Source organism: Acaryochloris thomasi RCC1774 (genome assembly GCF_003231495.1).
GTDB lineage: Bacteria > Cyanobacteriota > Cyanobacteriia > Thermosynechococcales > Thermosynechococcaceae > RCC1774.
Window position 1 is genome coordinate 458105 of record NZ_PQWO01000002.1, and the last position, 103059, is coordinate 561163.

Genomic DNA, 103059 nt, shown 5'->3' on the forward strand with positions numbered 1-103059 from the left:
GCAAGAGCGCGAGAGCAGAGATGCGATTGCATTTGGCTCCAGATTCATCGATAAATCAGGCTGCAGCAGATCTGAAAAGATATTCCAGAATACTGCTCCTGGGATATGGCCGTTGGTATAGGGTTCCTGACTCATATCTACTTCCACTATCCGAATGGCCGGATCGTTGAGGTGGTCCGCTAGCCATTGCGTATCAATGAGAGCTTCAGGATGTGCATAGTCAGACATAGTTTTTGCTTCTGTTTAGATGACTACCGCTAAGATTAGGAGAGGAAATCAACTGCGCCCAGTCCTCGATCGGTTACTCTTTGGGGCTTTGATTATGGCGATCCAGTATTTGTTCACAGCTAAGTAGACAGGCTTAATTGACTTGAAGATTCCTGATTAAATTCAATATCGTTGCATTGGCCCTCACCCCCCCCAGCCCCCCTCTCCCAATACTGGGCGAAGGGGGAGAAAGGCAGATAGCGAGGGGATCTTTCTCCCCTCTCCCAATGTTGGGAGAGGGGCTGGGGGTGAGGGCCATGTAGAGCATTTGCTAATATCTGATCTTTAACTTGATTCTGCCTCGCCACTTATTAGTGCAGCGCCGAGTGAAGGGGAGTTGCGATCGCATGTCATCCCAAAATGCGGTGAGCATTTCGCTACTCAACGGCAGGGATTATTTTTCTTCGATCGGCTCCCTCTAATGGACCGCAAGTTTCAATCACTAAAACAGGCTTTTTCAATTGAGCACAATCCAGTCGTACGGTATTTGGTGGAGCGCCATGCCCCAGTCCATGAAGGGCTGGTGACGTCACCTAAAGTTTGGCAGGTGATTTGTCCGCGCCCCGATCATTGGCACGTGATGGCGGGGCCGGTTGTGAATCAAGGGCAGTTAGTAGGGGCAATTGGGTTTACCCGTGAGCGAACGAGGCCGAGCTTCGACGATCAAGACTTAGCTGACTTAAGTGCAATTTGTCTGCACCTATCGGCTTGGGTGGCCACTGTGAGACCACAGCGTCAGGCTGTCGCTCAACAACGATTAACGCCCCGTGAATTAGAAATTGCAGAATTAGTGGCTACCGGACGGACCAATGCAGCAATTGGTCGTGAACTTTGGATTACTGAGAATTCGGTAAAGCAAGCTCTCAAGCGTATGTTTCGGAAGCTTCAGGTTACTTCTCGAGCAGAGTTGGTAACCCAACTGTATGTATCCAAAAACGACATCTCAGGTCTGACTACTTGAGCTTTTCCCTGCTGATAACGCCGAGTAAGACTGAGGATGTGGACGCGGTCTAATATCTAATGCTCATCAGCGACGGTGGGCCCATAATCGTCTGACAAGCTGGCAATTGACTCTATACCTGGAGTCAGGAGTGGGAAACTGCTAACTGACGGGCTTCTCTTCAGGAGTCTAGGATAGAACTGGAAAAACAAGTATGAATCGACGGCAAGAAGGACAGGTCACGTTTGAGGTGCGAAATGCGTTTTACCGCTCCACCAGTCAAACGGCTCGTGATCTGGGTGTACTTGCTGCTGCTGTCTATCGTCAAAATCATCCATCACTGCGTGTCTTAGATGCAATGGCGGGTTGTGGCGTCCGTTCCCTGCGCTATGCCGTTGAAAGCAAGGCTGACTGGGTGTGGGCCAACGATGCCAATCCAGAGGTGGCCCCTGTCCTGAGCCTAAATTTAGCTCAGCTCAACGGATGTTTTCAACTGACGCACTGGCCAGCAAAGCGCCTGTTTGCTGACTGCTATCAGCGCCAAGATTTTTATGATCTGGTCGATATTGATAGCTTTGGTCGTGCTTCTCCCTTCTTAGGTGCTTGTCTGCAGGCCACGAAATTAGGGGGCTTTATCTATCTCACCGGGACCGATAGCCGCACCGTGGCTGGGCATGACCCCGATGCCTGTTTGGGACACTACGGCACCTATGGGCGATCGCATCCTGCGGCCCATGAGCAGGGCCTCCGTATCTTGATCGGAAGTTTGCAGCAGCAGGCTATTATGCAGGGCTTGGTAATTGAGCCTGTCTTTTCCCTGTTTCAAGGGCAGATTTACCGTGTGATGGTCCGCCTCGCTAAGGCTCAGATTTCCTTTGCCGATCTCTATGGGTTTCTGGGTTATTGTCATCAATGTGGACATTATCAAACCGTAGGCTGGCGCTATTTGAGTCAGGCTACCTGCCCCGACTGTTCGCTTCCCTTAACGCTAAGTGGGCCGATGTGGTTAGGGCCGCTGCATGATCCTCCGTTTTTAGCTTGGATGACTGAGCTTGCGCAAGTTTGGCATTGGCCGCAGCGGGTTGATTTATTGGAGCTGATGCAGGCTGAGGCGGGGCTGCCGCCGTATTTCTATACTGTGGGTGAACTGGGTAAACGCGGGCAGATGGATATTCCGAAACGAGATCGCATCATTCAAGCCCTCAAGCAGGCAGGATATCGGGCTAGTAAAACGCACATCAATCCTCAGGCGATTAAGACAACCGCAACATTTAAAGAGTGCCTACAGATTGCCCGACGACAGTGATGCCGTACTAAAACAGGCGATAGTGATGGACTGCGATGAGGGAACCCTAAGACTATAGAGACTTGTAGGGGAAGCCCGAGCCATGACCGTCGCCGTTGAACTCATCAATCTCAGTAAACGGTTCGGAGAGGCTAAAGCTGTTGATCGCCTCCATCTTCAGATCCCGAGGGGATGTTTTTATGCGCTATTGGGCAGCAACGGGGCGGGTAAAACCACCACGCTGCGAATGATGGCCGGATTGCTGAAGCCCGATCAGGGTGACGCACTCATTCTCGGGAACAGCATTACTCAGCGGCCTGAAGCGGCCAAGCAGCCTTTGGCCTATGTGCCTGATGATCCGATGCTTTACGACAAGCTGCGGCCCATGGAGTATCTAGAGTTTGTAGCGGGTCTATGGCAGATTCCACCAGATCAGGCGGCTGCTCAGGCACTGTTAGAAGAATTTGAAATGTGGGATCGGCGCGGCGAGTTTATTGAAACGTTTCCGCAGGGAATGAAGCAGCGGTTGGCGTTGGCAGGGGCGTTTATTCACAGCCCTCAGGTGATGCTGCTGGATGAACCGTTAACTGGCATTGATCCACCGATGGCGCGGTTGATTAAAGATAAGCTCAAAGCCTATGTGAGTCAGGGCAATACGGTGGTGATGACCACCCATATTATGACCTTGGCAGAGCAGCTGGCCCAGCGGATCGGGATTTTCCATGCAGGGCGTCTGCTGGCGGATGGGACTTTGGCAGAACTGCAGGCCCAGACAGGGGAGGAGACGCTGGAGGATATTTTTATTCAGGTGACGCGGCCTCAGCCTGTAAGTGGAGTGTAGCCATGCAAGTTGGAAGTTTGCCTTGGCTGCTGCGCCATGAATGGCGAGTGTGGAGCCGCGACCCACGAGGATTTGCGTATTTTCGAGATGGGGTGAAATATGCTTTTTGGCTCTTTGCGATCGCACTCCTCTTCTGCCTCGGCTGGGTTTACTTAGCTACCTTCAACGACTACAGCAATCATGGCTTACAGGCATTCCAGAACAGCTTCTCGCAAGACCGTGATCACGCATTCTGGACTGCAGTTGGATGCCTAAGCTTTTTTGAACTCATAGGGCTGATGTCCCCATTTGATCAGATCTTCTTCATGCGAAGGAAGTTTGCAGCCCTGATTTTACCTACATCCTCACCCATAAAGTCCCAAACCCTCTTTGCGGTTCAGTATTGTAAGCTGCTCTTCCAGTTATTCTCGTTCTATGGGGCCACGCTCCTGATTGCGATCTGCGCCGCCGTACTAATACAGTCGATTCAGCCAGTGATTGGCATGGCCATCGTGGGGCTTCAGTTAACGATTCTGCTGCCTAACCTAACTCTATGGGTTATTGTTCTGGCTTTGTGGCTAGGCATACAGCAAGCCTTGCGAGTCTTGAATCTCAGTCTTGGTTTTGTCATGTGGGGCTGTGCCATCGCTTTTGTGATGGCAATTTTTTATGTAGATTGGACCACTGTCAGTGAACAGCAGTTGCAGCAACTCTGGCAGCACTACTTTCTTGATAATATTTGGTGGGGGAGCGAGAGTTGGCTATGGCTCCCGGCCCGTGCGCTATTGCTAGAACCGCAATCTATTGTACTGATGACCATCTTGACGGTGGGTGTAGCTGGGTTAACGTATAAATTCTTGCCGACCGCTACCCTCATTACTGCACTTCAGCAGTTTCAACCCCAACAGACCAAGCCAGCAGCTCCAAAGCACTCAAAGCCGTTCATCAGTGGCGTGACTCGCAACATCGTGCTTAAAGAATGGCGGAGTCTGCAGTGGCGATCGCTATTGTCAGCGATCTGGCGCATCCTTGCCTTTTTCTTATTTGTGGTCGTGGTTGTCACGTTTAGTCCTCAAGCTGTACCAGAACTTCCCTCTGCTCTAGCTTTAACGATAAGTCTGACAGTTCTTTCTGGGGCTTTTCTATCGTCGATACTCACTACTCACTGTATTGCGGCGGATGAAGCGATGGAGTGGCTAGCCTCTGTTCCTGTTCGTAGCCGAATCTTACGACAGAGTAAACTCCTTGCCATTTTGAGCCTGATTTGGATTGCGCTATCACCCACAATTGTATTGGTGCTTTTCTTTGGCGGCTCAGGATGGGTTACAGCTTTCGTGGTATTGGGTACGCCCGTCAGTCAGACCCTTTTGAGCTACTGGAATGCTGTCCCGATTGACCGAAAAGCTATCACCGATCCAAGGGACATGTCACTCTTTTATCGAGACGAACTACTAATGTGGCTGGGGGTGGCCTCCATGTTTCTATGGATGGCCTGCGGGCTTCTGCTGGCCTCCGCTCAGTGGCCTTACGGCATCTTGATTTTGGTTCTGGAGTTAGGGCTGATGCGGTTTGCCTATCAACGCAGCCACCAATTAGGAGCCTCTTTGATTCCCTACTAGACTCGTCTATGACATAGTTGCACGTTAACGCAGTGCTGCCATAGCCACGAATTTTGCATAGCCTATGTCTGCCACCGATATCGATCCTGAACGGATGCAGCAATCTATTCAAATGGCTCGGCAGCGCACTCATGTTGACACAATTTGTTTGAGCGAGCGCCATGATTAGGCTTGGCAAGTGGCTCGATAAATCACTCAAGTGCTGAAACTCGGTGTCCGAACACTCTTAAAATCCTTGTCAATAGGTCTGCAAGTTAAAATAGAGAAAATAAAATAGTGCCCCTCGTGGATGGTTGAGATCCCAGTGGCCATAGCAAAACAAAGTTGCTACACAATGACTATATCGAACAATCCAGAAAGTTTTGAAGCTCAGGTGCTTAAACGTCTTGACAAGATCGACACTGACATCAAGACCACCAACGAACGAATATCAACCTACTGGGAAGCCTCAAAACTGCTGGTCAATCTGGCCTTCGGCTTAATTGCAACTGCTGTCTTAGCCATCTTGGTTCGAGCTGCTGTCGGTGGCTGAACACATGCATAACTATATCCAAACGGCTCGGCAACACGCTCAAGCTGACAAACTCCGTTTGGATATCGCTATGCTCAGGCATGGCAAGTAGCTCGGCGGGCCGCTCAACTGCTGAAATCAAACTTTGGAGCCTCCCGCGTGGCTTTGTTTGGATCTTGCTTGTTGCGATCTCGTATTCACGATCGTTCCGATATTGATCTAGCGGTTTGGGGCATGGACGAGCGGCTGTACTTCAAAGCCGTAGCCCGCCTACAGGATCTTGATTGCAATTTTGATACTGATCTCATCGAGTTTCATAATGCCTATCCTCACATTCAGGTTGCGATTGAGAACGGTATGGAATTATGAGCCTCTTGTAACTTCTCACTAAGCAGCGTGCTCGCTGCCATCTGGCATGGTTGCGCCGGTCCAAATTACATTGATCAATGTGGCGCTGCTTAACTCTGCACGGGTTAAATTAGCGTGGGTACAGTTGGCATTGGTCAGGTTCGCACGCGCTAGATAGGCATTCACAAATAAGGCTTCGGTTAGGTTCGCTCCCTCTAACTTGGCACGGCTGAGGTTGATTCGATTCAGTTTGGCTTGCTGTAGACTAGCTTGAGAGAAATTTGTTTGAGTTGCGATCGCATCCGTCAAATTCGCTCCATCTAGAACACACCCGGACAGATTTGCCTGCTGAAGGTCAGCCCGCTCCAGCTTCGCCGAGGTCAGGTCAGCCTGCTTGAGATTCGCCCCAGAAAAGTTCGTATCCGTCAGCAGTGCCCCCCTTAGATTCGCGCCCAATAAATCAGCCTCAGATAAATTTGCGCCCCTTAAATTTACATCCTTGAGATTGGCCCCTCGCAAATTGACCTTACTGAGGTCAGCGCCCTTGAGATTAGCTCCTCGTAGATCCACCCGACAAAGAACTGCACCTCTGAGATTGGCCGGATTCCGTAGCTGCTCCTCCCTCAGGTTTGCGCCTCGTAGGCAGGCACCCGTCAGGTTTGTACTGCTGAGATTTGCTGCCCGCAAATCCGCATTGATCAAATTGGCATCTGTGAGATCGGCCAGCGCTAAATTTGCCGATAACAGCATCGCCCCCTGCAGGGTGGCTCCGTGTAGACTCGCATCACTAAGATTGACCTGCTCTAAATTCGCCTGACCAAGATTCGCGCCGCTCAGGTCTGCTCGACTGAGATTGCTTTCCTTAAAGTTGGCCCGGTTGAGATAGGCAAGCTGAAGCTGAGTTCCCTGCAAATCCCCTTCGGACAGATCTATACCGATTAAATCGGCTCCCAACAACTGCTGATTGCGGAGAATCTGACCGCTAAAGTCAGTGACGCCCGCCGCATACTGGGCCAATAATTCTTGAGCCTGCATTATGATGCCCCAGGTGTTTTGACCGTTTGTTCTACCCTGTCCTTGCGCGCCGGACGCAGCATTGTGTGATCTTCTTCTTCTAAAGGCCAAGGCGGAGTGATGGAATCGGCCTCTACCGAATATGAGATTGCAACGTGTGCCTCACCGGTTGCACCGGATTGATTATAAATAGGCCTGACGGCCTGCAGCACTGCCTGTAAAGTCTGTGTCGGCTGGTCCAAAAGCTGCACGCTATCCACCGTTTGCCAGAGCCGCTCTTCTAAACCTGCAAATGTCGGATAGGTCTGCCGCACATCCAGCAACAGCTCGTCTAAGGAGACCTGTCTCAAGCTGATCCAGTCCTGCCGTTGTCCTGTAATCACCTGATGCAGCGCTGAGTAAATTAAAATTTTGGCATTGAGAGGGGTTGTGTACTTGATCACCGCTAGCCGAAGTTCAAACACATCCACAGCAGATTCTTCAATTTTGCAGCGGTCCGAGGAATTGTTGTCACTGTAGAGCTGTGCGAGGACTTGGCAAATCGAGAGGGCGACCTCAGTATATTTTTGACGCTTACTGAGTTGAGATGCGCCCTCTATTAATATCGACTGCAGTGCTGCCGGGAAGTTATCGGTATGAGCCTGGCCCATCTCCGCAGGAATCTCATGCTTCGCTGCATTCTGTGAATGGGCCAGCAACTGAGGCAGCAATACCTCGACATTTCTGGCATCCGCTGCAGAATGAGGCCAGTCTTGTTCACACACCCAGTGAATCAGCTTTTTAATCCGATCCTGTTCTGGATGCTGCTGCAGCGTAACAATCACCTGTGGCAGTAGAGAAGCATTCATTCTGGTCTAGTTAACAAAGAGAGGCGTCAAGCAACATTTTCTGAAATACAAATCCCCTGAGCCAACCTTAAAAAGCCCAGATAGCTATTGCTAGAGTGCCCGCTTTGGCTACACTTTCCTCCGCATCGGCCTGAATTTGATGCTATGGCGACGCATGTATTGAGTGAGGACAATAAAATGGCTGAAATTTATATTTTCCAGAGAAGTGCTGCTGTAACTCAACTGAGTACTGCTATCGGAAGCTTAAGAGACCAAAAAATCAAGGCACCCCAGCAGGGATGCCTTGATTACATCGAAGAAAAATTCAATCAGTCTAAACAGACTTTTTGTTCAATCTAGTACGTCTCAACGTGCCAACGATGCTCTTTCTTCATCGCTTTGCGGTACTCCTCCCAGTTGACGTTATTCTTATCAGCCGCCACTGACATGCCTTCGTCAATGCCGCCTTCCATGCCTTTAAGACCACAAATGTAGGTATGCGTCTTCTCCTGTTGGATTAGATCCCATAGCGCATCGGCATTCTCAGCAATCCGGTGCTGAATATACATTTTGCCACCCTCAGAATTCTTCTGCTCTCGGCTAATGGCATAGCTCAGCTTGAAATTGTTCGGGAAGGTTTCCTGCAGCTCCTCTAGTTCTTTTTTGTAGAGGATATTGGGCGTGTAGGCACAGCCAAAGAATAACCAAGCCGTTCCCCTAAACGCATAGTCTGCATGCTGCTCTTTAAACATCCGCCATAGGTAAGCGCGGAACGGTGCAATTCCAGTTCCTGTCGCAATCATGATCACGTTGGCCGTGGGGTCATCGGGCAGCAGCATTTCTTTTCCGACTGGACCCGTGATTTTAACGTCGCTACCGGGTTCCATATTGCACAGGTGCGTGGAGCAGACGCCGAGAACCTTTTCGTTCGTTTCTGGATCCTTGTACTCAAGCTGTCGGACACAGAGTGAAACAGTTTTATCGTCCAGATGGTCGCCGTGGCGAGTGGAGGCAATCGAGTAAAGCCTTAGTTTATGGGGTTTGCCGTTATCGTCAGTGCCCTCAGGGATGATGCCAATACTTTGCCCCTCAATGTACTCAAGGTCGCCCCCTGAGATGTCGAAGATTAGATGCTTAACCGTTCCCTCACCGCCTTCACGCACAAGTTCTTCGTTTGAAAGACACTTGCCTACATAGGGATCTTTTGGACGATAAATGTTGATCGGAGCATTCGCACCCGGCTTAGGCTTCTTTTTCTTAGCCGGTTCTTCTGCTTTAGCTGCAGAAGCCGTCGCCGCAGGGGCCGCAGCTTTCTCTGAGGCCTTCTGCTCAACGACTGGAGCGATAACGTCGTCAAAGCTTTCCGGCTTGACATCCATGTTTAGAGTCTTGCCAGCCGCTTTAGCAAGGTTTTGTAAGTCTTCTTTAATGCGGTCGAGGGGGTTATTTGCCACTGAATCTCTCCGAAGCTAGCCTGTCTTATCTTAATATTTTGCAATAAACTGCTACTAATACCAAATACACATCTGGTTAGGGCGACACTTAATGCTCTAGAACAAGGCTACCAGAACCCGTTACCTGACGAAATCGATACCGGTATCTATGACGAATCGCTCCGGGGTGAGCTGTGGTACCAGAGAGCCGCACCTCATTGAGCAGAACATTGAGTGTCTCAAAATTAGGTCTTATCCCGATTCTATTGGCCGATCCGCGTAATTTTTTGTGGTCTATCTCACCTTTGCTAAATCACTGATTTTGTAAACCAGTGTTACGGGTTAGTTAAGCTGTGTTTCAAGTTGGCCGTCTAAGCCCGTAAGTCCGGGGGGTTACCCAGATCGCCGTGATACGATTCACCTCGTAGCAGTAAATGAAGGGAGGATCTCCTTGGGACTACGGGTTGCTGTTGTTGGTTCTGGACCAGCCGGTTCGTCGGCCGCTGAAGTATTAGTTAAAGCGGGTATTGAGACCTATCTCTTCGAACGCAAATTAGATAATGCAAAGCCCTGTGGCGGCGCAATTCCTCTCTGTATGGTGGATGAGTTTGACTTGCCACCTGAAATTATCGATCGTCGCGTTCGCAAAATGCGGATGATCTCTCCCTCTAACGTTGAAGTTGATATCAACATTGAGCGAGAAGATGAGTATATCGGCATGTGTCGCCGTGAAGTTTTAGACGGCTTTTTGCGCGATCGCGCTCACAAGCTGGGTGCAAACTTGATCAACGGCACCGTGAATAAGCTTGAGATTCCTACGGGGAAAAACGAGCCTTACACGCTGCACTATTTTGATCACTCCAATGGTTTAGCAACGGGCGAACCGAAGTCCTTGCAGGTAGACCTAGTGATTGGTGCTGATGGCGCTAACTCTCGCGTGGCGAAGGCCATTGATGCGGGCGACTATAACTATGCGATCGCATTTCAAGAGCGCATTCGCCTTCCTGATGAGTACATGGAGTACTACCAGGATCGCGCTGAGATGTATGTGGGCAACGATGTCTCGACCGATTTCTACGCCTGGGTCTTCCCTAAATACGACCACGTTGCTGTTGGCACAGGCACGATGAAAGTGCATCAGGCCGACATCAAAAAGCTACAGGCGGGTATCCGCAAGCGTGCGGCTCGTCGGCTCGTCGGTGGCGAAATCATTAAAGTTGAAGCGCATCCCATTCCTGAGCATCCGCGCCCTCGTCGCGTTGTCGGTCGCGTCGCCCTTGTGGGTGATGCTGCCGGTACGGTTACGAAGTCTTCCGGTGAAGGTATTTACTTTGCGGCCAAGTCGGCTCGCATGTGTGCTGAGACCATCGTTGAGACTTCTAACAACGGTGCCACGGTGCCAACAGAAGCTGACCTGAAGCTCTACCTGAAGCGCTGGGATAGAAAATATGCCATGACCTACAAGGTTCTGGATATTATGCAGCGGGTCTTCTATCGTTCTGATGCCAGCCGCGAAGCGTTTGTTGAGCTATGCGCTGATTTAGACGTTCAGAAGATGACTTTTGATAGCTACCTGTATAAGACGGTAGTGCCCATTAACCCTCTTAAGCAGGTTAAGTTAACGGCCAAGACAGTGGGTAGCCTCTTACGTGGTCATGCACTAGCGCCATAACGGTTCTCACTATCACACTTCTTTAAGGCCCCGAGTTTTCTCGGGGCTTTTTATTATGTATAAAAATCAACGATGTATAAAGAACAAATAGGGAGCGTCCTAATTTAGCGAAAGTATTGCACGGCCCTCTCCCTAAATCCCTCTCCCAATACTGGGCGAGGGACTTTGAGTGCTTTTATCTTGCTCCTCTTCTCCCAAGGTGGGAAAAAGGGGGGGGGATAAGGGCCAAGGGTAAGAGTGGGATGCTCCCAAACAAATGCGTGGGGCTAGGGGCAAAAATCAATTTTCAGGCTTTGCCTTTTTAAGTTTTCCGGGTCTGACTTGAACCTGAACGCCCCCAGTATCTTCGTACACCGTATGCTGCCGGTTGGGCGGGGGCACCAGCTCTACCTCCAGTTCACGCTTAGGCTCAATATCCTTCAATTCGCGAGGCTGGGGCTGTAGCTCAAACTCAAAGTCTTGGATACCCACTTCTTGGACGCCGAGACGCTCAGCGTCGCCGGGGACGTTAAGAATCTCCGCTTGGTCCGTGTTTAACTCATCGGCAGTGGGCTGGGCCGTAGCACTGCAGGGAAACAGGCCCAGGCACAACAGCAAAGAGGCAACTTTGAGGCTCTGCTTGGTTTTAAACATAGCGATTATTGAGCGCAACTCAAATGAAATATGACTTTAAATCTAGCATATTCAAGATTTTGTGATCTTTTATACTTTACATTCTGTTTAAAGGAGAAAAATTGAGCGTAGGAGCGCTATTTGCGATCGCACTTTCTCTACTGATCAATGAGTCCTATTCACCCATCGTTGATTGACTTAAATATTCAATCTTTGGCTGTGCTGCTGTTGTTGAAGAATGGTATTCGTCCTTGCCCAAGTCCAAAGTTAGGTCTAACGAGTGTTGTTGATGCGATCTTAATCTTCGAAGAGAGTTGCTTAAAGAGACGTTAACCTCTGCGGGTTGCGATATCGTCAAATTTCTACCTATTGGTACGTGTAGCGCCCCCCATTCCTGGTAACTTGAGTAGAAGACTCTTAGCACCCAGAGAACGCTAAGTTCCCCTCGCCCTTCACCTCTGGCAAAAAACACCCTCTATGCGCATTGCCCTCTTTACCGAAACCTTTGTCCCAAAGGTCGATGGCATCGTTACCCGCCTGATTCATACCGTCACGCATCTACAAAATGATGGTCATCAGGTTCTCGTCTTTTCGCCGGATGGCGGTATCACAGAATATCGAGGCGCTCAGGTCTACGGCGTCTCTGGCTTTCCGCTACCGATGTATCCTGAGCTGAAGCTTGCTTTGCCGCGTCCGGCCATTGGAGAAGCGTTAGAGAAATTTCAGCCCGATTTGGTCCATATTGTGAATCCTGCTGTGCTGGGGCTGGCGGGATTGTTTTTTAGCAAGGTCCAAAATATACCGCTAGTGGCGTCCTACCATACCCATTTGCCACAGTATCTGAAGTATTACGGATTGGGCTTACTAGAGCCTGTTCTCTGGGAGCTTTTAAAGGCAGGACACAACCAAGCACGACTCAATTTATGTACCTCTAGTGCGATGGTAAGTGAGTTGGAGTCCCACGGCATTAGGCATTTGGCCCTCTGGCAGCGTGGGGTCGATATCGATACCTTTCATCCCAGCTTGGCGGATCGAGAGATGCGATCGCATCTCAGCCAAGGTAATCCAGACAGTCCCTTACTGCTGTACGTCGGTCGGCTTTCTGCCGAAAAAGAGGTGGCTCGCATCAAAGAAGTGCTTGCTGCCATCCCCAATGCGCGTTTGGCACTGGTGGGCGACGGTCCCCACCGCCAGGATTTAGAGCAGCATTTTGCCGGTACCCCCACCTTCTTTGCGGGTTATATGACTGGTAAAAAATTAGGCTCTGCCTTTGCTTCCGCTGACGCCTTTGTCTTCCCCTCGCGCACTGAAACCTTGGGTTTAGTCCTGCTGGAGGCGATGGCTGCAGGTTGTCCAGTGGTGGCAGCTCGCTCGGGTGGCATCACTGATATTGTCCAGGATGGCGTTAATGGCTACCTATTTGACCCCAACGATGAAAACGGGGCCATCAAAGCAACCCAGAAACTACTGGGTAATCCCGAAGCCCGAGAAACGCTGCGAACCAGTGCCCGACAGGAAGCAGAGCGCTGGGGCTGGGCCTCAGCCACCCGACAACTCCAGCAGTATTATCAAACCGTCCTCGTAGAGGCGGGCCGCAGTCAGACGCCCCCGGAGCCGTCTAGACGCTTTGGAGCGCAAACAGAGCCCCTAGATTAACGTGCAGCGAATTCCTGAACCTGACCTGATGGAGGGTGATTTGCAGGCCCGTGCTTACGCAGAAGCCGACTTTGAAGAACCCCATCGCTATTGCCTAGAACTCCTGCAGAATCATTTGACGCTGCCGGCGACCGGGAGAGCTTTAGATCTGGGCTGTGGCCCCGGCGATATTACGCTGCGCTTTGCGCGTGCATTTCCGGGTTGGCGCGTGGATGGCGTCGATGGCTCAGCAGCGATGCTGCATTATGGCCATCGGGCGGTGACCCAGGCGAACCTACAGGAACGGGTGCAGTTGCTGCAGGCTTATCTGCCCGACGGAACGGTCCCTCACGATTGCTATCCGTGTATTTTCTCGAATAGCTTGCTGCATCACCTGATCAATCCTGATGTGCTGTGGCAGTCTATCCATCGCTGGGCAGAGCACGGCGCTGGCATCTTTATCATGGACCTGATGCGGCCGGAGGATAGAGCAACAGCCCACAACATGATGGAGACTTATGCTGCAGGCGAGCCAGAAGTGCTGCGCCAGGATTTCTTTCACTCTTTACTGGCGGCTTATACCTTGACGGAGGTTCAAGATCAACTCGCCCACGCTCGTTTAGATCAGCTACAGGTCAAAGCTGTAAGCGATCGCCACTTCATTATTTGGGGACAATATCTCTAGAGCGGCTGTAGGCATTCGGGCCCATCAAAGGCCGCATTGTTGACCTGAGTACTCACTGGAAATACCTCAAGATTTTGCCCTGGCATGGCGTCTAGTAAGTCATGAATCTGCTGGTTTTGCTGTGCCCAAGGGTCTAGCCACTGCTCGTAGAAGTCGGGATTAATAATCACCGGCATTCGATGGTGAATTGGCTGCATATCAGCATTGGCGGCGGTGGTGAGAATGGTGCAGGTCTCAATCTCTTGCCAGGTGTCCCAAAGTCCGGCAAATGCGAACAGGGGCTGGTTCTGTAGTTGACAGTAAAAAGGCTGCTTCTGATTATCAATCTGCTTCCATTCATAAAATCCGTCGGCAGGAATCAGGCAGCGCCGATGGCGAAAGGCAGTGCGAAAGGAGGGCTTCTCATGGGCGGTTTCTAGGCGAGCATTAATCATCCGATGGGTTGCGTTTGGATCACGCGTCCAGGAGGGAATTAAACCCCAGCTCATCAGCCGAAAATGCTGACCGGACTGATTGACAATGACGCCTAGGGGTTGTGTGGGGGCAATGTTGTAGCGTGGGGGCGGTATTCGATCTAGGGTGACGTTGAACGTAGATGCGATCGCATCTGGCTGCGTCAGGGTAAACCGACCACACATAGCGTCCTCCCGTACTTAGTAGACTATTTGTACTATACATGGAATCACAGCCACAAGGCTAGAACTCAAGCCCCCGTACACGTAGCTTTAGGAACGGCCCCTGGCAAACACCTGTGTTTCTATGGATAGGTCGTTTGCTTCTTCTATTTTGCCAGCTAGACAAACCTTTGCTGTCTGCTTATTGGCAATAAACACCTTCAGCCCCACGTTCGGGAGTCCTGCTGCTGAAACACCAGCAAGAGGACTACAGTTCGGGGATGTCGATATAATCGCGTCGACTAGAGGGTCACCCTTGGTTCCTACCTGTCGAAAAATTTGGTTGTCTAGATCGTCATCTGCTGTCATCGTATCTTTTCCGTTGGAAGGTTCTAGGCGATAAACAACCTGAGGCCCCTGCCATACGACACCGCTGGCAGAGCGAGTGTAGTATCCTACGGCACGCTCAGTCCCACCTGCATCCGATGGTTTCAAAAGATAAAAAATAGGTGTGTATAGCGAAGATGATGTATCTGTCCAGTCAGAAGGAACCGTTGCAGAGATTAGCGTTGCCTCTCGCACATCGTCGGCAATAAAGTCCAAGGCCCGATTGAGTTCACCTCGCCTATCAGTCTGCCCCTCAGCTTTGTCATTGGCATCAATAATCGTTAACAAACCCGAGAAAGCGACGGTGACAACAACACTGGTAATGGCTGTGGCAATCAGTAATTCAGGAAGTGTCATTCCCCTATCAAATTTAGAATCTGACTTAGAACGACCGAAGCTAAGGTGTCGTACAGCTGGGAGCTTCATTAGGGTCATAGTTACCTGTGCGCATTAAGCCAATACCATTGGAAATCGCTAAGCACTTAGGGGCCACGCTTGAACCAGGGACTGAGAGCGAAATAATTCCGTTCTGATCTACACCGCGATTACGCCCCTTAAAGTCAAACCTAACGATCCAAGGATTATCGGTTCGAGAATGCTCAATTCTAATCTGATTTAACAAGCGCTCCCCCGTGATTAAGCAAGAGCCAGAAATTGTCTGATTGATGCCCGTAGGTATATTAACTGTGCAGTCTTGACTCCGCCGGATGGCTTCACGCTGGGATTCTCGCAGAGCACTTTCTAGCCTTGCGAGTCCACTGTCGCGCTGTTTCGATTGAAACCACTGCAGAAAGCTTGGTCCTGCGATCGCAGCCACAATGCCAACAATGACGAGAATAATGCTGGTCTCAGCCATCGTAAATCCCGTCACCTTTGATCGAGATGTAAAGCGAATCATCTACTTCTGAGGACAGTCCTAATAATGCTTTGAGCTTGAAATTCCTTGGTCAGAGATTCCCCCACCCCCAAATAATTACTGACTTTGCACAATTGTATCTTGCTCAATCCTGAGAGGGTGGAGAAGGGATCCTCGTCAATGTTAAATTCTAAATCAACGCCAGTTGTGTTTGGGCCTGGATCTTGTCTGCGGTTATGGAGCAACCACAGTCCTCCCTTTTGCCAGAACATCAAATTGGGCATCATAGTTGAGGGAGAAGAACCGCGATCGCCTATCGGTGAAAACCTATCAGCAGAGTCTATTAGGGTGACTGAAATTTCATGTCTCAACCTCGATTGAACAAAAGGCGTTCAGTGGGCACACTGCAGCGATGGATACCCCTGCTTTGGTCTCTACAGCGGTGGATTGATGCGGGGCTCGTCGTTGTTATTCTTTGGGGTTTGAGCATCATTCAGCAGGTGCCCTGGACTGCACCCTACACAATGTTGGCGGTGCTGACGGCCGTGATCACGCCATCTTTGTTCAATGCTGCTGGACTCTACCGTGCAGAATCTCCTGGGTCAGGCCCTGGGGCGCTCCTGGGCGGATGGAGTCTGGTGGTCATTTTTCTGTTGTTTGTGGGATTGATTACAGAGGCATTTTCATCTTTTTCTTGGCTGCTTCTGGGGCTGTGGATCGTTGTCGCCCCAATTGTCTTATTGACGCTACGTTTTTGCCTCAAGAGGTACCTCCGTCGGCACCGAAAATCGGGCCTCAACAATCGCAAAGCCGTGATTGCGGGCACAGGGGAGCTAAGCGCTCAACTAGCGCGTCAGCTACAGGCCAATCCAGAGCTGGGATTTCAGTTTCAGGGGTATTTTGCAGAATCAGTCGATCTACAGGGAGATCGGATTCAATATCGTCCGCTGATCGGCAGGCTGGAGGAGCTACCTGAATTTGTTCGTCGCCACAATATTGATGTGGTCTATATTGCTCTATCTATGCAGGCTGAAGACACCATTGCTCAGCTCATTAATGAGCTGCAGGACACAACCGCCAGCGTCTATTTTGTCCCGAATTTGACACTGTTCCAGCTCATGCAGGCTCGCATCCATACGCTTCAGGGTATGCCTCTGGTCTCGGTGTGGGAGGTGCCGTTTTCGGGGTTACAGAGCATCGCTAAGCGATTGATGGATATTGTGGTGTCGGCTATTGCCCTGATTCTGCTGTCGCCCGTAATGCTGGGAATTGCGATCGCAATTAAACTCACCTCCCCTGGTACTATCCTCTTCAAGCAGCATCGCTACGGTCTCAGCGGCCGAGAAATCACCGTGTATAAATTCCGTTCAATGGCCGTTGCCGAAAACGGAGCTGACGTAAAACAGGCTCAAAAAAATGATCCAAGGGTGACCCCTCTGGGTGCGATTCTCCGCCGCACCTCCCTTGATGAGCTTCCTCAATTTATAAATGTGCTGCAGGGGCGCATGAGCATTGTTGGTCCTCGGCCCCACGCCGTTGCTCACAATGAGCACTACCGCAAACTTGTCCAGGGCTATATGCTCAGACATTTGGTTAAGCCTGGTATCACCGGCTGGGCTCAGGTCAACGGTTTCCGAGGTGAAACCGAAACCCTAGACAAAATGGAACAGCGCATTAAATACGATCTCCACTATCTCAATCACTGGTCGCTCCTGCTAGACATCAAGATTATCCTGAGAACAGTGCTGGTTCTAACGGGGCAGAAAAATGCCTACTAAGCGGTGGAGGGGATATGCACAATCAACGAATTTTCAGAACATCAAAGCAGCTAGCAAAGAAATTCCAAAATCACTCTATTCAACTCCCCAGCGATAAGGTTGAAGGGCTTCTTTACCAACTCTGTGTTGAGCTAGGTTTTTGCCTTAGCTCCAAAGTAAATAAGAGGCTAGCGTACAGTCCTCCCAAGAATCCTCAACGTTTTGCTGAGGTCGTGATGAAAGCAGATGGAGTGTCTCCTTGGAACTCAGAACTTTATGACAAAGTTTTCTCCCGCGTTTACAAAGTATTTTTGACAGAATTGCCAGATGATTGCTGAAGAGCCTCTCAGGTTTCTAGCGATGGATCCCTGAAGCACCTTAGCTCACGCTAGGCTGATGGACTTCTAGTGAAGAAAATGGCGAGTTTGTGTAAAGGCCATGATCAGACCCAGCTCGTCGGCGGCTGTGATCGAGTCCTGATCGCGGATGCTGCCACCGGGCTGCACAATGGCAGTGATGCCTGCCGCTGCCGCTGTTCGCACTGAATCATCAAAGGGAAAGAACCCATCGCTGGCCAGAGTTGCGCCCTGTGCTTTTTGATCGGCCTGGTTCAGGGCAATTTTGGCAGCTCCCACGCGGTTCATCTGTCCGGCTCCGACGCCGACGGTGGTGTGGTCGCGGGTGACGACAATCGCATTGGATTTGACGTGCTTACTGACTTTCCAGGCGAACATCATTTCGGCAAGCTGCGCCTCAGTGGGCTTAACCTGCGTGACAATCTGCCAGTCGCTAATGGACGTCAGCGTTTCATCAGCGGCCTGAGCAAGCCAGCCACCGGCAATCGCCTTAACCGTCATTGATGGCCCCTGTGTGAGATTGCTAAGCTTCAAGAGTCTGATATTGGGTTTAGCCTTCAGAATTTCAAGGGCCTCTGGATCACAGTCTGGAGCCACGATGCACTCCAAGAAAAGCTTGGTGAGTTCCCGAGCGGTCGCGGCATCAAGGGCGCGATTCAGGGCAACAATTCCACCAAAGGCGGAGATACTATCAGCCGCGAGGGCTTTTTGATAGGCCGTGACTAACTGGTCAGCCTGAGCAATGCCACAGGGATTGTTGTGCTTCAGAATCGCGGTGGTGGGTGGCTGATCAGGCCCCACGAACTCGGCAATGATTCGACGAGCCGCCTCTAGATCAACAAGGTTGTTGTAGCTGAGGGCTTTCCCCTGGAGCTGAGTGGCCCCGGCCCAGCCTTGTGCGGCCCCGGTTTGGTACCAGATGGCAGACTGGTGTGGGTTCTCGCCGTAGCGCAGTGTTTGCAGGGCTTGACCGCTAATTTGGAGCTGCTGGGGGAGATCTGCTCCTGTGGGGTTGGTGGCTTGGGTTAGATGAGTTGCGATCGCACCATCATAGGCGGCCATCAGGGCAAACACCTGCTGTGCACAACCCTGTCGAAAGGCAAGGGAAGGCTGACCATTGTGATCCGTCAGCTCTTGTAAGTAGGCATCATATTGCTGAGAGTGACAAAGGACCGTGACGTGAGCGAAGTTTTTCGCCGCTGCTCGCAGCATCGTCGGCCCGCCGATATCAATCTGCTCCACGGCCTCTGTCAAACCATCGGCGGGGGTAACACCCTGGCTCTGCTGCGCCTCAATGGTCTGCTCGAAAGGGTAGAGATTGACGACCACCAGATCAATGGCTTGAATATCATTCTCTTGCAGATCTACTTGATCAGACGCCAGATCGCGACGTGCGAGAATTCCACCGTGGACTCGGGGATGGAGGGTTTTAACACGGCCGCCTAAAATCTCGGGGGCACCCGTATGGTCCGCCACTTTTGTTACGGCCAGTCCCGCCTCCTGGAGCACTTTGGCAGTGCCGCCGCTGCTGACTAGCGCGAAGCCATAGTCGTTGACAAGCCGTTGAGCGAAGGGGATTAGCCCGGTCTTATCGGACGTACTGAGGAGTGCCAGTGGAGCCATTCTTTACCGTATTCCTGTGGTTATTTGCATCTACCAGCATAAGGGCAGAAGCATCTATGGAAAAATGAGGGGACTGTTAACCCCAGAATAACCATCGTGTCGCTATCAATCCTTGCATGGCCCCCTGAATCAACCTCCGCTACCCGTCTACTTGTAATGCTGCATGGCTGGGGATCCAATGCTGAGGATATGGCCGCTTTCGCACCGACTTTAGACCTGCCGAACTATCGCTATTTGTTTCCCAACGGACCTTTCCCTCATCCTCAGACACCGGGTGGCTGGATGTGGTATGACCTGTCCACCCAAGATCCAGACGGATTAGCGCATAGCCGCAAGTTGCTGCTGGACTGGATACAGTCTCTGCCTGAGAAAACCGGCATCCCACTGAGTCAGACCATTCTTGGTGGTTTTTCTCAGGGCGGAGCCATGACTTTAGAGGTCGGTCTAGGGCTACCGGTCGCGGGTTTGATTGTGCTGAGTGGCTATCTGCATGGGCTGGACCCTGAACAAGATTCGCAATCCTGTCCCCCCACCTTAATCATTCACGGTCGCCAAGACGAGGTTGTGCCTCTGGCGGCGGCTCAGATGACGCGGGAGACCCTTGCTGCTAGCCAGGTTGATTACCATGAATTTGACATGGGACATGAAGTCATTCCTGAGGCGCTTGGAACGATGCAGCAGTTTATTCGGACATTGTGAGAGCTTTAAGCGCCAGCCGTTCGCTAACTTTTAGCCGACGGCACTGGCGCTGACGGCGGCAGTGGGTTGATAAAGCAGCTCTCGGGTTGCGGCCATTGCTTCCACCAGCTTGTCCATTTCTTCGTGGGTATGCAGTGCAGTGGTGGTGATCCGCATTCTAGGCTTAGCAATGAACCAGATCGGAGAGATCCAAATGCCGTGCTCGGAAAGCATTCGGACGCCAAACTCTTTCGGATTGATCTCTTCCGGCAGCAGCACTGGACAGACGTTGGTTTCGCCCATGACTAGAAAGTCGTGTTCGATGAGACGCGATCGCAAGTATCGAGCATTGGACTGCAGCGTTTCCACAAGCCCAGGGTTTTGGCGCACCTGACGAATGCTCTCGAGGGCTGCGGCAGTCGTCGGGGGCGGTAGTGAAATTGTGCCAATGGACGTTGGCGACGTCTCTAGCAGATCTGTTAACTCTTTGGAGTTGCTGCTGATGGCGGCCCCCGCAGAAGCCGCAAACTTAGAAAACGTGGTCATGATCACCGGAACCATGCCCCGGTCAACCACCTGCTGTGTCGTAATCCCAAAGTGGTCATAGATGCCACCACCGTTGGAACCAATAGCACCACTGGCGTGGGCCTCATCCATCACAATCACGCTACCGGGATAATCCTCAAAAATATCGAGCATATCCGGTAGGGGTGCGATATCTCCATCCATAGAGAAAACCGCATCTGAAATAACTAGAATGCGGTCCTCTGGTTTTGCATAGCGACGCACCTTGCGGGCCAGATCGTTCATGTCGCAGTGACGGTAAGCCTTGACCCGAACATTAGGGCTATGGCTAAACATTTTCCCAGACCGATTCCCTGCATTGGCAATGGCTGAGATAATGCATCCGTGGTTGAGGATGTCCGTTAAAATCAACGTCTCGCGGTTGTTCTGAAAACCAGGAACTGGAATGGCTAAATGGCAAAAGGCATCCATTAACGCCTGCAGCGCCATCCAAGCATTGAGAAAGAGGTGGGTGTGCTTTAGGTGCTTGAATGCACCGATTTCTTGCTCTAGCTGTCGGTGCAAATCAATACGACCACTAAGGGCAGAGCAAGAACTATTAGATGTTCCGTACTGGTGAATGGCATCAATCGCAGCCTGTCTTACGGCCTCGGACTGTACAAGGCCCAGCACATCGTTAGAGCAAAATGACAAAGCCTTGTGGCGTTTACCGCTGTCATACTCTTCAATCTCGACCCAGTTGCCCTGCTTCTGATGGCAAATATGTCGGTCTGGATAAAGGCCATTTTTGTAAATAGCCTGCATGTACTGCTCTACAACGTCCACAATTCGCTCCTCTCACCTGTTCCTGATGTCGCCGACTGGCTCATGTTCACTCTCTACGTACTCGCCGAACACTTGAGTTACTTCGCAGCAACCCTGTCAGCGACGGGGAGGGGTGTTATCTGATTTCCATTATTTTGACTGTCAGACTCTCTAGATTGTTGCATAAACTTAACATATTGCCCCACAATAACGCGCTGCAGAGCCAGAATTGCAGGATTAACTTCAACATACTGCCGATCTGGATTCGCTGAATAGGTCCGCTGCTCACTTTCCATCATCTCAACATCCTGAAGCAGGAACTTCATAAAAAGTTTGTCGAGAATAAGCTTCTCTAACCCTAACTGAGAGGCACGGCGCAGCAGCCAGCTTGGTATCGGCAGCTTCAAAAACATTAAAGAGAAGGACCGGGTTTCGGTGGGGCCCACGGGAGAGCGCATTAGATGCAGCGAAGAGACGCCTTCCATGGTGCTGTGGTAGTGCGGATATCGATAGTGAACAGAAACCACGCGGGTCGTGACGCCTTCATTCTCTTTACTGAGGCCCAAGAACTTGGTCATGATGCCGGCATAGGAAACCTGATAGTCGGCTTTAACCGTATTCTCTGTCTGTTTAAGACTCAGTAAAACCGGATCAAACCAGCCCTGCAGTTCCTGATGGAGATAGCCGTGGAAAACATCCATCGTATTTTCATTACAGATGGAGAAGTGGGCCTGAAAATGCCCTGGAATCCGCACCATAAAGAATTCAGGATTGCCGTACTCTGGAACCTCTGGCAGAGTGGTCTGATCTGCCAAATCCCGATTGCCCGGAAAAACCCAGACAATGCCGTACTGTTCTTGCACCGGATAGCTGCGAGCTTTAGCACAGGGAAGCTTTTGCTCAGGCGGGAAATAGGGGATATGGACGCACTCACCTTCACTATTGAACTGCCAGCCATGGTAGGGACAGGCAAGATGTGGGCCTTCAACCTTACCTTGATGGAGAGCGATACCTTTGTGGGGGCAGGCATCTTCCAATGCGTTGAGATTGCCCTGCTGGTCTCGATACAGGGCGATTGCCTGTTGCCAAATTTGCACGGGTTGAACAGTTCCAGGCTGAAGCTGATCGGCCCAAGCAACGGGGTACCAGTGATCAGGGTTAATCCCCACCTCACGAACACGATTTTGAACCGTCTGTCCCTGTAGAGTTGTTGCTAGTTCCATAGACTCCACTTTTGACTGTGCCTATCCCTGAATAGTCACCATAGCGGATTCACCTGCACCATCTATACTTTGTGGGGCAATTTCTGAACCGTCACTGAGATATAGAGCGAGACAGGATTCTCAATCAACAATAGTACTAATGGGTGTTGTTCATTGCTTTTTGTAAGGGGGAATGAACGTCAGGTTTCTAAGCTGAAAAAACAGGCTTGAGGCTTCTGACTTGTTCAAATCTTCTGTCTGGGCGTATTGTATTGCGTCCTAGCTCTATTAAGGTATAGTCGCAACAGCATCTTGTCTCAATGCTGAAAGCGACCCTATTTTCTGTATCATCTTTGTCATTTGTGACTAAACTGACTTCTGCTCGGCCTCCGCTAATGCCAAAAACTCGACGGTTCCCGAAGCTGCCTCAGCGATTTGCCCTGTTGGGTGTATTGCTCGCGGCCGGTTGTCTGAGCAGTGCGGTCGGGTCGATTGTGGCGCCGGTCTTTCCTGAGCTAGTTGATCAGCTTGGGTTTGATCCAGAATGGTCGGGGCTGTTGGTGAGTACACACACGCTCACAACCGCTTTAGCGACGCCTCTATTGGGTCTCTTGGCCGGTCGCATCGGTAAGCTCAGGGTTTTGGTCTTGTCTTTGGTGGGTTATGCCCTGTTTGGGATTTCTGGGGCCTTTGCCAATAGCTACGGCATGATGATGCTCTCCCGTGGTCTAGTCGGGGCCTCCAGCGGCGGGATTGCGGCGGTTAGTATTGGTATTCTCAGCGATCTCTATGACGGTGAGGCGAGATCGCAAATGATGGGCTATGTGACCAGCGCCTTAGCGACCGCAACCGTCATTTTCCCGGTATTGGGGGGCTGGGTTGGGAACGTTCGATGGCAGTACGCCTTTTATCTCTACGTCATTGGTTTACCTGTGGCCCTCGCTGCATTTTTAGTCGTGCGCAGACAGCCTGAGAGCGCCTCGCCGGCGGTTGATCTTAGTCAGGCGGACGGGATTGGTCAATATTTACGGCAGTCCCGCATTCAGGTGCTGCTGCTGGGTTTAGCGTTAACCTCGGCTCTTTTTTACGTGGTGGTGGTGTATGCGCCGATTTATCTGAAAACGGAAATTGGTGCCAGTCCGATCGTGAATGGTGGCGTTTTGGCCGCTCGGGCCATTGGAGCGGCTGTGGTTTCGGCTTGGGGGGCCAGTCAGCTTGCCAAACGGATTGGAGCGAATGCGGCCATTGCGGTGGGCTTTCTGTTGATGGCAGGTTCTTTGACCTTGATTCCGAATCTACAGGAGCCGCCGATCATTGTTTTGGCGGCTCTTCCGTTCGGGATCGGGTTTGGATTTGTAATGCCGAATCTTTACAGCGCAATTGCAGATTTGACGCCCCAGGCCCAACGCACTGGGATGCTGGCAATTGGCACGGGAATTTCATCCTTTGGTCAGTTTGTGTCTCCGGCTGTTTTTGGTCCGCTCTGGCGGAATATCGGAGCCGATGTTTTCTATGTGGCTGCAGGGTTAGCCCTTGTTATTAGTCTACTGAGCCTGTCGCGTCGTTCGATCTAAAGTTTAGCTGTCTGCTGGTGGAGACGTTGGATGAACTGCAGGCGGAGAGGACCGGCGGAAAAGCAGGTGCTTTCCGGCAAAACCCAGCAAAAAGAGACCGATGAAATAGGGGCTGAAGGCAAGCAGCCAAACCCCAAGAGAGAGGAGTCCCACGGTGAGTTCCCGCATGGCTCGCGTGGAATGGGCCCACGAATCCTTTAGGCTGTCGCCGATTACGGGCTGACGATTGGAAGATGCGATCGCATCTTTCAGGGTCAGGCGCACCGTCGAGTAAGCCACCTGATTTTGCAGCCGCTGTAGTTGAGCATCAATCTGCTCAATTGAAGCTCGAATATTGCTGAGTTCTTGAGTGACCTTGAGCACGTCGGCCACCGACCCTGAGCGGTCGAGGATTTTTAGAACCTGCTCTTCAGATTTACGCAAGTTTCGTAGGCGCGCCTGAAAATCAACGAGCTGATTAGAGACATCCTGTGCCTGAATGGAACGACTCTGGACTTCCCCGAGCTGAGTCAGGCGATCCAGTGTTGTATCAAGTTTGGCTTGGGGAATACGCAACTCCATCGACGCCGTTTGGCGCTGAGAGGGATTCGCGGGCACTTCATCCTGTAATCCGAGAATATCCCCCTGCTGTTCTTTCACGACCTTAGAAACAGATTTGACCGCGCTTTCTACCGTCTCAACTTGCAGGACCATCTCTGCTGTCTTAATGAGCTGGGGTTGCTTGCGCGGGGTTCCTTCTGCTTTGCTGCCGCTCAAATCCTGTGGGGCTTCTGCGGGTGCGCCATCCCCTTGGGCCACTAGGGATTCAGAGGTCGAATCAGTTTCGGGGGCCGATGACGCACCGTAGTCACCGGGAGCCGCCGAACAACTGACGAGCATCATGCTGGTGAGCAGCGGAGCCATCAAAAGTACGGCGGGCCGCTTGGTTAATTGAGATGAAGCCATAGCAATACCAAGATCTAATGCTGATGCAGCCATTATGGCTTAGCGTTAGGCTGCAACGGCCTGAGTTACCGTTTGTGTAACGGTTCTCAAATGGCCTTCAATATTGTTGGCTTTGTCGGGGTGGGAGGTTTAGCTGGCCCAGCTAAGGTAGGGGAGTTGGGTTGCGGTCTCTTTAATATTGTCGGCCTGCGCGACGAGTTGACCACAGGCATCCCAGGTGCCGGAGCGCAGCATTTGTCGAGGGCCGTCGCCCACGCTCACGGGGGCGACAAGATCGCCACATTTGACCTGGAGTGTTTCGAGATTGACCTCCATTACAGCGGTCGGATCCTGCGCCAAGCGCTCTTGAAGCTGACCTATCGTTTCGGCATCGGCAGTGACGCAGGGAACGCCCATTGCCAGACAGTTGCCGAAGAAAATTTCTGCGAAACTCTCGCCCACAATCGCTTCGATTCCCCACTTTGCGATCGCCTGGGGGGCATGTTCCCGCGAAGAACCGCAGCCGAAGTTGCCGTTGACGACCAGTATCTTGGCGTCCTGATACTGAGGCTGATCAAAGGGGTGCTGTCCCTGAGCCTGCTTGCGGTCATCGGCAAAGACCTGTTCACCAAGGCCATCAAAGGTAACGCAGCGCAGGAATCGAGCCGGGATAATCCGATCTGTATCAATGTCGTTGCCCTGTAACGGGATGCCGGGGCCAGAAATAGCTGTGATTTTACTCATAGGTGTGGGTCTTTCGGTGCAAAGTATTAGAGGGTTTAAAGCTGACCTGCGATCGCAAGTTTCATTTCTCGAACAGCCCGCTCCAGCCCCACAAGGACCGACCGACTGATGATGGTGTGGCCGATGTTGAGTTCTTCCATCCCTTCGAGGCATGCAACGGGGTAGGTATTCCAGTAGGTCAAACCGTGACCGGCATTCACCCGCAATCCTAGCGCAATCGCTTGCTGGCAGCCCTGGGATAAGATCTCTAATTCTTTGGCTTGGGCTGCTTCTCCCTTGGCTTCAGCGTAGGAGCCGGTGTGGATCTCAATAAATTTTGCCCCCACCGCCGCTGATGCCTCAATTTGAGCGGTGTCGGCATCAATAAAGAGGCTGACTGGAATTTGAGCGGCCTGCAGTTTTCCGACGGCCTCCGTGAGATAAGCCTGCTGGCCGACGATATCTAAGCCGCCTTCTGTGGTCACTTCTTCTCGTTTTTCGGGCACAAGGGTCACGTAGTCAGGCTGAATATCGAGGGCGATACCCACCATCTCTTCCGTGGCAGCCATCTCTAGGTTTAGGTGCGTGCGAACCGTTTCCCGGAGCAGGCGCACGTCTCGATCTTGAATATGGCGGCGATCTTCTCTCAGATGCACGGTAATGCCGTCTGCTCCGGCCAGCTCAGCTAAGACAGCGGCGGCAACGGGATCGGGTTCGACCGTTCGACGGGCCTGACGGATCGTGGCGACGTGGTCAATATTGACTCCCAGAGTTGGCAAGATAATGTCCTTTGATCTTGAAACATCGGCAGGTTTCAGATCATCGCATGCCCATTAGGAAGACAGCAAGTTTAATGCCAGCCCTGCTCAGCCTGCTCAAGAACATAGGCTGAGACCGTTTCTATCTCTGGTGCGCTCAGTTTATCGGCGTAGGCGGACATATTGCCCTTGCCGTTGGTGACTAGAGTTGCGATCGCATCCAAGCTATCCACTTTATTTTTTTGCAGCGCCTTTTTCCGCAGCGTCTTACCCCGTCGAATGATGTTTTTCCCTTGAGGATGGCAGCCTACGCAGTGAACTTCAAACAACTCGGCCCCTCCTGGTGAGCTAGAAATCGCCAATGCAGGCGCACTCGTGAGCCCCATGATGACTATCAACATCAGTGAGAAGAAACCGCGCATTTAGATCACCTTTGTTCTGTTGCCAACGCTACTTCAGCGTAACGCCCCTAACTATTATCGATCGAAACTTGGATGCTAGGACGCCCAGACTGTCCTGGAATAAGGGTCGTGTGAACTCGAGCGGTAGGAAGCTTCGTTGTCACATAATCCTCCACAGCGCTCACTCTACTTTGAACAAAAGGTAAGGCATTCTCTTTCTTAAAGGTGGCGTTGATCCGCAGGGTGTCTCCCTCAATGGCGGTACTGAGGACTCGATCCAAAGCAAAGGCGGCATCCGCGTCTAACTGGGCCGATGTTTCTTTGAGGCTGACGGCAATGGTTGCAGTGGTCCCCTTTGTGTCAATCTGGGAGGCCACTGACGACTCCGACATGGCCGCAGTGATTGTGACATCTGGGCAGCTATCAGCCGCGCTAGAGCTGGCGGTGTTGGCAACAAAACGCCCATCATAGAACTGTGCAAGGTCACCTGTTGGCTTAGGAATGCGGCCGCTTCCGTACAGCACCCGAGCCGTATAGCTGAGACGTTGCTCTAGAAGCTGATCGGCTCCGTTGATCCAGTAGTTCGCACAGTTGGCATCGAAAAAATAAACGCCTTGCAAAAAATTAAGTGCTTCGGGCGGGGTTAATTCCCCCAGCTCCTCAAACTGTTGCCGCAGTGGGGTTTTATCCACCGTACTTCTAGCCATGTGCTCATAGTAGGCTTTGACAAAAGCCTGAACCTTGCTGGGATTCTCCTGCAGTACTTGAGGCGACGCAACCACCACATCTACAATTGAACGCTGGACATCTGCAGAAGAGAGGGAGGCAATATACCCGCTACGGGTCGACTGGGTGACATAGGGTTCCCAAAAGATACCGGCAGCAATTGTTTCCCCAGGCTGTGGATTTTGAAAACGCTGCCAAGCGGTCGAGGAGTCATCCACGCGAACAATATTGAATTTCTCGAGAGAGAAGTTTGGGGAGGTGTCGGCTAATAGGAGGCTGAGGTATTCGCTGGGCGTGCTGCCCGCAAAAACAATCGAAAGCAGTTCACCGCTTTCAGCAGCCTGATTGGCCGCCACATTCAAGTCTCGGACGCTGGTAACCTGGGGCAGCAGTTTATTATTGAGAACCAAGCGGTCTGCTCCGTGGGTCCAATCCCACATGGCGACGATTTTGCCCTCGCTGGGGGTCTCAAACATCTGGTTGATGGTGGTGACCATAAAGTCAGCTTCACCGGACGACAGCTTTTGCGATCGCACCTCTTGATCGAGTTCATCGGCGTACTCAATCGTGATATCGGCTTCTTTTAGGCTTTGCTGGAAGTCTTGATCCCAAAGCGTGCTGTAGCCCAGGAAGGTGTCTCCTAAAACCTCAATATTGGCCGGTCCCGTCAATGGCGGAATGGGATTGACCGCGCTATCTGGACTTTTGACCGGAGCGCTCGTAACTGGACTAGTGTTGGGCCTGCGCCAAAGAGCAATAAGTGCGATCGCAACCGTAAGTGCCCCCAAAATCAAAAGCGGGAAACCCACAGCCTTGCGTTTATTCAACTTCTTAGATTGAGATTCAGTTTGAAGAGTTGACTTGCGTTCATGAGAAGGTTTGTTATTACCGGACTGTCCTTCCAGATCTACTTCGGTCGCCACTAAACGTCTCCCTCGGCGTGCAGAGTCTTTAACTGTATTGTGAAAACAAATTAAAACTGGTAGCAGCTATAACTTTTGAAGCGGTTAGTTTAGCCAGACTATGGGTTGTCTCATCGTTAATTGATCATCTAGCTACGCTTACGTTTTAAGTCGCAACATGATTATCCCCCGATATCGCAAACATATCACAATTTAGGCCCGTTCCCAGCCTCTACACCCGATACCAAACTGCTAAACACCCTGTGAGTCAGGCTTTCGCTTGGATCCGCAGAACCTTGGCGTTTGTTCTGATTCTCCTGCCATTCCGATTGCGGTGGTGTTGCTATATCAAGAGAAATCTTTCTGCATTGGCCCCAAACTCTGAGGGATAGTGCACAGGTGTGGGTTCGTACAAGAGGTCTTATTGCTAGAGCTATCCCATGGATATCGCTTATTGCTATTTCAATGCATTCCTAATGTACAGATCTTCACATTAGATACTTCAAAATATTCAAAACTTCAGGATAATATCTTTATCTTTAAGCTCATCCCGATTTACTGACCATCCAGGAAAAGACCCACCGTGCGTAATGTGACCCTTCATGCCTTTAATTGGCAGTACACCGACATCATCAACAACCTTGAGTCTATTCGGGATGCAGGATATGGAGCCGTCCTGATTCCACCACCGCTGTACTCAGAGCCAAACGGAGATCAGTGGTGGCAACGCTATCAACCTAAGGATTATCGGGTTTTGCTGTCCCATCTCGGGGGTAAGAAGGAACTGGAACAGCTAATTGCTGCTTGCCACGGTGGAACGCCGCAACTGCAGGTGTACGCCGATCTGGTTATTAACCACATGGCGAATGAAGATCGGACCGATCACTTTGACTTTCCGGGGACGGCAGAGCTAGAACGCTACAAGAAGCACCCTGACCTGTACGAAGAGAATCGACTCTATGGTGACCTCAGCGAAAAATTGTTTTCGTGGTTTAACTTCAACGATGCGGGTGAGATTGAAGGAGATGAATGGTCAGACCGAGGTGCTGTCCAATATCAAAACCTATCGGGACTGCCAGATCTTAAGGATTCTGACTGGGTACTTCAGCAGCAGCACAATATGGTGGATGCCTTAATAGAGATGGGGTTTGATGGCTTTAGGATTGATGCCATCAAGCACATTACAGAGCGCATGATTGATAACCTTGCTGATGATCCCAAGTTCAAGAAGCGGTTTTGGTTTGGTGAGGTTTTAACCGGCAGTGACCACGACGAAGATACCTTCCTCGATCCGTTCCTGCGAGAAACCTGGATGTCAGCCTATGACTTTCCCTTATTCCAGACGATTCGGGAAGCTTTCAGCTTTGGCGGTTCGCTGCGAACCTTGGCCCAGCCTCAGCATCAGGATAATTCTCTACCCTGGAATCGAGCGGTCACTTTTGTTGTCAATCATGATATCCCTCACAACGATGGCTTTCGTTTTTGGCTGCTGGAGCGTCAGGATGAACATCTGGCCCACGCCTATATTCTGGGGCGCGATGGTGGGGTGCCGCTGATCTATTCTGATCACAATGAATCTCATCATGAGCAAGACTATGATCGCTGGCTAGATCTCTACAAGCGTCCTGATATCACCGCCATGATTGAGTTTCACAATGCGGTGGAGGGACAGCCGATGGCGATTCTATATGAGAACGACGTGCTGCTGGTTTTCCGGCGGGGAGACCAAGGAATTGTGGCTATCAACAAAAGTGGCTCGAACCAATGGGCAGACTTCAATACCTGGGGGCTTAAAAATCCCGGTCAGTATCGAGACTTGATTCATCGTTACGAGATGACGGTTTCAGGAGATCGCTTTTCTCTGTTGATCCCACCCCGAACAGCCCAAATGTGGCTGGCTGAGTGAGGGGTGGTTGAAGACGGCTAATGCCGTTCGCACCTTTCGGTCGTCCACAGGGTTTCCGCCTGTAGAGGTAGATCGGTTGAAGACTATTGCAAATCTGCAAATTCCTCAGCGACAGCTTTCTTCGTAGACCCTCATGTAGTCGAGGATGATTTTTTGGGCAGCAGGTTTGAGATCTTGATCCAAGGTTGAGTTATTTACAACTTTCTCTGTGACCCTCCATACCTGGCACCGGTCAGAGTCGAGTGCAGCTTGTGCCTGAGTTAGAGCATTAACCATGGCTACCGTGTAGCTCTTGGGTTTACGCTGCTGAGCGGCTTCTAAGTAAGGCTGAGCCTTTTCGGGCTTGAAGTAATCATCCATAACAGTCAGATAGCCCAGAGAGAATAGCTCATCGTCGCTGAGCTGATCTAGGCGCAACTCCTCCATTGGCTGGTTGTAGGTCAAGCCAAGGTATTGACGGTATTGCATCGCATTGCGCTTGCCTTCAATATTCCACGACAAAGCATTAATTAGGGCTGCTTTGATATCAATGGGCGTGGACGGCGATGAGAGATACTCGGCCATCTCGAGATCGAGCGTTCCTGTTTCCTTTGCTCTCTTAACGATGTCGTAGCTTTGGTAAGCCTCAGAAAAGTTAGTGGATGTAATTGGCGAATCGGCGCGGCTAGGTGTGGCTACATTCAATAGCAGCGCGGCGGCGGAAATGGACACCAAAATTTTCTTGAAATTGAACCCCATGATCTTGAACCCCATAAATCTTGACTTGATAGCTAACGGTGCTGGTTCTCGTTGATGTACCCACTAACGACGTACGATTTGCCTCTATAGTTCACCAGATAACCTCAGTTCTAACGTTGACAGGTGAAGTTCTGGTCTTAACCGCTGTTGGTGACGTAGGAAAACTAATCCTATGTGATTGATAAAACTCCAAACCGCTGGATATAACGAAAATATGCAGCCTAAGTCTACGAAGATATCGGGTGACGATCGGTTCTGCTCTCTTTTCGCGCAAGCTTTTTTGACTGATCGGGTTAGGTTTCTATCGCGGAACATTGCTTTGACTAAGACTGAGTATTGAGAGTGTTAGTCTATCTGCATCTAGAGTGTTCAGGGCTTCTTACCTCATCTGAGGCTTGCATCTTAGCGAGTATTCTGCACACTAAGTATAGTTATGCCGCCATGCCAAACCCACGTCCGATAACTCGATCGTCACCTGCCATATGCCTTCACTCCAGACTTGCGCGTTTATCCCATATCTCAGCATCACTGACGCAACGACGGCAGTCGCGTTCTACACCAACGTTTTTGGTGTTGCACCATACGTTCTGCTCAGTATGCCAGACGGGCGTGTGATGCACTGCGAATACCGTGTTGGCAACGCTCGATTCTTCCTGAGCGAAGAACTCCCGGAACATGGAGGCACGCCAAGCCCAGCAAGTCTTGCCGCTACAAGTGTCGCGATTCATCTTTACGTCGATGACTGTGATGCGATGATCGAAACTATGAAAGATAACGGTTCGACAGTTTTAATGGAACCCGCCGATATGTTTTGGGGTGAACGATTTGGGCGTGTCCGTGACCCATTCGGCCACGAATGGGGAATCGCAACTCAGCTCCGTGAAATGTCGCCTGACGAGATTCAAACAGCAGCCGGAAAGATGTTCGCCGACATGTCAGAGTAGTTGGCCAACCGTCGCGTCGCGCAAGACTGCGGCATAACAAAAAATGCACCGGAGTCGCGAAGCTAGGCGTTTTTAAACGAAAAATCACTTGTCGCGACCCGGTGATTTTGAACGTTACATTATCCTGTTCAGAAATATCTAAGCTTGAATCGCATAGGACAACGTGTTTACGGTGTAAAGGATTGCATAGACAGATTTCGCTCCTGCTCTTTATTTGGCTCTTCGCCTGACAATTAGTCTCCTCTATGTTCCTGATCCTGTTTGGACCACTAAGCCCAGGCAAACCAAGATCCTGGCGCTTCCTATTTAATCTGCGTTGGCCTTGAAGCTTGAGTAACTTTACCAAAGGATAAAAACTTTTGTGCTCAGCGATAGTTTTCGATGGCTGGGCTGTTTTGGACATCTGCGCGATCAATAACGATGCTTTAATGTGGGTGCGGCCATTCACGAGTCCCCCGTGACATTATCTGCTTCTGAAATGATCTCTATCCTTAGCTCTATCGTTGGAGCTGAGCATGTTGTGCCGCTCTCTAAACTCAATAGTGCCAAGCGCATCCAAATTCAAGATGCTCTGCAAGTTCCTGCAGCTGCGGCTTCAGAGCCAGTGGTTGTTTATCCTCGAAGTCAGACAGAGCTGGCAGCAGTGGTCACTCGCGCACACCGAGAAAAGTGGCGTTTGCTGATCTGTGGGCATCGCACGAAGCTGAGCTGGGGGCAACTGGCTGCAGATATTGACATTGTGATTAGTACCCAGTGGCTGAACCGCATTATTGACCATGCTGCAGGGGATCTAACTGTGACGGTCGAAGCGGGTGTCCCGCTGGCAGCGCTGCAAAATATCTTGGCGGCTGAGAAGCAGTTTCTGGCTCTAGATCCAGCCTATGCAGACCACGCGACGATTGGCGGCATCATTGCCACTCAGGATTCTGGTGTCCTCCGTCATCGGTATGGCGGGGTGCGAGATATGGTGCTTGGGGTAACCTTTGTCCGGGCTGACGGTGAGCTTGCTAAAGCGGGAGGCCGCGTTGTCAAAAATGTAGCTGGATACGATTTGATGAAGCTGTTCACCGGTTCCTTTGGCACGTTGGGAATTATGACCCAGGTGACGCTCAGGCTCTACCCACTGCCGGAGACGAGTCAAACGGTAATTTTCTGCGGTGACGGGACTGATATTCGTCAACTGACTCAGGCTCTGATCGACAGCACGTTGACGCCGACGGCTGTTGAAGTGTTATCAGCCCAGTTTTTGGCCGCTTGCGATGACCGAAAGCCGCTCGTAGACCTTCGCAAGGCTGAACTAGCTTTGGCAGTGCGTTTTCAGGGAATTGCTGAAGGCGTCACGGCTCAATGTGAGCAGATATCTCAACATGCTTCGCTGACGCCACTGATGTTGGAGGCGGAACCGGAGGCTGATTTTTGGCAGCATCTGCAGGCGCAGCTTTGGTCTGACAACGCCGTTATTTGTAAGGTAGGCGTGTTGCCCTCTAACAGCGTTTCCGTTCTGCAGCAGATGGAGCGTCTGGCTCAAAAGCAGAATGTAGTGCTGCAGGGCCAGTTTCATGCCGGAAGCGGTTTGGGGATTATTCGCCTAGAGGGGGAGGTGTTGCCAGTGTTGGTGGAGGAGTTGCGATCGCAATGTCAGCAGTCCCAAGGTTTCTTAACAGTCTTAGAAGCCCCCCGCCCACTGAAGGAGCAGATTGAGATGTGGGGTTACACCGGAAATGCCTTCGCATCTATGCGTAAAATTAAAGAACAGTTTGATCCACAGGCCCTTTTGAATCCGGGTCGTTTCGTTAAGGGACTCTAATGCCAGCCGCTGAGAAAACAACGCCTAACGCTTCACCGGCTCTAGACTTCAAAAATCCGCCCGACCAGAAAGTAATTGATGCCTGTGTCCATTGTGGTTTTTGCCTAGCAACCTGCCCCAGCTACCGCGTTTTGGGGAAAGAGACAGATTCGCCGCGCGGGCGGATCTATTTGATGAATGAACTCAATCAAGGCGAGATTCCCCTATCGCCCTCTACCGTGGAGCATTTTGACTCCTGCCTCGGTTGTTTGGCCTGCGCGACGGCTTGCCCTGCCGGAGTGGATTACGGCGAATTGATTGCTGCGACTCGCTCTCAAATTGAACGCAATCATCCTCGACCCTGGGTGGAAAAGCTTTTCCGACAGTTATTGTTCTCGACCTTTCCCTACCCACGTCGACTGCGTTGGCTGCTCGGGCCACTGGCGCTCTACCAGCGCACAGGTCTGCAGTCTTTGCTTCGGCGATCTGATCTGCTTGAAAAACTGCTGCCTCAGCCTTTGGTGGCAATGGAGTCTCTGGCCCCTGAGGTAACGGCGGACGCCTTCACTGATCCTTGGCCTGAGGTGATTCCGGCTCAGGGAGAGACGCGGTATCGTGTGGGCATGATTTTGGGCTGTGTGCAGCGGGTGTTCTTGCCGGAGGTGAATGCGGCGACGATTCGGGTGCTGACGGCCAACGGCTGTGAAGTGATTATTCCTAAGAGCCAGGGCTGCTGTGGGGCGCTGTCTCAGCATCAAGGCCAAGAAGAACAGGCGCAGGATCTGGCTCGCCAAATGATGGATGCCTTTGCCAACGAGAAGCTTGATGCCGTCTTGATTAACGCCTCTGGCTGTGGCCATACCCTGAAGGAGTATGGTCAGATTCTGGCAGAGGATGCAGACTATTGTGAGCGCGCCCAAGCTTTCGCAAACCAAGTACAGGACGTTCAAGAATTCCTCGATTCAGTGGGGTTGACCACGCCGCTGTCGCCGCTGCAGGCAGAGCCGCTGTCGGTGGTTTACCAAGATGCCTGCCATATGCTCCACGGCCAAAAAATCCAGGAGCAGCCCCGCCGGTTATTGAAGCAAATTCCTGGATTAGAGCTGCGGGAGCCTGCCGATGCGGCGCTGTGCTGCGGTAGCGCGGGTATCTACAACATCCTGCAGCCGGAGGTTGGGGATGAATTGGGGCGACAAAAGGTTCGTAATCTCTGCAACACAAAGGCGACGGTGATTGCGTCGGCCAATGTGGGCTGTAATATGCAGCTCCGCAAGCATCTCGCGCTGCAGCAACAAGAGGTTCCCATTTTGCATCCAATGCAGTTGCTGGACTTTTCGATTCGCTCTGTTGCGCTATCGGATGGAGTATCTGGGCATGATCTAGAGCAGTAGCTCTGTGGATTCCATGCGCTTGACTCGGCGAATTAATGACTGGCTAGAAACGCACTGGGTTACACCCGCCTATGCCGGATGGGTGTTGCTGGGGCTGACGCTCTTTTTTCTGCTGGCGGCTTCTAATACTCTGGCGGGTTGGCTATATGTTTTGAGTGGGCTGGGGCTGGCTTTACTCGCGATCGCAACGCTCCTCCCGCCTCGAACACTTCAGGGCATCACAATCGAACGACAGACCCTCTACCCTGTCAATGCTGGGAATACGCTGCGCCTGGGGTTAACCTTCCATAACACCACCACCAGCGAAAAATCTTTACTGCAGGTTCAAGACCAAATTCCATCAGAATTAGGAACCTTCCTCGATACAGCAGACTCCAAAGAGCGTTTAGGTCTTGAGCGAGCCGCAACGATTGCTACGATTCCGGCATTAGGAACCCAGACCTGGAGCTACGGCGTTGAAACCCGGCATCGCGGCATTTACCACTGGCAGTCTATCCACTTGCGGACTGCAGCACCCCTTGGCTTGTTTTGGTGCCGACGGCAGCGTCTCGTCAAAGCCAAAGCCATCGTTTATCCCATTGTGCTAAACCTGACCCAGTGTCCCTTAATCGATCAAGTTGGGCAGGAGCAGAGCCAGCAAACGCACCATCTACAGATGAGTCATGAAGGCGTTACGCGTTCTCTCCGGCCCTACCGTTGGGGAGACCCGATGCGACTGGTTCACTGGCGTAGCAGTGCCCGCCACAATGAATTGAGAATCCGAGAGCTTGAAGTCTCGACGGGAGGGCAAGGTCTCATTATTGGCCTCGACAGTGCCGCCGACTGGCATCCAGATGATTTTGAACAAGCTGTCATTGCTGCAGCCTCGCTCTATACCTACGCTGAACGGCAAATGCCCATCCAACTCTGGACGGCAGGCACCGGCCTCTGCCAAGGAACCCAGCGTGTGCTGGAAATCCTTGCTCAGGTTCAACCGCAAGAAGAGCATCAGCATCCCCTACCCAACGTGCCGATCATTTGGCTCTCGCAACACGCTGATCGCCTATCCCAGCTTCCCCTTCGGAGTCGTGTTATTTCGTGGTCTCGCTCTGAGACGACAGCCCTTCAGCGGCCGCTATCAGATTGCGTGATTCAAGCGAACCAGCCGCTGCAGCCTCAGCTTGAAAGCCCTTTATCCCAGAAATAGCGATTCCAAGGGTTGTGCTATCGCCACGCTTCTATCTGCGCATCAACGCCCAGCGATTAAATCTACCGTTACAGAAAAACAATGCTTTGTATTATTTAATACTATTCTAAGGTCCGTCACAGGAAACTTCTCTATAGTTAGAAGGCTAATTTTAATCAAACAGGGTAGATGACCATGAACGTTACAAAAACATTAGTGAGTGGATGCATTTTGGGTAGCACGGTGATCGGTGCTGCCGTTTTGGGACTCTCTAGCAGCGCTCAGGCTGGAACACTTGTAACCTGTGGCCCTGGTGGTGCTGCCTATATCGTTGAGACTGTACCTGCTGGCTGTCGCCATCTATCTGCTACCTCTGCACCTAAGCATGCACCCGATAATGCTGTAAAAGCTTCTAAGTTGGGCTTCACCTTCACCGCTTCTTCCCCTAAAGAGGAGTCTGCCCAGCCTGTTGCTGCAGAGACTGAGGGCAAGAGCAAGACCCAGCCTCTCGCGCTTCGCTAATTAATTAATTTTAGGTACTGAAGATTTATCCTTCAGTACCTAACGTTATGGCTACCGGACAGGGAACTTTAGAGAGATAGACCTCTTTATCTCGACTCGTTTCTATGGTTCTCACGATTCGTCTGGCGGGCCCCCAAGATCTAGAACCGATTCTTGAGCTGCAGCGGCAGGCGATTCAGGTGCTCTGTCGCCAAGACTATTGCCCCCGTCAGTTGGATGCCATTGTTCTCTCCCAACAGCGGGCTAGAGGGCTTTCTGAGCTAATTCTTTTGGCAGAAAATGAGCAGAATCTCGTCGGTTTCAGTACTGCACTTCTGCCAACTTGGGAAATTGGCGGAGTCTATGTTCACCCTGATTACACGCGCCGAGGTATTGCTACACAGTTGCTGACTTACCTTGAGCGGCAAGCTATCGAGCGACGCAGGCGTAAGCTCTCGGTGACCTCCTCTATCACGGCTGTAGCCTTCTACCAGAGTCTGGGATTTCAAGTCATTCGCAAAACAAAATTTCTCATGTACGGAGCTTGGATTCCCTGTATTGAGATGGAAAAGCCCCTCACGTTATCGCCAACGCAGCCCCAAGATATTTCGCCTTTGTTGCTGTGGTGCTGCGCTTTTGTTCTTGTTGCCCTGTTGTTGATGCTTCTGTAGCGGTGAAGGGTAAGCACTGGCCGAGTCATCAGTCAGCTGCTAGGAATTTTTGGTAGTCAGTTGCGATCGCATCCACTGCTTTCTCATACAATTGCTGCCCATGCTCCGGCGTCGCCAGTGAAGGGTCAGACCCCATTCGCCCATCTGGATAGTGACGCCGAAAATCTGCTGCCCCGTAAATCGGGAAACCTGACGCCACCTCCGCACTCAACGGCGCATCCTTAATGGCCTCAGGATAAACAAACTGAGTCACCGCCACCTCGCTGGGCGTTGCGTGGGAACCTTCGCGATCGCCATAGAGTTCTTTGGCAAGCTGGTACACATCACGATTCATATACCAGTTATTCACCTTGCAGTGCACCTGATCGGCTCCAGGAATTTGCAGATCTGCCAGCCTTGCATAGGTCTCAGAAAATGCAGCCTTCAGCGTTGCAACATTGCCCCCATGCCCATTAATGAAGAAAAATCGCCGAAATCCTGAGCGCGATAGACCGACCAAATAGTCTTGAATGACTTGAATCAATGTAGAAGGCCGCAGGCTCATACTGCCAGGGAAAGCCGCATGATGCAGCGCCATCCCTACATTAATCGTCGGTCCTACAATGGCCCCTGTAGATTCGCCAACCCCTTTTGCAACCACCTCCGCGCAAATAGCATCCGTGCCGATTAGTCCCGTAGGGCCGTGCTGTTCAGTAGAGCCAATGGGAAAAATAATGCCTGAGGATGTTTCTAAATAACGCTCAACTTCTTGCCAGGTGCAGAGATGCAGTTGCATATGGTTTCTCCTAAATCGTGCTGTTGAGATCAATCATGGAAGGCTATGGTAACTTTACGAACAAGCTAGTTCTATCACTAAGAGAACCGCTCACGACAGGAGTTGCTGCAATGGTTTGACTAAGCCAGGAAGATTACTATGAATCGTGTCCCAGACGATCTCTGGCTCCACACGGAAATACTCATGAGCCATGACATTTCTCATATCACTCATGATCCGCCAGGGGATTGCAGGATTCTGCGCTTTCACCTCTCCTGGAATATTTAGGGCGGCTTCACCAATCACAATAAAGTCGTAGAGGACTGCCTTCATAAGAGTTTTGTTATCTGAAAATTCTGAAAACGTCATGCTAGAGGTTGATTTCTGGATTCTATCTATCGCGTTCAGAATATCTTGTACTCGTAACGACCAACTTCTAGAAGACACGCACGATATCCTTCAAGACAGGCTCTCGCAAATTCTTGCGTAGTGATTTGACAGTCCCAATATCAACCGAGCAACCAAGCAGTGATTCCAAGTAGTGCTGAACTTCAAAAAGACCAAACAGCCCTACAGGTTGAGAGAATTCCACTAGAAAGTCAGCATCACTATCTGGTCCGGCCTGATTACGAGCAACAGACCCAAACAGATCCAATGACCTGACACCCAGTTCTTGAAGCTGTTGCTGATGGGCTTTGACAATTGATAAAAGTTTTTGCCGTTGCATTAGAATCTAAGGGCTGTCAACAGATAGAAGAAGCCAACACAGCAGACCGGAGCTGCTTACACCAATGATAAGCGATCACCCAAAGTCGCGCTCCCCAGAGATGCAGGCCTCGTGATGGACTCACTGACGCTCTTCGACGAAAGAAATGACTATCAGAAAAACTGCAGACGTAATCATTGCCACATTCTGTATTGAGAATGAGCTGCTACTGCTGCTCTCAGACCGAGACTTCCTCACATTTGTCGAACCTTTTGGTTTGGTCGAGGCATCTGTCACTGGCCGCTAACTCCGCTGGTTTGCATTCCTTAGCCGGATACCACTTACGTGAAGACTACTATCCCAAGCATCTCTCAAAACGCTTAAAGATGGAATAACTCGAAGCTCAACATCATCTTCCAGTAAACACCTCGGAAGATCTGAATATGCAAGCTTTTCTATAGGATGAACTGTCTCATCGCTCACCCACATACCAGCGTCGTCTAGTGAGGTAAAAGTATGGCATGGTAGCTCGTATCGGTAGACTATCGCCTCTTTGAGCATTGCTTCCCAGCCCTTCTCGATATAGGCAAGCATCCTGAATGTTGAGGAACCGAAGTACTTTTCAGCATCTCTGTCAGTTGTATTTTTTTTGCGCCACAAAAGAATGCGCGGGCATTCCCTGGGAAATATGTACATCGGCTGGTGCCATTCATCTATAGCCCACACCAAAGGGCCGTTTAGCCGATCGAGTCCTTTAGGACGTTCAACCGACACACGAACAGATCTTGGTCGAAACAGTTCAATCGTACTGTCATCGCTGAAATGGAATAGTCGATTGGACATGTCCCGCAATCATAGGGAGCAAATTGATTATGAGAATGCCTAAACAGACTTCAAATTGCTGTGGGGATACAATAGCGCTCGCTTAGGGCCGTGAATCGGATCTTCAACAATAATGGTCTGATCACGAGCTGCGCCTAGAGACACGATCGCAATCGGCACCTCCATCAGCTCTGCCAGCAGCTTCAGATAGTCCAGCGCCTCTGCAGGCAAATCCTCTAGCTTTCGGCAGTCTTCAGTGGACTGCTTCCACCCCGGCATCGTCTTGTAGACCGGACGACAGTGGGCAAACTTGCGAGCGTTGGTCGGGAAGTCATTACAAGCCTCTCCCTCAATGTCATAGGAGACACAGACCTTGATCTCATCAAGGCCATCTAAAACATCAAGCTTTGTGATTGCTAAGCAGTCTAGACCATTGATGCGCACCGCATAGCGACCAATCACAGCATCAAACCAGCCGCACCGTCGCTGTCGCCCGGTCGTCGTTCCAAATTCAGCACCGCGATCGCCCAAGATTTCCCCAACTTCATCCTTGAGTTCAGTCGGGAATGGACCTTCACCCACTCGGGTTGTATAAGCCTTCGCGACTCCGATCACGCGATCAATCATCGTTGGGCCTACGCCAGCTCCAACACAGGCCCCCCCCGCTACCGGATTGGAAGAGGTGACGTAGGGATAGGTTCCGTGGTCGAGGTCTAGAAGGGTGCCCTGTGCTCCTTCAAATAAAATATTGCGCTTCTTCTGAATTGCGTCATAGATTTTGAGTGAGCAATCAACCACGTGGGGCCGCAGGCGCTCAGCATAGGCGCGATACTCCTCAATTACCTGTTCTGGATCAAGGGGGGGCAGCTCATACAGTTTTTCGAGCAGTACATTTTTATTCTCAATCGCCCGCTCAAGCTGCTGCGCTAGCCCCTTTGAATCAAGCAGATCTAGAATTCGAATGCCATTGCGCTCTGATTTGTCTGCGTAGGTGGGACCAATACCGCGCCCTGTGGTGCCGATCTTATGATCGCCTCGCTTTTTCTCTGCCGCGCCATCGATGATCCGGTGATAGGGCATCGTTACATGTGCCCCTTCTGAAATCAGCAGATTCTCCGTGGAGATGCCCAGATCTTTGAGCGTATCCAGTTCCTGAATTAGAACCTGTGGGTCAATCACCGTTCCTGACCCAATAATGCACTCTGTTTCAGGGTAAAGAATACCTGACGGGATGAGGTGCAGCTTGAAGGTCTGATCTTTGACCACTACCGTGTGGCCAGCGTTGACCCCACCTTGATAGCGAACGACCATATTTGCTGAGCGACTGAGCAGATCGGTGATCTTGCCTTTTCCCTCATCGCCCCACTGTGCGCCAATTACAACTACGTTAGCCAAAGGTTTATAAAAACGCGACGTTATTCACAAACAACAATTATCGTCAGTGGGTAGAGCTTCTGTCAATCCGGTGATACCTGTTCATGACTTTACCGAGTCCTAAGAACGGTTGATATTTTGCCCTAGTCCTGCTGAGAACTCAGCTTTATAAAGGCTTCTGGCCTGTGGCCCGAAAAATTGTGGCGGTTATGGCACCGTCTGGTTGATGTGGTAGCTGTCGCAAGAAGTCTAGTCCTGCCGCCAACTGTTGTGGATCTCGTCCTAGCTTCTGAGCAATTTGAGGGACGGTCGGTGCTAGCCAACCATCGACGTACTCTACAAACTTTTTCAGCTCTTGATTCGCCGTAGTTTGAAAATAGTGATACCCCCAAGCCTGATTTCGCACTTCACTGAACCCAGCAGATTCTAGCAGCGGGCCAAGACGAGGCCCCATCGCTGGGCTACCTCCAGATTGGATGAGTAAATCACACAGGCTTGAAATTAAGTAGTCATAATCACTGTTGACGGGCCAGGGTCTGATCTTCATGTAGTCTGGCTCTGTTAGGGAAAGTCTGCCGCCAGGTTGCAGGACTCGATACGCTTCTTTGAGGGCCAATTCTGGCTGAGGTAAATGCTCTAAAAACCAAGTGGTGCAGACTTGATCAAACTGGCTTTCAGCCCAAGGAAGTTGGCTTGCATCACCTACGCGTAAATCCGCTGTTAGTTCAAGAGTCTCTAGGTGCTTGCGTGCATAGTCAATTTGGGTGGACTGCAGATCAATCCCGGCCAGCCTTAGACTGGGATAAGCCTGTCCTAAAATCCCCAGCACAGCTCCAACGCCACATCCCAGCTCCAGAACGGCATCTCCCTCGGCAAAGTCAACTTCACGCAGGATGAGACGCTCTCGCCAGTAGTTTGCTTGAGCGACCAAGCGTGCCTGCTCTTCAAGATCGTAGCCATGAATGTAGTCTGACAAAAATTACTCCCCCTGATATGAAACGGTAAATACTCAATTCCATTGTTATGCAACAGCCTGACGTTGAATCTCGAACAGATAAAGTCTACGAGGTAGGACTGCCTGAGAATGCTAAGCAGATGCTGGAGTTAGGTCGCATCATTAGTCAATGTTTCAATGCTGACCTTGAGAACTGGCAAACCTATGTTCAGCGGTTGGGACAGACCAATTTTCGGGTCATTCAAGAGTCAGGGCGAGTTGTCGGTGGTCTGGGGCTTTATCCGATGGGGCAATGGTATGGCGGACAGGCTGTGCCGATGACGGGGATTGCGGCGGTGGGAACTGTGCCAGATTGTCGGGGGCAGGGCGCGGCGGTAACGCTTTTACGGCATACACTCCAAGAACTATACGAACAAGGTCTGCCATTAGCGTCTCTGTATGCTTCTACGTCTCATCTTTATCGTCGAGCGGGGTTTGAGCAAGCAGGTAGCTTTTGTCGCTATAGCCTGCCCATCAACCAGGTCAGTCTTTGCAGCAGTCAGGAAGCTGTTAGAGACCATCACACATTGCCGTTGATGCCCATCCAAAATCCTGAGTCAGCTTTGCTGGTTGATCTTTATCGCCAGCAGGCTCAGGCTAGCAATGGCAACTTAGAGCGCAATGATGCCATTTGGTCGTCGATTCTAGATGACAAAGATCAGCCGATTTATACTTATCTGCTGGGGACTCGTTCTGCGCCGGAGGGCTACGTCATTCTGATGCAGAGATCTGAGCCAATGGCCTACAGTCTAATTGTCAGAGATCTTGTGCTATTAACAGCAGCCGCAGCTCATCGATTTCTAAGGCTCGTGGCGGATCATCGCTCATTAGCCGATCGCTTATTTTGGTATGGTTCCCCAGTCAATCCGCTTTTGTCGCTGCTGGAAGAGCAGATTTACCGTGTTGAACACCTTGAACGCTGGCTGCTTCGTGTTGTCAACGTTGCTCAGGCATTGGAATTGCGGGGCTACCCTACGGGGGTAGAGGCTGAGTTGCACTTAGAGGTGGTTGACGACCTTTTGCCCTCGAATACAGGATTCTTCACGCTCCAAGTTTCGGGTGGTAAGGGACAGGTAAGCCGTGGCGGGCGTGGGGATTTAAAGATGGATGTTAGGGGTTTAGCGCCGCTCTACTCTGGTTTAATGACGGCTCTGCAGCTGCAGCAGATGGGGTGGCTCTCAGGGAGGAGAGAGACTTTTGCTACTGCCTGCACCCTTTTTTCAGGAGTGTCCCCCTGGATGAGCGATCACTTTTGAACTGGTTTTTCGCTAACAATTGATCTATCGGCTTGTCTGGAAGGATAGGAGTTGCGATCGCAACCCAAGCTCAAGCCCATCCCATCTGATTCGACGGGTGTAAGCCTAATAGCATTCCAACGTGTCGCGTGTCTCTCTCCCTGTCACCGGGTTTGTGCCCTTTGCTGCCTGACATAAAACATCCTGGGCCTCACCCAACAGTCCTGCATCCGTAAAGTCTGCTCCGTCAATGACGGCCCCTCGAAACTCAGCGCTGTAGGCAAACGCCCCTTCAAAAATAGCGTTCGTCAAATCTGCCTTAGCAAACCGAGCGCTATCTAAGGTGGCAAAAGAAAGGTTTGCGCCCTTCAAATTAGCATCCTGAAGATTGGCTGCAAAAAAGCTAACACCGGTCAGATCGCTACCGCTAAAGTTACTGCCCTTGAGATCGGCCTTTGTAAAGCTGTCCCCGGTTAAGTCTTGATCGGCAAAATCATAATCTCGCAGAATTTCCTTGTTGTAGTCAGCAGCCACAACAGGTCTCGTGATGATTCCCAAAACCAGCAGCAAACCGAAGCAGATCATTCCGATCTGCCGGAGCCACTTCGTTTGCCTGAATGTGTGCCAAAAATTCATATTCTTCATCCTGATCGTTAATGAAGTGCCTAATACAGGCCTACGCCTTTGATCCTAGCTGACTCTGGCCCCGTCACGCATCCTTCTTCAACGCGCATGCTCTAAGGTGAGTTTGAGTCCAGACTGGCCAAATTCAGCCAAATCAATGTCTATCGACAAAAAGAAAGAGCAGCTCACCATTGGATATTTGGGCGAACAGCTCGTGGGTCAATGGCTACAGCAACAAGGATGGCAGCTCGTCGCCCAAGGGTGGCACAGCCGCTGGGGAGAGATCGATATTGTCGCTCGCCAACCCAGGGAAGCCGGAGAAGAGTGGCTGGCCTTTGTGGAGGTCAAAACCCGCAGCCGAGGCAATTGGGATGCAGATGGCTTGCTGGCCATTACCCCAACGAAACAAATGAAGCTCTGGAAAACAGCTCAAGCCTTTTTAGCAAAGCATCCCCATTTAGCCGAGCTACCCTGTCGGTTCGATGTCGCGCTGGTGCGATGTGTACGCAGACCATCGACAGAGACGACCTCTCAAGTGCAGACCGATCGCTTGCGTCATCTTTCAGCTCAAGCGGAGAGGATCTGCAGATTGGGAGAGCCTAACTTTCCTGAGGAGCTAGCTCTTGGGCAAACCATCAAAGTTGCGCATTATTCACTGACTCTGGCGACCTATCTAGAGGCCGCATTTTCAGGCTAGCTCTAGCCATCAACGCGCCAATTATTCATAGCCCAGACGACGACTGACCTCAACAAACAGGTCACGACGCAGACAAGGATAATCGCTTACCCAAAGATCAGAGTCCGGTAGATAGGCATCTGAGACCTTCTCGACTTGGCTCAAATCAGGACGGCTGGAAAGAATCAGCATTTCAGCCACATCCCCCGGACGGATGGATTTATGAGTTCGCTTCAGGGGAGCCTGAACCTGAAAGGTAAACCCACTCTCATCCCCCACCTCTACGTTGATTCGCCGCTCACGGTTCTCGACAATGACCAGCTCGCCCTGCTGATTCACGGTCTCCTCTTTGCCGATCAATTCTTCTGAAACAAAAATATCTAACACTTGGCCTTGCCAAAAGCCGCTGTAACCTAGGCGGCGATATTTCCCGTTGCGTAGGCTTGCCCACATGGCTGGTGCCCACAGCCAGTACAAGCCAGCAACTAAACCCAAGATGAGTTGCAGCCCCCCACCAAAGAAGCCGCCGATGGCGAAAACGGCAACCAAACTTAAAAACGAGATTAGAAAGCGTCGCAGCAGATCGGGCCCCTTTCCCCAGTAGTAAGAGTACTGAGCGCCTGTGGCAACAACTGGAATCAATTCCTCAAATTTTTCGCGTGTAATAGGAACCAGCATTCCGGTGAACTCGAATCTTATCCTGCTGCAATTCTTTGAGACTCCACTCTAACAGTCCACCGTTACTGACAAGGGGATCAAGACGGGGATCATAAAGTCATGTTTTCATGACTTTATGATCCCCGTAACCCTCTACTTTCCGTGCAACGCTTTAATGTCAATGCCAATAGCTCTTGACGAGTAACTGCTAAATACGACATATTTTGTTACATAAGCGATCCCCACCGAGCCTTGAGGCTTGATGAGCGAAACGAAAACTGTTTTGAGAAGAGAGGTTTCAGGAGATTATGGCTCAAGAGAATTTGCCCCTAGAACAAATGACGCTTCGCCAACTGCGGCGCGTAGCGAGTCAATATGGTGTTTCTCGCTACAGTCGTATGCGTAAGGAGCAGCTCCTGGAATCTATTCAGAAAGCTCAGCAGATGTCATCACCGGCTCTGCAGGGGCACTATGCTCAATCCGAAGCTGAAATGCCTGCTCAGGAAAAAGTTGAAGCGGCTAAGTTTGATCTCGGGTCATCGGAAGATCTCCAGGATTTATCTCTGGCTTCCGTCGATGAAGGAATCGGTGATTTGCCTGAAGGCTACGGCGAAACGCGTGTTGTTCTGATGCCCCGCGACCCTCAGTGGGCTTATGCATACTGGGACGTGCCCAACGAGCACAAAATGGAGCTGCGGAGTCAGGGAGGGCAGCAGCTTGCCCTGCGTTTGTATGATTCGACTGATATCGATCTTGCGACTCGCGCTCCCCATAGTGTTCAAGAGTTTCCCTGTGATGAACTCGCTCGTGAGTGGTATCTGCCGATTCCGGTGAGCGATCGTGACTATGTCGCTGAAATTGGCTATCGCTGTGCTGATGGTCGGTGGCTGACGCTGGCTCGGTCTCTGCCGGTCCATGTGCCGCCCACCTATCCTTCTGACTGGGTGGACGATCAGTTCGTCACCGTTGATTGGGATCAAGATCTGCGGGGCGCTCAGATTGCGGAGCTGAATCCACCAGACCGCAAGGTTGTGACCCAGAGCAACGGCAACGCGATTTATGAAGAGATCTTCGGCATGGCTGAGAGTGCTGAGGCAATGAGAGTTGCAGGTTCTCTGTACGGTTCAATGCAGCAGGCTCCGGTTGCGCCTCCTGCACCGTCCCACGAAGATATCTTGAGCTCCTATGTATTCCCTTCTGGTGTGGGTATGTGGGCAATGCCGACGGCCTCTGGCATGGGTATGGGTATGAACATGTCTGGTGTTGGTATGGGAGCTTGGTCCGCTTCTGCTGCGCCCGTTCGTCCACGCCAGTTCTGGTTGGTGGCTGATGCTGAATTGATTGTTTACGGTGCCACTGAGCCTGATGCTACGGTCACCATTGGCGGGACACCTATTCGACTTAATCCTGATGGTACTTTCCGTTATCAAATGTCTTTCCAAGATGGTCTGATTGATTATCCGATCTTGGCTGTGGCCGCAGACGGTGAACAGAATCGGTCGATTCACATGAAGTTCACTCGTGAAACGCCGCATCGGCATACGAATACGAAGGAAGCTGCCCTTCTGGAATGGCTGGTGTAGTGCTTCTTTAGATTGAGTGAAAAGCCGCAGGTTAACCTGCGGCTTTTTTATTGAGATTGAACATTGCTCTGATGTTCTCGTCGCCAGTTTTGTATTTCTTGCGCTAACCATTCACCTTCTGCGAGGGAGAGCTTCTCCGCAAGAGTTATGGGTTGTATCGTCGATGGCTTCGTATTAGTATCACTCGAAGTTTCTTCTGTTGAGAGGGGCACGATGATGACTGTGGCATCTGTGGAGCTAAAGGGCAGTACTTTCAAGTTTGTTCCTGGAGAAAGGCGGCAGCGTCGCTGACGATAGGGAAGACCCCAGAGACTGTACTGTGCGGTAACTGTATCTGTCGTGAAGGTTAATTGAGTTGCTCCAAGCAAGCGCTTCAAGGTGAGCAGCAGTAGTGAAACGATGATTCCGCCCAGTACAGATAGCAATAGACTTGCTCCCATGGTCGCAAAGTCAAGGGAGCGGGAGGCCGTGATCAGACTTTGGAACCCAAAAGGAAGCAGTACCAAGAGCGTCCCCCCCATTAAGGCACCCAATAAAGTTAGCTCTAGCCACGCCATTGTTTTGAGTGTAATCAGGGCTGGAATTGAAACTATCAAGCTAGCGGAGGAGGGCTGCAGCAGGATGCGCGATTGGGGTGGTTCTAGAATCGGAGGGTTTGTTGGTGTTCTGAGGGCTGTGAGTGCTTGGGTGGCTGAACAAAAGCGATCGGCGAGTGCCGGTGCGGTCATCTGGGTCAACCAGTCAGAAAGGTGTGGGGTGGTTGAGATGCGATCGCAAAACGAAATCTGTAGATCCGCCTGCACCAGTTCTGCGGGTGGAACGCCTGCCAGCAGATGAATGAGCGTTGCCCCTAAAGCATATAGATCAGACGCCGGTTCAGTCTGACCGCCAAACTGTTCCATTGGTGTATATCCATAGGTGCCCACCACCGTAAACGATTGACCGGCGGAGCGGGGGCGATCCTGCACGGCCCCAAAATCAATCATATAGACCTGACGAGCGGGGGTGAGAATTAAGTTGCTGGGCTTGATGTCTCGATGGAGAATGGGGGGACTGCACCCGTGCAGATAAACTAAAATCTCCAACACCTGCACTGCAATTGATTGAACTGCAGCTTCTGAAAATCGGCGGCCTTGATCCATCAACGTCTGTAGCGATTCACCCACAATATAGGTCTCGACAAACCCCATCCACCCGACCGGCTCCCGCAGATGAAACGACTCACCACATCGAGGAATCTGAGGATGATTGAGCTGTCGAAGTACTCGAACCTCCCGTTCAAAAAGCTTTAGATCGGCCCACTGACTCCGTCCCCCAAAGCGTAAAAATTTTAGGACGACTGGCTTATCCGCTGCCCCTAGATCATCGGCTAACCACGTTTGTCGAAAATCATTGTGGCTATGCACTCTGTCCAGTGGTCGACGAAGTACGTAGCGTTCCTGTAGAACCTGACCTGCCGCAAACATGATTGCTAACCCTTGCTGGTGATTATTATTTCTTTGTTAAGGAAAAAGAGGGGGGTAATGAATGATGCTGTCTTATATTCAACAAACTTTGTACACTGGTCACAAGGCTACACCTATGGTGGCAAGTGCTCAGCTACCATAGCAAAAGTCTTCTTCTCTCACTCCTGGACGCATTCATGACGGAACCCACCTCCGAAGTCTCTACTATTAAGGCCATCGAGAAACTACTGGCCTACTACAACTTTCAAGATGAAGCGCAAACCAGAGAGCAGCTTTTAGATCGATGGCTGCGTTCTTACCCCATTGACTGGGTCCGTTCTGCGCTGATTGAAGCCCTTTATCAGGGAAGGTATAAGAGTGCGTCTGTAGAGTATTTGCTCCAGCTCTGGAAACGGCGAGGTCAGTCCCTCCACCGCTTTAGCCGCGAATTTGAGCGATTGGTCAGCCACAATTGCCCTCAAACATTTTTGAGCTTGCTGCAGGTTCCCACCTCTGTCCAAGAACCGCGAAATTCCCATAAATTCCTGTCGACCTTCATGGATGAAATTTTGGCCGTTTCTGAGGAGCCGCCATTAAGGGAGCAGACTTCTCCAATCCGTCCAGAACCGTTAGAGCAAGAAGATGCTCAGGAAGCCGCCATCAAGGGAGCAGATCCATTCCCTGCCGACGTTGCTCAGCCAGACGCGGATGAACGGCTGCTAGAACCAGCGGCTCGAACAAAGGAAGAAGCCCCTGAAGGTTGGCTAGCTCACGCCATCGACCGTTCGGATATCTGTCGAACCGTTGGCCGTATCAGTGCCGCCGCCGACCCTATTCACTGTTTTACCCCTATTTCCAGGCCCTCTGAGCTGTATACAAAGCTAGCCGCAATTGCAAACGCAGAGTGACTCACTCGTCTAAATCATCACTCCAGCGTTAGAGGTCTCTGGCTTAACGCCTAGACGAACCTCAGAGCAAAAAGTACTCAACAGACAGCGTCCCTTGGCGTGAACCAAGGTTGTACGCAATCGCAAATTGTCGCTTGCGAACCAAATCCTCTCCTGACTATGACGTTCTGCTGTTGCTTGGGTCAGCGTGAGCGATCGATCTTGACCCAGAATATATGCAGACAGAAGCAGGGGATTAGACCGCAACAAGACTCCATGTTGAGTGCTCTGGACCGCCGGGACTACAATGGCGATCTGTTGTGGCTGAGGAGGCTGCCCCAGAGTCGTCTCTTTCCAGGTCACAGTAAGGCCCTCTTGCGCTAATGCCGAATCTATCTCAGCTTCACTGCAAATCTGAAGAATGCGAGGATCTAACGCTTCGAGTGGCTCAAGACTCTGCTCGCCCGTTTTCATCGATGAATTCTGAGTGACGAAGCTATAGCTCGTTCGCTGCACCAACCATCGGCCAAGGCTGAGCTGAAAAAAAGAGTGGATATCCATGCAGTATCCTGAAGCGTTCTCAACCATTGTAAGGGGGCTATGACTCCCTTTTGGTCGCCGTTTGCGCTACGTATATGAGCTCCTATACTGCTCCGAGCGCTTTCGCATGATGTCGGATATGGTCGCCAATGACGGTTGCAATGAAGTAGTAGCTGTGGTCATAGCCTGGATGCATCCGTAGCGTTAGAGGCTGTCCGGTTTGTTGGCAGGCTTTTTTGAAAACCTCCGGCAGCAGTTGCCCTTGGGTGAGGAATTCATCCTCAGCGCCCTGGTCAATCAAAATGGGGCGTTCATCTGAGTGGGTCAGCACTAACTGGCTAGCGTCATAGTCGTGCCATGTTGTCTGGTCAGAACCTAAGTATTGAGTGAGCGCCTTCTTTCCCCACGGGCACTGCATGGGAGCTGCGATGGGAGCTAAGGCTGAGATGGACCGATAGCGATCGCGATTCCTCAAGCCGCACACAAGCGCCCCATGCCCCCCCATCGAGTGGCCACAGATGCCAGCGGAGGACTGAATCGAGAAGGACTGAGCAATAAGAGCAGGCAGCTCATTAACCACATAGCTATACATCTGATAGTGTTTCTGCCAAGGGGCCTGGGTGGCATTGACGTAGAAACCAGCGCCGGTGCCTAAATCCCAGGCGTCAGACTCTCCTGGAGTGTTAGTCTCGCGCGGACTAGTATCAGGGACCACTAGCATTAGTCCATATTCGGCGGCATAGCGCTGGGCACCGGCCTTAACCATAAAGTTCTCTTCCGTGCAGGTGAGGCCCGACAGAAAGTATAGAACCGGCACTGGGCCTCTGCGAGAAGGGCGATAGACGGAAAACCGCATGGTTGTCTGGCAGGTCTGCGAGGGATGCTCATAGTAGCCGACGGTGCCCCCGAAGCAGGCATATTCCCGAGTGCAGATAGCGTCTGACATAATCCTCTCGATACTTTCCATGAATAAAGGGCCAGCCCCTGCAAGCAAGAACTGACCCTTTATTCAAATATTTAAGTCATTTATGTTTAGAGCTTTTATTTGGCTAGCTCCATTTCAATACTATAAGTATTACCGATCTTGTTTATAACTTGGGCTTCTATAATATTTTCTTTATATTTCGGAAAGTAAAGAGAGTGCAATGTTTTGTAAATTATTGTGTTGGCGTTTCGGTGGCTGAGCCTAGGCTGCGAAAGACTCTCAGTTCTAAGGTTCTTAGAAGACTGGCTTTGGCAACAGGATCTACGAGAATCGTAAACATGCCTAATCTGTTGCCGGCTACAACGTCTGTAAGGATGCGATCGCCCACCATTGCCACTTGCTCAAAGGGCAGAGCCATCTGAGTAACGACGGGACGGAGCTTGCGCCGAGAAGGTTTGGCTGCTCCAAAGGCGTAGGGCAGGTCTAAGCTGTCGGCGATGCGAGAGATGCGGCTGCGATTGATGTTGTTACTCACCAGGGAAACCTGAACCGCTTGGTTGATCTCTGTTAGCCAAGAGAGAAAGTCGGGGGAGAGGTCTCGCTCTTTCGTGGAGACAATGGTGTCATCGACATCTAGGACTAGACCTCGCAGGCCGAGGCGCTTGAGTCTCTCTGGCGTCAGTTCGAGAACACGCCCCCCAAGGACCAGGTCCGGCTGCAGTAATGACACAAATCCAGGTGAGTACATGGCTGAACCCGTTACGACATAAGTGGTCTACCCAAGACTACTGGGCATTTCTCTGCTTGCGAATAGATGCGATCGCACGTTCGTGCTCGGTGAGGGTTCGGCTAAAAACATGGGTTCCATCATAGCGGGCAACAAAGTAAAGATTATCCGTTGTGGCTGGATTTAGAGTGGCCTTCAGGCTTGCGATCCCAGGGCTGGCAATCGGTGTGGGAGGGAGGCCCGGGTTAATGTAGGTGTTGTAGGGCGATGGTCGTTTGACTTGGGCATAGGTGAGAGGTTGATCGGGGGTTTGGGTGATGCCTAGGCCATATTCAACGGTTGGATCGGCTCCCAATGTAATGCCCTGCCGCAGGCGATTCCAAAAAACGCCGGCAATTTCGGTTCGTTCTTCGTCTACCACTGACTCCTGCTCAACGATGCTGGCAAGGGTGACCCAATCTAACAAGCTGGGCCGATCCTCCGGCTGCTGTTCATAAACGGGCAGGGCAATCTGCTCGAAGCGCTGCAGCATGACGTTGATGGTAGCTTTCGGTGTGCGCTGATCTGTAGGGATTTGATAGGTGTCTGGGTAAAGGAACCCCTCTAAGAACGGAAGATCTTCTGGGAGCCAAGGATAACGTTCTCGATCAACCTGTTTTGCTGCCTCTAAAAACTCAGGGGCCGTAAACCATTCCTGGGTTTCAAAGTATTGAGCCATCTGCTTCATCGACCATCCTTCAGGGATCGTGAAGCTATCTTCTAGCACCTTGCCGGTCCAGATGGTTTGGGCAATCGTGTCTAGAGGATCCTGAGTCGAGAGCTGGTAGGTGCCCGCCTGAAAACCCGCCTGAGAATCCTGAAGCAGTGACCATCGGGTCCATAGTTTCCAGGCGTTTTGCGATCGAATCAAGCCTGCCTTCTGCAGAAGCAGCCCGATTTGCTGTGCAGAGGTGCCCTGTGGAATTTGAACCTGAATCTTCTGGCTCTGGCGATTTTCAGAGGCGGTCTGCGCCGTCGGTGCAATGGCGGACTGCCACCACAGCCAAGTGGTTCCAGCGCCTGCCACCGCGGCTAGGCCAAGTCCTAAAAGGCCAATGCTGAGGCGGAATACGTAAGACGAAGGCTTGCGCTTTGAGTCGGACGGTTCCCTCTTTTTGCGGACATTAGGCATCGTTAGTCAATGTCGTCGATCATCTGTTCTTCAAAAAGGGGCTGTAGCTGGGGTTGAATTGCCTTAAATTCTTCAGGAGAAAGAAGTTCTGGCTGATTATCTTTCTGCAGGCGCACCACAAAGAGAACGGGTTCAATCGGGGTATAAATCGCGTACTCCTGTTCGTCGTGATAGAACGTTGCCAAGAGCTGATACTCATCTGGTTCATCCGTTTCGCTTGCGCCCTCAAGCTCAAGGACGAGAAGCTGCTCTTCATCAACCTCTGGCAGATCCCCCGCCGCCGTTAGCGATAGAGCCGATCGCTGCAGCTTGAGGTTCTGCTCTGCTAGAACGGCTTCAGCCGTTGCAAACACGTCCCCTAGCTCGGAGTCTTCTAAGGGCACCAGCATTTCTTCGTCCTGGTCTGTTTCCATCCAGGCAAAAATATCCACGGGATAATCAGCGGGACTCAAGAGTGCATAGGATGCGTCCCCAAGCTTCACTGACATTTCCATTTGGCAGACCAGTGAACGCCCTGCTTCATCCGTCAGGGTAATGGTGTCACTTTCCATTTCCATGCTCCTTGGCCTTCAATGTGCCGATGCTAGCCTGTTCAGGAGCAATCTTCTCATGAGATGGGGGCTGCTGTCGTTTTTGATCGAGCCACTGCTGCAAAATTAAGGCTGCAGCTTTACGGTCCACCATCCCTTTATTCTCTGAAGGACTAATGTGCTCGGCCTGCATCATGAGCTCAGCTTCATAGGAGGTAAGGCGTTCATCCATGTACTCCAGTGGCAGCTGCAGCGCGGCGGCAAACCGGCGGGCCAATTTCTGCGTTCGGCGGGCCTGTTTCCCAACTTGACCGTCCATGTTGTAGGGCAGTCCAGCGACTAGAATCTCCACCTGACGTTCCTGCACCCAGTGCTGGAGTTGGGCTGTGTCCTGAACAAAGGTGGTGCGGTGAATGGTGGTGAGGCCGGTGGCAATGAGGCCGGTGCGATCGCAACCTGCCACTCCGATCCGCCGATGCCCAAGATCTAGTCCCAGTGCCGAAATCACACTCGCATCTCTCCCTGCATTACAGTAACGGCCTGTCCCCCTAACTTGAGACTCTCTTTATCGAACTGAATTTTGATGCGTCCTGGGCGCTGTAGGCAGTCTCCCTGTTCCATGATCATAGATGCGTCCTGCGTGCCTGTCTGAGAGAGAAGCAGCGCCAGTGGACCGTTGGCTGACCCTGTAACCGGGTCTTCATCAATACCGGACTGTGGCGCAAAGAAACGAGAGTGAGCGGCATGGAGTGGGTCCACTGTTTCTGTCGTGTAAACGCAGATGCCACGCCAGTGGTTTTGCTGACCAAGGTGGGCGAGCTGTCGGAGGTCTGGGGTGAGTTGGTGTAGCTCCTGGAGAGTCTCGACAGCGATTAGCACGTCCTGATTGAGGGAATCAACGAGAGACTGGGGCCGTCCCGAAATACCGAGGATCTGCGTTAGTTGAGCGGTAACCTCTGGGGTAACAGCTTGGAAGTCACACAGCGGCAGCGTGAGCCAAACCCAAGGGACTGCTGTGAAGTAGTCGATCGTCACTGCCAACAGACCCGTGTGGGTCTCTAAGTAAAGAATTTGGTTGGTTTGGGGCCGTAGGTTAAATCGACCCAGTTCAGCCAATGTGTGCAGCGTGGCAATAGTGGCATGGCCGCACAGTTCGACCTCCTGGGTGGGCGTGAACCAACGCAGTTGGAAGTCGGCCTCAGGCTGTCGAGCAGGCGTCACAAACGCCGTCTCTGAGCAATTCACCTCTCGGGCTATCTGCTGCATCTGCGTGTCATCTAGAGCGTCGGCCTCAGGAACGACGACGGCAGGGTTGCCCATGAAGGGCGTACGCGTAAACGCATCAACCCAGTAAAGCGATAGCGGTGGAGAACCAGAGGTCATCAGCAGCTAGGCGGATCCGGTAAGTCACGATCAGGCCGTCGAGAACGCTCGGGTGTCTGACGATTCTTCGAGGCTGGCTCATCTGTGGAAGGATGAATCCTCGGGCTCCAGCCTTCAGGCCCTGGCTTTAGCCACGACATCCGCCCTGGGACTGGGGTTTGCTTGGGCTGCAGTCCTTGCCAAACATCTGTGAGCTGCAGTCCTTCAAGGGACAGCGTCCGCGACTCCCGCAGCTTGTGCCAAACGGAGCGAGACATCAGCAGCGTTTGCTCCACCCGCATGGCCTCAATTTGCTCAAGGTACTCTTCTCTCTCGGGTTGGTAGTCGGTGGAAGAGAGGGAGAGCGGAGCTGGGGGCATCTTTTGAGTGAGATGGGCCATGTGGGCCAGCAGCTCAGGATAGAGCCAGGTATAGGCCGGATGAACCGTGAGCCGAGCCTGGTGAGGCTGAGTCCCATCGCGGCAGAGGCAGACTTCAAAGTAGCCGATTGCTGCCTTTCGCTGGGGTTCGAATACGTAACCTCGCACTGGCTCAATCTGATTGAGTCGGCACCTGATCTTTGTGATCAACCCTCCTAGAAGATTGGTTTTGAAGTCCTGAACGTGGCGATCAAAGACCTGTCGAACCAGAGGTGGCATAGAGGCGGTGTCGAGTTGACACAGGAGGGCTGCATCCGCATTGCTGACCGGTAGCAGGTTCGGAAAAACAGGGTCGCGGGCGGCCAACTGCTGAAGTTTGTCGGAGGATAGAGACCAGTAAGTAATTTGTGCGAGGGGTTGAAACCCGTTGTGACGATAAAGCCCGAGGCTGGCGTTGTGGTTGACCCCCACCTCGACGAGCCAGGTGCGAGCTTCCCAGATGGCCTGCAGACAGTGCTTGAGGAGCTGTGTGCCACCTTCCTGTGCGCCCACACCCGGATCGACACTGATGTGATTGACGCGCCAGGTGGTGCGGGTCTGATTGAAGGGAGAAACTTGAATAACGCCAGAAACGTGATGGGACTGCTCTAATACATAGGTCTGTAATAGGTGAGAGAGCTGATTCGGTAGCCCCCGCAGCAGCTTCAGCAGAGTACCCCACTGCTGAATAGAGCCAATATTTGGCTCCGTTTCTGAAAAAAGTCCAATGTTGGATTGTTCCCGTTCGGTGGCCAGCAGTGCCTCTACCGTCGCTAGATCACGGTATTGAACGGGACGAACGGTGGCATCTGTGCGAGGTGACAAAGAGATCATACAGATTGCAATCCATGCTGGTTACGGAGGTGGTCTCGATTATCAAACTCAGTCTCGCCCAGTGAAGCTGAAATTGACAGCTTGAGATTGCCTAAGCATTAAAGGGCTGACTGTAGAAATATATGCCTAGTCTCTATCGTATCTGAATCTTCTATGAAAAAGCAAAAAGTCGGTTGCCTGAAGTGGACGTGCACAGCGCTAACAGCGACAGGCCTTTCTCGATAAAAGAGTCGTTCTGTATATGGAAATTGTGGCTGAAGATAGTACGGAGAGACACTACTGTCTCAAAAGAGAAAGACTCGACCACTGAAGTGGACAAAGCGCCAGATTCTAGACGGTCTCTTCTAGCCATACCTTCGGTACCTGACTGGGTTGACTTGGGAGCTGCATCAATCCCATTTCGGTCAGTCGCACGACGTTCCCTAGCGTCTCGACTAAGTTTGGTTCATAGCGAGTTCCACTATGGGCTTGGCATTTTTCTAATGCATCACTGAGATCCAAGGCATCCCTCGAACCTCTTGCTTGCGTCAACTCTTGAAAACGAACTGCAAGACCCAGAATTCGAGCCTCAATGGGGATCTCTTCTCCCTGCAGGCCATCGGGACGACCGCTGCCGTCCCAATATTCCTGTTGATGTCGCACAATTTTGGCAGATGGCTCTAGTTCTCGCATTGCGCCCAGCAGTTGAGCACCTAAGACAGCCCGACCTCGCCAGAGTGTCCGGGTAGAGTCTTCTAGGTCGCTGGCTAGCTCAGTAAATACTGCGGCGGGGGCTTCTGATAGTCCGACACGAAATAACAAACCCGCTAACCGTAAACGTCTGAGTTTAATCGTGGGTAAGTCCAGCATCTGGCCTAAGGTCTCCGCAATTGCGGAGACCTGAAGTGAGGCGACCGGATTAGCGGGGTCACGTTCATCAACCCGCTGGGCCATTCGTAAGAATGCTTGTAATTTGTTTGCAGAGAGGTTGCGATTTAAGCGCAGCGCCTGCCCTTCTAACTCCCAAAACTCTCGAGTTTGACGGCTAACGGTGACGATTTGCTCTTGACTACTTTGCAGATAGGAAACGATGCGTGAGACGACGCCGCTCAAGTCCACAGGCGCAACGTTGCTAGAGGCGCTGATCTGCTGACATCGCTCTAGTAGCCGATCGGCCAGCGGTGCATCGTAGGGACGCATTCGTTCGATTTGAATTTTTGCCGCCTGCTCAACCTGTGCTCTGTCAAAGGTCCACAGCCCATAAAACTTTCGTTCAACATCAGCTTCAGGTTTGTTTTGAGCTTGATAATCGACCTCTGATAGCTCGTGACAGAGCACCATTGAGGTATACCCCGGCGCGACAATCACTAAGTTCCACTCGTTTACGAAGCTATCGTCTGGGTCAAGGTGAACGAGGGAGACATTCTCAAGCTGTCCAGTGGGGTGTTTGGCAAAGCCGCTGTCGGGCATGGCCGCGATCGCAACTTCACTGGAGCAGCGGGCAATGTCCAAATAGCGATCGGCTTCTTGCAGATACCATTTCCCCTGCTGAAAGGTTACTAGAACTAAAGGCTGCTGAGCTGGGTCATCACTACAGTGATCCAGAATATGGTCTTCTAGTGCATGGCAGAGTGCTACCAACGTGTTTTTGAAGTACACACCGTAGCTCGACGGCAGTTGACCGGACGGGAGTGACGCCTTGAGCTGATTGAGAGTAGACTCTGGCTGCATAAGGTAATAATGGCAAGCTTACTTGTAATTTAACATATGTTTACATCTTTGGGCGCTCTTCTCATTTTTCTAGCCCAATCCATCAGGATTGGGTCTCAAGAACAAAGTCAATTTTTGTCATAAAAAAGCGCCCCCGGATGAGAGCGCTTTTGGGGTTTGAATTAGGAGGCTAGGGCTTCTGAATCGACGTGTGATTCTTCTTGCTTAGAGCCTGCTTGCTTTAGCCAATGGTCCAGTTGTTCTCCTTCGATGACCTCTTTCTCGAGAAGCTGAGTCGAAATCGACTTCAAGAGGCTTTCATTGTTCTTGAGGATGTCAAGTGCCTTTTGATGAGCTTCCTCAACAATCCCTTTCACCTCTTTGTCAATGGCGTTTGCGGTTTGCTCACTAACCATGCGACGAGAGCTCATGCCTCCCCCAAGGAAGTTGTTTTGCTGTCCCTTGTCGTAGGCTAGTGGACCGAGAACTTCACTCATTCCGTAGCTGGTCACCATCTGCTCAGCAAGGTCTGTGGCCCGCTGTAGATCGTTAGAGGCTCCAGTCGTGATATTGCCGAAGATGACTTCCTCCGCTGCTCGTCCGCCTAGTAGAGTCGCAATCTGGCCGCGTAGCTCATCTTCATTTAAGAGGAACCGATCTTCTGTGGGGACTTGGAGCGTGTAACCCAGTGCCGCCATACCGCGAGGAACAATGGAGATTTTTTCGACTTTATCTGAGCTTGACATGGTGGCTCCCACAAGAGCATGACCGACTTCGTGATAGGCCACGATTTCTTTCTCTTTAGGGTTGAGAACTCGGCTCTTTTTCTCTAGACCCGCAACCACGCGCTCAATGGCCTCAGAAAAGTCTTCGGCCTGCACTGTCTTGCTATTGCGGCGGGCGGCTAAGAGAGCGGCTTCGTTCACTAAGTTCGCAAGATCGGCACCGGCAAAACCTGGGGTACGAGTTGCGATCGCATCTAAATCAACATCATCCCCCAGCTTCACCTTTTGAGCATAGATATCAAGGATGGCTAGTCTGCCACTGACATCAGGGCGATCCACTAATACCTGTCGGTCAAAACGACCGGGTCTTAACAAAGCAGGGTCTAACGTTTCAGGCCGATTCGTGGCCGCCAGCACGATCACCGTACCGTCACCAGCATTAAAGCCATCCATCTCAGTCAATAGCTGATTGAGGGTTTGCTCTCGCTCATCATTACCGCCCATCATGCCATTGCCGCCGCTGCGGGACTTACCAATGGCATCTAACTCATCAATAAAGATGATGCAGGGGGCTTTCTTCTTCGCCTGCTCAAACAAATCACGAACCCGTGCTGCACCTGAGCCAACAAATAGCTCCACAAACTCAGAGCCAGAAATACTGAAGAAAGAAACGCCCGCTTCACCGGCTACTGCCTTCGCCAACAATGTTTTACCCGTTCCTGGAGGACCCACCAGCAACACACCCTTGGGAATCTTGGCCCCAATATCATTGAACCGCTTGGGTGCCTGAAGAAATTCCACAACTTCTTCGAGCTCGACCTTTGATTCGTCTACACCTGCCACATCATCGAATGTGACCTTGTTGTCATCCCCTTCGACATAGACCTTCGCTTTATTCTTGGTTACAGAAAGCGCACCTTGGGGACCGCCTGCACCGCCTCGACGACTAAAGAACTGAAAGATCGCCACGAATAGAATGGGGGGAATAATCCAGCCCAATAGCGTTGTAAACCATCGGTTAGCAGGTGGCGGTGTTGCTGCGAACTCAACGCCTTTGGACTCTAAAAGTTTAGGCAGTTCTAAATCGAAAATAGGTGTAGTGGCAAAGGTCTGCTCCGCTTGCTCAGCTCCTTCTTTAAGCTGGTAGCGAATCTGATCTTGACCGACTGAAACACGGGCCACATCACCATCTTGAACCTGCTCAATGAAAAAACTGTAGGGAACACGCGACATCTGGGGTGCTGAGTTAAGCGTCAGAACAAGATTGGCGATAATGAGGACCGCCGGAAGGAAAAGTAGAATTCGCCCGAGCAGGGTGAACTGTGGTCGTTTGGGCTTGTTGTTAACTGACATATCTAAGGTTGTGAGTAACGGTAAAGTACGGTCTATCTACTTAACTTATTGGACCGATTTAATAGAGCCAAATGTTGGCAAATGCACGGTTTCAAGCCATCAAGCATGTACGGCTTGGTGAGGTAATCGTCAAACCCTGCCGTTTCAATCTTGCTGCGATCTGCGGCTGGCGTTGGCGCTGTGACTGTGTATCTCTTTCCCTGAGAGACAGACATCGAATCAAATAACTTAAGCAGACTCTAGCCAATCAAAAGTGCGGTCTAGCTGATCCAAGGTAATCAGTCCGTAGTGCCAAAGCACCATCGGTAAGGGAGCGTGAGTGGAGTGATACTGGCGCAGCGCTGTGTTAATGGCAGAAGCCGGAACGCTGAGTTCAGTCTGCAGAAATTGGATCAGCTGAGCTTGGTAACGATGCTTCATCTGTTATGCCAGGAGACCTAATCGCTTGCCGTTGTCACGCGCCAGACGAATCATATTCTGTCTAGGAGTGCGTTCAATCCCAAGCTGATTGCAAACGTTCGTGATCACGCGAGAGTGCATGGCGATGGCTTTGCCTCTCATCTTCATGAACTGAGGTTTGCCGATCAATTGCTTCAGACTTAGAACGATAGGGGCAAACATATTGATCTCCTTGCTTTGTGTGCTTATGTAACCAAATGTAACAATCTGTTTACAAAAAGTCAAGTAGCTTGAATGTTTGATTTTTATGTGGTAAATGAAAGCGCCAGAAAAGTGAGCGACTCAATTTCTCGGTGTAGAAGGGGACTTGCTGATATCCCTCGTTGTTTTTAGCTCTCGTATCTTTTAGTGCAGTGCTTGGGCAGCTATAAAGACTTGAGCTCCTCGTGTAACGAAATATTGCATCTATGTTACATTCTTGTTACGTTATTTACAGCCTAATGTTTATGTGCATACAGCAGCTGGATTGAGTTGAGCTTGATCAATGACTGGTGCGCTCTATCCATCAAGTTGAGACATTTATTGTGAAACATACTCTGGGTGCTAAGTCGTTAGATGCTAAGACAATCCTGGCGTTGTACGGTGCGGGTGAGCGCAGCTTTGAGCAGGTGAGCCTGTCTGGGGCCGATCTCAGTGAATGCCATCTTGATAAAGCCCTCTTTGAAGGGGCTGTCCTGAAGCAGGTAAATCTAACTCAAGCGACTCTGAGGTTCGCGAGCCTAAAGAAGAGTCAGATTCTAAAGTCCATGCTATGGCGGGTTGATTTGTCTGGGGCTGATTTGCGGCAGGCCGATCTCACCGAGTCCACTTTGATCCGGGCCAACCTGACTCAGGCGACCCTCTCCGATGCGATCTGGGTTCGCTCAGATTTACGGTTGGCAAACTTACAAAATGCGAACCTTTGCGGTGCTAACTTAGCTGGTGCCGACTTACGCTATGCCGATCTATCCGGTGCCGATCTATCCGGTGCGACGCTTGTCGGTGCTGATTTGACGGGTGCGATACTTGCGAATGCGACGTTAAGGCACGCCAGTCTTAGAGGAGCTATCCTCAATCGAGTTGATCTCAGTCAGGTGGCTATCCAAAATTCAGACTGGGAGCCGCACTTTAGTAACCAGCAGCAGACATCCCATCAATCCGCGTTCACAGAATAAACCCTCACGCTCTTAGGAGTGTCTATGCCTATGACTGATTCACTTTTGCAGGCACTACGAACAGAACTGCCGCAACTTCGGTCTCAGATTTACTTCAAGTCAGCACTGACGGCGCTCTCCCATGCATTGGAAGATGTTGTCCTTAAGGGAGATGATCAGCCCTTGGTGATTGCCAACTTCCAGCAGGAGCGCTTCTATCATCAGGAAATTCGTCGCTACGAGCGAATTGCTGGACTAACCAACCACGTCTATGTTTTAGCGGCCCCTGAACGCGAATCTGGATTCGCCGTTAGCTCTGGTCTTTATGAATCCGTGCCGCTTGCGCCGGCTGATGCTTTGAGCCAGGAATGGCATCTTGTTGTTCTGAGTTCTCGCTTTGCGGCCTGCCTAATTTGTCGGGAGCAGAGTGATGGGGCTGTTATGGACTCGGCCCGACGCTTTGAAGGATTTTGGGGCTTTGATCGTCAGGTGAGCACTCGGGCGGCTCAGTGGCTTCTACAACGGGTGGTTGAATATCGGCCAGAACTTGCACTGAAGGTCACTCAAACCTTATCAACCTATGGTCTAGATACGGCACCTCTTTTATCTTCGTCTATTGTTTCAGACCTGACGGACTCTAGCATCTTTGGGCAGCGCTTGATGACCTATCTGCAGGCGAGTCAGTACAAGCTATTGAAGGCCTATCAAGCCCTGGATGATAAGTCGCAGCAGGAGCGGTTGCTCAATGTCGTGACCACAGCCATTCGTCGTTCCTTGGAACCCGAAGAAATTCTGAGTACTGCCGTTGCGGAGCTAGGACAAGTCTTTAGTCAGTGCCGCTGTCTTTTTTATCGCTGTCAGGCAACGGATGCTGAGGTGACCATCTCTTATGAGTTTGTTCCGTCTGGAATGAAGCCTCTCACGGGTCGCCCTTGGTCATTGGACAACCCCTTGATGAAGGTGGCCCTTTCTCAGGAACGAGCGACGGCGCTGTCTAATGTTGCCGATGCGCCGGTTACTCAGTCTCTTCCGCAGATTCAAGCAATCGCCGATCAATTCAACATTCGCGCCTGGTTGCTGATGCCGATTCAATATCAAGGCACTGTTCTAGGGATGGTAGAGCTTCACTGTGGCGTTTCGGATGCATCTCGATGGCGAGAGAGCGATATTGTCTTAGTGGAAGCGCTGGCAACTCAGGTGGGTGTGGCGCTCTCGCAGGCTGATATGTTCACCAAGTCTGAACTCTTAAATCAGCAGCTTCAGGCATTAGAGCGGACTCAGACTAATCTGCTTAATATTGTGGGGCACGAACTGCGGACTCCGTTATCCACCATTCAGGTTTGCTTGGAAAGTCTGGAAGGTGAACCTAGCATGGCAGAAGAGATCCGTCAGATCATGCTGGAAACCGCACTGGGCGACACGGCTCGAATGCGGAAGTTAATTGGTGATTTCCTTTTACTATCCCGGCTTGAAAGCAAGCAGGAGAAACTGCAGACAGGATTGATCGAGTTTGATGAGATTTTGGCAATGGCGATTAGCGGTTTGAACACGAATCAGTCTGGGCCACATCCTGAGATTAAAGTGCAGATCCCGGCTGATTTGCCCCCTGTCAATATTGATGGTGAAGGCTTGTTGGTGGTGTTGATTAAACTGCTAGAGAATGCCTGTAAATTTACGCCTGCCGACGGTCGAATTACCGTCAATGCTGAGGTGCAATCTTCTCAAGCCCAAGATGATTTGCAAGTGAAGGTTGAAGATACGGGGCGAGGAATAGAGCCTGAGCAACTGCAAACAATCTTCAACTCGTTTTACCAGGGGGAAGACTACCTTCGCCGCAGTGTTGGGGGAACAGGCCTCGGTTTGTCGATTTGTCGCCAGATTATCAAGACAATGGCAGGTGAAATCTGGGCTGAATCAGAGGGATATGACCGCGGCAGTACCTTTTACCTGCGAATTCCCCTTGACTCTTTCCAGGCCACCACGACTGAACCCGTCGCGGAACAATCCAGCGTCAAATAAGACTTATTTTTGGATTGCAATCGCCTGCCTGCAGAGTAAACCGCTGTTCGCGGTCAAAACTGGACCTGAGTAAAAACCAGGTAAATATGTTTCTTGGTCCCTGTTGCTCCAGCCGACTTCTTCGACACATCAAAAACAACCAGATATTCAGATATGCTGGCGATACTCAAGACGTCGGACCATATAGCAGTATACAACTGAGCTAAGATAGCCCTTTCTTAGCTCAGGTAGATTTTAACCATTTTTATGTCCTAATCGATGCTTCTCGACTTCGCTGCAGGTCACGTCTGCGTCCTGTTCGTTCTCGTGGTAGATGATTGCAATATTGGCTCCCTCTAGGGCAGATGCGATCGCAACTGCTCTCCCAATCCCAGAATCCTCTCCAGTAATCAACGCCACCTTATCCTTAAACTGATCTGTGGGCCGGTAATTAGACAGATCACTATCTGGCTGATGAACCATATCTGCTTGACTCGCTGGAGACTCTAGAAAATAATCCTTCAAAGTGCCGAGATGAGAATCACGGATGACCGCTAGGCGCTCCGTTGCAAAATAGAGATTTCAAAGGGGTCTAGTTTTTCAGGTAAGCAAATGGTTTGACCTTGAGCGAACCGAGTGGACAGTAGGACATTCCAGTCAGAGTCTGTGATAGATGGATCGAGTCTTAGCGGCTGCTGATCTCCAAAATTAATGATGACCAGCACCCGTTCGTCCTCCACCTCTCGAAGGTAGGTGAGCTGCTCATGGGGATAATCAATCAAAGCGCGCCAGCTTCCCTCACGCAGCGCCTTACTCTGTTTGCGCAGTTGAATCAGCTGCCGATAAAAGTTGAGGATAGAATCCTGATCGGCCAGTTCAACTTCTACATTAGTGTCGGTGTAGTTCTCATGCACCGGCAACCACGGCTCTATCTCTTTACCAAAGCTGAAGCCAGCCTGGGCTGAGCAATTCCACTGCATTGGGGTGCGCGCTCCATCCCGAGGGGAAGAGTCTTGCTCTTGGTCCTCCACTGAGTCGTGCTGCTTTTCAGGCGGAATCGATTCATGATTAACCATGCCCAGCTCTTGACCGTAGTAGAGCACAGGTGTTCCTCGAACTGTGAGCAGTAGCGTCGCCGCTCCTGTCGCCACCGTCTTTGGATCCGTACATTGGCTGCACTCAATCCAGCGAGAGAGATGACGAGGAATATCGTGATTATCCAGAAAATATATGGGCCAAGCGCCCTCTGGGGTATCTAGCTCCTGTTTCTGAATCTGCTGCTGAAGATGGCCAGGGTACCAAGCACTAAAGGGGAACTCAAAGGAAAACGGTAGGTGCAGCTCGTCGTTATCGGTGCCGTAGAAAGAGACGGATTGATAGAGAGAGCTGTCAATAAACGTTTCACCAATCAAAACCCGATCGTCATACTCATCAATCACAGATCGAATCTCGCGAATGATCTGATGATTCTCTGGCAGATCGCGATCGTACAAATGGTGGTAGCTATCATAGGTGTCTTCATCAGATGCCCCGAATTTAATCGGGTTATCTCGGAATAGCTGATCTTTGCTGTAGACGCTAGAGGCATCGAGCCGGAACCCATCGACCCCCTTATCTAGCCAAAATCGAATGAGCTGATGAATTTCAGATCTCACGTCAGGATTTGCCCAATTGAGATCGGGTTGGGCTTCTGCAAAAACGTGAAAGTAATACTGGTTGCGCTGGGGTTCAAAGGTCCATCCACAGTCACCAAAGTATGACCGCCAGTTGTTTGGAACGCCGCCATCCTCTGCCGGATCTCGCCAGATATACCAATCAGCTTTTGAGTTATCTTGACTTCCTCTTGATTCAGTAAACCAAGCATGTTGATTAGAAGTATGGTTAATGACCAAGTCAAGGATGACTCTGATCTCCCGCTTGTGGGCTTCGCTCAGGAGTTGCTCAAAGTCAGCCATTGTCCCAAACACCGGATCGATGGCGTAGTAATCACTGATATCGTAACCCCCGTCTTCCAATGGGGATTGGTTGATCGGTGATAGCCAGATAGCGCTGACGCCCAGTGAAGAACCCCCGGGATTTCCATCATTGAGATAGTCTAATCGGCGGGTGATGCCTGCTAGATCGCCAATGCCGTCTCCGTTACCATCTGCAAAGGTGAGCGGATAGATTTGATAAATGACACCTTTTTGCCACCATTTTAGGGGCTGTTCTATCGTCTGACCCATTCTTCAACGATCCTGGCTTTTGATTTGATATTGGCAGCACATTAATGGAGGAATACATCACAGGAACCTGTCTATCAGCATCTGAGATAGAAGATGCGATCGCATCCATATAATCGACCTGAATTGGCAAAGAACCATGCTGTACGACTATGTGCCATTAGCAAGTTCAACAGTGCCCATGTTAGGAAATCTCGGGAGTGAACGTCAGACATGATGACGACCTCATCGCAATACTCTCATTCCAAGGCGTTCATGCCTTTTCCATTGCTGTTGATTGTGCACAGACTGCCTTTGTGGAAGGGGGCTGAACGGAGTGATGATTGTTTCTGGATCATGACGACTCGGCAGCATTGCGCCAGTGAAATCTGCTTGGGTGAAGTGTACTTTCTCTAATTGGGCATTCCTCAAGTCTGCGTATCGAAAATCCGCTCTACTCAAGTTCGCACCCTTAAAATTTGCATATCGGAGGTCCGCTAATCGCAGGTCGGCCTTAATCAGTGAGGCATAGCTTAGATCGGCCTTCCTCAGATCGGCCCGAACCATCATTGAACGATTCAAATTGACATAGCTGAGCTTGGCTCGTGTCAACTTTGTTCGCCATAGCATTGCCCCCATAATGGTCGAACCCGTTAAATCAACTTGGTGCAGGACAGAATGGCTAAGATTAGCCCAAGATAGATAGGCTTTTTGCAGCATGGCCTCCGTCAGGTTAACTTCGCTCAAATCGTGATCGTCGAGATCTAAACCACTGAAGTCGCGTTCTCCTTGGCTGTAGAGAAACAACAGTTCCTGGGTATCAATCGTTCTCATGTTATCGGTCATGTCTATTTGTGCTTCCTATGGAGCAGAACGATCTAATTTAAAGAAGAGCAACCGTATCAAGGAGAGCGCTGCTAAAACTGCACCCCCTAATGTTGCGCCACCGACTCGTAGCCAACCCGCCAGAAAGAATTGGGTGGCCGTTAGGGTGAAGGTGCCAAACAAAAAAGCGTAAATGACGCCCATTGACAGTGTGCTGAGCTGTCGTAGTTCGCGATTGGCTTCCACAGAATTCACCCGCATCTTGAGATCGCCCTGCTCTAGTCGATTGAGCGTTGTCTCTAAATGCTGGGGCAGATTTAAGCTGTTATTGGTAAACTCAGCTGCCTGCTGAGTAATCTGCTCTAGAAATATATTGGATGTACCGGGACCATCTTCAGCCATGATTTCCTCTGCAAAAGGTTGAGCCACGTCCATGAAGTTGAATTCGGGGTTAAGAGATTTACCAAGGGCTTCTAATGCCGAGAGCGATCGCAACACAAAGGTAAACTCAGCCGGGAAGCGAAAGGGCTGATTGTAAGTCAACTGATAGAGGTCATCGTTAATGGAAGCAACTGAAACCTCTTCCTTTTTCTCCAATGCCTGATCAAAATAGCTATCGAGCATGAACTGCACCGATCGCCTCACTGGACCCAAATCTGAGTCAGGCGCTAAGGCCCCTAATGCCACCATCGACTCCACCACTAGACTGGCATCTTTGTTGAGGATGCCTCTGAAGTTAAGCATCAGCTTGTCTTTGGTCATCGGCGGAATGCGGCCCATCATGCCAAAATCATAAAAAATCATTCGCCCCTCCGCATCAATCGCCAGATTGCCGGGATGAGGATCGGCATGGAAAAAGCCGTGGTGCAGCACCTGCCGTAAATAGGATTTAGCCCCTATATCTGCCACCGCAACTCTATCTACCCCAGCCGCAGCCAACGCATCAAAGTTATTGACCTTGATGCCGGGGACATACTCCATCGTCATCACCCGAGGCGTGGTGTAGCGCCAATGGACGCGGGGCACCACCACATTTGAGATCCCCTGAAAGTTCCGGCGAAAGAGATTAGCATTGCGACCTTCATTGAGATAATCAAGTTCTCCAAAAAGGCTGGTGTAGCACTCCTCATAGATGCCGATCCAGTCGCTACCCTGCTGGCCCCAAGGGGTTCGGTATTGCACAAACTTGGCAAAGCTTCTAAGAATCCCTAGGTCAATCGTGAACAGTCGCTGTAGACCTGGGCGCTGCACCTTCACCGCCACTTCTGCGCCTGATTCTATCTGCGCGTAATGAACCTGCCCGAGGCTAGCGGAGGCAATCGGGATAGGATTAAAGCTGGTATAAATTTTCTCAACTGGATGTCCTAGTTCTTCTTCAATAATCGTTGCTGCTTGGTTGTAGTCAAAGGCAGGCACCTGATCTTGCAGCTTTGAGAGTTCCTCAATATACTCCGGTGGAAAGAGATCAGCCCGTGTTGAGAAGAACTGGCCGATCTTAATGAAGGTGGGACCGAGGTGCAGCAGATTCTCTCGAATCCAGATCGCACGTTTTCGATACCGTGGGGCCTTTACCTCTAAGCTAGAAGGGTCGGAACGATAGCTCCAGGACTGTTGATCAATCCAGAGATAGAGCAAAAACACTAAACCGACCTGTCCAATCTCAATCAAGCGTCCCAACTGGGTGTAGTTGTTCCGTGACCAGCGGTAGGAATCATAGGATATTGTCGACTTAGGCTTTCCTGAGGCCAACCCTGGGAATTCAATTGCGATCACGTTCACTGACTCCTGAACATCTGCAAGACCCGTAACAAAACAGGGAAACTTAAAGTGCTTTACACTACTTTACAATAATTTGTAACATTTGTTAACAAACGCGTTATATTAGAGTCAGTTCACCTACGTAGAATCCTTAAATTGTGTTTGGAAACTTAACTGGCCAAGGTGGCGGCGACCAGCTCGTTAGCAAGGTTGCTAGAACAGCCGTGACGGCTCTGATGAAGCAAACAGACGAGCTAGAGGTAAAGGTTCGTGCTGAGCCCGTAGCCAAGCTGTTGCAGGGAAGCGTGGACGGCTTTGACTTTGTGGGCAAAGGCATGAAGATGCACAGTGGCCTGCAGGTTGAGGTGATGGAGATGTATGTACAGGCCGTCTCTATTGACTTTGGCGCAATTTTTAAAGGGCAAGTGAAGATCAAGCAGCCGACCCAGGCGTCGATGCGGATTATGCTCACTGAAGAGGACTTGACGGTTTCGTTCAATACGCCCTTCCTAGTCGAGAAGCTTCAGAAGCTTGAGTATCAGGGCAATCCACTTTATTTCGATAAGACTGAGATTACGCTGAATGATGACCAGTCTTTGCGAATGCAGAGCCATGTCCGTCCAGGAGAGGCAGGAGATCCGATTGACGTAGATATCACGGCTCGCCTTGAGGTAGAAGATCGTCGCAAGATTCAGTTTATGGATCCTGACTATGGCGGTGATGAGCAGGCGGTGGAGCTGGGTAAGGTGTTGACCAACCACGTCAATAGTCTGTTAGATCTGGATCAATTTGCGCTAGACGGTATGCAATTACGGGTGGATCGCCTGCGACTGAAGGATAAAAAGATGACGATGTATGGCAATGCCAACATTGAACAATTCCCATCGCGTTGATTTGCACCTGCCTGCTTTTCTTGCGTCTGATTAGCTAGACCTCTTATGCCCTTCGATGGCTAGCGGGCGTTTTTTCTTCCGGGCCTGTCTCTCTCTTGCCGACTTGGCGTTTTTAGCTTGACCTTTGGGTGCAACGGGAATGGTGAAATGAAAAGCACTCCCTTGACCACGCCCCTCAGATTCAACCCAAATCTGCCCTTCCATACCAGTGATTATTCGACGGCAGATGGCTAACCCTAGGCCCATGCCCCCAACGCTGCGCCGCATAAAATTTTCCTCTTGGTGAAACAGGTCAAAAATCGTCTGCAGATTTCCCCCATCAATTCCTCGACCTGTATCAGATATGACGACCTCCAATGAGTTGTTCTGGCGCTGTGCCTTAATTAACACCTGACCGTCAGGTTCTGTGAACTTGCAGGCATTGTCTAAGAGCCTGCGCAATACTTCCCCTAATCCCTCGCTATCTGCTTTTATGAGGGGTAAGTCTGGGGGAAGTTCAGCTTTAACTGTTGGCAATGTTGGGGCTGCATGACTGGTCCTGATCGCGCCTAGGGCAAGATCGATTGACTCTTGAAGCTGCACCCAGTCGGCCTGGTCGTATAGGTTCTCGCCTTCCAGACGGGAGAGAATTAGGAAATCTCGCACCAACGCTCTCATCCGCTCGGAGTCTTCTAGGGCTGGATCAATGAGGGCTTGGCGAAACTCAGCGGGCATCTCTGGTTCTTGATCTAAGCTTTCCAGGCAGACTTGAATCGTTGAGAGTGGTGTCCGTAGTTCATGCCCGACAATGGCAATTAAATTACTGCGGGTACGCTCTAGGGTCTGCAGTTTATTGTTGAGCGTTTCTGTCTCAGTAAAGGCTTGGGCTTGGGTTAGGGCGACCCCTGCTTGAGCCGCGATCGCCTCCACCAAATCTACCTCATTTGTTCGCCACTCGTAGGGGGCCGGGCCGCCGTAGTGCAGCTCTAGCATCCCAAGTACCGTTCCCTGGTAATGTATGGGGGCCATCAGCCAAGCACTGATCTGACAGCGTTCAACTTGAGATTTTAGAGCGGAGTCTCGCTTTAGACTCGGAGCCTGACTCACGTCAGCAATTGCGATCGCCCGCTCCTGAGATAGCGCCACTGAGATTAAGGGATTACTGCTTAACGACCAAGGCTCTCCCCTGAGCGAAGGCATCTCGGCAGGTACAAATTCGTACTCAATCTCGACTTGCTCGTCTGTTAATTGACAGCGATAGAGCAGGCATCGGCAACTTTCGAATACCTGCCCTAGCTCTTGCACGACTGCCGCCAGGACATCTGCTGGGTCTAACGAACGACGAATGGCGGCGACCATTGCATTGGAAAATCGCTCCTTACGTTCCTTGGCTTCAAGGACTTGATAGGCTTTCATAAGCTTATATTGGCTGGCCTGCAGGTAGGTGACTAACCGCTGACCGAAAATATTAGAGTGGCCCGCTTGCTCCACTAACCCTCGTTCGCCTTTCATCCCTGCTTTTAAGCTGAAGGACTGTAGGGATCTTTCTATTTTCTCTACCAGCTGGGGCTGATAGAGAGTAGTACGTTTCAATAGCAACCGTGCAGCAATTGCGCAAACGTGAGGGTCAAATGTCCAGACACTTTCAAATCTGCGGGCTTGATCCATCGATGCTGTGTCTTCACCGTCCTCTCGACAAAGAACACAACCGCTGTAGTGCTCACTGATAACAACGAGATGCCATTCCTTCGTCAGCTCGTCTTGCGGTGGAAAAGGAACGGCTTCATAGGGATACGAATGAGAGTCAAAGTCAGTGTCTATTTCTGGAGCCGTCAACACATAGAGGTGATCGGTGCGTTGGGCAATCCTCTTGTAGCGTAGGGTTTCCTGGCGATGAAATTTCTCTCGCTGAAAACAGGCAATCACTAAGGCCGCTTCGCTCCCAGCCAACACCATATCTTCCATCGCTCGTGAAAGTGCGACCAGGGGTGGCTTAAAGTATATCTGAGAACGAAGTTGGGGCTGTGTTTTTAGTACAGCCTTAAGCAGAGAACCGAGACTCATTTGTTTACTCTCTCAGCTCAAGTTGCTTTGATGCCATGCCAATGAGCTAGCCCCAGCGTAGCGCTGATTTGAGGCACTCGATCACAATCACCATCTTTCGTTACGGACAGATTTTGGTCGTACCATCAGAGACTGATGAATTGTAAGAATCAAATTGAGAAGCCCCCTGAATACGCATTCAGGGGGCTTTTTGGTCTATGAAGACCCAGCAGCTAAGTAATTCTAAGTCGAAACTTAACGACTTACGATAATGGCAATACTAATCGGGATCCATGTCACGGCAGCGAAAGCAACGGCCTGCCACAGCTTCGTCTTCAGTGGAGTTGCTTCTGCCACAGATCTTTCAGGATCGACCGCATAGTTATTGGTTAGACCCTCTTGGTCAACTGTAGAACCTGTCGCCTTGGGATCAGGGAAGCCATCCTTCGTGCGCTTAAATCGTGCTTCTACCTCAGCAGGAATCAAACCACCAGGAACGGAAAACTTTTCAGGATCAGAAGCCATATTGGATTTCTCATGTAATGATTTCTATGCTTAATGTAACAAAATGTTGCAAATTCTGCAATAGCTAGCATGTAATTGTTTTTTGTGCTATTAAATTTGGCCTGGATGGCCTGCTGTCAAAAGAGTTTCTCTGTGCGAGGGGTTAGGTTCCTGTCTCGTTGATTACTGGAGCTTTCCTGTGCTTTGTGTCTGGAGGAAACGCTCACCCAGCGGAGCGAGGTGAAGATCGCACGTCCAATAAGCCCCTCCACTGTCCCTGTGCGTTATTAAAGTCTTGGAATAGGGATGTCTTCGTTCCCCCTGTGCTCTCTGGTCTCTCGGGGCTACTCTATACTTCTGCAAGTGTTCCGAACTGAGGTGCGAATTCGCCTGATTTATCGCAGTACTCGGCTGAGTTAGGACAGTCTTTCTTTATCAGGCATAGCTTTCAACCTCTTTAATGTCCTAATCAATACGCGTGCCGCTATATTAGCTGGTTGATCTGGATGGGTATCAGAGATCCTTCAATTCTTCACCCAAAAAATGGCATAACCACCCTCAATCTCTGCTGCGATTGAAGATGGTTAAGGATGTTAAAAAAGGCCGGAAGCCAATTTTAAAACGGAGAGGAGAGGATTCGAACCTCCGGAACCCGCAAGGGCTCATCTGATTTCAAGTCAGACGCAATCGACCAACTCTGCCACCTCTCCAAGTTGTGGGATATAACCCAACGAATATCTTAGCGTAAGCCGACCGTAATCTATCGTGACGCACGTATTTATATTGTCCTGAGTCTTAAAGATATTGAGGCAGCGGTAGGATTAGGGGGCTGTGTTTGCTCAAGCGTTATGTCAGATGCGTCTGCCGCCGAATCTAACCCCGAGCCTCGCCAGTCTGTGATTGTTGGCTTTGATCCTGGGCGCGAAAAGTGTGGGGTGGCGGTTATGGGGCTGAATCGGACGCTATATCTGCATGAGGTTGTGCGGTCTGAAGTTGCGATCGCAACCCTTAACACCCTCTGCACCCAATACTCTGTTCCCTTGATTGTCTTGGGTAATCAAACCACCTCGAAAGAATGGCAACAGCGTCTAGAGTCACTTCCTCCAACGATTGTCCCCGTCGATGAGCGCTACAGCACCCTAGAAGCCCGCGATCGCTACTGGCAAATGTATCCGCCTCGCGGTCTCTCGCGGCTGTGGCCTCAGGGGCTACGCACCCCGCCTCGCCCCATCGACGACCTCGTCGCTATTATTCTTATTGAGCGCTATCTAGAATCAGTACCCTAGGGCTTATGCAAGAGCTTGTAAAGCCGACGCCGCTGACTCTGCAGAATACCGATTAGCCGGATCAGGGGCCGTTAGCTGCCCAATGACTTGGGCCATCCCAGGGCTCAAATTTGGAATGTCAGCCACGGAAAGATGGGCCTCTTGATTGCCTAAACGATAGAAAGCATCTGGAGCCTGCTGGGTGAGTAGATAAACCATGATTGCCCCCAGCGAATATAGCGCCGATGCTGGAACTGGTTGCCCAGCCTGCTGCTCAGGAGCCGTGTAGGCTGCGGAACCTAGTTCGGCTCCGTCTGACAATGCCCCAAAGTTCACTAGTACAACCTGGCTCAAACCGTGGGGAATAGTGGGTTTGATTAAATTGGTGGGGTTCAGGCTCTGATGCAGTGCTAGAGAAGCTTGCTGGTGGAGGTAATTGAGTAAATGACAAATATCTATAGCCCACATTGCCACCTGCGTCTCTGGTAGAGGCCCCTGTCGCATTACCAGCTGCTTGAGGTTTTGGCCATAGATCATCTCACTCACCAAAAAAAACTTACCCTGCCATTCGAAGGCTTCATAGATTTTGGGCATGCCAGGGTGACTAATCTTGCAGAGCGCCTCTGCCTGTGCTCGTAGCGATTCAGTCTGAGTAGAACCCGATGATAGGCCCAGCGTTTTGAGCACCACCACATGACCGGCTCGCCAAGCAATAAAGCTCTGCTCCTTCTGGCCTAAAGGCTTCAGCAACTGATAGTGGTCGATTGTTCTGAGCACATGTAGGGGCTGACCGCAGTCAATGCACACTAGAGCATCGGTTTCTGCACGCTGGTGCTGACAGTTGGCAGGCTGATTCTCGCGCTGTGGATGGGGGGGCCAAGGGTGCTGGCCCAGTTCACGAAACTGAGCGCTGCTTTGCGACTCAGCAGGCGGTTGCAGGGGCGCGGCTGCAGCTGGCTGAGGAGAGGTTCCGTGAGTAGGGGATTCCGCCTGCGTTGGCCGAGAATCTAATCCCGCCGCATCAGAACCCATGAGCTGTACCTGAATATTGGGGCCTGAGCGAGCGAGCCGGATAATGCTACCGTCTGCAAGCGGGGCTTGGGTGACCCGTTGACCGTCTAGATAGGTCCCATTGGTTCCCAGGTTAACCACTTCCCATTGAGCGTTGCTCTGGCGTAGTTCGACGTGGTAGCGAGAGACCACTGCGCTGTAGAGTACGACATGATTTTCAACCGCACGGCCAATCTGGATCACCGAATCGTTTTCAAAGCTCCAGCTTTGCACAGGGGTTGATTGGACAGGATGTAGCAGGGTTAGTGTGATCACGCCTTCAGTCCAGTTGGAATAAGAATGTTACTAAGTCTCCTTTACCGAGAGCAATGCGATCGCCAGATCGGAGTTGATGCTGATGCCGCGGTTTGAGTGGAATGCTATTGATATAGGTACCATTAGAACTCCCTACATCTTCAATGAAAAAGTGCCCACTTTCAATGTGTATATCGGCATGAATCCGCGAAACAACCTCTGAATGGGGAAATCCGGCCACATCAATGTCGGGTGGAATTTCCTGATTGGGCTTGCCAATGTGTAGTGGGCTAAGGTGCTCAGGCAGCTCAATAAAGGTATTGCTTTGCAGGTGCACGAGCCGAGCCGACTGTAGCTGTACCTGTGTTGTAAAGGGGGAATGGGTGGTGAAGGGAGAATGGACAGACCGTTCGGCGCTTAGACTCTCAACGGCTTGTGGAGCCACACTCAGCTCAGATTCTCTTTCTAGCTGTTTTTGAGTCTCTGGCCGTTCGGAGAACGAAGGCGAAGGCAGGACATAGGTGAGTGAATCGTCAGCCGTGAGTTGTGGGTTTGGGGGCAGAGGAACAGGAAGATCAGGTTCCTGTGAGGTCTCTGAGGTTTTGGGTGCTGAGGGGGCGGGTGCAAGATTATGGCCGCACTGGCCACAAAATTGAGCCTCCACCTGAACTGACACACCACAATTCGGGCAGCTTTTCATAAAACGTTTAGGAACTGGGGTGAGCAACCAACAACATAAGCCTACTGAAGCTAGAGTACCCATGATCCCTAAACTTCAGATCAAGTTATACCAGCTCACTGAAGTCCTCTGCCACACCCCTATATTTTCTGGAAGGGGAGAACGGATCTTTGAAGAAAGCCTATAGCGTTAGCTCTTGACCTGCCGACTGATCCAGCAGCCAGATAAGCTGCCCGTCTTGGGGCTGGACTAGGCGGGCTGGCCATTGAGAAGAATCAGCCTGTTCAGCAAAGATCTGCTGTAGAGCAGTGCGCTTGTTCTCTCCCGTTACGAGAAAAATAACGCAGCGAGCCCGGTTCAACATCGGAACCGTAAAGGTGATCCGAGGTTGACCGTCTTTATTGCCTACGGTGATGCTGCGATCGCAAACCTGCAGTGCCTCAGTATGCGGAAATAGAGACGCCGTGTGGCCGTCTGGCCCAATACCTAGCAAAACAACATCGAGCTGCGGAAACTGCCCTGGTTCACTTTTACTACCGAAAAAAGCATTGAGATGCTGCTCATGGGTTCGCGCCGCATCGGCCGGATCTGCCGCATCCGTTGCCATAGGATGAATATTTTCCGCAGGAAGCGGCACGCGGTCGAGCCATGCTTTGCGAGCCATCCCCGCGTTGCTGTCGGCATGGTCAGCGGGGACATAGCGTTCATCGCCCCAAAAGATATGCACCTTAGACCAGGGCAGGTCTTTCTCGGCTAGCTGCTCATAGAGGGGCTTAGGCGTATTCCCGCCAGAGAGGGCAATGGTAAATCGGTCGCGCTGCGCGATCGCCTGCTGTGCCTCGGCCATCACGAGTTCTGCGGCTCGCTGTACCAACGTGGAAGCGTCTGCTAAGACTTCAATTTTAGGCTGAGTCATGGGCGTCGAGTACTCCTAAATGTAGCAGGGGTTTTAGAGGCCTTCACCGTTAACACCTGCGGCGGTGTTGCATCGGGAGGATAGACCAGATCAACATTTACTAACCGCTGTTCCTTGGGTTTGAGCGTCAATGTCACGAGGGCATCGCCCAGATGCCCGGCGGTTTGGACGACGTGGAAATACTGCCGCGTCGGGGTATTGTTGTCATCGTTGTAGCTGACGCGCACGGTCCCGCGAAAGAACACGTTGGGAGAAGGCGAACGCAAGAATCGCAGTCCTTTTTCAGCCTGATTGTCTTTAAGAGGCGTTTGTAGCAGAACCGTAACCGTTCTGGGTTCTGACGATGGGTTATAGAGGGGGAGTGATAGGTCATAATGGACCCCGTAGTTGCCGTGGGCAAGGTAGGCCGTATCAGGGTAGCGCACCAGCATCGGGGCGCTCTGAATCTGCGCTGTGCCAAAGGTGCCACGATTAAGCAAGCTCAGCCCATAGGAAAAACCGCTGCCGGGCTCTGGAACCGTGAGCTGCTGGCTTTCAGCAGAATCTGTGAGTTGCGATCGCCACTTCGAACCGCGACTGACCCCCGCGACTCGCCCATAAAAAAACTTGGGAGCCTGGCTGCTCAAAGGTGAAGGCTTGATATCTCTGGGTTCTAGTAGCTCTCCCTTGAGCAGGAGTGACTCCCAATCCTGTTTAGAAGGGATGCCTTCCCCACCATTGGGCCGAGCAGGCGCTTTCATCGCCAGACTGGCGACATAAACGGGGCCGCTTGCGTAGAGGCGGGCTAAGGTTGACCGCGTATTGGAAGATGGGAAGTCTGGTGGCGGGGTGTTGGGCGGTAGCGTCGTGAGTGACGTTGTGGTTAAGTTAACGGGCGGCTGAACGCGGGAGGGCCAAACGGGGTCATTATTGGCTGTTGTCCTCACCGGCACTGGAACCGGCAGATTTGCCAACATCTTGGATTGTCTGGGTTTTAAATAGATGCGAGAAGGCCAATGGGTTTGTCGTTGTCCTCGCAGTACCTGATCTGCTGTCCGACCACCGGGGCCTGAAAAAAGCCGACCGACATTATTGGGAGCAATGGGCGGTAGGTTGATGTAGGGCGCGTCAGGAGTTCCGAGGTAGCTTGCTGCCTGCATCACATTAATCGTGATGGTCTTAGATTGGCTGGGATTGTACAGCACAATACCCTTGTAGAAAGTGGGTGTTTTGCGCGGGCGATCGGTTTTGACAATGTGGTGAGAGAAAATGTCAAACCGTCCCTGGAAAGGGAAGTTGAGGTGCGCTTTTGGATGGCGCTTGCCCTGAGGGGGGAAGGTCGACAGCAAGATGCCCGATTTGCGAATCACTTCTGGACTGTTGCTGTTGAACACCGGGACTGCATCCAGACTCCCCGGTAGGGGTCTAACTTCTTGAGGATAAACCAGCTCTCGGAGGGTCGTAGGAAGTCTTTGGGGTGGAGCGACGGCAGACTGATTTTTTCCCTGCGTCGTTTGCGATTCTGGTCCTGTCGCATCTGCCACTGTTGTGGTGGTGAGGGGCCGCTCTTTTCTATTCTTTACCGGCGGCTGACTGTCTGAGTTGTCAACGGCGGCGGCGATAGCAGCCTTATTCTGCGGCTCAGCCAGTAGAGGTGGCCCATTGGCAATGTCAAGATCAGAGGTGAGCGGATGGGATAAAAGCTGGGTCTCTGGGACCGGGGATTTCTCCGGCGGCGGTGCAGGGATTGACTGCTGTGCTAGGACAAAACTTGTCAACAGTGGAAGCATGTAGTGTTGCTCAAAACGCCAAAAATAGACCGGACAACCCCCCGCGCCGATTTAGGCGTCGCCATCCGTCATTATATCTGATGAATCTAGATGAAGGTATAGTGTTCCAGTCGATTTCGCGTCCTGCCTGATTCAGATGGAATGACGCTGTCAATATTGCTCTATATTCCTCTTCAAGACGTGAAAAAACTGAGCTTTGAGATTCTGTTGCTCTCCGGGAGGTCTAGGACCGCTTTTCTCCGCTGAGGATGAAGATGGGATCGACGGCGGCAAAAATTTGGTGGCGTCCTCGGGTCTCTAAGCGATTGATGACGGACTGAACCACTTCGACGTTACAGGCCTGCAGCTCCGCAAAAATTTCGGAGATGGTGTAGAGATTCTCTAAGCTCGCGGCGGTGGCCACAACCCTACCCTGGGGCTGCAAATGGGTCCATACGGCTTCTATTATTTGACGAATGGGCCGTCCGCCTTCGATGCAGACGCGATGTGGGGCTTGGTTTAGTTGAGCGAGACATTCGGGGGCGCTGCCCTGAAGCACTTCGACGTTGTTGACGGCAAAGCGATCGCAATTCGTCTGAATCAGATTGACGACATCTTCGTCGCGTTCGATGGCGACAATCTGGCCCTGAGGACACAGGAGACCCGATTCAACGGGAATGGTTCCGGTTCCAGCGCCCACATCCCAAAGAATTGTGTCTGGCTCTAAACGAAGCTGAGAAATAATTAGCAGTCGGGTTTCCCGCTTGGTCATCGGGATTCCAGGGAGCCGTTCAAAGAGTTCATCTGGAACGCCAGGACTGACGTAGGGCCAAACAGAGGAGGGCATGAAGGATTGAGTCATGAGTCGGTTTGTCTCAGTCTACAGTTGCACAACCCGGAGCGTTTGCAGTTCGGGATCCGTACATCCTGTAATATTCCCCCCTGCGGCCTTAATCTGACGCAGGTAGTCTAAGTCGGTCTCCATAATTGTGCTGCCGGGATAGAGGACCGGAATGCCGGGGGGATAGGGACAAACCAGTTCGGCACTGATTCGATCGGCTGCTTCTGTCCAAGGAACAGTTTCTTGGGCAGAAAAGGCTGCTGCCCTCGGTGAAATCTGAGGCATTGAGATTATCGCTCGTTCCCAAATAGATGGAGCGGGCTGTTCAGCGCCTCCCGGCTTCTGCGCAATTTTCTTGAGTGCCTGCACCAGCTGATTAAGATCGGTCTGTGTTGTTCCCAAACTAGGAATGAAGGTGAGGTGAGAGGGGGTCGGAAGTTCCGCCGTGACGGCTAGCTGCTCATGGAGAATCTGGTCAACCCGTAAACCATTGAGACCTAGGGGACTGACGCCAACTGTTAACCGGGTGGTGTCTAGGGTGGCAAAGCCTGCCGTAGATGAGGAGGGGCTGAGAATCGAGAGTCCGCTAATCTGCTGGAGCTGTTGGCGGGTCGCGTCAACCCTCTGGAGCAACTGTCCCATAATTTGATTGCCCTGCAGCACCATCTGCTGACGGGCCGCATCAAGAGAGGCCAGCAGGAGGTAGCTGGGGCTTGTGGATTGCACCCACTGCAGGGACTGGTTGATTCGCTGGGAGGAAATACGAGCGCCCTGCGTATGCAGCATCGCCGCCTGAGTCATCGCTCCCAGAACTTTGTGGGTTGATTGAACAACCAGATCTGCGCCTAGCGATAGTGCCGATGGCGGCAGGTCAGAATGAAAGGCAAAGTGAGGACCGTGGGCTTCATCAATCAGTAACGGAATGCCGTGGTTGTGAGTGAGGGTTGCGATCGCATCCACTTCACCACAGACTCCCTCATAGGTCGGAGAGGTGATCATCACCGCCTTGGCCCGTGGATAACGCTCTAAAGCCTGCCGCACTCTAGCAGGGGAAACACAGTAAGCGAGTCCGGTCTCCACCTCAGGCTCCACAAAAATTGGCATGGCTCCCGAAAGAATCAGGCCCGAGATCGCAGAGCGATGACAGTTCCGAGGCAAGATAAGCTGATCGCCTGGATTGCAAACGGCCAGAATTGCCGCCGTTACACCACAGGTAGATCCGTTGGTGAGGAACCAAGTTTGATCAGCACCAAAAGCTCCTGCCGCTAGAGCTTGGGCTTCAGCGATCACTCCGTCAGGTGCAAACAGATCATCCAGCTCGGGTAGCTCAGGTAAATCAGCTTGCAAGACAGCACGACCAAAGACCTGCAGTAACGCTTGAGGGCTTCCCCGACCTCGCTTATGACCGGGCGTATAAAATCCAGCATGGTCACGGCGACTAGAACTCTGAAGCGCCTGCAGCAAAGGAGTGCAACTTTGATCCATTGAACTCATAGCAATGACTTTCTTTAAATAGTTTGACGGGTTTAATCTCCGACTCCAATGATGAGTCAGAGATCAGCGGACATTTCAAGCTTGACGGGCTATTTTGGAGTGAAATTATGCAAGAGAAATCGCAGGGAATCAGATCCCAAATTAAAAAAACACCTTGAAACATCACAAAAGCCTATTCGAGAATCATTAAGGGATTGTATTTTTCCTGATAGTGGCTCTTGAGAATGTCATAAACTAACACCACTAAAGTTGCTTACCTGAAAAAAGTAGTGAGGGAAAAGAGTATGGGGCGTTGGGTCATATTACTTGTCAATCGGTTTCCCTTCGTGGCATGTCTTTTAGCAAGTACTGCTGTGGCAGATGTGGCTTTGGCAAAGAATACTGAAAGTACCGCAGCCATCTCTTCAACAACGAATCGCATTGGAAACGTTCAAGACACTGAACAAAATAACCTGACAAACTCTCCCTTCTACCTCTCAGCGGGGACAATGTGTAACGGTGACTCCATTGTGGAGCTTTCGTTTAGAAATCCGTCGAAGGAAAACAATCAAAATCGGCGAGATATACCTGCCGGAACGATCTATCGTTTCGCGGGCGTTGCCCCTGGCATTGATGCTTTGGTTACTGTTGAAAGCTTAAACAATGGGGCCACACTGGGTGCCATCGACAATCCCAATACAGGCTCAGTGGATGCCCTACAGCCTAGTCTCACGCCTTCCAGACGAGGCGGCGACTCAAGTGTGGACTTGAACATTAGATTTGTCGAGGCAGGGACTAACACACCCACAATCATCAAAGCCTTCAACGCTTCGGGGGTGGACATTGACGGAGATAGCCGCAGTCTGAGGGAGTACATCGAACTGGATGGATTCTCTAGCTATACCCTCGAAAATCCGACGACCCTGACACCGGCAATTAGCCCTCCAACCGGGCGTTTTGAGTCGAACACAACAAAGACTCAACCCGGTATCAGCACTGATGCAACGCAGACATTGGTCACGGCCTCGTACCAAGACGTCAGCAGTTTCCGCTACCGCATTGGAGCATTGAATCCGCGCAATAGCCGAAGTGGAGATCGACTCAACTCTTTATCTTTTAGTTGCCTCCCGTTTAAGGAACCAGAAACCGAGGCGGGACCAGCCCCCGCACCAGCTAACAATCCACCTGATGCCGTAGATGACACCAACACAACGGCTATCGATACCCCCGTAAGCGGTAGTGTTCTAGATGGCAGTAATGGTGGACTTGATAGTGATCCTGACGATGATGAACTAACGGTTACTGAGAATACTGATCCTTCTAACGGAACCGTCGCTGTCAGTCCTGATGGTGCCTACACCTACACACCTAATGCTGGATATAGTGGCACTGATAGCTTTACCTATACTATCTCTGACGGCAAAGGTGGTACTGATACAGCCACCGTTACGATAACCATTCCAGAACCAGAACCTACGGCAGAGAATAATCCACCCGATGCCGTAGATGACACCAACACAACTCAGGTAGACACCCCTGTCAGCGGTAGTGTCTTAGATGGCAGCAGCGGTGGGACCGATACGGATCCTGATGACGATGAACTAACCGTTACTGGAAATACTGATCCTTCTAACGGAACCGTCGCTGTCAGTCCTGATGGTGCCTACACCTACACACCTAATGCTGGATATAGTGGCACTGATAGCTTTACCTACACCATCTCGGACGGTAAGGGCGGTACCGATACCGCCACCGTCAACATCACTGTTGAACCAGAGGCAAAGCCAGAAAACGAACCAGAACCAGGAACAGAGAATAATCCGCCTGATGCAGTGGATGACATCAACACCACGCCCCTAGATACGCCTGTCAAGGGTGATGTCCTAGACGGTAGTAATGGTGGATTAGATAGCGATCCTGATGATGATGAACTGACCGTTACTGGAAATACTGATCCTGCCAACGGCACTGTCACCGTCGAGCCGGATGGCACCTATACCTATACTCCCAACTCTGGGTTCAGCGGCAGCGATAGTTTCACTTACACCATCTCTGATGGTAAAGATGGTACTGATACGGCAACGGTCAACATCACTGTTGAACCAGAGACGACGACAGAAACTGATCCAGAGCCAGGAGCGGAGAATAATCCGCCCGATGCTGTGGATGACGCCAACACCACGCCGTTGGATACGCCTGTTAGCGGTAGCGCTTTAGACGGCAGCAATGGTGGACTAGATATTGATCCGGATGATGACGACCTAACCGTTACTGAAAATACCGAACCCGCTAACGGAACCGTCACTGTTGAGCCAGATGGCACCTATACTTACACTCCTAATCCTGGGTTCAGCGGTACTGATAGCTTTACGTACACTATTTCTGATGGCAAAGGCGGTACTGATACTGCCACAGTCAATATTACGGTTGAGCCTGGTTCAATGCCTGCTACAACGGAAGAACCTGAGCGTTCCTCTTTGGCCGGAAAAATCGTGATCAATGAGGTTTTGTATAAGCAAACGGTGCCGGGGAACATTGGGGCCGATAAGAATGATGAATTCATTGAGCTATACAATGCATCCGACGAGCCAATTGATATTGGCGGGCTGCAGTTGCTTGATGGAAATGCGATCTCAAATGACACAGACGGCAACGGCAGCATCACAGGCCGAGCTACCCCCTATACCTTCCCTAAAGGAACTATCTTGCAGCCTGGCGAATACGCCGTCGTTTGGATTGGTGACGAGAAGGATGCTGCTGGCAACCCCATTGCAGCTCATCAAGCACCCGACGCTGCCTTTCAAACTTGGCTGGGTCAACGTCCTAAACTCAATAACGCAGGGGATGATGTCTGGCTCTATGATGATGAGCTGAACATTGTCGATTACGTCGCCTTTGGAGAAAACAAAGGCAGTAGTAAAGGCATAAATACACCGCCACCCGCCTCCCTTAATCTATGGGACGATACCCATCAAACTTCATTGGGAGGTGTTCCTAATGGCCAGTCCATCAGTTTGACCGCAAACGGTTCAGATTCTGATACAAGTGCCTGCTGGGAAGCCACAACCAGCGGCGACGCAAGCGAGCGCTGTCCTGGATACCTAGATACGGTTGACTCAGATTCAGTAGGCAATCGCCTAACCAGTGTTGCTGGCAATAACAACACTGCACCGACTGACCCAGATCCAGACCCTCAACCGGATCCAGATCCTCAGCCAGATCCAGATCCAGATCCCCAACCAGACCCAGACCCTCAACCAGATCCAGATCCAGACCCTCAACCAGACCCAGATCCAGACCCTCAACCAGACCCAGACCCAGACCCAGACCCAGACCCAGACCCAGACCCCGATCCGGACCCAGACCCTCAGCCAGATCCGGATCCTCAGTCAGACCCTGATCCAGACCCTCAGCCTGGTCCTGGAACTATTCGGGTGCCGGTTCCAACACCGACGCCAACGATACCTGGATCGCCAACACCGACTCCCGGTTCAACTCCAGCGCCCGCTCCTGTTCCCACAACTCCACCGCCAGCCTCGGCTCCACCTGCTCCAGCTCCTGCAGAACCTACTCCAGAGGCTCCTAGCTCACGGCCCTCCACCAGAACAACACCGCCCACGATCTTGGTTCCAGGAGCTGGATCTGCGCCAGGATCTACGCCTGTACCAACGACGCCATCTACTCCAGGAACTACGCCGGTGCCAGGATCTTCACCCGCACCCGCAGCTCCTGCCCCTGCTGCTCCTAAGCCCGTTGAATCTGGCCCTGTTTCTGAACCACCAGAAGATCCTCAGCCTTTGGATCAAAGTGATTCTCTGCTTGAACCAACAGCCTCCCCGGAACCGACTCCTCCGCCTGTTCCAGCCTTATGGTAGGAGGCACCGTCAACCCCCGTTGCTAGCCTCGGCTAGAGAGAGCCAATAAGGTCAGCGATCCTTTGCGTATTTCTGCAGGCTGGCAACGCGCAAAGGATCGCGCTAGTGTTTTTAAGGATTGCCAAAGCAATCGGATGTACAAACGGGAGCCATAATCACAAACAATGTTAAGAGCCGGTATTGTCGGACTGCCAAATGTGGGCAAGTCTACGTTGTTCAATGCTTTGGTTGCCAATGCTAAGGCAGAGGCCGCGAATTTTCCTTTTTGTACGATTGAGCCTAATGTTGGCGTCGTAACGGTGCCGGATGAACGCCTTCAAGTACTGTCAGATATTGCAACCTCAAAAGAGATTGTGCCCACCCGAGTGGAGTTTGTTGATATCGCGGGGCTAGTGGCAGGGGCCAGTCAAGGAGAGGGACTCGGCAATAAGTTCCTAGCCAATATTCGTGAAGTAGATGCGATCGCACATGTGGTGCGCTGCTTCGACGACGATGACATTATCCATGTCTCAGGCTCGGTGGATCCCGCGCGAGATATTGAAGTGATCAATCTAGAGCTAACGCTCTCCGATCTGGGACAGGTAGAGCGCCGAATGGAACGCGCTCGCAAGGCTGCCCGCAGCAGCAAGGAAGGCCAGTTTGAGATGACAGTCTTAGAGAAGCTGCGCGAAGCACTCGATGCGGGGAAAAGCGCCCGACAGGTTGATCTGAGTCCAGAAGAAGTTCAGGTGATTCAAGGGCTGGGACTCTTGACGCAGAAGCCGATCATCTATGCCGCTAATGTCTCAGAAGAAGATTTAGCTTCGGGGAATGCTTGGGTTGAAGAGGTCCGTAAGATTGCAGCAGAGGAACAGGCACAAGTGGCTGTTGTCTCCGCTCAGGTGGAGTCAGAGCTGGTGGAGCTACCCGAAGAGGAACGCGGGGATTACTTAGAGTCTCTGGGTGTTGAAGAAGGCGGGCTGCGAACGCTCATTCGCGCCACCTACGAACTATTGGGACTGAGAACCTTTTTCACCTCAGGCCCACAAGAAACCCGTGCTTGGACCATCCGAGCGGGTGACAAGGCACCTCAAGCTGCTGGAGAGATCCACACCGATTTTGAGCGTGGTTTCATTCGGGCTGAAACGGTTGCCTACGATGATCTGGTGAGCACGGGTTCAATGGGTGCCGCGAAGGAGAAAGGACTCATTCGCAGTGAAGGGAAGGAGTACGTTGTCAAAGAAGGCGACGTACTGCTGTTTAGGTTTAACGTTTAGCGTTAGTCAGCAACCTTGAGAAGGAAGTAGCCTAAGCCGATGCCTACGAGAATGAGGCTGAAGCAAAGGAATGCTGTGTTGAAAATTTCGCCACCCATGTTTTGATCGTCCTGTTAATCGAATACTGTAATCTCTCTACCTATTTAACCGTTTAGCGGTCAACCGTGTCTATCGTCTGGATTCGTTCTTACGGATCGAGCTGGGCATCTAACTGAACGTCAAACTCGGTTTCAAAACACTGCTTTTTGTAGGTGAGACTCCACAGCTCTAGGGCACAGTCTTCGTCGGGACGACTGGGCTGAACGTGGAGATTGAGGGTTTTCTGCTCTGGATCGTAATCACACCGGAAAGTCGCCACTGCCCCACTCTGGCGACGATCAAGACCTACGGCTAACTTAAGAATGGCGCTGAGCTGGTTAACAATCTGGCGCTGAGTTTCGTTCGCTAGGTTCTGATAGTTCTGGTGGCGCTTTTTCGGTGGGCCTTTGCGGTGATAGCGTGCCAAGTTAGCGACGATTTCAACTTCAGGGTCCGTATAGCCCAGCAGCCCGCCGTGGCGAATCAGATAATAAGAATGCTTATGATGGGCAGAGTGACTGACAAAGTGACCGGCGTTATGCAAGATGGCGGCGGCCCACAGTAGCTCCCGCTCGACATCGGTCCACTGATGGAGGATGCCTTGCGTTTGCTCAAAGAGACTCACCGCAAATTGAGCAATTCGTTGGGCGGCTTCTAGGTCAACGCCATACTTCTGGGCGAGGTTAAGGGCGCTTCGCTGCCGAATAGAGCCTTGGTAGCGTAGCCGATCTTCAATCAGGCCGTGGGTGAGCATCCAGTCTACGATTACGCCTTCGCGTAGGGCACGTCCGCAGGCGGTAATCGAGTCGATCCCGAGTAGGCTCATGGCTTCTTGCAGGACGACGGCCCCAGCCACAATGATTTCAGCCCGTCGTTCTGACATGCCCGCTATTTTGCAGCGTTCGTCATAGCTGAGTTTCCGGAGGCGGTGGGTGAGCTTTTGCAGGTCTTCTAGCGATAAGATGTGTCCGTGTAGTGAGGTGGGACAGGCTCCGAGGGTTTCGCAAGCGTGGATTTTAATTAGACTTTCGATGGTGCCTGAGGTGCCGATTAGTTGGGGCTGCTCGTTGGGGGAAAGATGCGATCGCAACTCTTCCACGGGCCATTCCAGCTTGCCCCGCACGTAGGCCTGCAGGCACTCAAATTCATGTTTTGAAATGGGGTCTGTGGTTAAAAAGTCTTCCGTGAGCCTCACTGCGCCCACCTTAGTGCTGCTGAGGTAGCGAGGCTCGCGCCCGTCGCCCAAAATAATTTCGGTGGAGCCACCCCCAATATCAACAATGACGTGGGGCTTGTGGTCAAACTCAACCCCTGACAGTACGCCCAGATAGATCCGCCGCGCTTCTTCTGGGCCAGAAATAAGATTAATTTTAAGGCCCAGTTCTTTTTCTACGGCCTGGATAAACGTGCTGCCGTTGGGCGCTTCTCGCACCGCGCTGGTGGCAACTGCAATCACGTGGTTGACGTCTAGACCTCGTGCAATTTCTTGGCAGCGACGCAGGGCTGAAATCGCTCTCACCGTGGCCTCAGGGGTTAAATTACCCGTGTCGGGGCAGCGCTCCCCTAGCCGTACCGTGCTTTTTTCGGCATCGACAATATCGAAGGCGGGCAGGTCGGGATTAATCTTGACCACCACCATATGAATCGAGTTAGTGCCAATATCAATGGCCGCCAATGTCTTGACCTCTCGCGGCTGCAAGGCACTGGGCCACTGTTGCAGCGATGAGGGATCCTGGCTATTGATCTGCGTCACCATCGACTTTTTCCCCAACGGAATGGAACCCAAGCGGGCCTTAGAAATATCACCTTATTCCCACTCTCTACCATGCCTTTGTTGGGGGCGGGCGGCAAGCTTTTAGGTCAATTTCTGGCAGCGTTACCGTTTTGGAAACAGAGCCACTGATGCTAGAACCGGCAGGACAATAGAAGATGGGGAGAGGGTAAAGTATCGCACTGCGAATTTTGCGTTTTCCTACGAACGCCCACCCACGTAGCAGGAAATCAGAGTATGCAGTATCTCTACCGCTCCTCGGCCTATCGAAGGTTTCGGCCAGCAAAGCTGTTGGGTCTCATGGTCCTGTTCAGTGCCTTGGCCGCCTGCAGCCCTCCTGGCGATGTGGCGGGGTCTTCTGCAAGCCGGCAGACTTCTGATCGCGCGCAACCGACGGCTGGTATCTCTCAAGAGGCGGCGGCTCCAGCAGAGGCAAAAGCTCTAGAGTCGGACGTGCTGTCTCAAGGGGAGACGTACAGCACGATTCAAGAGAACGCCTTCATGAAGGCTAGTTCCAGCCCCCTGTCAACTTTCGGTATTGATGTTGATACTGCCTCCTACAGCAATATTCGCCGCTTCCTCAATCAGGGCCAGATGCCGCCTAAAGATGCGGTGCGAATCGAGGAGATGATCAACTATTTCACCTACGACTATCCGCAACCCAAGGGTAATCAGCCTTTTTCCACTACTACTGAGGTTGCCGCTGCCCCCTGGAATCCTAAGCACCGCTTGGTCCATATTGGCCTGCAGGGACAGCGCCTTTCCACTGAGAATCTGCCGCCCAGTAATTTGGTCTTTTTGCTGGATGTGTCTGGCTCGATGAATGATCCCGATAAGCTGCCGCTGCTGAAGTCGTCGTTGCAGTTGATGGTGAATGAATTAAACGCCAATGATCGGGTGGCAATCGTGGTTTATGCAGGCAGTGCGGGTTTAGTTTTGCCTTCTACACCTGGAAGCCAAAAGGACACAATTCTAGCGGCGCTGGACAAATTAGAAGCTGGCGGATCCACTGCCGGAGGAGAAGGGTTGAATCTGGCCTATCAAGTGGCTCAGGAACAGTTTATTGAGTCGGGAAATAATCGCATTGTGATGGCGACCGATGGTGACTTCAATGTCGGGCCTGCTAGCGATGCGGAGCTAGTGAAGCTGATTGAGGAAAAACGTGAGCAGGGGGTCTTTTTGACGGTTCTAGGGTTTGGACAGGGGAATTTGCAGGACGCCAAGATGGAGCAGATCGCGGATAGGGGCAATGGTCAGTTTGCCTATATTGATAGCCTGTTAGAGGCGAAGAAAGCTCTGGTGAAAGAGTTGGGCGGGACGCTGGTTGCGATCGCAAAGGACGTAAAGCTCCAGGTCGCCTTCAATCCCGAGCAAGTGCAAGCCTATCGTCTGATTGGCTACGAAAACCGGTTACTGGCAACTCAAGACTTTGAAGACGACCGCAAAGATGCCGGAGAGCTAGGGGCGGGGCATTCCGTCACCGCTCTTTATGAAATCATTCCAGCGGGGGTTAAAAGTGAAACTCCCATCTCGGCGAACGGGGAAGAATCAGAGCCATTACCAACCTTCAAGCCGAATGAACTCTTGCAGGTGAATCTTCGCTATAAACAGCCGCAAGGCTCTAAGTCTCAGTTATTAGCAACCTCCGTAACGGATCAGGGATTAACGTTCCAGAAAGCCTCCACAGATTTGAAATTTTCGGCGGCGGTGGCTGCGTTTGGCATGGTTCTGCGCGACTCTGCCTATAAAGGAACGGCCACGCTAGATCAGGTGCAAAAGTGGGTGGCTCAATCCCAAGGCCCTGATTTAGATGGCTACCGGGCCGAGTTCCTACGTTTAGTTGAGAAGGGCAAAAAGCTTTCTTAGAGGTTTCGTGGAAGGTATCAAGCATTCTGCATTGGCCCCCTAAATCCCCCACTTGTGGGGGACTTTGAACTTCTTATCGCAAAAAACGATGACTTTCTCTCAGCCACAGCTTCCTGATTTTAGTAACCAGGGGTATCGGGTCGAAAAAATGCTCGGTCGCAATAAACAGGGTGGCCGAGTGACCTATTTAGCGACAGCCCTATCGCCAGCGCAGCCGGTGGTGATCAAGCAGTTCCAGTTTGCTCAGACCGGAGCGCAGTGGTCTGATTATGATGCCCACCAGCGCGAGTTAGGGATGCTCCAGCAGTTGTCGCATCCTTCTATCCCAGCTTATTTGGACGCTTTCGAGACCAAGGCTGGCTTTTGTTTGGTTCAAGAATATAAAGACGCGCCTTCTCTGGCAGAACCGCGATCTTTTACAGAAGCTGAGGTTAAGGAAGTTGCGATCGCAACCCTAAAAGTCTTGATTTACCTGCAGCAGCAAACCCCGCCGATTATTCACCGCGATCTGAAGCCCGAAAACATTCTGGTGGATCAAAATCTACAGGTCTATCTGGTTGATTTTGGTCTGGCGCGTTTAGAAGGAGACGACCTGGCCGCCAGCAGCATTGTCAAAGGCACCTTAGGATTTATGCCGCCGGAGCAGCTATTTAACCGTCCGCTCACCCCCGCCTCTGATCTGTATGGCTTAGGGGCAACGCTGACTTGCCTGCTCAGCCGGACGCCATCCGCCGCCATTGGTCAGCTTATGGATGAGACAGGTCGGATCAAATACAAACCCCTATTGCCCCATTTAGAATCAGGCTTCAGCCGATGGCTCGGGAAAATGGTGGCTCCCAAACTAGAAGATCGCTATGCCAGTGCAGCAGAGGCGTTAGATGCCCTCAATGTGAGGCATAAACCTGGGGTGGTAAAAGTTGTGATCGCGCTTGGGGGAGTTGCGATCTTATCTAGTGCAGGATTTCTGTGGACTAATTTACGGCCTGCTTCTGTCCCTTCGCTTTCTGGGCCTCTGGTACGGTTACGGAAGACTCAATCCTGTGTCGGCTGCGATTTGAGCGGTGTTAATTTAAAGGGCACTGATTTAAGGAGCGTGGATTTGACGGGGGCTAACTTGCAGGGCGCTGATCTGCGGAAAGCTGACCTGAGAGGTGCCTATCTAGCTAGAGCAAATCTCACCTCAGCTCAAATAGAAGGAGCGATTTTAGCAAGTACAGATCTTAGAGGAGCAACCATGCCCGATGGCTCGATACATCCGTAATAGAAGGCGGTCGTTTCGTTGAATATCCGATGCAGACATTACTCAGCCGAATACTGCTACCGCAAGAGGCTCTACGCTAGCCCCACAGCCCTCAATCCTGGGGGGAGAGCAGCTTTATCTTGTGACATCTTGGCGACAAATCAGTACCGCTCGTTAGTTTGTCGCTCACACGCTTGCCATGACCAAAACTCAGTTGTGAGAGTAGTCTGATGGTGACACTACCATGACATCTTTCAGCATTCTCCCCCCAGATTTGGGGCCGGGGGCAACGCAGGATCGTGAGAGGTTATTTTGACAGCCCTGCTCGCTCAAAGACTTTATTCACTTGCAGTTCTAAGCCAGGTAATAGAGAATCAGCAATCATGTTGTCTCCCTGATAGGTCAGGGGAGCGCTATCGGGTGCGAAAACTGTAATTGTTTGAGCCTGAGAATCTAAAACCCAAACTCGTAGAATGCCAGCCGTTAAATAATCTGATGCCTTGGCTGCCATCCCGCCAAAAGTCTGATCTGGGGAGATAATTTCAATCACCCAATCGGCAGGGACAGGGCAAGGTGCATCCTCTAGCCAATCTGCCGCCAGCCGCTCGAACGAAACATAGGTCAAATCTGGAACCGGAACCCAGTCTCGATCTCTGCGCTTTAAAACGACAGCCCATTCTGGATAAAAATGTCCTCTCTCTGACGCCCAATCATCAACCAGCTTGATCAGCGATTTCTGAACACCCGCATGGAAACGCTTAGGAGACACCTTAGGAATAATTTCACCCTCTATCAGCTCATACCGATCGTTACTCTCAGGCATTGCCAGAAAGTCTTGCACTGTCATTGGCTTTGAAGACGTTCTAATCATGAGAGGCTGAGCAAACTTACGTCCAGTCTAGCAGCCGTGCTGTGGGAGGAAGCTGCGATCTCACAGCACGTTTATTCTCTGTAGCTCCTGAAGTTTGAACGTGTGCATGGCATCAACTTCAAGTAGAGCGCCTTCGATATACTTTTAGAGATGGCCAACTTAGTGAAGTTTACGCATCCTATGGTAGAGATCCAGCACCCGGCTTTCCTCTCCAGCGTGATCTGATGAATGATACGCAAGCCCTTGCAGAAGAGTTAAATATTTCTTGGAAACAATTAATTACCGTCGCTCTTCAAGACTTCATCCGCCGATATCGTGGCCGAAAACATCTAATCGAGAAAATCAACGCTGCTTACACAGACGCTCCCGACGAAGAAGAAAGACTCCTCCTGCAAAAAATGCGCTCAAGTCATCGTCGCATTGTTGAAGATGAATGGTAAGCAATCAGGGCGATGTCTTCTGGGTTGATTTGGGTGACCCCGTGGGTTCGGCTCCTGGATACCTTCATCCTCATGTTGTTGTTTGTGCGTTGACCTCTAATCTGAAACGAGCTTCTGTGCCAGGAAACATACTTGTGGAGATGGGCGAAGCCAACCTACCCAAGCAAAGCGTTGTCAATATTTCTCAGGTATTTACGATTGATAGAAGTCAGTTGAACGAGAAAATTGGTACGCTCTCACCGAGTCGAGTGCACCAGATAATCGATGGGTTACACCTACTTCTGGACCCTTATGAATTCTCAGAGTGGTAACTGCTGCAGACAGTCTGACTGCTGTAGGTCGGCCAGCGTTGCATTGCCTGTACATAACAGCACCGTCTGCAGCTCTGCCATCAAAATCTCTACTAAGGCGTGGACTGCCGCCTCTGAATCATGGGCGGCTTTCAAGAAGGGATAGGCCATACCCGCTAAATCTGCGCCGAGTGCGATCGCCTTTGCTACATCCAAGCCGTTCCGCAGCCCACCCGAAGCAATCAGAGGCAGTGTTGGATGAACCTGACGAATGCTTGTGAGGCAGTCTGCTGTGGGGATGCCCCAATCGGAAAAGGTTTGCCCCAATCGTCGCTGTCGCAGATCCTCCGCTCGTTCGCCCTCTACCTTGGCCCAGGATGTTCCGCCCGCGCCTGCCACATCAATAGCCGTGACGCCAGCCTCTAGCAGTTGAGTTGCGATCGCAACTGAAATACCATTCCCGACTTCTTTGGCAATTACGGGTACTGGCAGGTAGGCGCAAAGATCGGCAATCTTGGCAAATAGCCCCTGAAAGTTAGTATCCCCTCGACTCTGAACGCATTCTTGCAGCGGATTGATGTGCAAAATTAGGGCATCGGCCTCTAAGAGATCCACTGCCTGTTGACATTCTGCCAAGCCATAACCATAGTTGAGCTGAACCGCTCCTAAATTGGCAAATAACGGAATATCAGGCGCGAACGAGCGGACTGAAAACGTGTCAGAAAGCTGGGGCTGTTCAACGGCAATGCGCTGTGAGCCAACGCCCATCGCTAATCCGTGGGCCTGAGCGACCCTTGCCAACCGTGTATTGATGGTGCGAGCAATCTCTGTCCCTCCCGTCATTGATGAGATTAGGAGTGGCGTCTGGAGCGGCTTACCAAGAAAGGTGGTGCCTAACTGAATATTCTGCGCGTCTAGCTCCGGTAGGCAGCAGTGGGTAAACCGATAGTGTTCTAAACCCGTGGTCACCTCTTTGCACTGGACCTGATCGTCCAGACAGATCCTTAGATGATCGGCCTTTCTGCTTTGAATCGCGCTATCGGGTGGGGTCGGTGCAATCGTCACGATTTTTGACGGTAGGGGGCTTAGATAATGGTACTGAAAAGAGGCTGACGGCAGGTGTTCTTCTTGATGGCTTTTGCCCAGGAAAGTTTCCGGTCCTTCAGAGTTGAGTCAGCGGATTATGTTGTCTGGAGCTGAATACCGCTGCAGCAGAACTGGGTGACCCACAGATCTAGATCGGGGTCACCCACTGCGACTTCTAACTGAGTCTTCAGAAGTTGAGCTTCTTCCCGTGAATTCATAAGTGCAAAAACGGTGGGGCCTGAACCCGACATTAGGGTGCCGAGACAGCCCAACTGCTGAAATTTTTCTCGCAGCGCCAGCACCTGCGGATGTTCGAGTAAGACCACCCGCTCTAAGTCGTTGTAGAGGTATTTCGGAATCTGTTCTTGATCTTGATGATTGATTGCCGTTAGCAGCGGTACCGATGGCCCTGATCGTCGCCGCTGTTCCTGGGTCTCTGAGGTCTTGGCGTAGGTGTCGCCAAACTTTTGGCGATAGGTTTTGTAGGCCCAAGGGGTTGAAACAGAGAGGCTACGGTATTTAGCTAAGACGGCGTAGAGCTGATGGGGGTCAGGGAGTGGCGTGAGATGTTCGCCGCGACCCAGCGCCAGCGCAGTTCCCCCAGAGACACAGAAGGGGATGTCAGAGCCGAGTGCAGCCCCGAGAGTCTGGAGTTCAGCCTGCGTTAAGCCGAGGTTCCACATCAGATCTAGTCCCACTAAGACCGCCGCTGCGTCAGCGGAACCGCCTGCAAGTCCGGCGCCAATGGGAATATGCTTCTGAATGGTGATCTCCACACCGCCCCGATCAGGGAACTGGGTCTGCATGAGTGTCGCGGCTCGATGCGCGAGATTGCTGGAGTCGAGCGGTACGTCTGGATGGCTGCAGTTGAGTTGAATTTGATCGCCTGGGAGCGCTTTAAGTTCAATAATGTCGGCGAGATCGATGCTCTGCAGCACCATCACTAATTCATGGAAGCCGTCAGGGCGGTCGCCGATGATTTCGAGCAGGAGGTTGATTTTGGCTGGGGCTATCAGAGTGTAGGTAGGCATACCGGCGGGAGATAACTAGGCGGGATGAAGACTGTTACTTAAGGCAACCCATCGATCCACGCTCAGATCTTCTGCCCGTGCTTGAGGGGAGACGCCTAACTGTTCCAGTATGACGGTTAGCTGGTCTCGATCAACGACTGAGTTGAGGTTGTTGCGCAACATTTTGCGGCGACTGGAAAACCCTAATTTGACGAGGGTTTGAAACCAGCGTGGGTTTTCTGTCTGTTGGGGGTAAGGGCGAGGGCAGAGTCGCACGACGGCGGAGTCTACTTTGGGTCGCGGCTTAAAGGCGATGTTGGGGACGTGGCAAATATATTCGCAGGTGGCGAGATATTGGGTCCGCACGGACATGGCACCAAAGATTTTAGAACCGGACTGAGCCGTTAGCCGCTCAGCCACTTCTTTCTGCAGCAGCAGTACGATGCTCTTAAAAGCAGGCTCCCGAGGCTTGGCTAAGCTCCCCAACACGAGGTCAAGGATGGGACCGGTGATGTTGTAGGGAATGTTGGCGACGACTTTGTTGGGGTCGGCAAATTTGGGATAGTGCCCAAACATTGCACCTAAATCCACTGAGAGGATGCTGTCTTGAAGCAGGAGAAAATTATCGCTGTCTCGAAATTTGTGAATCAGAAGCTTACACAGGTCTCGATCGATCTCTACGGCGGTCACGGTCTCAGCTAGGGGCAGCAGTTTTTGCGTCAGTAAGCCGGTGCCAGGACCGATTTCTAAGATGCGATCGCAACTTTCAATCTCTGCTGCCGCCACAATTTGCTCTAGGACAGCCTGACTTTTCAGCCAATGCTGACCAAATCGTTTACGGGGATTGGGCATAAATCACGAGCAAAATACAGCGAGCACTCAGCCTATCCTAAATCAGGCCCAGCGCTCGCAATGTAGACTATCCCTTCTTAGAACCAATGGTCTCTTTGAGATCAAACAGGAGCGGGATGGGCGCTGACCCTTCTCCTGTTACCAGTACCTGAGGCATCTGCGATCCGCCTTGCTTCCAAGCTTCAATCGCTTCTTTCTGGAGTACCAGTTGACCGCCTTGCTCTTTAAGCGTTTCGGCTAAGAGTTTCTGTGCTTCGGCCTTACCCTTGGCACGGTTTACAGTTGCGGTGGCTTCTTGTTCCGCCTCTCGAGCGATATAAACGGCTCGCTGGGCACGCTGTTCAGCAATTTGTTTCTCTTCAACCGCCTGGGCAAATTCGGGCGAGAACCTGAGATCGACAACGCTGGTATCAAGGACAATCACGCCATATTTCTCAAGCCGGACGCCTAGGGCATCATCAAAGTCGGCCTTTAGCTGATCACGCTTAGTGATAGCTTCTTCTACCGTTCGGCGTGAGGCGGCAATCTTAAAGGATTCTTGGGTCTGAGGAGCAATAATCTTGGAGACAATATTTTGAAGCGACCCCTGCTTCCGTCTGATTTCAACGACCTGAACGGGGTCAATGCGGAAGTTGATCGCAAAGCTCGCGGTCAGATCCTGCAGATCTTTGGTTGAACTTTGGGCTGGAACTTCAAATTTTTGGACCGTCAAATCATAGATATCAACGTTAGAGATAAAGGGAGGCTTGTAATGTATTCCCTCTAAAAGGGAACCATCACGGGCTTTACCTAAAACGCTCAAGACACCGGCCTGACCTGGATTGATGATCACAACGCAGTTGAGGCCTAAGAGTACCACCAGCGCCAAAACAATGCCGAACGTGGCGGCACTGAAATCCTTCATAATGTTTCCCAATACAGTTACACCTATCAGCGTAGCGGATTGTATGGGCGAGCACATCTAGATTGATTTTAGGTTCAAGCGGGTGAGAATTTGAGTTGCGATCGCATCGAGGCCCTGGTCGATTTCGATCCTGACACCCTCGGTCGGCTCTTCCAGACTGTCAAACTGACTCTGCAGCAAATCACTCCCCATAAAGTGACCCTGTCGCTGCTGTAGCCGCTGCAGAATTAACGATTGAGAACCGTGGAGATACACGAGCTTGACCTGCGGGTGGCTCAGATGCAGTTGTTCGCGGTAGCGAGACTTGAGGGCTGAGCAAGCTAAAACACTACTGTGACCAGCCTGCAGCCATTGAGCGATTTCCTGATTCAAAATGGCTAGCCAAGGTGCGCGATCGACATCATCTAACGGAATACCCTGCTGCATCTTGGCGATATTGGTGGCGGGATGAAAGTTGTCGGCATCGTAGAAGGTCCAGCCCAGAGCTGTTTCTAACTTTTGTCCTACCAGGGTTTTGCCCGATCCAGAAACACCCATCAGAATAATAATCATCTCTGCATCGTATCAATTTCCGATTGTGTCGGCCCAACCCTGCAGAGCCATTCGTCAAGACGCGACCCCAGAACAGCAACAGTCAACATGGTGGGGGAGCCGTTATGGGGATGTGTGCTCCTTCCTTGCAAAAGCCTGGGTAAGTCTACCGAAATAAGTGACGAAAAAGAGCTGCTGTTTTGACCGACTATCCGTAGTTATTCGGTTGAAAAATTGATTTAGCACTCATACGGTTAAAACGTGCCATTTAACCTCGATCCTCTGGGCAAAATAGAGAAGGTGAACCCATCGGTATTTCTGCAGTTTATTCTATTCTTCTTATCTTCATATTCTGCGGAAATGCAACTCAATACATTCATGACTGCTAAACCTGCCTATTTCATTCCCTAAACGCTTAAGCCTCACCGTGAACAACTTAGGATCTGTGGCTTCTGACGCGAAGGATGCCATGAGTAACAGCCGCATTGAATCAACACCACTAATGGCTCTCTCCATTGAGGGATATCAATGCCTTGAAAAAATTTATGACAGCTGCAAGACGCTTGTATATCGAGGAGTGTGCAGCGTTGATCATCAATCTGTGATTATTAAAGTACCCAAGAAAAATCGGCCGACAGAGACAGAAATTATTCGATTTCGTAATCAATATAGCCTGGTTCATTCTCTAATTCATCCTGGAATTGTTAAGCTTTATCGCCTTGATTTACAGCAAAATAGCTGTGTCCTAATCATGGAAGATTTTGGGGCGATGTCACTGCAGGACCATTTAGAAAATCGTGGTTCGCTTCTTCCTCTGCCGGAATTTTATGCCATTGCGCTACAGATTGTTGAAGCGTTAATTGAGCTGCACGAGCACTGCATCATTCACAAAGACCTTAAGCCTCAAAACGTTTTGATTAACCCGCAAACTGGAGTTGTCAAGCTTTCAGACTTTTGCATTGCCTCTAGGCTGCCGAAAGAAGTGCCCCAGCTAGAGTCTCCCACAACGCTAGAGGGAACCCCGGCCTATATGTCTCCAGAACAGACGGGACGGATGAATCGGGGCATTGACTATCGAACAGATTTATACTCGCTGGGCATTCTTTTCTTCAATCTGTTGACGGGAAAGCTTCCCTTTCATGCTGACCGGCTGATGGGCTGGATTCACTGCCACATTGCCCAGCGCCCTCCCCGCCTAGACAGCCTGAATTCTGATGTGCCGCCGATGCTCTCGGCCATGGTGGAGAAACTTCTATCTAAGGATGCCGAAGATCGCTACCAGAGTGCGTTGGGCCTCAAGCACGATCTGCAGAGATGTCAGCAAGATTCAACGGCCACCTTCCCGCTAGGACGGCAGGATTGTCACAATCAGTTTGTCATTCCTGAGCAGCTTTATGGTCGGGAGTCTGAGGTGAATACACTGCTCACTGCCTTTGATCGGGTGACTCACCAGCAGAAAGAAATGGTGTGGGTTGCAGGTTCCTCTGGGGTGGGCAAAACGGCCCTTGTGCATGAAGTGCAGAAGAGTATTGTGCGTGGGCAGGGCTACTTTATTGAGGGGAAGTTTGCTTTGCGATCGCAAAGCCAGCCTTTCTCGGCCTTCATTTCAGCCTTACGCAACTTCGTGAAGCAGATCTTGACGGAGGATGAAGCCGTCCTGCAGCAGTGGAAGGTGCAGCTCTTATCAGCAGTGGGTCAGCATGGCCAGCTCTTGATTGATGTGATACCCGAGCTAGAGCAGATTTTGGGTGCCCAGCCCTCTGTCCCTGCAGTCTCAGGCACTGCAGCCCAAAATCGCTTCAATCACGTCCTTCAGGAATTGATTCGCGCCTTTGCCCAGGCCGAGCATCCCTTGGTGGTGTTTATTGATAACCTGCAGTGGGCTGATCCCGCCTCTCTCGATCTGTTTGAGCGGCTGATGACGGACAGCCAAATCGAGTCACTCCTGCTGATCGGTGCTTACCGAGATCACGAAGTAGACGCCGATCATCCCTTACTGTCTGTGGTTGACCATCTAGAAGCGGTGGGTGTACAGTCCCGGAACATTGATCTGCTCCCTCTAGATCTGCCGACTTTAAATATCTGGGTGGCAGCTGCGCTGCACTGCCAGCCGGTTAGGGTTTTGCCGCTGACCCAATGTATTTTTCAACACACGCGAGGCAACCCCTTTTTTAGCGCTCAGTTTCTGCAGGCGCTCGTCACCGAGGGGCTGATCCATCGCTCAAGCATGGGGAGCTGGCAATACGACCTGCAGCGGGTCGCCTCGCTAGAGCTGTCCCAAAATGCCGTTGGTTTTGTGGTTCAGCGATTGCATAGGCTGCCCAAAATGACGCAGAGGATCCTGCATTTTGCCGCCTGCATCGGCAATCGATTTGACTTGAAGACGCTAGCGCTGGTTTGTGAATGCTCCGAGGCAGGTGTCGCCTCTCACCTGAATCAAGCGCTCCATGAGGGGCTGATTGTCCCACTCAGCGAGATGTATAAACTCTACTATTTGAGAGACGATCAGGATCAGCAATGGTCGTTTCCTTCTCACTCTGTTCTCTGTTACCAGTTCCTGCACAATAGCGTTCAGCAAGCTGCCTATGCTCTCATTCCTGAACAGCAGCAGGCCGCCATCCACTTGCGTATGGGGCGTCTTTTGCGGAGAGAGTACCCGCAGGCAGAGATTGCTCTGACTCAGGTTGTAACCCACCTCAATCAGGGAGCCTCTCTGATCTCTTCTATTTCTGAAAAGCTACAGCTCATTCAGTTGAATCTTGAAGCAGGGGTTGAGGCAAAGGAGGCGATTGATGCTCCAACGGCTCTCCGGTACTTCAATACGGGGATTAAACTCCTGCCAAAACAGAGCTGGCAAACGCACTACGATCTAACGCTACAGATCTTTACTGAGGCCGTTGAAGCTGCCTATCTATGTGCTCAGTATGATGAACTGGAGCAGCTTGCTGATCAGATCTTGGGCAATGCCGTCACTGATCTAGATGCGCTGAAGGTTCACGAGGCTAGAATCCTCGCCTATGCAGCTCAAAATAAGCCGCTTGCTGCCATTCAGGTTGCGCTGGTGTTCCTACAGCGGTTGGGTATTTCGTTCCCCGACACCCCAGAGATGGGTGATATTACGGCCGGGTTGCAGAAGACGGCGGCTTTAGTGGACACGGTGGGCACTGAGAATTTTAAAGTGCTGCCGATGATGGATGATCCGGTGCAGTTAGCAAAGATGCTGATTCTCTCCCGCGTCTGGCCGACTGCCTACATTGCGGGTTCACCTTTGGTACCGCTCATTGTTTTTGAGCTATTGCAGTTGACGGTCACGCAGGGACGATCTCCCTTTTCAGCGTTCGCCGCTGTCACCTATGGCTTGATTCTCTGCGGGATGACGGGGGAAATTGAGACCGGATATAACTTTGGAGAACTGGCGCTAGAGCTGCAGGCGAGGGATGGACATCCTGAGTTTGAGCCGATTATTTTGGGGCTGATGACTGTCTTTGTGCGTCACTTTCGAGATTCGCTCCAGTCAACTCTAGGGCCGCTCCGCCAGACCTATCAGGTGGCTTTATCGGTCGGCAATGTTGAGTATGCAGCCTATGCGGCTCACCACTACGGTGAACATGCCTTCTTTGCCGGACAAGAACTGAACCAGTTGCTCTTGGACGTGGAACAGCATGGGGATGCGATCTCAACCCATCAGCAGCTCACCGTACTGTGCTACAACGACATGCTGCGGCAGATGATTTTGAACCTTTTGGGGCAAAATCGAACCCCCTGGCAGCTAGAGGGGAGTGCCTACGATCAGACGGTCCTGCTGCCCCATCATCAGCAGACGAAAGATATTTTGGCCCTCTTTTATCTCGACTTCAAAGCGATGATTCTGGCCTATCTTTTTCAGCGGAAAGAGCTGGCACTTGCCTGTGCCCTGCGAGCCGAACCGTACATTGCCCATATGACCGGCATGCTGGATGTTCCGATCTTTTACTTCTACGATTCTTTAATCCATCTTGCTCACTACCCAGATGCCGCTGATGCGAGGCAGACTCAAATCTTAATTAAGGTTGCAGCCAATCAAGCGCACCTTGAGAAATATGCAAAGCATGCCCCCACAAACTACCGTCATCGGCTAGAGCTAGTGATCGCAGAACGGTATCGGGTTCTTCAAGAGCCCTTGTTGGCGATGGACCATTTTGAGTTGGCCCTTACCTACGCTCAAGACGGTCACTACATACAGGATGTCGCCCTTGCGAATGAACTGGTGGCGCAGCTCCATTGCACAGAAAATAATATTGCAGTTTCCCAAGCCTACCTAGCTGCAGCCTCTGATAGCTATCAACAGTGGGGCGCACAGGCAAAAGCAGAAGCGCTGGCACAAATGTATCCTCAACGGTCCGCCTCTTCCCTGCCCTTCTCTACCGTTGGGTCAGACTCTACCCTCAACGCTGTGGGCACCTTCTCTGCAACCATTCAAGACCCTGTGACTGCCGCGGATACGGGCGGTGTAGGAAGCCTACTGCATGCCGTTGAGTCCTTGAACGGTGAACAGTCGCGGGACGCATTGCTCCTGTCCCTTCTAGGGCATGCCGTTCAACAGACTCATGCTGACGTCGGACAGTTGCTGTTACCTCAGCAAACGGGATGGATGACAACCGTGCTCCATCAAAATGGCAGCACCCATTTGCTCCAGCAGCCTACCCCTCTACCGGAAGCTTTGCTGCAGTATGTTGAACGAACGCAGACAGCCCTAGTGCTGGATGACGTATCGACCTCTATCTTTGCGATCAGCCCATATATCAAACAACATCAGCCGCGCTCCATTCTATGCGTTCCCATACTGCAGCGAACAGAATTGACGGGGCTGTTGTATTTAGAGAATCGTCAGGCAATCTACGCTTTTCATGAGCATCAAACAGAAGCCCTCAAACTGTTGACCGCCCATGCTGCCGTCGTCATGGAAACTTTGCAGCTAAGGCAAAGCTATCAAGGCTATAGCCTGCAGCTTGAGCAAGCCCAGTCAGAAGTGCTGAAGCTACACGGTCAGGTTCTTGCAGGTATTCACCACGACTCACTGACCGGATTACTGAGCCGAGCCTGGTTAATGGATCGTCTCCCCCAAGTCATTGGAGCTGGCCATCAAATAGCCATTTTGCTGATTGACATCAACAACTTCAACGTCGTTAATCATCAGTTCGGTTATCAGGCCGGTGACCAACTGCTGCAAACCGTAGCCCATTGTTTACGATCCTGCCTCCGTCAGCAGGACAGGATTGTTCGATGGGGGGGAGATCAATTTGCAATTGTTCTAGAAAATCTGCAGTGGCGCGATGAACCGATGGGCTTGGCTGAGCGTATTCAGACTCTTTTTGCATCTCCTCTAAAGACTGATCTCCAGCAGCAGTCAGTGAACGTCACCATTGGGATTTTGTGTGATGTTGACAAATACAAACAAACCGATGAGGTTCTCAAAGATCTATGGTCTGTGCTAATTCAGGCAAAAGCCAATCATGAAGACGGCTATGTTGTGCATATGCCGATCCAGCAGGATGGCGCTACCGCATAATGCCCTACAGCATCTGTATTTATCAAGGAAACAAAATGGCTGTTTGCTAAAGGAAGACTGTCCTAACCTACATTCCGCAGGTAGGTGAAGAGTCTACAAGCAAGTAATATCTGCAGGTAGGTGGTCCGAGCAGGTGAATGATCAACTGCCTTTCCTCAGAGAGATTAGTGACTTGTTGCAGGCCATTGAGCAGTACTAAATGAATGCCTTGAAACGTTTGCATAATCCACCGAAACGTAGGCTTAGTGGTCGGTCGTTTTCGTTGGTCAAGCACCGTTCGTTGTTGTTGCTTGAGAGCCTGCCTGATTTTCCGTTCAGCCAATGTGTAGACCAATAACGTCAGGGCCATAATCAACGCCAACGCTTCCACCCTTTCGGGCTTTTTGACAAAAACACTACTGGTGAAGAAGAGCGGATCTTTGAGAAAGCGAAAGCCCCTCTCGACCTTCTGCTGTTGTTTATATTCTTTCAATAGCTTCTGAGCAGGCCATGTCTGTGTATCGAGTTGATTGGTGGCCAGAATAAAGCGGCTGCGCTGGCGCATGAATTGTTCTTCGGTTTCACTATTACATTCGAGAGTGGCTTTGATTCGATAGCTCTCAATGGGTGTTTTGAGCGTTTTATTGCGCGGTTCTCCTGGCGCTCGTTTAGTGCGGACCGTTTCAATCGTCACATTGACTAACTGATGTTTTTCCAATTGCTCTTGAAAAGCAATCAATGCTTCATCGGCATCCGGGCGACAGGCAAATATTGTTTTCGTGAGCTGTTTCAACTGACGCTTGAATTTTCGCTCTAGCGTCTGTACTTCTTTTTGCCACAGCGCTTTATCTGCTTTGCGCGTTTGACTTTCAATCAAAATCCAGCGTTGTTCAATTGCGCCATAGGTTTGAGAGACTTCCCACATTTGATAGTCGTTGAGGTCACAAGCAACAGCAGTCAACTCACAGGTGGGCTGTTCGATAAGTGCTCTGGCAGCCTTGAGGGTTTGCGGTACGCGTGAGAGCCATCTCAGTGAACAGACCTGCTGTAGATTTGGTTCGCTGTAGAATGCGGCATCAATGACGAATAGAGAATCAACATCCCACTCGGTGGCAAAGTCACTCATCACCCCAGCAAATGCTTGGGCATCACTTTGGTTACCATCGGCGACTTTTAGCCATAGAGGAACCCCGCCATCTCTAGAGCAAATCAGGTTGACCATATATTGCTTGAGGTCGGGCCGCTGGTCGCGGGAGTAGCCTCGACAAATCTCAATGGTTTGAACATCATCACCAATAGCGTCGTTGTCGAATGAGTCAGGGAGGTCTGCTTCAGGCTCGGCAAGTCGGTAATCGCCATCAACGGAAAATGAACTTGAGTCAAGGTGAACTTGCTCACAGCTCACCTCAAACCGCTCCACTGCTCGCAGGGCTGCCTTCAGGAAAAACATCGTTGTCCCCGATTGAGTGAGGCCATCGAGGACACGACCGAGACGGTCATCATTGAGGTGGCTCGACTCAATACCGGGGCCGAGAAGGTGCTCTAGTGGTTTGCTCTCGAAAAACTGAATAAACAAATACAGAGGTGCACTCAGAAAGCCAAAACAGTTGAGGAGCATTGCTTTAACCACTTGACCACTGCTAATACAGTTCTGGCTGTGAGGCGGAAGTAGCTCATCAGTCAATTTCACTAAGTCCAGCTCATCAATGACACCGGCTACTAAGCCTAGATGGTCCAACGTTTCGACCTGAAGTTCTGACATCTGGAAAAACTCTATGAAGCTTGCACTGCTTCATTATCCGAAATTTACACTACCTGCGGAATGTAGGT

At 51.3% G+C, this 103059-nt stretch carries 95 protein-coding genes, 1 tRNA gene and 1 pseudogene (1 of these 97 running past the window's edge); 37 read left to right on the forward strand and 60 right to left on the reverse strand.

All coding sequences use genetic code 11. From position 1 onward, the window contains the following. Positions 1-228 carry the beginning of a sulfurtransferase gene (locus C1752_RS05160; RefSeq protein WP_233501353.1) on the reverse strand. 507 nt of this gene lie to the left of the window's left edge, so the window shows 228 of its 735 coding nt (coding positions 1-228); the start codon lies at positions 226-228; the stop codon falls past the left edge of the window. Positions 229-577: 349 nt separating this feature from the next. Between C1752_RS05160 and C1752_RS05165 the strand changes: the two genes are divergently transcribed. The 6 genes from C1752_RS05165 to C1752_RS05190 all read left to right on the forward strand — a co-directional run bounded on the left by C1752_RS05165 (position 578) and on the right by C1752_RS05190 (position 5811). Continuing rightward, positions 578-1228 carry a LuxR C-terminal-related transcriptional regulator gene (locus tag C1752_RS05165; protein ID WP_110984958.1) on the forward strand — a complete coding sequence of 217 codons (651 nt, stop codon included), beginning with the start codon at positions 578-580 and terminating at the stop codon, positions 1226-1228. A gap of 193 nt (positions 1229-1421) precedes the next feature. Further along, entirely contained in the window at positions 1422-2513 is a 1092-nt protein-coding gene (locus C1752_RS05170) for a tRNA (guanine-N1)-methyltransferase (protein WP_110984959.1), read from the forward strand. Positions 2514-2595: 82 nt separating this feature from the next. Next, positions 2596-3333 (forward strand): ABC transporter ATP-binding protein, encoded by a 738-nt coding sequence (locus C1752_RS05175; RefSeq protein WP_110984960.1) that lies wholly within the window; start codon positions 2596-2598, stop codon positions 3331-3333. Positions 3334-3335: 2 nt separating this feature from the next. Beyond that, a complete protein-coding gene (locus tag C1752_RS05180) occupies positions 3336-4931 on the forward strand; it encodes a hypothetical protein (protein ID WP_110984961.1) in 1596 nt (531 codons plus the stop codon). Between the two features lie 334 nt (positions 4932-5265). Continuing rightward, entirely contained in the window at positions 5266-5463 is a 198-nt protein-coding gene (locus tag C1752_RS05185; protein WP_110984962.1) for a ssr2422 family thylakoid membrane protein, read from the forward strand. Between the two features lie 111 nt (positions 5464-5574). After that, on the forward strand, positions 5575-5811 hold the full coding sequence (locus C1752_RS05190) for a nucleotidyltransferase domain-containing protein (RefSeq protein WP_274704501.1): 237 nt from the start codon (positions 5575-5577) through the stop codon (positions 5809-5811). Positions 5812-5829: 18 nt separating this feature from the next. On the opposite strand, the gene C1752_RS05195 is transcribed toward C1752_RS05190, so the two are convergent. Together C1752_RS05195 and C1752_RS05200 are read right to left on the reverse strand one after the other, a co-directional pair. After that, a complete protein-coding gene (locus C1752_RS05195; RefSeq protein WP_110984963.1) occupies positions 5830-6825 on the reverse strand; it encodes a pentapeptide repeat-containing protein in 996 nt (331 codons plus the stop codon). Beyond that, on the reverse strand, positions 6825-7652 hold the full coding sequence (locus C1752_RS05200; protein WP_110984964.1) for a hypothetical protein: 828 nt from the start codon (positions 7650-7652) through the stop codon (positions 6825-6827). Before C1752_RS05200 ends, C1752_RS05195 begins: the two co-directional genes overlap by 1 nt. Before the next feature lie 177 nt (positions 7653-7829). On the opposite strand from C1752_RS05200, the gene C1752_RS28320 reads away from it, so the two are divergent. Beyond that, on the forward strand, positions 7830-7991 hold the full coding sequence (locus tag C1752_RS28320) for a hypothetical protein (protein WP_158535018.1): 162 nt from the start codon (positions 7830-7832) through the stop codon (positions 7989-7991). Here C1752_RS28320 and petH read toward each other — a convergent pair. Next, entirely contained in the window at positions 7988-9085 is a 1098-nt protein-coding gene (gene petH, locus C1752_RS05210) for a ferredoxin--NADP reductase (RefSeq protein ID WP_233501356.1), read from the reverse strand. The genes C1752_RS28320 and petH overlap by 4 nt on opposite strands. 430 nt (positions 9086-9515) lie before the next feature. Here petH and chlP point away from each other — a divergent pair, with 430 nt between their 5' ends. Further along, entirely contained in the window at positions 9516-10736 is a 1221-nt protein-coding gene (chlP, locus tag C1752_RS05215; protein WP_110984966.1) for a geranylgeranyl reductase, read from the forward strand. Positions 10737-11015: 279 nt separating this feature from the next. Here the strand turns inward: chlP and C1752_RS05220 are convergent, their stop codons facing one another. Beyond that, positions 11016-11369: a hypothetical protein gene (locus tag C1752_RS05220; RefSeq protein ID WP_110984967.1), complete on the reverse strand. Its 354-nt coding sequence runs from the start codon at positions 11367-11369 to the stop codon at positions 11016-11018. Between the two features lie 456 nt (positions 11370-11825). Between C1752_RS05220 and C1752_RS05225 the strand changes: the two genes are divergently transcribed. Both C1752_RS05225 and C1752_RS05230 read left to right on the forward strand, forming a co-directional pair. After that, positions 11826-13004 (forward strand): glycosyltransferase family 4 protein, encoded by a 1179-nt coding sequence (locus C1752_RS05225; protein ID WP_110984968.1) that lies wholly within the window; start codon positions 11826-11828, stop codon positions 13002-13004. A gap of 1 nt (position 13005) precedes the next feature. Continuing rightward, positions 13006-13668 (forward strand): class I SAM-dependent methyltransferase, encoded by a 663-nt coding sequence (locus C1752_RS05230; protein WP_233501358.1) that lies wholly within the window; start codon positions 13006-13008, stop codon positions 13666-13668. On the opposite strand, the gene C1752_RS05235 is transcribed toward C1752_RS05230, so the two are convergent. From C1752_RS05235 to C1752_RS05245, 3 genes are all read right to left on the reverse strand, one after another. Beyond that, positions 13665-14306: an SOS response-associated peptidase gene (locus C1752_RS05235; protein WP_110984969.1), complete on the reverse strand. Its 642-nt coding sequence runs from the start codon at positions 14304-14306 to the stop codon at positions 13665-13667. The two genes, C1752_RS05230 and C1752_RS05235, sit on opposite strands and share 4 nt — an antisense overlap. Positions 14307-14393: 87 nt before the next feature. Further along, positions 14394-15026 carry a hypothetical protein gene (locus C1752_RS05240; protein ID WP_158535019.1) on the reverse strand — a complete coding sequence of 211 codons (633 nt, stop codon included), beginning with the start codon at positions 15024-15026 and terminating at the stop codon, positions 14394-14396. Positions 15027-15066: 40 nt separating this feature from the next. Next, on the reverse strand, positions 15067-15567 hold the full coding sequence (locus C1752_RS05245) for a pilus assembly FimT family protein (RefSeq protein ID WP_110984971.1): 501 nt from the start codon (positions 15565-15567) through the stop codon (positions 15067-15069). Positions 15568-15887: 320 nt separating this feature from the next. Here C1752_RS05245 and C1752_RS05255 point away from each other — a divergent pair, with 320 nt between their 5' ends. Both C1752_RS05255 and C1752_RS28325 read left to right on the forward strand, forming a co-directional pair. Next, a complete protein-coding gene (locus C1752_RS05255; RefSeq protein ID WP_110984973.1) occupies positions 15888-17303 on the forward strand; it encodes an undecaprenyl-phosphate glucose phosphotransferase in 1416 nt (471 codons plus the stop codon). A gap of 14 nt (positions 17304-17317) precedes the next feature. Next, positions 17318-17620, forward strand: coding sequence for a hypothetical protein (locus C1752_RS28325; RefSeq protein ID WP_110984974.1), 303 nt, complete (start codon positions 17318-17320; stop codon positions 17618-17620). A 66-nt stretch (positions 17621-17686) separates the two neighbouring features. Here the strand turns inward: C1752_RS28325 and purH are convergent, their stop codons facing one another. Continuing rightward, the gene (purH, locus tag C1752_RS05265) at positions 17687-19261 is read right to left on the reverse strand and encodes a bifunctional phosphoribosylaminoimidazolecarboxamide formyltransferase/IMP cyclohydrolase (RefSeq protein ID WP_110984975.1); all 1575 of its coding nucleotides are present in this window, start codon (positions 19259-19261) and stop codon (positions 17687-17689) included. 96 nt (positions 19262-19357) lie between these two features. Between purH and C1752_RS05270 the strand changes: the two genes are divergently transcribed. Next, positions 19358-19960 carry an alpha/beta hydrolase gene (locus tag C1752_RS05270; RefSeq protein ID WP_110984976.1) on the forward strand — a complete coding sequence of 201 codons (603 nt, stop codon included), beginning with the start codon at positions 19358-19360 and terminating at the stop codon, positions 19958-19960. Positions 19961-19990: 30 nt separating this feature from the next. Here C1752_RS05270 and C1752_RS05275 read toward each other — a convergent pair whose 3' ends face one another. Together C1752_RS05275 and C1752_RS05280 are read right to left on the reverse strand one after the other, a co-directional pair. Then, positions 19991-21289 carry an aminotransferase class I/II-fold pyridoxal phosphate-dependent enzyme gene (locus C1752_RS05275; protein WP_110984977.1) on the reverse strand — a complete coding sequence of 433 codons (1299 nt, stop codon included), beginning with the start codon at positions 21287-21289 and terminating at the stop codon, positions 19991-19993. Between the two features lie 77 nt (positions 21290-21366). Further along, positions 21367-22491 (reverse strand): aromatic ring-hydroxylating dioxygenase subunit alpha, encoded by a 1125-nt coding sequence (locus C1752_RS05280; RefSeq protein ID WP_110984978.1) that lies wholly within the window; start codon positions 22489-22491, stop codon positions 21367-21369. 341 nt (positions 22492-22832) lie between these two features. Between C1752_RS05280 and C1752_RS05285 the strand changes: the two genes are divergently transcribed. Further along, positions 22833-24044, forward strand: coding sequence for an MFS transporter (locus C1752_RS05285; RefSeq protein WP_233501360.1), 1212 nt, complete (start codon positions 22833-22835; stop codon positions 24042-24044). Between the two features lie 3 nt (positions 24045-24047). On the opposite strand, the gene C1752_RS05290 is transcribed toward C1752_RS05285, so the two are convergent. From C1752_RS05290 to C1752_RS05310, 5 genes are all read right to left on the reverse strand, one after another. After that, a complete protein-coding gene (locus C1752_RS05290; RefSeq protein ID WP_233501361.1) occupies positions 24048-24989 on the reverse strand; it encodes a DUF4349 domain-containing protein in 942 nt (313 codons plus the stop codon). Positions 24990-25118: 129 nt separating this feature from the next. Beyond that, positions 25119-25712: a 3-isopropylmalate dehydratase small subunit gene (leuD, locus tag C1752_RS05295; RefSeq protein WP_110984979.1), complete on the reverse strand. Its 594-nt coding sequence runs from the start codon at positions 25710-25712 to the stop codon at positions 25119-25121. 35 nt (positions 25713-25747) lie between these two features. After that, on the reverse strand, positions 25748-26470 hold the full coding sequence (locus tag C1752_RS05300; protein WP_110984980.1) for a pyridoxine 5'-phosphate synthase: 723 nt from the start codon (positions 26468-26470) through the stop codon (positions 25748-25750). A gap of 71 nt (positions 26471-26541) precedes the next feature. Next, the gene (locus tag C1752_RS05305; protein WP_233501363.1) at positions 26542-26835 is read right to left on the reverse strand and encodes a c-type cytochrome; all 294 of its coding nucleotides are present in this window, start codon (positions 26833-26835) and stop codon (positions 26542-26544) included. Between the two features lie 83 nt (positions 26836-26918). Further along, positions 26919-28499 carry an ABC transporter substrate-binding protein gene (locus tag C1752_RS05310; RefSeq protein ID WP_110984982.1) on the reverse strand — a complete coding sequence of 527 codons (1581 nt, stop codon included), beginning with the start codon at positions 28497-28499 and terminating at the stop codon, positions 26919-26921. Positions 28500-29061: 562 nt separating this feature from the next. On the opposite strand from C1752_RS05310, the gene C1752_RS05315 reads away from it, so the two are divergent. Then, positions 29062-30384, forward strand: a complete 1323-nt coding sequence (locus C1752_RS05315) for an alpha-amylase family glycosyl hydrolase (protein ID WP_110984983.1) — start codon at positions 29062-29064, stop codon at positions 30382-30384. A gap of 105 nt (positions 30385-30489) precedes the next feature. Here C1752_RS05315 and C1752_RS05320 read toward each other — a convergent pair whose 3' ends face one another. Continuing rightward, positions 30490-31122, reverse strand: coding sequence for a hypothetical protein (locus tag C1752_RS05320; RefSeq protein ID WP_146242273.1), 633 nt, complete (start codon positions 31120-31122; stop codon positions 30490-30492). Between the two features lie 482 nt (positions 31123-31604). On the opposite strand from C1752_RS05320, the gene C1752_RS05325 reads away from it, so the two are divergent. From C1752_RS05325 to C1752_RS05350, 6 genes are all read left to right on the forward strand, one after another. Continuing rightward, positions 31605-32066 carry a VOC family protein gene (locus C1752_RS05325; protein ID WP_110984985.1) on the forward strand — a complete coding sequence of 154 codons (462 nt, stop codon included), beginning with the start codon at positions 31605-31607 and terminating at the stop codon, positions 32064-32066. Between the two features lie 457 nt (positions 32067-32523). Continuing rightward, positions 32524-33873, forward strand: coding sequence for an FAD-binding oxidoreductase (locus C1752_RS05330; protein ID WP_233501364.1), 1350 nt, complete (start codon positions 32524-32526; stop codon positions 33871-33873). After that, entirely contained in the window at positions 33873-35243 is a 1371-nt protein-coding gene (locus C1752_RS05335) for a (Fe-S)-binding protein (protein WP_110984986.1), read from the forward strand. The genes C1752_RS05330 and C1752_RS05335 overlap by 1 nt, the downstream gene beginning before the upstream one ends. A gap of 13 nt (positions 35244-35256) precedes the next feature. After that, positions 35257-36429, forward strand: coding sequence for a DUF58 domain-containing protein (locus C1752_RS05340; RefSeq protein WP_110984987.1), 1173 nt, complete (start codon positions 35257-35259; stop codon positions 36427-36429). A 174-nt stretch (positions 36430-36603) separates the two neighbouring features. Further along, positions 36604-36930: a hypothetical protein gene (locus C1752_RS05345; RefSeq protein WP_110985090.1), complete on the forward strand. Its 327-nt coding sequence runs from the start codon at positions 36604-36606 to the stop codon at positions 36928-36930. 104 nt (positions 36931-37034) lie between these two features. Continuing rightward, entirely contained in the window at positions 37035-37580 is a 546-nt protein-coding gene (locus C1752_RS05350; RefSeq protein WP_110984988.1) for a GNAT family N-acetyltransferase, read from the forward strand. Between the two features lie 28 nt (positions 37581-37608). Here the strand turns inward: C1752_RS05350 and C1752_RS05355 are convergent, their stop codons facing one another. The 3 genes from C1752_RS05355 to C1752_RS05365 all read right to left on the reverse strand — a co-directional run bounded on the left by C1752_RS05355 (position 37609) and on the right by C1752_RS05365 (position 39061). Beyond that, the gene (locus C1752_RS05355; protein ID WP_110984989.1) at positions 37609-38355 is read right to left on the reverse strand and encodes a creatininase family protein; all 747 of its coding nucleotides are present in this window, start codon (positions 38353-38355) and stop codon (positions 37609-37611) included. Positions 38356-38445: 90 nt separating this feature from the next. Continuing rightward, a complete protein-coding gene (locus C1752_RS05360) occupies positions 38446-38781 on the reverse strand; it encodes a HepT-like ribonuclease domain-containing protein (RefSeq protein WP_110984990.1) in 336 nt (111 codons plus the stop codon). After that, complete coding sequence (locus tag C1752_RS05365) at positions 38771-39061, reverse strand: nucleotidyltransferase family protein (protein WP_110984991.1); 291 nt, start codon at positions 39059-39061, stop codon at positions 38771-38773. Before C1752_RS05365 ends, C1752_RS05360 begins: the two co-directional genes overlap by 11 nt. 139 nt (positions 39062-39200) lie before the next feature. On the opposite strand from C1752_RS05365, the pseudogene C1752_RS05370 reads away from it, so the two are divergent. Further along, a pseudogene (locus tag C1752_RS05370) lies at positions 39201-39347 on the forward strand (type II toxin-antitoxin system VapC family toxin); the annotation flags it as partial. Here C1752_RS05370 and C1752_RS05375 read toward each other — a convergent pair. The 3 genes from C1752_RS05375 to C1752_RS05385 form a co-directional block, all read right to left on the reverse strand. Then, positions 39344-39883, reverse strand: coding sequence for a DUF6886 family protein (locus C1752_RS05375; RefSeq protein ID WP_110984992.1), 540 nt, complete (start codon positions 39881-39883; stop codon positions 39344-39346). The pseudogene C1752_RS05370 and the gene C1752_RS05375 overlap by 4 nt on opposite strands. Before the next feature lie 39 nt (positions 39884-39922). After that, positions 39923-41257 carry an adenylosuccinate synthase gene (locus tag C1752_RS05380; RefSeq protein ID WP_110984993.1) on the reverse strand — a complete coding sequence of 445 codons (1335 nt, stop codon included), beginning with the start codon at positions 41255-41257 and terminating at the stop codon, positions 39923-39925. A gap of 145 nt (positions 41258-41402) precedes the next feature. After that, positions 41403-42212 carry a class I SAM-dependent methyltransferase gene (locus C1752_RS05385; RefSeq protein ID WP_110984994.1) on the reverse strand — a complete coding sequence of 270 codons (810 nt, stop codon included), beginning with the start codon at positions 42210-42212 and terminating at the stop codon, positions 41403-41405. 47 nt (positions 42213-42259) lie between these two features. On the opposite strand from C1752_RS05385, the gene C1752_RS05390 reads away from it, so the two are divergent. Further along, entirely contained in the window at positions 42260-43486 is a 1227-nt protein-coding gene (locus C1752_RS05390) for a GNAT family N-acetyltransferase (protein WP_110984995.1), read from the forward strand. Between the two features lie 105 nt (positions 43487-43591). Here C1752_RS05390 and C1752_RS05395 read toward each other — a convergent pair whose 3' ends face one another. Beyond that, positions 43592-44101: a pentapeptide repeat-containing protein gene (locus C1752_RS05395; protein WP_110984996.1), complete on the reverse strand. Its 510-nt coding sequence runs from the start codon at positions 44099-44101 to the stop codon at positions 43592-43594. Positions 44102-44246: 145 nt separating this feature from the next. Here C1752_RS05395 and C1752_RS05400 point away from each other — a divergent pair, with 145 nt between their 5' ends. Continuing rightward, entirely contained in the window at positions 44247-44786 is a 540-nt protein-coding gene (locus C1752_RS05400) for a YraN family protein (protein WP_110984997.1), read from the forward strand. Positions 44787-44807: 21 nt separating this feature from the next. Here the strand turns inward: C1752_RS05400 and C1752_RS05405 are convergent, their stop codons facing one another. Then, a complete protein-coding gene (locus C1752_RS05405; protein WP_110984998.1) occupies positions 44808-45443 on the reverse strand; it encodes a DUF8619 family protein in 636 nt (211 codons plus the stop codon). A gap of 287 nt (positions 45444-45730) precedes the next feature. On the opposite strand from C1752_RS05405, the gene C1752_RS05410 reads away from it, so the two are divergent. Then, positions 45731-47005 (forward strand): DUF4912 domain-containing protein, encoded by a 1275-nt coding sequence (locus C1752_RS05410; RefSeq protein WP_110984999.1) that lies wholly within the window; start codon positions 45731-45733, stop codon positions 47003-47005. Between the two features lie 47 nt (positions 47006-47052). Here C1752_RS05410 and C1752_RS05415 read toward each other — a convergent pair whose 3' ends face one another. Then, positions 47053-48471 carry a serine/threonine protein kinase gene (locus C1752_RS05415; protein ID WP_110985000.1) on the reverse strand — a complete coding sequence of 473 codons (1419 nt, stop codon included), beginning with the start codon at positions 48469-48471 and terminating at the stop codon, positions 47053-47055. A 176-nt stretch (positions 48472-48647) separates the two neighbouring features. Here C1752_RS05415 and C1752_RS05420 point away from each other — a divergent pair, with 176 nt between their 5' ends. Then, the gene (locus C1752_RS05420) at positions 48648-49358 is read left to right on the forward strand and encodes a hypothetical protein (RefSeq protein WP_110985001.1); all 711 of its coding nucleotides are present in this window, start codon (positions 48648-48650) and stop codon (positions 49356-49358) included. Between the two features lie 9 nt (positions 49359-49367). Here C1752_RS05420 and C1752_RS05425 read toward each other — a convergent pair whose 3' ends face one another. The 12 genes from C1752_RS05425 to pgr5 all read right to left on the reverse strand — a co-directional run bounded on the left by C1752_RS05425 (position 49368) and on the right by pgr5 (position 60233). Beyond that, entirely contained in the window at positions 49368-49898 is a 531-nt protein-coding gene (locus tag C1752_RS05425) for a phycobiliprotein lyase (protein ID WP_158535020.1), read from the reverse strand. Positions 49899-49980: 82 nt separating this feature from the next. Continuing rightward, positions 49981-50823 carry an S-formylglutathione hydrolase gene (gene fghA / locus C1752_RS05430; RefSeq protein WP_110985003.1) on the reverse strand — a complete coding sequence of 281 codons (843 nt, stop codon included), beginning with the start codon at positions 50821-50823 and terminating at the stop codon, positions 49981-49983. 211 nt (positions 50824-51034) lie between these two features. Continuing rightward, on the reverse strand, positions 51035-51550 hold the full coding sequence (locus C1752_RS05435; RefSeq protein ID WP_110985004.1) for a YqeG family HAD IIIA-type phosphatase: 516 nt from the start codon (positions 51548-51550) through the stop codon (positions 51035-51037). Between the two features lie 37 nt (positions 51551-51587). Next, complete coding sequence (mltG, locus tag C1752_RS05440; RefSeq protein ID WP_110985005.1) at positions 51588-52700, reverse strand: endolytic transglycosylase MltG; 1113 nt, start codon at positions 52698-52700, stop codon at positions 51588-51590. 2 nt (positions 52701-52702) lie between these two features. Beyond that, a complete protein-coding gene (locus C1752_RS05445) occupies positions 52703-53251 on the reverse strand; it encodes a DUF3727 domain-containing protein (protein ID WP_233501369.1) in 549 nt (182 codons plus the stop codon). Then, positions 53241-53738: a Holliday junction resolvase RuvX gene (ruvX, locus tag C1752_RS05450; RefSeq protein ID WP_110985007.1), complete on the reverse strand. Its 498-nt coding sequence runs from the start codon at positions 53736-53738 to the stop codon at positions 53241-53243. Before ruvX ends, C1752_RS05445 begins: the two co-directional genes overlap by 11 nt. Next, complete coding sequence (locus tag C1752_RS05455) at positions 53735-54613, reverse strand: PhzF family protein (RefSeq protein ID WP_110985008.1); 879 nt, start codon at positions 54611-54613, stop codon at positions 53735-53737. The genes ruvX and C1752_RS05455 overlap by 4 nt, the downstream gene beginning before the upstream one ends. Next, on the reverse strand, positions 54613-55845 hold the full coding sequence (locus C1752_RS05460; protein ID WP_110985009.1) for a GNAT family N-acetyltransferase: 1233 nt from the start codon (positions 55843-55845) through the stop codon (positions 54613-54615). Before C1752_RS05460 ends, C1752_RS05455 begins: the two co-directional genes overlap by 1 nt. Before the next feature lie 330 nt (positions 55846-56175). Then, entirely contained in the window at positions 56176-57555 is a 1380-nt protein-coding gene (locus tag C1752_RS05465; protein ID WP_110985010.1) for an HD domain-containing phosphohydrolase, read from the reverse strand. 161 nt (positions 57556-57716) lie between these two features. After that, positions 57717-59612: an ATP-dependent zinc metalloprotease FtsH gene (gene ftsH, locus C1752_RS05470; protein ID WP_110985011.1), complete on the reverse strand. Its 1896-nt coding sequence runs from the start codon at positions 59610-59612 to the stop codon at positions 57717-57719. A 228-nt stretch (positions 59613-59840) separates the two neighbouring features. After that, positions 59841-60032 carry a DUF2949 domain-containing protein gene (locus C1752_RS05475; protein WP_110985012.1) on the reverse strand — a complete coding sequence of 64 codons (192 nt, stop codon included), beginning with the start codon at positions 60030-60032 and terminating at the stop codon, positions 59841-59843. 3 nt (positions 60033-60035) lie between these two features. Continuing rightward, a complete protein-coding gene (gene pgr5, locus C1752_RS05480; protein WP_110985013.1) occupies positions 60036-60233 on the reverse strand; it encodes a cyclic electron transport protein PGR5 in 198 nt (65 codons plus the stop codon). Between the two features lie 362 nt (positions 60234-60595). Here pgr5 and C1752_RS05485 point away from each other — a divergent pair, with 362 nt between their 5' ends. Then, entirely contained in the window at positions 60596-61225 is a 630-nt protein-coding gene (locus tag C1752_RS05485; protein WP_146242274.1) for a pentapeptide repeat-containing protein, read from the forward strand. Between the two features lie 30 nt (positions 61226-61255). After that, complete coding sequence (locus C1752_RS05490; protein ID WP_233501371.1) at positions 61256-63223, forward strand: DICT sensory domain-containing protein; 1968 nt, start codon at positions 61256-61258, stop codon at positions 63221-63223. A 234-nt stretch (positions 63224-63457) separates the two neighbouring features. Here C1752_RS05490 and C1752_RS05495 read toward each other — a convergent pair whose 3' ends face one another. From C1752_RS05495 to C1752_RS05510, 4 genes are all read right to left on the reverse strand, one after another. Further along, positions 63458-63685 (reverse strand): SDR family NAD(P)-dependent oxidoreductase, encoded by a 228-nt coding sequence (locus tag C1752_RS05495; protein ID WP_110985016.1) that lies wholly within the window; start codon positions 63683-63685, stop codon positions 63458-63460. Positions 63686-63756: 71 nt separating this feature from the next. Next, on the reverse strand, positions 63757-65427 hold the full coding sequence (locus C1752_RS05500) for an alpha-glucosidase (protein ID WP_110985017.1): 1671 nt from the start codon (positions 65425-65427) through the stop codon (positions 63757-63759). Between the two features lie 222 nt (positions 65428-65649). Then, a complete protein-coding gene (locus C1752_RS05505) occupies positions 65650-66249 on the reverse strand; it encodes a pentapeptide repeat-containing protein (protein WP_110985018.1) in 600 nt (199 codons plus the stop codon). Positions 66250-66264: 15 nt separating this feature from the next. Further along, positions 66265-68001, reverse strand: a complete 1737-nt coding sequence (locus C1752_RS05510) for an ABC1 kinase family protein (protein ID WP_233501373.1) — start codon at positions 67999-68001, stop codon at positions 66265-66267. Between the two features lie 143 nt (positions 68002-68144). Between C1752_RS05510 and C1752_RS05515 the strand changes: the two genes are divergently transcribed. Beyond that, positions 68145-68879 (forward strand): LmeA family phospholipid-binding protein, encoded by a 735-nt coding sequence (locus tag C1752_RS05515; RefSeq protein ID WP_110985019.1) that lies wholly within the window; start codon positions 68145-68147, stop codon positions 68877-68879. Positions 68880-68909: 30 nt separating this feature from the next. Here the strand turns inward: C1752_RS05515 and C1752_RS05520 are convergent, their stop codons facing one another. From C1752_RS05520 to C1752_RS05530, 3 genes are all read right to left on the reverse strand, one after another. Then, positions 68910-70922, reverse strand: coding sequence for a DICT sensory domain-containing protein (locus tag C1752_RS05520; RefSeq protein ID WP_110985020.1), 2013 nt, complete (start codon positions 70920-70922; stop codon positions 68910-68912). Between the two features lie 234 nt (positions 70923-71156). Next, positions 71157-71426, reverse strand: coding sequence for a hypothetical protein (locus tag C1752_RS05525; protein WP_110985021.1), 270 nt, complete (start codon positions 71424-71426; stop codon positions 71157-71159). A 601-nt stretch (positions 71427-72027) separates the two neighbouring features. Beyond that, a tRNA-Ser gene (locus C1752_RS05530) sits at positions 72028-72115 on the reverse strand. 138 nt (positions 72116-72253) lie between these two features. On the opposite strand from C1752_RS05530, the gene C1752_RS05535 reads away from it, so the two are divergent. Beyond that, the gene (locus C1752_RS05535; protein WP_110985022.1) at positions 72254-72691 is read left to right on the forward strand and encodes a pre-16S rRNA-processing nuclease YqgF; all 438 of its coding nucleotides are present in this window, start codon (positions 72254-72256) and stop codon (positions 72689-72691) included. Between the two features lie 3 nt (positions 72692-72694). Here C1752_RS05535 and C1752_RS05540 read toward each other — a convergent pair whose 3' ends face one another. The 6 genes from C1752_RS05540 to C1752_RS05565 all read right to left on the reverse strand — a co-directional run bounded on the left by C1752_RS05540 (position 72695) and on the right by C1752_RS05565 (position 79644). Further along, positions 72695-73996, reverse strand: coding sequence for a serine/threonine-protein kinase (locus C1752_RS05540; RefSeq protein ID WP_110985023.1), 1302 nt, complete (start codon positions 73994-73996; stop codon positions 72695-72697). 4 nt (positions 73997-74000) lie between these two features. Continuing rightward, positions 74001-74675, reverse strand: a complete 675-nt coding sequence (locus C1752_RS05545) for a double zinc ribbon and FHA domain-containing protein (RefSeq protein WP_233501375.1) — start codon at positions 74673-74675, stop codon at positions 74001-74003. 160 nt (positions 74676-74835) lie between these two features. Next, entirely contained in the window at positions 74836-75570 is a 735-nt protein-coding gene (gene pgl / locus C1752_RS05550) for a 6-phosphogluconolactonase (protein WP_110985025.1), read from the reverse strand. Further along, positions 75567-77339, reverse strand: a complete 1773-nt coding sequence (locus C1752_RS05555; RefSeq protein WP_110985026.1) for a DUF3370 domain-containing protein — start codon at positions 77337-77339, stop codon at positions 75567-75569. Before C1752_RS05555 ends, pgl begins: the two co-directional genes overlap by 4 nt. Before the next feature lie 223 nt (positions 77340-77562). Continuing rightward, positions 77563-78165: a precorrin-6Y C5,15-methyltransferase subunit CbiT gene (cbiT, locus tag C1752_RS05560; protein ID WP_110985092.1), complete on the reverse strand. Its 603-nt coding sequence runs from the start codon at positions 78163-78165 to the stop codon at positions 77563-77565. Positions 78166-78198: 33 nt separating this feature from the next. Continuing rightward, a complete protein-coding gene (locus C1752_RS05565; RefSeq protein WP_233501377.1) occupies positions 78199-79644 on the reverse strand; it encodes an aminotransferase class I/II-fold pyridoxal phosphate-dependent enzyme in 1446 nt (481 codons plus the stop codon). 293 nt (positions 79645-79937) lie between these two features. On the opposite strand from C1752_RS05565, the gene C1752_RS28875 reads away from it, so the two are divergent. Together C1752_RS28875 and ychF are read left to right on the forward strand one after the other, a co-directional pair. Then, the gene (locus C1752_RS28875) at positions 79938-83507 is read left to right on the forward strand and encodes an Ig-like domain-containing protein (protein WP_110985028.1); all 3570 of its coding nucleotides are present in this window, start codon (positions 79938-79940) and stop codon (positions 83505-83507) included. A gap of 164 nt (positions 83508-83671) precedes the next feature. Continuing rightward, a complete protein-coding gene (gene ychF, locus C1752_RS05575; protein WP_110985029.1) occupies positions 83672-84763 on the forward strand; it encodes a redox-regulated ATPase YchF in 1092 nt (363 codons plus the stop codon). A gap of 2 nt (positions 84764-84765) precedes the next feature. Here ychF and petM read toward each other — a convergent pair whose 3' ends face one another. Beyond that, positions 84766-84861, reverse strand: coding sequence for a cytochrome b6-f complex subunit PetM (petM, locus tag C1752_RS05580; RefSeq protein ID WP_110985030.1), 96 nt, complete (start codon positions 84859-84861; stop codon positions 84766-84768). Between the two features lie 89 nt (positions 84862-84950). Next, complete coding sequence (locus C1752_RS05585) at positions 84951-86597, reverse strand: Ppx/GppA phosphatase family protein (protein ID WP_110985031.1); 1647 nt, start codon at positions 86595-86597, stop codon at positions 84951-84953. A gap of 252 nt (positions 86598-86849) precedes the next feature. Between C1752_RS05585 and C1752_RS05590 the strand changes: the two genes are divergently transcribed. After that, positions 86850-88478, forward strand: coding sequence for a vWA domain-containing protein (locus C1752_RS05590; RefSeq protein ID WP_110985032.1), 1629 nt, complete (start codon positions 86850-86852; stop codon positions 88476-88478). 88 nt (positions 88479-88566) lie between these two features. Next, the gene (locus tag C1752_RS05595) at positions 88567-89739 is read left to right on the forward strand and encodes a serine/threonine protein kinase (protein WP_110985033.1); all 1173 of its coding nucleotides are present in this window, start codon (positions 88567-88569) and stop codon (positions 89737-89739) included. A gap of 286 nt (positions 89740-90025) precedes the next feature. Here C1752_RS05595 and C1752_RS05600 read toward each other — a convergent pair whose 3' ends face one another. After that, the gene (locus tag C1752_RS05600) at positions 90026-90565 is read right to left on the reverse strand and encodes a Uma2 family endonuclease (RefSeq protein ID WP_233501380.1); all 540 of its coding nucleotides are present in this window, start codon (positions 90563-90565) and stop codon (positions 90026-90028) included. Between the two features lie 248 nt (positions 90566-90813). On the opposite strand from C1752_RS05600, the gene C1752_RS05605 reads away from it, so the two are divergent. Beyond that, positions 90814-91029: a hypothetical protein gene (locus C1752_RS05605; protein ID WP_110985035.1), complete on the forward strand. Its 216-nt coding sequence runs from the start codon at positions 90814-90816 to the stop codon at positions 91027-91029. Next, positions 91023-91340 (forward strand): type II toxin-antitoxin system PemK/MazF family toxin, encoded by a 318-nt coding sequence (locus tag C1752_RS05610; protein ID WP_110985036.1) that lies wholly within the window; start codon positions 91023-91025, stop codon positions 91338-91340. The genes C1752_RS05605 and C1752_RS05610 overlap by 7 nt, the downstream gene beginning before the upstream one ends. On the opposite strand, the gene fni is transcribed toward C1752_RS05610, so the two are convergent. The 5 genes from fni to C1752_RS05635 form a co-directional block, all read right to left on the reverse strand. Further along, the gene (gene fni, locus C1752_RS05615) at positions 91329-92378 is read right to left on the reverse strand and encodes a type 2 isopentenyl-diphosphate Delta-isomerase (protein ID WP_110985093.1); all 1050 of its coding nucleotides are present in this window, start codon (positions 92376-92378) and stop codon (positions 91329-91331) included. The two genes, C1752_RS05610 and fni, sit on opposite strands and share 12 nt — an antisense overlap. A gap of 122 nt (positions 92379-92500) precedes the next feature. After that, a complete protein-coding gene (ispE, locus tag C1752_RS05620; RefSeq protein ID WP_110985037.1) occupies positions 92501-93436 on the reverse strand; it encodes a 4-(cytidine 5'-diphospho)-2-C-methyl-D-erythritol kinase in 936 nt (311 codons plus the stop codon). A 15-nt stretch (positions 93437-93451) separates the two neighbouring features. After that, entirely contained in the window at positions 93452-94267 is an 816-nt protein-coding gene (gene rsmA / locus C1752_RS05625; RefSeq protein ID WP_110985038.1) for a 16S rRNA (adenine(1518)-N(6)/adenine(1519)-N(6))-dimethyltransferase RsmA, read from the reverse strand. A gap of 67 nt (positions 94268-94334) precedes the next feature. Next, on the reverse strand, positions 94335-95171 hold the full coding sequence (locus tag C1752_RS05630) for a prohibitin family protein (protein ID WP_110985039.1): 837 nt from the start codon (positions 95169-95171) through the stop codon (positions 94335-94337). 57 nt (positions 95172-95228) lie between these two features. Further along, on the reverse strand, positions 95229-95723 hold the full coding sequence (locus C1752_RS05635; protein ID WP_110985040.1) for a gluconokinase: 495 nt from the start codon (positions 95721-95723) through the stop codon (positions 95229-95231). Positions 95724-96129: 406 nt separating this feature from the next. On the opposite strand from C1752_RS05635, the gene C1752_RS05640 reads away from it, so the two are divergent. Beyond that, positions 96130-101250 carry an AAA family ATPase gene (locus tag C1752_RS05640; RefSeq protein ID WP_146242275.1) on the forward strand — a complete coding sequence of 1707 codons (5121 nt, stop codon included), beginning with the start codon at positions 96130-96132 and terminating at the stop codon, positions 101248-101250. Between the two features lie 67 nt (positions 101251-101317). On the opposite strand, the gene C1752_RS05645 is transcribed toward C1752_RS05640, so the two are convergent. Next, positions 101318-102991 carry an IS1634 family transposase gene (locus C1752_RS05645; RefSeq protein WP_110985042.1) on the reverse strand — a complete coding sequence of 558 codons (1674 nt, stop codon included), beginning with the start codon at positions 102989-102991 and terminating at the stop codon, positions 101318-101320. Positions 102992-103059 lie beyond the last annotated feature (68 nt).

Excerpts from the sequence above, each read along its gene's own strand:
- C1752_RS05630 (WP_110985039.1), bottom strand. The coding sequence starts at position 95,171 with ATGAAGGATTTCAGTGCCGCCACGTTCGGCATTGTTTTGGCGCTGGTG.
- C1752_RS05595 (WP_110985033.1), top strand. The coding sequence starts at position 88,567 with ATGACTTTCTCTCAGCCACAGCTTCCTGATTTTAGTAACCAGGGGTAT.
- C1752_RS05395 (WP_110984996.1), bottom strand. The coding sequence starts at position 44,101 with ATGAATTTTTGGCACACATTCAGGCAAACGAAGTGGCTCCGGCAGATC.
- C1752_RS05505 (WP_110985018.1), bottom strand. The coding sequence starts at position 66,249 with ATGACCGATAACATGAGAACGATTGATACCCAGGAACTGTTGTTTCTC.
- C1752_RS05490 (WP_233501371.1), top strand. The coding sequence starts at position 61,256 with ATGACTGATTCACTTTTGCAGGCACTACGAACAGAACTGCCGCAACTT.
- pgl (WP_110985025.1), bottom strand. The coding sequence starts at position 75,570 with ATGACTCAGCCTAAAATTGAAGTCTTAGCAGACGCTTCCACGTTGGTA.
- C1752_RS05375 (WP_110984992.1), bottom strand. The coding sequence starts at position 39,883 with ATGTCCAATCGACTATTCCATTTCAGCGATGACAGTACGATTGAACTG.
- C1752_RS05185 (WP_110984962.1), top strand. The coding sequence starts at position 5,266 with ATGACTATATCGAACAATCCAGAAAGTTTTGAAGCTCAGGTGCTTAAA.
- C1752_RS05475 (WP_110985012.1), bottom strand. The coding sequence starts at position 60,032 with ATGAAGCATCGTTACCAAGCTCAGCTGATCCAATTTCTGCAGACTGAA.
- C1752_RS05175 (WP_110984960.1), top strand. The coding sequence starts at position 2,596 with ATGACCGTCGCCGTTGAACTCATCAATCTCAGTAAACGGTTCGGAGAG.
- C1752_RS05405 (WP_110984998.1), bottom strand. The coding sequence starts at position 45,443 with ATGCTGGTTCCTATTACACGCGAAAAATTTGAGGAATTGATTCCAGTT.
- mltG (WP_110985005.1), bottom strand. The coding sequence starts at position 52,700 with ATGCCTAATGTCCGCAAAAAGAGGGAACCGTCCGACTCAAAGCGCAAG.
- C1752_RS05610 (WP_110985036.1), top strand. The coding sequence starts at position 91,023 with ATGGTAAGCAATCAGGGCGATGTCTTCTGGGTTGATTTGGGTGACCCC.
- C1752_RS05340 (WP_110984987.1), top strand. The coding sequence starts at position 35,257 with ATGCGCTTGACTCGGCGAATTAATGACTGGCTAGAAACGCACTGGGTT.
- C1752_RS05240 (WP_158535019.1), bottom strand. The coding sequence starts at position 15,026 with ATGACACTTCCTGAATTACTGATTGCCACAGCCATTACCAGTGTTGTT.
- C1752_RS05525 (WP_110985021.1), bottom strand. The coding sequence starts at position 71,426 with ATGGCTTCTGATCCTGAAAAGTTTTCCGTTCCTGGTGGTTTGATTCCT.
- leuD (WP_110984979.1), bottom strand. The coding sequence starts at position 25,712 with ATGAGTAAAATCACAGCTATTTCTGGCCCCGGCATCCCGTTACAGGGC.
- C1752_RS05460 (WP_110985009.1), bottom strand. The coding sequence starts at position 55,845 with ATGATCTCTTTGTCACCTCGCACAGATGCCACCGTTCGTCCCGTTCAA.
- C1752_RS05335 (WP_110984986.1), top strand. The coding sequence starts at position 33,873 with ATGCCAGCCGCTGAGAAAACAACGCCTAACGCTTCACCGGCTCTAGAC.
- C1752_RS05355 (WP_110984989.1), bottom strand. The coding sequence starts at position 38,355 with ATGCAACTGCATCTCTGCACCTGGCAAGAAGTTGAGCGTTATTTAGAA.
- rsmA (WP_110985038.1), bottom strand. The coding sequence starts at position 94,267 with ATGCCCAATCCCCGTAAACGATTTGGTCAGCATTGGCTGAAAAGTCAG.
- C1752_RS05555 (WP_110985026.1), bottom strand. The coding sequence starts at position 77,339 with ATGCTTCCACTGTTGACAAGTTTTGTCCTAGCACAGCAGTCAATCCCT.
- C1752_RS05180 (WP_110984961.1), top strand. The coding sequence starts at position 3,336 with ATGCAAGTTGGAAGTTTGCCTTGGCTGCTGCGCCATGAATGGCGAGTG.
- C1752_RS05415 (WP_110985000.1), bottom strand. The coding sequence starts at position 48,471 with ATGTTTGCGGCAGGTCAGGTTCTACAGGAACGCTACGTACTTCGTCGA.
- C1752_RS05455 (WP_110985008.1), bottom strand. The coding sequence starts at position 54,613 with ATGACCTCTGGTTCTCCACCGCTATCGCTTTACTGGGTTGATGCGTTT.
- C1752_RS05235 (WP_110984969.1), bottom strand. The coding sequence starts at position 14,306 with ATGTGTGGTCGGTTTACCCTGACGCAGCCAGATGCGATCGCATCTACG.
- C1752_RS05245 (WP_110984971.1), bottom strand. The coding sequence starts at position 15,567 with ATGATTCGCTTTACATCTCGATCAAAGGTGACGGGATTTACGATGGCT.
- petM (WP_110985030.1), bottom strand. The coding sequence starts at position 84,861 with ATGGGTGGCGAAATTTTCAACACAGCATTCCTTTGCTTCAGCCTCATT.
- C1752_RS05585 (WP_110985031.1), bottom strand. The coding sequence starts at position 86,597 with ATGGTGACGCAGATCAATAGCCAGGATCCCTCATCGCTGCAACAGTGG.
- C1752_RS05325 (WP_110984985.1), top strand. The coding sequence starts at position 31,605 with ATGCCTTCACTCCAGACTTGCGCGTTTATCCCATATCTCAGCATCACT.
- C1752_RS05170 (WP_110984959.1), top strand. The coding sequence starts at position 1,422 with ATGAATCGACGGCAAGAAGGACAGGTCACGTTTGAGGTGCGAAATGCG.
- C1752_RS05280 (WP_110984978.1), bottom strand. The coding sequence starts at position 22,491 with ATGGAACTAGCAACAACTCTACAGGGACAGACGGTTCAAAATCGTGTT.
- C1752_RS28320 (WP_158535018.1), top strand. The coding sequence starts at position 7,830 with ATGGCTGAAATTTATATTTTCCAGAGAAGTGCTGCTGTAACTCAACTG.
- C1752_RS05495 (WP_110985016.1), bottom strand. The coding sequence starts at position 63,685 with ATGGTTCATCAGCCAGATAGTGATCTGTCTAATTACCGGCCCACAGAT.
- C1752_RS05465 (WP_110985010.1), bottom strand. The coding sequence starts at position 57,555 with ATGCAGCCAGAGTCTACTCTCAATCAGCTCAAGGCGTCACTCCCGTCC.
- C1752_RS05220 (WP_110984967.1), bottom strand. The coding sequence starts at position 11,369 with ATGTTTAAAACCAAGCAGAGCCTCAAAGTTGCCTCTTTGCTGTTGTGC.
- C1752_RS05420 (WP_110985001.1), top strand. The coding sequence starts at position 48,648 with ATGACGGAACCCACCTCCGAAGTCTCTACTATTAAGGCCATCGAGAAA.
- C1752_RS05290 (WP_233501361.1), bottom strand. The coding sequence starts at position 24,989 with ATGGCTTCATCTCAATTAACCAAGCGGCCCGCCGTACTTTTGATGGCT.
- cbiT (WP_110985092.1), bottom strand. The coding sequence starts at position 78,165 with ATGCCCTCCTCTGTTTGGCCCTACGTCAGTCCTGGCGTTCCAGATGAA.
- C1752_RS05500 (WP_110985017.1), bottom strand. The coding sequence starts at position 65,427 with ATGGGTCAGACGATAGAACAGCCCCTAAAATGGTGGCAAAAAGGTGTC.
- C1752_RS05520 (WP_110985020.1), bottom strand. The coding sequence starts at position 70,922 with ATGAGTCTCGGTTCTCTGCTTAAGGCTGTACTAAAAACACAGCCCCAA.
- C1752_RS05365 (WP_110984991.1), bottom strand. The coding sequence starts at position 39,061 with ATGCAACGGCAAAAACTTTTATCAATTGTCAAAGCCCATCAGCAACAG.
- ftsH (WP_110985011.1), bottom strand. The coding sequence starts at position 59,612 with ATGTCAGTTAACAACAAGCCCAAACGACCACAGTTCACCCTGCTCGGG.
- C1752_RS05645 (WP_110985042.1), bottom strand. The coding sequence starts at position 102,991 with ATGTCAGAACTTCAGGTCGAAACGTTGGACCATCTAGGCTTAGTAGCC.
- C1752_RS28875 (WP_110985028.1), top strand. The coding sequence starts at position 79,938 with ATGGGGCGTTGGGTCATATTACTTGTCAATCGGTTTCCCTTCGTGGCA.
- C1752_RS05195 (WP_110984963.1), bottom strand. The coding sequence starts at position 6,825 with ATGCAGGCTCAAGAATTATTGGCCCAGTATGCGGCGGGCGTCACTGAC.
- C1752_RS05545 (WP_233501375.1), bottom strand. The coding sequence starts at position 74,675 with ATGAAAAGCTGCCCGAATTGTGGTGTGTCAGTTCAGGTGGAGGCTCAA.
- C1752_RS05410 (WP_110984999.1), top strand. The coding sequence starts at position 45,731 with ATGGCTCAAGAGAATTTGCCCCTAGAACAAATGACGCTTCGCCAACTG.
- C1752_RS05390 (WP_110984995.1), top strand. The coding sequence starts at position 42,260 with ATGCAACAGCCTGACGTTGAATCTCGAACAGATAAAGTCTACGAGGTA.
- C1752_RS05445 (WP_233501369.1), bottom strand. The coding sequence starts at position 53,251 with ATGGAAAGTGACACCATTACCCTGACGGATGAAGCAGGGCGTTCACTG.
- C1752_RS05225 (WP_110984968.1), top strand. The coding sequence starts at position 11,826 with ATGCGCATTGCCCTCTTTACCGAAACCTTTGTCCCAAAGGTCGATGGC.
- ychF (WP_110985029.1), top strand. The coding sequence starts at position 83,672 with ATGTTAAGAGCCGGTATTGTCGGACTGCCAAATGTGGGCAAGTCTACG.
- C1752_RS05635 (WP_110985040.1), bottom strand. The coding sequence starts at position 95,723 with ATGATTATTATTCTGATGGGTGTTTCTGGATCGGGCAAAACCCTGGTA.
- C1752_RS28325 (WP_110984974.1), top strand. The coding sequence starts at position 17,318 with ATGCACAATCAACGAATTTTCAGAACATCAAAGCAGCTAGCAAAGAAA.
- C1752_RS05350 (WP_110984988.1), top strand. The coding sequence starts at position 37,035 with ATGGTTCTCACGATTCGTCTGGCGGGCCCCCAAGATCTAGAACCGATT.
- C1752_RS05605 (WP_110985035.1), top strand. The coding sequence starts at position 90,814 with ATGAATGATACGCAAGCCCTTGCAGAAGAGTTAAATATTTCTTGGAAA.
- C1752_RS05255 (WP_110984973.1), top strand. The coding sequence starts at position 15,888 with ATGTCTCAACCTCGATTGAACAAAAGGCGTTCAGTGGGCACACTGCAG.
- C1752_RS05600 (WP_233501380.1), bottom strand. The coding sequence starts at position 90,565 with ATGACAGTGCAAGACTTTCTGGCAATGCCTGAGAGTAACGATCGGTAT.
- fghA (WP_110985003.1), bottom strand. The coding sequence starts at position 50,823 with ATGTCAGACGCTATCTGCACTCGGGAATATGCCTGCTTCGGGGGCACC.
- C1752_RS05535 (WP_110985022.1), top strand. The coding sequence starts at position 72,254 with ATGTCAGATGCGTCTGCCGCCGAATCTAACCCCGAGCCTCGCCAGTCT.
- C1752_RS05400 (WP_110984997.1), top strand. The coding sequence starts at position 44,247 with ATGTCTATCGACAAAAAGAAAGAGCAGCTCACCATTGGATATTTGGGC.
- ispE (WP_110985037.1), bottom strand. The coding sequence starts at position 93,436 with ATGCCTACCTACACTCTGATAGCCCCAGCCAAAATCAACCTCCTGCTC.
- C1752_RS05590 (WP_110985032.1), top strand. The coding sequence starts at position 86,850 with ATGCAGTATCTCTACCGCTCCTCGGCCTATCGAAGGTTTCGGCCAGCA.
- C1752_RS05425 (WP_158535020.1), bottom strand. The coding sequence starts at position 49,898 with ATGGATATCCACTCTTTTTTTCAGCTCAGCCTTGGCCGATGGTTGGTG.
- C1752_RS05200 (WP_110984964.1), bottom strand. The coding sequence starts at position 7,652 with ATGAATGCTTCTCTACTGCCACAGGTGATTGTTACGCTGCAGCAGCAT.
- C1752_RS05320 (WP_146242273.1), bottom strand. The coding sequence starts at position 31,122 with ATGGGGTTCAATTTCAAGAAAATTTTGGTGTCCATTTCCGCCGCCGCG.
- C1752_RS05345 (WP_110985090.1), top strand. The coding sequence starts at position 36,604 with ATGAACGTTACAAAAACATTAGTGAGTGGATGCATTTTGGGTAGCACG.
- C1752_RS05435 (WP_110985004.1), bottom strand. The coding sequence starts at position 51,550 with ATGTACTCACCTGGATTTGTGTCATTACTGCAGCCGGACCTGGTCCTT.
- C1752_RS05305 (WP_233501363.1), bottom strand. The coding sequence starts at position 26,835 with ATGGGGCTCACGAGTGCGCCTGCATTGGCGATTTCTAGCTCACCAGGA.
- C1752_RS05565 (WP_233501377.1), bottom strand. The coding sequence starts at position 79,644 with ATGGATCAAAGTTGCACTCCTTTGCTGCAGGCGCTTCAGAGTTCTAGT.
- purH (WP_110984975.1), bottom strand. The coding sequence starts at position 19,261 with ATGGCTCCACTGGCACTCCTCAGTACGTCCGATAAGACCGGGCTAATC.
- pgr5 (WP_110985013.1), bottom strand. The coding sequence starts at position 60,233 with ATGTTTGCCCCTATCGTTCTAAGTCTGAAGCAATTGATCGGCAAACCT.